This window comes from Coriobacteriaceae bacterium (assembly GCA_025992705.1).
Lineage (GTDB): Bacteria > Actinomycetota > Coriobacteriia > Coriobacteriales > QAMH01 > QAMH01.
Window position 1 is genome coordinate 461,371 of sequence record DAJPGJ010000001.1, and the last position, 115,343, is coordinate 576,713.

Here is a 115,343-nt window from a genome sequence, read left to right on the forward strand (position 1 = left end):
CACGTAGATGTGCTCGGATAGAAAGATAATGGTCTCGACAAGCTGGCTTACGCTCGCGAAAGTCAACGTATCGTTCTTGAGCAGTGGTAACACAGAAGCGTAGATGTCCTCGCTTACGGCGGCCCGGATCGTCTCCTTGGGTTTCTCTCGTTGCGGTCTACCAGTCATCTACATTCCTGTCTCATAGTGGCATCACACGGTTATGCGCAGAGCGGATTATAAGGCAAGGAGGCGTACAACGGGCAGGTTTGCGTCATCATGAGGGGGATGGGGCAGATGGAGAAGAGGCGCACATCGAACGACGTGGTCGTTCTGACGACACACGAGCGGAGCGGATACTTCACGGCAGTGCTTGGGGATGATGTTGACCTGCGCTTTAACCCGCACCAGGAAGGCGCACTCGAAGACGTGCTCCACAACACGATTGTGGCAGGTGGCACGCTTGCGATCATCGACGAAGCGCACTTCATAGATGCCGATGACATGGCCGTCGGGCTCGAGAGATTCTTTCAGGAGGAACCCCATCCGGAGCGGCTCAGGCTTATCGTCGTCTGCACGCACCGCCAGGCAGGTGATCCGTTCCTTGCCTTTCTTGTTCTGTATTGCGGAATCCACAACATCATTTACGGAAAAACCGGCGTTGACGTCAGCATTGAGCTGAGCAGGCTCATCGAGCGCGACAACACGCGCGCCGATGTATTGCATCTTGCCGAATCGGGCCGCTGGCAGACGGCGAAGCGCGCTGGCCTGCAGCTGGACCTTGGCGACGATGCGTCCAGCGAGCTGATCGAACGTGATGTGCCGGAGAAGGACCCATTCAAGAAGATAAGCCGCGACGTGCTCATCGATGTCAAGGGCGCCCGGCTTTTGAACTTGCATATCGAAATCAGCGCTGTCGTGGAGTAGGGACGGCCGATCGAAATCATGGTTTGAGAAAAGCCATATCTTGTCGAGATGATTTTGTAGAGACGTGACAACGAGGGCGGGTACCCTGCTTCCTCGCAAGAGCAATAGCGAGGAGTAATGATGAGCATCGAGGTTCCGCCTGCGCCTTCACACGAAAGCGCCCAAGCCGTCATGGCACGCCTCTCCCGGTTTTCGCATGAAGAGGCTCCCGAGGGGCAAAGCGAGCGTACGTCGCGTCAGCCGCGCATGTTGCTTGCCGTGTCATGCCTGCTGTCAAGCTGCGGAATACTGCTGCTTATCTGTGCAATCGCGGTCATCTGCGTGCCCGATTCGGCGCTGTCGCGCACCATCACCCTCGTATGCGAAGCACTGTTCTGAGGGGGAATGCGCTATGGCCGAGGAGCTTACGTTTGATTTCGAGACATCCGAAGAGGCAGGGGAGGATCTCTCGCTCGATTATCCGGCAGAATTGCAGGCCTCGACGCTTCTGGGGACGCACGTCAAACGCGATGCCCTCATTTCGGCGATGCTGCAAGACCGCAATGCGCTGCGCCTCATCATGGCGCCGCACGGCTTCGGGAAGACGGAGCTTGCGCGCGAGTATGCGCAGCGCCTCTTCCCTGACACCTCCGTTACCTGGATTGATGCCGCAAGCCCTGATTTTTTGCTCGCGCTCGACAGAGACGAGAACATGATCGTGAGGCAAGGCGATGTCTGCGCAAGCCTCGTCATTCTCGATAACATACCCTGGCTACACGAAGAACGCGCCCATGCCCTCTCTCGGCACGTTGATGCGGCTCTCTACGCGGGCATCGAGGTCATCGCAACGACGCTGCCCTCTTGCGATGTTCTGAGCGCCCTGCAGGCCGATTGCTTTTCCATACACGCGGTCGAACTGCTTGCAACCGAGCAAGAGTGCGCTCCGCGGCAGGTGACCGAGCAGGATGGCGGCAGTCGCGCATTCGGCAAGAAGCGTTGGATCGATGCCGGTAAACTGCTGTTTGGACGTGCGGCTTCGGTTATCTGGGGCGCAAACATGCTGTCCCAGCAGGAGTGCCTCAAGGGGCTGTTCTCCGAGCGTCTCCCGCTCGATCTCGTGCGCGGCATGTTTGCCATGCTCCTGTTCAAGACGGGCACCATGCGTGATCTCGACGGCATCGGGATTACGCTCAGGAGCGAGGACATCGCGCTGCTTGCGCGTGACTATCCCGTTTTCGGCATCGATACGGTATCCGGCGTGTTCGAGGTCGCGGATTTCGAGCTGGCCGATCTCAGACACGCGATTCTCGCCAACAAGCTCGAAGCCATCGTGCTCGAAGGCAACCATTCGCTGTCCGAGCGCGTGCTCGGGGCGCTGTTCAAACGCGGTGATTTGCGACGTGGATCCATCATCATCGATGCCTTCTGCAACGACGAACGATGCGCCGCGTGGCTTGTCGAGCGGGGCTGGGACTTTCTCGATGCGGGCGAGATACATCTTGTCTCGACGCTACTTGACCGTTGCCCCGAGGCAACGTATGCAAACAGCTCCATACTGCAGGTGATTCACGCGTGGGTATCCGGCTTGTCGGGAGATGCGCGCGAGGCATGCCATATCGCGCAACATGTTCTCGCCATGCAGAAATCGGCCGATAAACCAGATGCCGCGAGTGTCGCGGCTCGCATCGCGCTTGCCCAATTCGACGAGAATGCGATTATCGACACCACGCATTACGAGCTTTCGCCGAAGATCAAGGCGCCTGATGAGCTCTCCTTTATCACGAGCGTGCTCGACTCCTGTACGAATGCCGAGCTTGCTCGCGCGTTTTGCCTCGATGATCCCGAGAGCGATCCGCGGTATGGCAAGGGACGCCGTGCACCAGGCAGGCAGCGTGCTCGACAGCTCGGAGCGCTGTTCACCGAGCATGCCGACATGCTCGGAAACTCGCGTGCGTTCGGTGTCGCCTTGCACGTGCTCGCACATGTCGATAGTCCCGATCTGCGACATCTGGTCCAGGACCTCGGTTGCGATGCGGTGCTCAGAATGCGCAGGCGCGGCGTGACGAGCTTCACCGAGGCGATGCTCGTCTGCGACATGTGGCGGTCGGGGTACTTTGGGCTGGTTGGCCCCGTCGTGGACCGTCGCGACGCCAAGGTTCTCGACGGTGCTGCCCACATGCTCGAGATGCTTGCCACTTGCTGCGGTCGGGAGTCCGCATCGATACCGTGGAAGCTTCAGGGGCTCTCTGCGCAAAATGCCGGAAAGTCCGTCCCCAAACCCAACGTTGTCAACAAGACCGGTGATGAGATGTACGTGCGCTTGCTTGGCGGGTTCGAGGTGACCATTGGCGAGCGCTATCTGAGCGAGGGCAAGTGGCGCAAGAAGGCCCGCGCGCTCTTCTCCCTGCTCGTCCTCAACCACGGCCGCGATGTGCCGCGTGACGACCTTCTCAAGCAGATATGGCCCGGTCTGCCGCGCACGCATGCGCTCGATAACTTCTACACCGTCTGGGGTAACTGCATCTCGATCGTGGGGGAGGCGCCTTACCTCGAACGCAATGGCGAGTTCTGCCGCATCGATCCGCGCTACGTGCATTCTGATGTCGCGGAGTTCGAGCAGCTCGCGCGGCACCTGCTCGTCTCGGATCACGACGCGAACTACCTGCTCGACACCTATGCAAAGATCGAAGCCCTCTACCGGGGAGGTCTCGTGCCCAGCGAGCGTAGCGTGCGAGCTATCAACGCCCAGCGCGATCGTTACCGTGCGCTCTATGTCGATGCCATGGTCGCGGCGACGGACTGTGCCTTGCGGGTACGCGATACGCGCATCGCTCTGTGGTTCGCGCGCAAGGCGATGGAGGAAGAGCAGACGCGCGAAGACGTGTACCGTGCGCTCATGAAGGCGCAGATTGCCTCGGGCCAACGTTGTCCGGCGATCAAGACCTATCTCTCATGTCGTGATTACCTGCAGGAAACGCTTGGTCTTGATCCATCCATCGAGACGCGCGAGCTCTACAATGCGCTCGTGACCACCGATCCCGAGCTTTTGCGCCTGGAGGCAGCGCTTGTCCAAAAGGCACCCTGACCTTTTAGGATGGAGACAGCGCGTGCGCGATGTGTGGCTTCTATGGGCATGCGTTTGTTCCCCACTCGTCAGGAAGGGGCGCTACTGACCTGTGCTAAAGTAGTACGGACGCCAATATCGTTTCAGAAAAATAAAGGCATGAATCATGGCAAACATATTCTCTAAGCTGCTCTCGGCTGGCGAGGGCAAGGAAATCAAGGCATTTCGCAATAGAGTCGGCGAAATCAACTATCTCGAAGACGAAATCTCCCAGCTCAGCGATGAGGAGCTGCGCGAGAAGACCATCGAGTTTCGCGAGCGCTACGCAGATGGCGAGTCGCTTGAGGACTTGCTGCCCGAGGCATTCGCCGTCGTGCGCGAGGCATCGGTGCGCACGCTGGGCCTGCGCCACTTCGACGTGCAGCTCATCGGTGGCATGGTCCTCAACGAGGGTCAGATCGCCGAGATGAAGACCGGCGAAGGCAAGACGCTCGTCTCGACGCTTGCCGGCTACCTCAACGCCATCCCAGGTGAGGGCGTGCACATCGTCACCGTCAATGATTACCTGGCCAAGCGCGATAGCGAGTGGATGGGGCAGGTCTACGAGTTCCTGGGCATGGAAGTCGGCCTCATCCAGAACGGCACCAAGACCGAGGCTCGCAAGGCTGCCTACGATGCAGACGTCACGTATGGCACCAATGCCGAGTTCGGTTTCGACTATCTGCGCGACAACATGGTCGTCAATCCCGACTCGCGTGTGCAGCGCGGCCACGCCTTCGCCATCGTCGACGAGGTCGATTCCATCCTTATCGACGAGGCGCGCACGCCGCTCATCATTTCGGGAGCCGGCTCGCAGTCAACGGACACCTATCGAAAGTTCGCAAACGCGGTCAAGCACCTCGTCAAGAACGTCGACTTCGAGATGGACGAGGCCAAGCGTACCATTTCCACGACGGACGAGGGTCTCCAACATGTCGAGTCGTTGCTTGGCATCGAGGATATCTACTCGGATATCTCCGGTCAGCTTTCCAACCATTTGCACCAGGCACTCAAGGCGCAGTTCCTTTTCCATCGCGACAAGGACTACATCGTCCAAAACGGCGAGGTCAAGATCGTCGACGAGTTCACGGGCCGCATCATGGAGGGCCGTCGCTATTCCGAAGGTCTGCACCAGGCAATCGAGGCCAAAGAGGGCGTGCTCGTGCGTGCCGAGAACCAGACCATGGCCACCATCACGTTGCAGAACTACTTCCGTCTGTACGACAAGCTCTCGGGCATGACCGGTACGGCCAAGACCGAGGACGCCGAGTTCCGTGACATCTACAAGCTTCCTGTCGAGGTGATTCCCTCCAACAGGCCGGTCATCCGCGAAGAGCTGCCCGATCTTGTCTATCGTACGGTCGATGCCAAGTTCAACGCCGTTGCAGACGACGTCGCGGAGCGCCACGCGCATCAGCAGCCCTGTCTGGTCGGCACCATCTCCATCGAGAGCTCCGAGCGTCTCTCGTCGCTGCTCTCCAAGCGCGGCATCAAGCACTCGGTCCTCAATGCGAAGTTCCACGAGCAAGAGGCCAACATCGTCGCACAGGCCGGACGTGCCGGCGCCGTCACCATCGCCACCAACATGGCCGGTCGTGGTACGGACATCTTGCTCGGCGGCAATCCCGAGTATCTCGCGCGTGACATCCTCGCCCAGCGTGGCGTCGAGGAGGACGAAATCACGGACGAGCAATGGGAGGCAACGCTCGCCGAGGCCAAGGAGATTTGCGCCGAAGAGGCCCGTATCGTGCGCGATGCAGGCGGACTTGCCGTCATCGGCACCGAGCGCCACGAGTCGCGCCGCATCGACAACCAGCTGCGTGGTCGTTCCGGCCGTCAGGGAGACCCGGGTTCCTCGCAGTTCTACCTCTCGCTCGAGGATGACCTCATGCGCCTGTTTGGCGGTGATCGCATGGATCGCATCAGCGGGCTCATGCAGCGCACCGAAATTGACGATGACATGCCCATTCAGGCCAAGATGGTCACCAAGGGTATCGAAAGCGCCCAGCGTCAGGTCGAGGCCATGCATTTCTCCTCTCGTAAGCACGTCCTCGAATATGACGATGTCATGGATAAGCAGCGCAAGACCATCTACGCCGAGCGCAATGACATTCTCGACGGCAAGAGCTATGCCGAGCGCGTGCCCGAGCTCATCGTGGGCGCGGTCGAAGATGCCGTGTACGAGTACTGCCCCAGCCACGATGTCTACGAGGACTGGGACATGGAGGGCCTCAACAACTGGTTCAAGGAGCTCACGGGTATCGAATTCGATCTTGACGAGCTTGACCATCAGGAAGACACCACGCGCATGATCGACGTCGTCTCCGAGAAGGTGCTCGGCATCTACGAGGACAAGAAGGGCCAGATTCCGGAAGATGTCTTCGATCAGGTGCAAAACCAGGTTATGCTGCGCGTCATCGATACGCGTTGGATGTCGCATCTCTCCGAGATGGATTACCTGCGTGCCGGCATCGGCTTGCGCGCCGTTGGCCAGCGCGACCCCCTCGTCGAATACAAGGAGGAGGCATACTCCGCGTTTAGTGCGCTTGTTGCGGCCATCTACGAGGATTTCATCCGCACGATCCTGCGCCTGCAGATCAACGTCAACCTCGAGCAGCCCGAGCAAGCCGAAGACCAGGAGACGCTCAACAGCGTCTCGTACTCGGCACCCGATGAGAACATCCCCGATGCGACGCGCAGGGTTGCTGGCTCCGCGGGAGTTGCATCGCAGACCACGGCATCGGCGAGCATGGGCAATGCACAGCCTGCGCCGCGCACGGTCGTGAAGGACAAGGACGATCCGTACGCAAACGTCGGTCGCAATGATCCGTGTCCCTGCGGCAGCGGCAAGAAGTACAAGAAGTGCCACGGCGCCAATCAATAGGGTAGCGGGGCATGGCAGACAATCACGCACAGGAGCTCGCGGCACTGCGCGAGCGTATCGAGAAGATGGGCTCGTACCTGCACATCGACGACAAGCGCGAGCAACTCGCCGGCCTTGAAGGTCAATCGGCACAGGCGGGTTTCTGGGATGACCAGGAGCACGCCCAGTCAATCATGAGCAAGGCCGCGGCGCTGCGTGACGAGATTGCGGAATACGACAACGCCGTCTCGCTTCTCGAGGATGCCGAGACGGCAAACGAGCTTGCGATGGAGGGTGACGACGAGCTTGAGGGCGAGGTCATCGAGTCCATCAGAACGCTTACGTCCAATGCCGACGCGCTCGAGTTGTCTTCGTGGTTCGACGACGAGCTCGACTCCGGTGACTGTATCGTGACGATCAATCCGGGCCAAGGCGGACTCGAAGCCCAGGACTGGACCGAGATGCTCTTTCGCATGTACACGCGCTACGCCGAGCGCAAAAACTGGAAAGTCACCGTCAACGATGCCCCTGCCGGCGAGGCTATCGGCCTCGACCGTGCGACCTTCACCGTGAGCGGGCATAACGCCTACGGCATGCTCAAGAGCGAGCAGGGTGTGCACCGTCTCGTACGCATTAGCCCGACGGATGCCAAGAAGCGTCGTCAGACCACCTTCGGTGGTGTCGAGGTTTTGCCTGTTTTGCCCGATGACATTGAGGTCGAAATCGACGAAGGGGACTTGCGCATCGACGTCTACCACTCCTCGGGCCACGGTGGCCAGGGCGTCAACACGACCGACTCCGCCGTGCGCATCACGCATCTGCCCACGGGCATCGTCGTCACCTGTCAAAACGAGCGCTCCCAGCTCCAGAACAAGGCCACGGCCATGGGCATTTTGCGCTCCAAGCTCTACGAGCTCGAGCAGGAGAAGCGCGCCAACGCGCTCGACGAGCTGCGCGGCCCCAAGCACGAGATTTCCTTCGGCAATCAGATCCGCAATTACGTGCTCTACCCATACCAAATGGTCAAGGATCTGCGTAGCGGTGTCGAGACGGGCAACGTGGACGCGGTCTTCGACGGCGACATCGACGAGTTCGTCGTTGGCTACCACCAATGGCGCGTCAGCGAAGCGAGCTAGGCGGCGTATCGACTGGAGCTGCCGCAGGCAGCGTAATGGAGAAATCTCACTAAGCTCGAGGAGATTTCTCGACGACTTTCAACGCGTAGCTAGTATGATGAACTGACTTGAAAAACCACTCAATCAAGAGAGGGCGCATCCGTGATCCAAGAGTCTGTGGAAGAGATCGAGGCGCGTGCGAACAACATGCGCAAAAACATCATCAAGATGCTTAAAGAGGCCGGTAGCGGTCACCCTGGTGGGTCGCTTTCGGCCACGGATATCGTTGCGTCGCTCTACTTCGGCGGCGTGATGAACTACTCCGAGGATGACCCGCAGCACCCTGAGCGCGATTACTTCATCCTCTCGAAGGGCCATGTCGCGCCGGTGCTCTACGCCGCGCTTGCCGAGCTTGGCCTCGTCCCCGACGACGAGCTGCTCACGCTGCGCAAGCTGCACAGCCGTCTGCAAGGCCATCCCGACTCCAAGAAACTTCCCGGCGTCGAGGTCTCGACCGGATCGCTCGGCCAGGGCCTTTCGATTGCCGCGGGCGTCGCGCTTGGGATGCGTATCGACCGCCAGAACGAGGGTGGCCCCAAGCGCCGTGTCTTCACCCTGCTCGGCGACGGCGAAATCGAGGAGGGCCAGGTCTGGGAAGCGGCCATGTTCGCCGCGCATTACGAGCTCGATAACCTCGTCGCCATTGTCGACAACAACAACCTGCAAATTGACGGTGACGTACGCGATGTCGCCGGTCTCGATGGCATCAGCTCGAAGTTCCAGTCCTTTGGCTGGCAGACGATCGAAGTCGACGGCCACGACGTTAGCGCCGTCATCACCGCACTCAAGACGGCGACGCTTCTCGAAGGGTCGCCCGTCTGCATCGTTGCCCATACCGTCAAGGGCAAGGGCGTCTCGTTCATGGAAAACCAGGCAGGCTGGCACGGCAAGGCTCCCAACGAAGAGCAGGCCCGTGATGCGCTTGCCGAGCTTGAGGGGAAGGAGTAGCCATGGCACAGACTATCGCGACCCGTGAGGGCTATGGCGAAACGCTCGTCGAGCTCGTCAAAGAAGGTTATGACATCATGGCCGTCGAGGCCGACCTATCCGGCTCCACCACCACCAAGAAGCTTCAAGATTTTGACCCGAATCGCTTCGTCAACGTGGGCATTGCCGAGCAGAACATGATTGGCGTTGCCGCGGGTCTCTCGCTTGTTGGCAAGACCGTCTTTACCGGTAGCTTTGCTGCCTTCGGTACGGGCCGCTGCTACGATCAAATCCGCAATACCGTTTGCTACGCGGGCCTCAACGTCAAGGTCGCCCCGACGCATGCGGGTATCTCCGTGGGTCCGGACGGCGGCAGTCACCAAATGCTCGAGGACGTGAGCCTCATGCGTGGTCTGCCGGGCATGAACGTGCTCATTCCGGCTGACTACTGGGCTGCCAAGCAAGCCGTCCGCATCGCGGCAACCACGCCTGGTCCCTTCTACATCCGCCTTGGTCGCGCCAAGGTCCCCACCGTATACGAAGAGGGCACCGTGCTCGAGCTTGGCAAGTCGTACGTGCTGCGTGAAGGTACGGACGTCACGCTCGTTGCGGGTGGCATCGAGGTCGCGCAGGCGCTCCTCGCCGCTGACGAGCTCGCGAAAGATGGTATATCGGCCGAGGTCATCGACGTGTTCAGCGTCAAGCCCTTCGACAAGCCCACGTTGCTGGCGAGTATCGAGAAGACCGGCTGCGTTGTGACCTGCGAGGAGCATTCCACGGTTGGCGGTCTGGGTTCGGCGGTCGCCGATATCATCGGCGAGAACCATCCCGTGCCCCTCGAGCGCGTCGGCGTGCGTGACATGTTCGGCACGAGCGGCGAGCCCGATGAGCTGCTTGCAGAATACGGCCTGGATGCCGTCGGCATCGCTACCAAGGCCCGCGCCGCCATCGCGCGCAAGTAGCAGGAGACTCGACACGAAGCCCCCTCTGTCATTTCGAGCTGGCGAAGCGCCCCTTTGTCATTTCGAGCGGAGCGAAGCGAAGTCGAGAAATCTCCCGACGAGAGATCTCTCCACTCCGGTGCCTGGCGGCACCTCCAGTCGAGATGACAGGGGCCCGCGCTGGCGGCCGCTCCAGTCGAGATGACAGGGCCCGCCCCTCCCATACGTGAACGCTTTGTGATGTTCGCGATATTTCCATTTGACTTGCGCGGCAGTGGGATAGAATACGTAACCGACTAAGCTGAATGAGATCGGAGTTGAAACGTGGCACTATTCGGCAAATCGTCGCGCGGCGCCCATGCAGCGGGCGGCCGTTCGTCAAAATCCCGCGGTCAAGCGGCTCGTACGCCCCAGGCAGATGAGCAAGCCGCGGCAAACGATGCATATAGAACCAGACAGATCGACGCACGTCTTCCGCGTATCGACGCGGAGAGCAATGTCGACGTCCGTCGTAACGTTGCAGGTGCGACGGGTCGTCAGCGCCCGGCGCAAACGGGTCAGGCAAACCCGCTATCGACCTCCAGCATGCCCGCGGCTACCGAAGCCGTTGGCTCCTACGCCGACCTTGCGCTCGACGAGAACGCGAAGCAAAACCTCGGCCCCGTTGTCATCTCGATGCGCAACGTCACGAAGGTGTACCCCGCGCAGCCCAACAGGCCTGCGCTCGCCAATATCACGCTTGATATCCGCTCGGGTGAGTTCCTCTTCCTCGTTGGTCATTCCGGTTCGGGCAAGTCGACTTTCATTCGCATGCTCAACCGCGAGATTGTGCCCACGAGTGGCGAGCTCGTCGTCGCTGGCGAGAACCTGCGCACCATCAAGAACTGGCGCATCCCGTACCTGCGTCGCAGCGTTGGCTGCGTGTTCCAGGACTTCAAGCTCCTGCCCAACAAGACGGCATTCGAGAACGTCGCCTTCGCACTCGAGGTAATCGGCAAGTCACGTCACGTCATTCGCACGCAGGTACCCGAGGTCCTGCGTCTCGTCGGCCTCGAGGACAAGATGGACAAGCTGCCTGACCAGCTTTCCGGTGGCGAGCAGCAGCGTGTTTCCATCGCCCGCTCAATCGTCAACCGTCCGCCGATCCTCATTTGCGACGAGCCGACTGGTAACCTCGATCCGCAGACCTCGTTGGGCATCATGCGTCTGCTCGAGCGCATTAACCGCACGGGCACGACCATCCTCGTCGCCACGCATGACCGCGAGATGGTCGATCAGATGCGTCGACGCGTGCTCGCACTCGAGAACGGCACCCTCGTCCGCGATCAGAAGAAGGGAGTGTACGGTTACGATGTCTAAGATCATCTACTTCCTCAAAGAGTCCATCGTCAGCTCGCGCCGCAATCTCGGCACGACGATTGGCGGTATCGTCACCATTTTCCTGTCACTCCTCATGATCGGCGTGACCATCATCATCTCGATGATGATTGGCAACCTCGCCACCTCGTTCGAGGATGAGGTCAACGTGCGTCTCTACATTTCCGATGAGGCGACCGACGAGCAGATATCGAGTCTCGACAGCTATCTCAAGACGCTCGAGAACGATGCCGGTAACATCGCCTCGGTGGAATTCCGCAACAAGGACCAGGTTCTCGAGGACTTCCAGCGTCAGACCGCCAACAACCCCGATATCGTGAATCAGCTCGACGGCAACCCGCTGCCGCGTACCTACGTCATCACCTTGCGCGATACGCACAAGGTCCAAGACACGGTGAACGCGATTCTCGGCAGCGAGACCTTCACGGCGATTGCCGATAATCCCAGCGACCCGTCCGACTCCATCAAGTATGGTCAGGGCACAGTCGAGCGCCTCTTCGCCGTCACCAACGTCATCCGCTACGCATGTATCGTCGCGGTCGTCCTGCTCGTGTTCATCTCGCTGGTCTTCCTCAACAACACGATTCGCCTCGCGATTCTTGCCCGTAGGCGCGAGATTTCGATCATGCGGCTCGTCGGCGCGACCAATGGCTTCATCCGCGGGCCGTTTGTGATGGAAGGCGCCCTGCAGGCGCTCGTTGGCGCCGTGTTCGCCATCATCGTGCTCTCGCTCGTGCGCGTGACGGTGTTCCCCGCGCTCGAGAACATGGTGAGCTTCCTGCCGCTCACGGTCGATCCGGGCGTATACTCCGCGATCTACATCGTGCTCATCATTGCCGGCGTGCTCATCGGCATGCTGGGATCGGCCATCGCCATGCGCCGCTACCTCAAGGTATAGATGCCAAAGCGCAGCGAAAAGCGTAAACCTTCGCAGCGCGCAGATGCTCCCCGGGTGCGCAAGCGCGAGCGCTCATGGCGCGCGCTTGCCATCGTCGCCTGCATCGTCGTCTTTGCTCTCGTCGTGCTCTATCCCGTCGGGCGCGACTATTACAAGACGATGCGTACCGAGCAGCGTCTCCAGGCGCAACTCGATGCCGTGACCGAGCGTAACGAGGCCGTCCAAGCCGAGAACGACGCCCTGCAAACCGAGGAGGGTGTCGAGAATCAAGCTCGCTCTGACCTGGGATGGGTCAGGGAAGGGGAAAGCTCTGCCGTGGTCACGAACGAGCAGGGTACGGTCGATAACGCTTCGAGGCTGCCGGACCATCTCGATGAGAAAAGCATCACCGCTCCGCAAACCTGGTACTACAGCATTCTTGATACGATATTCTTTGTTCACGAGTAAGCCCATGCAGTGATAGCATTAGGTGCTCGCATATGGGGGCGTGGCGGAACTGGCAGACGCAGTGGACTTAAAATCCACCGGCCTTTGGTCATCAGGGTTCGAATCCCTGCGCCCCTACCAAATCGCGCTCATTTGCGCTGCACAAAGATATACAATGGTTTTCAGGAGAGGGTAAGTACGGACAAGGGGGAACTATGGCACTGTTTGGAAATTCTTCGACGGCTCACAGGCTACCGGAATACCGCGTCGCGGCACTTGCGTCGCTCGATCTCGAGGAGCACATGAAGGACAACCCGCTCGTTCTTGATCGTCCCGGTCATATCGAGTGGATGGTCACCGAGGATGAGGATGGCTACCTCACCGCTCACGGTGCCATCAGGGTTCCCGTCAACATCGTCTTTGCCCCCGCTACCGAAGAGGGCGCCGATCCGGAGATCGAACGCGTCATCGTCAATGGCAAGCGCAAGTTCGATCGTCGCGTCGAGGAAGAAGAGCTGCACGACAAGAACTACGGTCTCGATGTCAAGAAGGCGCAGAGCGAGAGTTTCATGCGCTACCGCAAGAACATCAAGGCCTAGCCAAGAGGAGCGGCAGTAAGCGTCTTCTCGTTACGGCGGAGGCATGCGCAACACCATGGTCAATCATATCTTCGAGAAATTCCTGAACGAGAGGACGGCGGCCTTCGATAGCTACATGGCGGAGTTCTTTGGCGAGGGCACGCATCCCGACATGTGGCGCTATCTCTACGGGCCGCTTTCCGAGTTCTCGAACAATGCGGGCAAGCGGCATCGCCCGCTCATCTGCATGCTCGCATGCAAGGCAGTCGGTGGTGACGATGACATGGCGCGTGCCGCCGGTGCGGCCATCGAGCACTTCCACACCGCTGCGCTCATTCACGACGATATCGCCGACGAGTCCCAGCTCAGACGCGGCAAGCCATGCCTGCATCATCAGATTGGCGAGGGTCTCGCCATCAACGCGGGCGATCTTGCACTTTCGCTCGTTACGGGTACGGTGCTCGTCGATGATTCGCTCTCCGATGCCGTCAAGTTACGCGTGCTCAAAGAGCTCGTCGATATGACGACGCGCACGATCGAGGGCCAGGCGCTCGATATTGGCTGGGCGCGTGACGAGCGTTTCGACATCACGGTCGAGGACTACCTGACCATGGCCGCCCATAAGACCGCGTTCTACTCGGGCGGCGTGCCGCTTGCCGTCGGCGCCATCATCGGTGGCGGCAGCGAGCTGCAGATCGAGACCCTGCGCGCCTACGGCATGTCGACGGGCCTGGCATTTCAGATTCAGGACGACTTGCTCAACCTCGTCGGCACCGAGGAGGCCACGCGCAAGGACTTCCGTGGCGACATCACCGAGGGCAAGCGCACGCTCGTCGTCGTGCATGCGCTCGAGCATACGGATGGCGCCGTGCACGACGAACTCATCGACATCCTCTCCTCGAAGGAGACGGATCACGCTCGGCTCGAGCATGCCGTGCAGATCATGCAGGAGGCAGGCTCGATTGACTTTGCACGAGAGCACGCCATCAAGCTCGCACATGACCATCAGGACGAGCTCAAGGACGTTCTGCCCGCCAGTCCCGTACGCAAACTGCTTGTTTCGATGGGCGACTTTTTCGTAAGCCGGTTGAACTGAGGCGCTCATGAGGACGATTGGCCGCAACGATCACGGTGCCGCCGTGGAAGACGTGCAGCGACGTTTGCGCGTCATGGGCTACGAACTTGCCGTCGACGGTGCGTATCTCCAACGCACCTGCGATGCGGTCAAGATGTTCAGGCAGTCCGAGGGGCTGCCGCCGGGCGATTTCGTCGATCAGCAGGCATGGGCGGCCCTGGTGGACGCGAGCTTCGCGCTCGGCGACCGCATGCTCTACCTGCGCATGCCCCATTTCCATGGGGCCGACGTGCGCTCGCTGCAAACGATCCTCGAGGTGCTTGGCTTCGTCGTCGGCAAGTCCGACGGCATCTTTGGCGCGCATACCGAGCGCGCCCTGCGCGATTTCCAGCTCAGCGTCGGAATCACGGACGACGGCATCGCGGGCAACACCACCTTCGATGCGATCGAGCGCCTGCGCCACGCCTGGGAAGGCAAGGAGCCGACGAGTGCCGAGGGCGCGCAGATGGGCTTTGCGCGTGCGGCCGAGGCGCTCGAGAAGATGGAGGCGTGTTTTTACGGGCTGGACGAAACCGGCCGCGGCGTTGCCTCGCGTATCGCCAACCTCGCCCGTGCGACCTTCGAGGGCGCGCACGTCATGAGTGCCGATACGCTCGAGGCGTTTCCACCCTCCAACATGCTTATGGTGGGCGTGACTTCCGTCGAAGTTGACGGCCAAGATGGCATTCCGCTCATCGAGTTCTCCGACGATTTCATGTTCCCCCGCCGCATCAGCATTGCCTTGTCTTCGGCGAAGGCGACGCCGCGCCGTGTCATCATCGAGGTGCCTGATCACGGTTATTCGGATGCAACGGGTACCGTGACGGGCGAGCGCTGGGAGCAGCATCTCGCCGTCCTTCTGCTCGACGCCTTCTGCGCTTCGTTCTCGTAGTCCCGCCATTTCGAGCGAAGGCGCGGACCCTGCCTGTCCTTTCGAGCGAAGGCGCGAAGCAGCCCCCATTGTCATTTCGAGCGGAGCTGCCGAAGGCAGCGGAGTCGAGAAATCTCACCAACAACCCCGTAGTGTTTCAAGCCCTCGTCATATCAAGATATTGTGGTGTGCATCGGCGTTTTTAGACAGGAGCACGCGCGGGTGTTACCATAGACGTCCAACGAGTGAAGCAAACCGCCCACTTTGAAACGCGAATACAAGCGGGCAGTTAGGATTTTTAATTATGCATATTTCCATGAAGCGTAAGGCGGCCCTGGCTTTCGTGCTGTCTGCGGCACTTGCCCTGACGCTTTTCCCCGTGAGTGCCGGTGCTGTGACGGCCGCGCAGAAGCAGGCCGAGGTTCAGAGCGTCTCCGCGCAGCTCAATGCGCTCAATGAGGAGCTTTCCCTCGCAGTCGATGATTACAACCTTGCCAACCGCAATCACGACCAGGCTGTTGCCGAGGCAGAGGATTGCCAGCAGCGCATCAACGATGCCCAGGCGAAGATCAACGCACTACAGACGCGCATCGAGACGCGTGCCACGTCGATGTATCGTTCTGGCTCCATGACCTATCTCGACGTGCTCATGGGCGTGGGCTCCTTCGACGACTTCGCAACCGTGTGGGACACGCTCAACACGCTCAATGCGGAAGATGCCGATCTTGTCGTGAGCAGCAAGCAGGCCAAGGCCGAGCTCGATGCTGCCAAGGCGGATCTCGATGCCAAGCAGGCCGAGGCCCAGCGCCAGCTCGAGATTGCCGAGTCCTACAAGAGCGAAATCGAGTCCAAGACCGCTCAGTACCAGTCGATTTACAACGGTCTGAGCTCCGAGTACCAGGAGCTTCTCGCTCAGGAGCAGGCAGCTCAGGAGCAGGCCGCGGCCGCCGCAAGCGCGGCATACTTCCCCTCGGTTTCCAGCAGCTCGAGCAGCGGTGGTGGAAGCTCGAGCAAGGGTAGCAGCTCCTCGCGTCCGAGCGCCAACCTCGGTGGTTCCAGCGCGGTCGAGCGCGCCTACTCGGCCATCGGTCTTCCGTATGTCTACGGTGCGAGCAGCCCGAGTGCCTTCGATTGCTCTGGTCTCGTAAGCTGGGCCCTGACGGGCAGCTTCGGTCACGCCTACGTCTCGCAGGATTTCTGGTCCATGCCCGAGGTGAGCGATCCGCAGCCGGGCGATGTCGTTGCATGCCATGCGGGCCACTGCGGCCTCTACATCGGCAACGGCCAGATGATCGAGGCACCGCATACGGGAGCCACCGTGCGCATTTCCAGCGTGCGTGGCAAGATCGTGCGCCCGTAGCGCCGTTCGTTCACCGTTCCTCCAAACTTCGCGACCTTTTGTGATGAGTCTGTGACATTGACCCGTCCTTGCTAGCGTGTGCTCGCGACGGTGGTACCATAGCCTGCGCAGAGAACCCAATATGTACTTCTAACGTTGCATTGGGGGACGCGCTATGTCTACTATTCTCAATCGCAGGGCATTCATCGGCTCGTTCATCGCTCTGGGCGCGTTATGCACCGTTAATCCCACGCAAGCACTCGGCACGTCCGCCGCGCAGAAGCAGGCGGAAGTCCATACCGTCAAGGCCCAGCTCGAGGCCATGGCAGAGGACGTTTCCGCTGCCGGCGACCGTTACCATCAGGCCATGGATGCCTATGACGACGCGACGGCACGGGTCGAGGAAGCACAGGCCACCATCACCGAGATGTCGGAGCGCATCGGCTCGCTGCAGAATCGCCTCGACGTGCGCGCCACGGCCATGTACCGTTCGGGATCGACCTCGTATCTCGACGTGCTTTTGGGTGTGACCACCTTCGAGGATTTCGCGACCGTATGGGACACCCTCAACGCCCTTAATGCCGAGGACGCTGATCTCGTGGCCAGTACCAAGGTCACGAAGGCGACACTCGAGTCTGCGCAGGGCGAGCTTGTCGCGCAGCAGCAATGTGCTGCCGAACAGCTCTCCTCTGCCGAGGCGTACATGAGCCAGGTGCTCGCCAAGCAGAACGAATACGACAGGATTTATAACAACCTGAGCGCGGAATATCGCCAGATACTCGCCGAGCAGGAAGCGGCCGAGGCGCAGGCGAGTGCGCGTGCACCGCAGGAGTTCGTACCGAGCGCGGTGCAGGTGGTTCCCGTGACGCCTGCTGCGCCTTCCGAGCCGAGCGGTTCAGATGACTCAGGCGGTGGTGGGGGAGGGGGCTCCTCGAGCAACTCGGGCGCATCCAGCTCCATCACGGAGGTGTCTTCCGGCTCGGGGTCTGCACCAGACTTACCCACGAACGGCAGCGTGCTCGATTACGCGTACTCGAAGCTGGGATATCCGTACGTATGGGGCGCGAAAGGCCCCGACGCCTTCGATTGCTCGGGCTTTGTCGCGTGGTGTTATCGCCAAATCGGCATGTCGCTTCCGTCCTACACCGAATCGCTCTACGCGGTTGCTTCGGCACGCTTCAGTCCAAGCGAGGCACGGCCCGGCGACGTGCTCTACAAGCCTGGTCACGTGGGGATTTCCACGGGTGGCATTAGCTGCATCGAAGCCATGGGCACGCGTTGGGGCGTCGTCGAGAGCTGCCGAGGAGGATGGACCGCAGCACTGCGATTCTAGCCTCTCTAGCGGGGACGATGCCGCTCACATGGGTCTATATGCGCGAAATGTGCACAGTTTATGGAGGCTCCGGATTTTGGGGTAGTATGCCTCCTTGCCTGCTGCAATTACTGTCTACAAATTGAGCACCATATGTATTGCGGGCGCTAGGAATCTTTTTTCTCATGCATTTACATAACCGTAAGTCGGTCCTTGGCATTGCGCTGTCTTCTCTACTCGTACTCGCTATCTGTCCCGCAGCGTTTGCCCTTCCCCTGCAACAGCCGTCTTTCTCCGATGGTCCCGAGCAAGCCTATGCCGATGAGCCCGCTCAGCTCGAGCTGATCACGACCTGCCGTGAGCAGATTGACGAGACCGCCGCCGAAATCGCCGCCGCTGAGGCAGCGGCTATCGAGGCCGCGAAGCCCGAGTCCGTTCGCCGCGCCGAGGCTTGCCTGGGCGTGCCGTATAGGTCCGGCAGCTCAAGTCCCAGCGGTTTCGACTGCTCGGGTCTGGTGAGCTATGCGCTTACCGGCAGGTATGGTCACGCCTACACGTCGTATTCCTTCTGGGGGATGTCTGCGGTAAGCGATCCGCGCCCTGGTGATGTCGTGGCGTGCAGCCCTGGCCACTGCGGCCTCTACATTGGCGATGGCCAAATGATTCATGCGCCGCAGTCTGGCGAGCGCGTTCGCGTCGAAGCGGTGCGTGGCAAGATCGTTCGTCCGTAACTTGCGATTTCGAGCGAAGCGGCCGCCCTCCCCATTGTCATTTCGAGCGAAGCGGCCGTTAGGCCGCGAAGTCGAGAAATCTCCCCACTCCCCTTGTCATTTCGACCGGAGGCGCGAAGCGCCGGAGTGGAGAAATCTCACCACCCCCATTGTCATTTCGAGCGAAGTCGAGAAATCTCTCCTCTGCTCATGTGGCCTTCCTACGCCAACGAGCAAACCCGCCATGTCGAAGATGCGCGTTTATGGCGCGCGTGCAGGGGGCAACGGATAGAGGGCACCTGCGGATGCTCTAGATTCCCTTGAAGAATTCTGAGAACGTAATGCCAAAGCCACGCACGATCTTTACGAGCGTGTCAAAACCGAAATTTCTGTTTCCCTTTTCGATATCTGCAAGATAGCTGCGGTTGATTCCAGTCATGAGGGCGAACTTATCTTGCGTAAGTCCATGCTGCTTACGAAGTTCTTTGATTCGGAAACCGATTTTGTTCCTTATATCAGACTTCTGCATAAGCGCATGCTATTGATTGTGATATTTTGAATGTATGAAATCAGAAACAATTCGCGACAAATCAACAATGTCGCGAAAGAGGCCAGCACTCGATGCAAGCGCCGCGCAGCGCATTCAACATGCGGGTAATCCCGATGAAGTGCCTATACCCACTAAACTCATAGTTAAGTTCGCGCGCGAGGTGCATATCGTGCCCGTCGACACCATTGACTACGTCGAGAGCATCAAGCGCAAGGTCTTCATACATGCAGATAGCGGCGTCCACCAGATGTACTCGACGATGCGCGATGTGATTGCGAGACTTCCCGAGAGCTTTCTGCGCTGTCACAACAGTTATCTAGTGAACGCGGAGCGCGTGGCGAGTATCACTCCGACGGAGGTCGTGTTGACCTCAGGTGCGAAGGTGCCGATGAGCAAGCGCTATGCGAAGGAAGTGCGCAGACAGCTGCCTCTCTATTGTCATTTCGAGCGAAGCGGCCGCTAGGCCGCAAAGTCGAGAAATCTCTCCCCCTCGACCCCTCCGCTAAACCAATCCTGCGGGTCTGTTCGCTGGTGTTCTGTGGAGAGCACGACGATTCTCTTCGCTGCTTCAGAGGGTTTGCACGCTCTTAGGCGGAGGAGAAATCGATGCGAGTCGCAAGGAAAATGTTACCGATCTTCATGTCGTTGGTTTTGGTGGTAAGCACCACTACACCGCCAGCGAGGTCGAGCGAGACCACCTCGTCTCCATCGGCTGGCTCTACGAGGACTTCGGCTGGTACGGGGTGAAGTAGAGGCTCGATTGTCCGGAATCTACGGCGCAGACCCGAGAATGGGTCTGCACCGTCCCCTTTGGGCATATCTTGGCGAAATCCACCCGCGTAGACCCATTACGTGGGTCTATGCAGCATCAATTCGGTAACGGTGCAAGCCAAATGGGTCTATGCAGCCTTCTTCTGTCGGCACTTCGCGGTCTGTTTCTTGACAGATTGCCCACTCTCCCGTTATGTGGAGTCATGCAACCGCCTAATGTGCAGGAGGAACGATGCGTGCGCTTTTGAAGAAATCGGCCCAATGCCTACTTTGCGCTGCGCTGGTCGTGACCTTATGTCCCGCGCTGGCGTTTGCCCAGAGCGAGCCTGCCGCCCAGAGTGCAAATCCAATCATGCGGTTGTTCAAGATGCCGGAAGTCATCAGCGCAAGCGGCACCTCTGCCGGTACGGGCGCGGTGTCCGAGCAGACCCCCATCTACAGTATCTATGACGCGAACTACGATGGCCTCATCGCCCAGGAAGACGTTCCGCGCAGGTATAGTTCGGTCGAAAAGGGGAGGGTCACCCCCATTGGCAACCAAGGTGAGCTTGGTATTTGCTGGGCGTATTCGACAACTGCGGCTGTCGAGTCCTCGATTCTAAGCGAGGGGCTCGCGAGTTCGGTCGACCTTTCCGAGCGCCATCTTGCGTACTTCACCTACCATCGGCAATCTGATCCTCTCGGAGGTACCAAGGGAGATTCGGTCACGGCAGCAAATGCCGCGTACTCGGAAGTGTTCGAGAATTCGAGCGATCCATATCTGGCCTCGGGCGGAAACGACGAGACCGCCCTTTACACCCTTTCCTCATGGATTGGCGCGGCTGATGAAAGCGCTGCGTCTATCAATGACCTGCTCGATCGTTATGAATCGGCCGATCTGAATGACTGGACATTGTCTCCGGCGCAGCGAAAGGCTGCCGTGGAGAAGTTCCTCGCCGACACGGCACTCGATAGCTCCCTTGCCTACACGGACTCCTATCATCTGGAAAACGGTTACATGATTGCCATGGAGGACAGAAACGATGTCAAGCGGGCAATCATGAAGTATGGTGCGGCGGCAACCCTGGTCAACTTGGACCAATACTCGCAGTGCTTCAACTCCAAGCATAGCGCCCTTTACAATTACAAGTCCCAGGACACCAACCATGACATTGCCATCGTTGGCTGGAATGACGATTACAGCGTCGATAACTTCGGGCTCGATGACGGGTGGGATGGCACGGTGGCCACTTCGGCGCCTTTGATTTCGGCCGATGAGTCTAAGGACGTGGTATTCGATTCCCAAGGTGCCGCCTGGGCGAAGTTCGAGCCTGCCGTATCCGGGTTCCACACTATTTTCTGCACCGCATCGGAGGATGGTCCAGGGGGCTTCACCGAAACCGTGTACAAACTGGATGGCCAAGGAGGAAATCCGTTTTGGGTAAACAAGGCGGTCAACGGGATGAGCGACTCGACCTGTTTTCTCGAAAAGGGCACGACATATTACGTCAAGCTCGCGAGAGAATACGGTAGCACGACGGACTGTACGGTGCGCATCTCTCCCGCGTCTGCCGATGCCTCTTTGCCCGATTCTGTGACGCAAATTCCAAACGGTCAGAAGGTTGCCTTGCCCGCTCCCGATGCAAGCGGTTACAAGTGGCTTTCGTTCACACCGACAAAGAGCGGCTCCTATACGCTAGGTCCCGATCCGTGGGACGAGTCTTTCGAGGTGACGCTGTATTGCCCGACCATCGATGACAATGGGCTGCTGCAGCGGACGTGGGTCGCTGCGGGTAACACCGTGTCCCTCAAGGCGGGCCAGACGTATTACCTGCGTTGCAGCGGTGCTGCGAACAGGGTGGCCTTCCTGTCCATGGACCTTTTCGAGGTCGATGACACCGTGAGCGCGGACCCCCTCCTCCCCGGGTTTGACTGCGCCACGACAAGACCCTCATCAAACGGTGCCTGGCTGTGCAAGAACAGCTGGGGGACGGACTTTGGCGAGGATGGCTACTTCTGGGTCTCCTACGAGGACACCTGCATCAACAGGCCCGGATCAAGAGTGTATGTCTACGACATGGCAAAGGCCGACAATTACGACAACAACTACCAATACGATGGGTCGTCAGCACCGTTCTACAACCATTTGCCCTCTGGGGGCAGTATCGCAAACATGTTCACGGCGAAGGCCAATGCGCAGGGCGGCGAGGTGCTCAAGGCGGTCTCGCTTTCCTTCTACGATGTCAATGTCGATTACTCCATTCAAATATACGTGAACCCGACCGACCCAACCGACCCCACGAGCGGTTCGCCGGCTCTTGCAACGCCAGCGCAGGGGCGGCTCACCTATGAGGGGTTCCACACCATCGAGCTGCCGAGCAGCGTTCCGCTCACCCAGGGAACGAGGTATTCGGTAGTCGCCACCCTTTCCCATGCGGACGGCTCGACCGTAAACTACGCGGTCGATACGAGCGCCAACGTTGGCTTCGCAAGTTTCAAGAACGAATGCTCGAAAGGACAGAGCTTCTCGCTGTTTCCGCAGGCCGCTGCCTGGTATGACCTGTCGGGAAGCGCTCAGCAAGCCGGGGACGAGCCGGGCAGCACCGCGCGCATCAAAGCGTTTACGGACAACGTTGATAACCCCCAAGCGCTCAACATTCCCATTTCGAGCGCTAATATCCAGGTGACGGGGGTAAGTGAATCGCAGAAACCGGTCGTCTCCGTTTCCTACGGTGGCGTCATCTTGTCCGAGGGAAGGCACTATTCGATGGCTTCCCGATATGATCCGAAAAGCGGCCTCATCACGATAGACGTGACGGGTCTGGGCGTGTATTCGGGCACCAAGACCGTCACGTACCAGAGCACGCCTGCCGAATCAGTTGACCCTACGCCGGTCGATCCCAAGCCTGATGAACCTATCCCAGCGGACCCCAAGCCCGACGACCCGGGCACCGATCCCAAACCCGATGACCCCGGTGCCGCCGAGCCCGAGCCTGTGGTCACCCAGGAGATGTACCGCCTGTACAACCCCAACTCCGGCGAGCACTTCTACACGGCAAGCACGGTCGAACGCGACAGCGTGATCGCCGCGGGCTGGAGTGACGAGGGCATCGGCTGGACGGCACCCACGGAAGGCATCCAGGTCTACCGCCTCTACAACTCCTTCGCTGGCGAGCATCACTACACGACGAGCGAGGCAGAGCGTGACATGCTTGTGGCCGCCGGATGGATGCTCGAGGAGGGCGGCTGGTTCTCCGATCCCGATAAGTCCGTGCCGCTCTATCGCGCCTACAACCCCAACGCCTTCGCCAACAACCACCACTACACCACCGACTGGGGTGAGTTCGAGATCCTGCTGTCGCTCGGCTGGCGGGACGAGGGCATCGGCTGGCACGGAGTGAGGTAATTCGAAAAAACCATGACGTAATATTCGAAAAAACACTGATAAAATATTCGAAAAACAAAGTATGTCGAGGTGGAGGCATAGTCATGGACAAGGCATTCCATTATATCGAGAGAGTGAGCGATCAGTCTCTGCGACTTCACCTTGATACGTTTGGGGAAACGAAGTTAGGCATGACCCGCACAAAGTCAGGCTCCTCATCGCGTCACTTGCTCGCAACGAGTCCACTCTGGCATCTAAGCGCACGCTTCTTGCCGATACGGCCGAGCTTAACGATGGGGTACCGCTTTCGGAGAGCACCTTGGGCGAATATGTCTCCGTTTTGCGTCGGATGTTCTTCGTGTGCGATATACCAGCGTGGAGCCCGGCCTTGCGCTCGCCGGTGAGAATCCGCTCTGCCAGCAAGCATCATCTCGCAGACCCGTCTCTGGCGGTAGCCGCATTGGGTGCAACGCCTGAATCCCTGATGGGTGACCTGAAGACAATGGGCTTTCTTTTTGAATCGCTTGTAGCGCATGAACTCATCGTGTATGCGCGGGCGATGGATGCGAAAGTAATGCATTACAACGATGATGCGAATCTTGAAGTCGATCTCATCGTACAAGCCCGAGACGGAAGATGGGGCGCTTTTGAGATCAAGCTTGGCGCTGATCAAGAAGACGCAGCAGCGGCGAATCTCAATAGGCTTGAAGCGAAGATGGTCAAGCGTGGTGAGCGTGGGCCTTCGGTCAAGGCCGTGGTTATGGGGGTGGGAGCCGTGGCTCACACGCGTGAGGACGGCGTCAAGGTCATTCCCATCGATGCGTTGACGGCATAAGCGCCATCGCTTTCCGCTCCCAGCGCGGCAGATTGCGACGAGGGCGTCGGCTGGCACGGCGTGAGTGCCGGTTAAGTGTCCGGTCTGCGACCAGTTTTGCTCCCTCGCAAAAAATCATCGCACGCCCCTCATAATCTGCTAGAATCAATCACCGCGCATTCGGGATGTGGCTCAGCTTGGTAGAGCGCTCGCTTCGGGAGTGAGAGGTCGCTGGTTCAAATCCAGTCATCCCGACCAGATTGCCAGAAGGGGGTTTCTGCATTCGCCAGAAGCCCCTTTGTTTTATTATGGTGCGATACGTGATAGTCTTGCACTCGCTATTCGAGCGATGCATACACGCAAGCTTTGGAGGATATGATGAGGATTCCCTTTCTGGGAGGCATTGGCGTTCCTGAGCTGATCATCATTCTGATTGTGGTCCTGCTTATCTTTGGTCCCAAGAATCTGCCCAAGTTGGGAAATGCCATTGGCAAGACGTTCAAGAGTCTGCGCGACGGTATGGACGGCAAGAAGAAGGATGATGCCGCTGCTGACGTACAGGATACGGCCGAGGTCGTCGAAGACGCCCCTGCCAAGGAGACGCCTCAGGTCGAGACTGTCGAGGAAGCTGTCGTAGAAGAGGCGACTGAGCCGGAGAAAGCTCCTGCAAGCAAGGCTGAGTAACACCCACCTAACCACCAATCCGCGCATTTGCGCGGACACGAGATAGAGACGAACGGAGATACCATCCCATGGCGAACAACGCAAATGATGTAGTCCTGACTGCGGACGGCAAGGCAAAGCTCGAGGAAGAGCTTCACTACCTCGAAACCGAGAAGCGCGACGAGGTCGGCGAGCGTATTCGCATTGCGCGTGAGTTCGGCGATATCTCCGAGAACTCCGAGTACGATGATGCCAAGAACGAGCAGGCCATTCTTGAGCAGCGCATCGCCGAGATCAATGACGTTCTCGCAAACGCACAGGTCGTAGACGCGCCCAAAAAGGGCAACCGTGTCGTCATTGGCTCGACGGTCACGCTGACCGACGATAACGGCAAGGAGCGCGTCTTCACCATCGTCGGTGGCGCCGAAGCCGATAGTGCCCAGGGCAAGATTTCGAACGAGTCCCCCGTGGGTGCTGCCGTGCTCGGCCACAAGAAGGGCGATGTCATCGAGTACGAGGGCCCGACCGGCCGCAAGATGAAGTTCACGCTCACGAAGGTCGGCCACTAATCATGTCCGACGCATCAGAGGAGATCATCGACGATCCGGTAGAGGTTCGTCGTAACAAGCGCCAGGCGCTCATCGATGCGGGCCGTGATCCGTATGGCCACGCCTTTGCAAGCTCGCATACGGTCGAGCAGCTTGACGAGCAGTATGCTCATCTCGAAGACGGCCAAGACACTGAAGACGAGGTCGCCATCGCTGGCCGCGTCATGGCCAAACGTGCGCAGGGCAAGGTCGCCTTTCTCGAGCTCATGGACCACACGGGCACCATCCAGCTCTTTTGCCGCATTAACACCTTGGGCGAAGATGCCTTCGAGGAGCTGAAAGACCTGGACGTGGGCGATTGGATTGCCGTGCACGGCACCATGATGCGCACGCGTCGTGGTCAGCTCTCCGTGGCTGTCTCCTCGTTCGAGCTCATGTCCAAGAGTCTGCGCCCGCTTCCCGAGAAGTTCCACGGTCTGCAGGACAAGGAGACGCGCTATCGCCAGCGCTACGTCGATTTGGTCGTGAATCCTGAGGTCCGCGAGACGTTCAAGAAGCGCTCGCGCATCATCTCCGCCATCCGCCGCTTCATGGAAGACGAAGGGTACTACGAGGTCGAGACGCCGTTTTTGAGTCCGATTATCGGCGGCGCGAACGCAAAGCCCTTCATCACGCACTTCAACGCGCTTGATCGCGACTACTATCTGCGCATCGCCACGGAGCTTCCCTTGAAGCGTCTGCTCGTCGGCGGTTTTCCCAAGGTGTTCGAGCTGGGACGCATCTTCCGCAACGAAGGCATGGATCCCTATCACAATCCCGAGTTCACCACGATGGAGGCCTATGAGGCCTTTGGCGACCTCGAGTCCATGATGGACTTGGCCGAAGGCTGCTTCAAGGCTGCGGCCGAGGCTGCCTGTGGCACGCTGCAGATCGAGTATCAGGGCACGCCCATCGACTTGTCGGGCGATTGGCGCCGCGCGACCATGATGGAGCTAGCCAGCGAGCATGCGGGCGAGGACGTCTCCTTCGACCGCACGCGCGAAGAGCTCGTGGCCATCTTGGAGAAGAACGGTGGCCATGCCGAGGCTGCCTGGGGCAAGGGCAAGCTTATCGCCGAGATCTTCGAGGCAGTTGCCGAGGAGAAGATCATCCAGCCCACCTTCGTCATCGATCATCCGCTCGAGATCTCCCCGCTCGCGAAGAAGCATCCGGACAATCCTGAACTCACCCAGCGCTTCGAGCTGTTCATCTTAGGGCATGAGTACGCCAATGCCTTCACCGAGCTCAACGATCCGGTCGACCAGGCCGAGCGCTTCATGGAGCAGGTCAAGGCAAAGGATATGGGCGACGACGAGGCCATGGGCTTTGACGCGGATTACATTCGCGCGCTCGAGTACGGCATGCCTCCGGCCGGTGGCATCGGCATCGGCATCGACAGGCTCACCATGCTGCTCACCGATGCGCCCACCATTCGCGACGTGCTGCTGTTTCCCCACATGCGCGACGAGGCATAAGACAAAATTGCCCCGGCGATTTTTGTCTCATTCCATCTCCAAGGAGGCACCATGAAGTTCGATAACATGATTCTGTACGTCAAGCCAGGGTGCCCGTTTTGCCATCGCGTTCTCGACTTCATGGCTGCAAACGACATTCAGATCGAGACGGTCGATTCCACCGATCCGCAGCGTCGCCAGGAACTGCTTGACATGAATGGCACGACGCAATCGCCCTGCCTGGTCATCGACGGCAAGCCCATGCTCGAGTCTGCCGACATCATCGCCTATCTGCAGAACCGCCTCTAGACGCCCCTGTCATTTCGAGTGCAATGGCCGCCCGCATGTCGCTGGCGTGTTGGGTAGCCGTCATCGTCTTGTCATCGCTATTCTTGACCACATGTCTATACTGGGAAGACCATCGCTCTCTTTTCGAGGAGGCTTTCCGCGTATGTTTGAGAAATTCACTGATAAGGCCCGCCGCGTTCTTGTCCTCGCACAGGAGGAAGCACGCGAGCTGGAGCAGTCCTATGTGGGCACCGAGCATTTGCTTCTCGGTCTGATTCGCGAAGGCGAGGGCATCGCAGCCCGTGCCCTGCATCAACTTAACGTCACGTACGACGAGGTCATCAGCCAGATCAAGGAGATCACCGAGCAGGATTCTCCTGCGGCAGCGGGTCATATCCCGTTCACGCCGCGGGCCAAGCGCGTGCTCGAGGGCGCGCTGCGCGAGACTCTGCAGCTCGGCCAGAACTACATCTCGACCGAGCACCTGCTGCTTGGCATCATCCGCGAGGGCAATGGCGTCGCCATGCAGGTCCTTGCGAATATCGGCATCGAGGGCAATCAAGTCCGCGAGGCGGTTTCCGAGCTCATCAACAGTGCTCCTACGCCCGTTCCGTATGCCCCGATGGGCGCGCAGCAGCCAGGTGGACGCCCAAACCAGGGCTCCGCGCTCGACGAGTTCGGCACCGATCTCACCAAGCTCGCCGCGCAAGACGGGCTCGATCCGGTCATTGGCCGCGAGCGCGAGATTGATCGCGTCGAGCAGATCCTTTCGCGCCGCACCAAGAACAACCCGCTGCTCATTGGTGAGCCCGGTGTTGGCAAGACCGCCGTCGCCGAGGGCCTGGCCCAGCTTATCGCAGATGGCCAGGTACCCGATGTGCTGCGCAACAAGCGCCTCGTGACGCTCGACGTCTCGGCGCTCGTCGCCGGTTCCAAGTATCGCGGCGAGTTCGAGGACCGTCTCAAGAGCGTCGTCAAGGAAGTCAAGGACGACGGCAACATCATCTTGTTCATCGACGAGATGCACACGCTCATCGGCGCTGGCAGTGCCGAGGGCTCCATCGACGCCGCCGCCATCCTCAAGCCGCCGCTGTCGCGTGGCGAGATCCAGGTGATTGGCGCGACGACCACCGACGAGTATCGCAAGCACGTCGAGAAGGATTCCGCACTTTCCCGTCGCTTCCAGACAGTCATGGTCGAGGAGCCCACTATCGAGCAGTCCATCGACATCCTCAACGGCCTCAAAGATCACTATGAAGCGCATCATCGCGTGCACTTCACCGATGAGGCCATCGAGGCCGCTGTCACGCTCTCCAACCGCTACGTGCAGGATCGCTTCTTGCCGGACAAGGCCATCGACCTTATCGACGAGGCGGGTGCGCGCATGCGCATAAGCAACATGTCGGTTCCCGAGGACGTCGCCAAGGTCTCCGACAGACTCAAGAAGCTTCGTGCGCAGAAGGAAGAGGAAGTCAGGCACCAGAACTTCGAGGCCGCCGCTCATCTGCGCGACAAGGAGAAGGAATTGATTCGCGAGCGTGCCGAGCTCGAGGAGAAGTGGCGCGAGGAGGCGGCGCTTAACGTCGCCACCGTCGATACCGATCAGATTGCCGATGTCGTCTCGCTCGCGACGGGCGTTCCCGTCTCGAGTCTCACCGAGGCCGAGACCGCACGCCTGCTCCGCATGGAAGATGCGCTGCACGAGCGCGTCATCGGACAGAACGAGGCGGTCACGGCGCTCTCGAAGTCGATTCGCCGTAGCCGCGCCGGTCTCAAGGACCCGCGTCGTCCCATGGGTTCCTTCATCTTCCTCGGCCCTTCGGGCGTGGGCAAGACCGAGCTTTCCAAGGCGCTTGCCGAGTTCCTCTTTGGCACCGAGGACGCGCTGCTCAACTTCGACATGTCGGAGTACATGGAGAAGCACACGGTCAGTCGCCTGATCGGATCGCCCCCGGGTTACGTGGGTTACGACGAGGGCGGTCAGCTCACCAAGGCCGTGCGTCAGAAGCCGTATTCGGTCGTGCTTTTCGATGAGATCGAGAAAGCGCACCCGGACGTCTTCAACGTGCTGCTCCAGATTCTCGAGGAGGGCCATCTCACCGACGGGCAGGGCCGCAAGGTCGACTTCCGCAATACGATCATCATCATGACGAGCAACGTTGGTGCCCGTGAGATTACGCGTGAGAACCCGCTTGGTTTCTCGACCACGAACTCGGGCGGCCTGTCCGATAAGGAGATTCACGATTCGGTCATGGCAGAGCTCAAGAAGCTCTTCCGTCCCGAGTTCCTCAACCGTATCGACGAGACGATCGTGTTCCAGTCGCTCACGAGCGAGGACATCGAGCAAATCATTGACCTCATGGTTGACGACCTACGCCAGCGCCTGATTGTCCAGGGCATGAGCATCGAGCTCACCGAGGCTGCCAAGAAGTACATCGCCGAGAAAGGCACCGATACCGCCTTTGGCGCGCGTCCGCTGCGTCGTGCCATCCAGCGCCTTATCGAGGACCCGCTCTCCGAGGAGGTGCTCGAGGGCAAGTGGGGTGAGGGCTCGATCATCCTTGTCGATTACGTGGGAGACGAGCTCGTCTTCGCACCGGGCGAGGGCGAGATACCCAAGCTCAAGCAGCGCAAGACGCTTGCGCTCGAAAGTGCGGGGCCAGGAAGTTCGCTTCCGCCGGCACAGGGCAGCGCAGAAGCAGCCGATTAAGCATGGCCAATTGTCAGGAAGGGGTGGCATCCAGCCATCCCTTCTGTCATTTCGAGCGAAGCTGCCGAAGGCAGCGCAGTCGAGAAATCTCTCCGAGATCTCTCCATTCCGCGGCTTGCAGCCGCTCCAGTCGAGATGACAATGCCCGTCATTCCGAGCGAAGCGAACGAGGTGCCGCCTTCTGTCATTTCGAGCGAAGCTGCCGAAGGCAGCGCAGTCGAGAAATCTTGCCCTTGCGTTCCATTAGTTGTGATGGAGGAGATTTCTCCACTCCGGCGCTTCGCGCCTACGGTCGAAATGACATGGGGGGGGGGGCGCTTCGCGCCTACGGTCGAAATGACAGGGGGGGGCTTCGCGCTTACGGTCGAAATGACACGAAGGGTGCTGTCTCGTCTTTGGTTGAATGTGTGCCAAGGGGTCTGACCCCTTGGCATATCCCCCATTCGAATTGATACCGGGGGTCTCTTTTATAGCGTGTTATGATTGAGCCACCATCAGCAGTAGGGGGAGGGAGCTTCATGGGTGTCATTCAGAGCATGGACGACGTCATGGAGATGGTCGCTCCTGGTACTGACCTGCGCATCGCGCTCGATATGATTCTCTCTGCCGATAATGGCGCCCTCATCTGCATTGGTGACCTTGCCGCCGTTCTCGCGCTGAGCGACGGTGGCTTTGAAATCGATGTCGCTTTCACCCCTAATCGCCTCTTCGAGCTCTCGAAGATGGACGGCGCGATTCTGCTCGACGCCCACGCGCGTCGCATCGTTCGTGCCAACGTGCACCTGTCTCCCACGATGGAGTATGAAACCAAAGAAACGGGCATGCGGCATCGCACGGCCATGCGCATGTGCGCGCAGACCGACACCGTCGCCATTACCGTCTCGCAACGCCGAAACGTCATCGACCTCTACTTCGGCGGTGAGAGCAAGACGCTGGGCAGGCCGCTCAAGTCGTTCTCGCAGCTCGAGAGCATGATACTGGCCCTGCAAAACGCCCGCGAATCTATCGATCACGAGATAAACCGACTCATCGCGCTTCAGGGTGCCGAGTCACCAGACGCATAACATCGTGCGAGGAGGGGTCATGGCTGACGACACGAAAGACCTGGTCGAGGTGGGTATCGATCCGATTTCCGTCTCGGCGGCCCTCACGCCAGCCGAGGTAGACCTGTACGTACATCAGATCAACACGCTCGAAAACGCGAGCAGCTTGCTTGCAGGCCATGTCTCCAAGAATCCCTCGACAGCCGCCATCATCGTTGCTGGTGGTGAGGGCGAGCGCTTTCGCAATCCCGGTGGCAAGCAGCTGTTCGAAGTACTCGGTAAGCCGGTGCTTACCTGGTCGGCCGAGGCCTTCGATGCCGTTCCCGATGTCGGCGTCATCGTCATCGTGTGCCCTGAAGAGCGTCAGGCGGAGTACTGCCGCAAGGCCATCGACCCATATCCATTCGTGACGCCCATCGAATTCGCGTCTTCCGGTGAGGAGCGTCAGGAGTCGGCGATGAACGGCTTCGAGTCGCTTACGAAGGACTATGAGATTATCGCCGTGCACGATGGCGCTCGTCCGCTTATCACGCCGGAAATCATCTCGCACGCCATCAATCATCTCAAGGGCAACCTTGATATCGATGGTATCGTGGTGGGTCATCCGTCTGTTGACACGCTCAAGATCGTAAATGACCGTCTGATTTCCGCCACACCCGACCGCAGCATGTTCTGGGTGGCGCAAACCCCCCAGCTTTTCCGCGCGGATATTTTCAGGCGCGCCTACCAGACAGCCATGTTCGACGGCTTTTTGGGTACGGACGACTCATCGCTCGTCGAGCGTATCGGCGGCCGTGTCGCCATGTTCAATGGCCCGCGTGACAATATCAAGCTCACGGTTCCCGAGGATGTCGGCCCGGTCGTTGCGGCCCTTTCCGCTCGCGTCGCGCAGCGTGAGGAATGAGGCACGTTGCCGTGTATGATAGATACGCAATCTTGACTCTTGCCGGAAGGGACGTCGCATGAACCGAATCGGGCTAGGCTATGACGTGCACGCCTTTGCCGATGGGCGCAAGCTCATTTTGGGTGGCGTCGAGATCCCATACGATAAGGGACTTGACGGCCATTCGGATGCCGATGTGCTCGTACACGCCATCATGGATGCGATCGTCGGGGCGATGCGCGCGGGCGATATCGGCAAGCTCTTTCCCGACACCGACCCTGCCTACAAGGATGCCGATTCCATCAAGCTGCTCGAACATGTGGGTGCGCTTGCACGGGAACAGGGCTATGCAATCGAGGATATCGATTCGGTCGTCATGCTCCAGGAGCCCAAGATGTCTCCGTATCGCGAGCAGATGCGTGCGAACATCGCAGCTGCCCTGCACATCCCCGTCGAGAGCGTGGGCGTGAAGGCCACCACGACCGAGCATCTGGGCTACGAGGGCCGCGGTGAGGGCGCATCTGCGCAGGCAGTCTGCCTCCTCTCACGCGAATGAGACAAAACTCGCCGGGGCATTTTTGTCTTGGAGGTGACAGGGGGACGGGGGTTCTGTCACGCCGGGTTCGCGTGACAGAACCCCCGTCCCCCTGTCACCTCCCCGCCACCGCATGAGCATTCCTGTTAATATGTTCGGACGTACGCAAGACCGCACCGAGGAGTGACCATGCAAATCTACAACACCGCAACTCGCCGCAAAGAGGAGCTCGTGACGCACGAGCCGGGCAAGGTGGCGATGTACGCGTGTGGCCCCACGGTCTACAACTACATCCATATCGGCAATGCGCGCACCTTCCTCATCTTCGACGTGGTGCGCAAGTACCTGAAGTATCGCGGCTACGAGGTCGCCTTCGTCCAGAACATCACCGATGTCGACGACAAGATCATCAAGCGTGCGCAGGAGGAGGGCAAGACGCCCGAGGAAATTGCCGCGTTCTATACCGATGCGTTCATCGATAACATGCACACCTTTGGCATTGATGATCCGGATGTGCGCCCGCGCGCTACGCAGGAGATCCCCGAGATGATCGAGCTCGTCCAGCGTCTCATCGACCGTGGCCATGCCTACGAGGTCGATGGCGATGTGTACTTCTCGGTGCGCTCGTTCTCCAAATACGGTGAGCTTTCCGGTCGCAACATCGACGACTTGCAGAGCGGCGCCCGCGTTGACGTGGACGAGCGCAAGCGTGACCCGCTCGACTTCGCGCTCTGGAAGGCCGCCAAGCCGGGAGAGCCGCACTGGACCTCTCCCTGGGGCGAGGGGCGCCCGGGCTGGCATCTGGAATGCTCGGCCATGTCGCAGAAGTATCTCGGCGTGCCGCTTGATATCCACGGCGGCGGCTCCGACCTCGTCTTTCCGCATCACGAGAACGAGAAAGCACAGACCGAGGCAGCATACGACGAGAACTTCGTGCGCTACTGGATGCATTCGGGCATGTTGCGCATCAACTCCGAGAAGATGTCGAAGAGCCTGGGAAACTTCCTGCTGCTCAAGGACGTACTCGACACCTGCAATCCTAATGCGCTGCGCCTGCTCATGCTCCAGACGCATTATCGTTCGCCGCTCGATTTTTCCGATGCACGCCTTGCCGAGGCGGACACGTCGTACAGCCACCTGTGCACGACGGTGCGCAATCTGCGCTGGGCGGCCGAGAACGCTGCCGAGGGCGATCAAGGTGACTGCGCGAGCTTCAATGAGGCACGCGAGACCATGAAGGCCGATTTCGTCGAGGCCATGGACGATGACTTCAACACTGCCGGTGGTCTGGCCGCGATCTTTTCGTTTGCCAACGAGTGCAATCGCTTCCTCGAGCAGCACGACCACATGGATGCGGCCGCTCGCGAGGCGGCACTTCTGAGCGCAGATGCCATCGAAGACCTCATGGGCGTCCTTGGCATCGCGATGCCGAGTGACGAGGCCGACGAGTGGCCTGCCGAAGTGTGCGAGCTGGCGGCTGAGACCTGCGGTTACGCGGGAACTGACCCGCATGCGGCAGCCGAGGCACTACTCGAGGCTCGTGCGCAGGCACGCGCCGAGAAGAACTGGGCGCTCGCCGATGCCGTACGTGACGGCCTTGCCGCGCTTGGCTTCACCATCGAGGACACCGCCAACGGAGCGCGAGTCAGCTATGGAGAATGAGCATCTCGAGGGACGTCATGCACTCGCGGAGGCCCTTGACGCGCATGTTCCCGTGCAGGCTATCTACGCGAACGACGCGGCCTTTCGCGACAAGCGCGCTTCCAAGTTGCTCGCCCGTGCGCAGGCGGATGGCATTCGCATCGAACGTGCGACGAGTAAGGAGCTCGACGCTCATTCATCACATGGAGCTCATCAGGGCATCGTTGCGCAGGTCAAGCCATACGAGTATGCGAGCCTCAAGCAGCTCGTCGATTTGGCGGGGGATGCCGCTGACGCACTCATCATTGCCTGTGACCACATAACGGATGCCGGCAATTTCGGCGCCATCGTGCGCACGGCCGACGTGGTTGGCGCAGCGGGAGTGCTCATTCCCAACCGCCGCTGCGCACGTGTGACCACGGCGACGTACAAGACCTCGGCCGGTGCGGTCGCGCATGTGCCCATCGCGCAGGAGGCAAATCTGGTCAAGAGCCTTGAGCGCCTCAAGGAGGAGGGCTTCTGGGTTATCGGGGCAAGCGAGCATGCCAAGACCTTGCTTTGGGATGCGCCGCTTTCGGGGCGCATCGTGCTTGTCATGGGCTCCGAGGATGCGGGGCTGGCTCGCCTCACGCGCGAGACCTGCGACATGCTCGTTTGCCTACCGCAGGCGGGCCATGTCGAGTCGCTCAACGTCGCGCAGGCTACCACGGCCCTCGCATACGAATGGATGAGGCAATGCAACGCCGCCAAGTCCTGATCGTCGACGGCTACAACGTCATTCGCAACAACGAACGCTACGCACAGCTCGGCATCGATTACGAGAGCGGGGAGGGCTGGAACAAGGCTCGCGAGCGTCTCATTAACGATGCAGCTCAACTTGCTCAGGAGCACTATGAGCGCTGCACGGTCGTTTTCGATGCGGCAGGTAATCCCGACTCGACGGGCATCCCTACGCGAAAAGCGGGCATCGACGTCATTTTCTCGCCTGCGGGCGTGAGTGCCGATAGCGTTATCGAGCGACTCGCGCACGATGCTCGCGAAAACGGTTTCGAAGTTGTGGTTGTTTCGTCGGATTTCACGATTCAGGCGACCGTTTTCGGAGGCGGTGTAGCGAGTCTTTCGTCCCTTGCGTTTACCGCAGACAGCGTCGATGTCGAGGACGAGCGACGTGCCCTTGCCCGCCTGGCGGCAAACGAAAAACGCACCATAGCCGATAGGCTCGATGCTGAGACGCGCGCCAAGCTCGAGGCAATCGTGCGTGGAGCGGGGGAATGAGACACTTGCTGGGCGACAGGGGGACGGGGGTTCTGTCACGCTGGGTTCGTGTGACAGAACCCCCGTCCCCCTGTCGCCCAGCAAGTGTGATACACTGCCGGACGCGGTTTTGCCAGCGTGGCGCAACGGTAGCGCAGCGGTTTTGTAAACCGAGGGTTGCGGGTTCGATTCCTGCCGCTGGCACCAGCCGCATTTATGCAGCGAAAGGCATAGCTACACCCGGACGCGTGGTATAGCGGCTTTTTCGTTGACAACATCTGATGTGCGCGGTATCATCTCGTGCGCTATGCGGCTAGACCCGCATCGCACGCAGCTTGAAAAGCGTATACAGATTAGTGAGTCACAAAGATGGGCGTGTGCCGGAGCGGTTAATCGGGACGGGCTGTAAACCCGTTGGCTTTGCCTACCATGGTTCGAATCCATGCGCGCCCACCACCTTTTGCCTGTGTAGCTCAGGGGTAGAGCACTTCCTTGGTAAGGAAGAGGCCATCGGTTCAAATCCGATCACAGGCTCCATTTACTTAACGCTTAGAGCAACGTTTGAGCCTTTTAGGTGCGCATACTGCGCTTGAAAGGTTTGAACGAGCAGAGTGCGTTGGATGCAAGGAAGTGCGGAGCGATTCCGAAGGAGCGGCCTTGGTGCCGTGACTGAGGAAGCGACGACAGCACTGACGCCGCAGACGACGTGCTATGCGAAGTTAAAATGGCGGCGTAGCTCAGTTGGTCAGAGCGCACGGTTCATACCCGTGTTGCCATTGGTTCGAATCCAATCGCCGCTACCAGGTTTTTCGCCTCACAATGAGGCTTTGCACGTATAAAATGATAGTTTTGGTAATGACGCGCACTCCAAGGAACGGATGCGCGCATGCAATTCAGCAAACAGGAGGATATGATGGCTGAAAAGGAAAAGTTTGACCGTTCCAAGCCGCATGTAAACATCGGCACCATTGGTCACGTCGACCATGGCAAGACCACGCTGACCGCGGCTATTTCCAAGACGCTTTCCGACAATGATGGTTCGCACGGCACCGCTACCGCCGACTTCACCGCATTCGAGGACATCGATAAGGCTCCTGAAGAGCGCGAGCGCGGCATCACGATTTCCATCGCTCACATCGAGTACGAGACCGACAAGCGTCACTACGCTCACGTTGACTGCCCGGGCCATGCTGACTACGTCAAGAACATGATCACCGGCGCTGCTCAGATGGACGGCGCGATTCTCGTTATCGCCGCCACCGACGGCCCGATGGCCCAGACCCGCGAGCACATCCTGCTCGCCCGCCAGGTCGGCGTTCCCTACATCGTTGTCTTCCTCAACAAGTGCGACATGGTTGATGACGAGGAGCTCATCGACCTCGTCGAGATGGAGACCCGCGACCTGCTCACCGAGTACGAGTTCCCCGGAGACGACATCCCCATCATCCGTGGTTCTGCTCTCAAGGCTCTCGAGGGCGACAAGGGTTACCAGGACGCTATCTGGGAGCTCATGGATGCTGTCGACGAGTACATCCCGACTCCTGCTCGCGAGACCGACAAGCCGTTCCTCATGGCTATCGAGGACGTCTTCACCATCACCGGTCGTGGCACCGTCGCCACGGGCCGCGTCGAGCGTGGCGTCTGCCATGTCAATGACGAGGTCGAGATTGTCGGCATCCGCCCGACGCAGAAGACGGTCGTCACCGGCGTCGAGATGTTCCGCAAGCTGCTCGACGAGGCTGAGGCTGGCGATAACGTCGGTCTGCTGCTCCGCGGCATCAAGCGCGAGGAGATCGAGCGTGGCCAGGTTGTCTGCCAGCCCGGTTCCGTTCAGCCGCACACCAAGTTCAAGGGTCAGGTTTACGTTCTGACCAAGGACGAAGGTGGCCGCCACACGCCGTTCTTCACCAACTATCGTCCGCAGTTCTACTTCCGCACCACCGACATCACGGGCACGGTTATCCTCCCGGACGGCGTCGAGATGGTCATGCCGGGCGACAACGTTGAGATCACGGGCGAGCTCATTCACCCGATCGCCATGGAAGAGGGCCTGAAGTTCGCTATCCGCGAGGGTGGTCGTACGGTCGGCTCCGGTCGCGTTACCGAGATCATCGAGTAACACGAGCCCATTAGGTTATGAGCAGACAGGCCCGACGGTTTTGCGACCGTCGGGCCGTGTTCTGCGATTGAGGAGGATGTAATGCGCACGTTGGTCACCTTGGCCTGTACTGATTGCAAGCGCCGCAATTATACGACCAAGAAGAACAAGCAGAACAACCCTGAGCGCATCGAGCTGAAGAAGTACTGCCGTTGGTGCGGTCATCATACGCTGCACCGCGAGACTCGCTAGTTGTACTCGCTAAGTGTTCAGGAGTGGTCTACAATGGCTAGACCAGATGAACAGGCCAGTAGCTCCAATTGGTAGAGCGTCGGTCTCCAAAACCGAATGTTGGGGGTTCGAGTCCCTCCTGGCCTGCCAGATTATTCCGGCCAACTTTTTAGTTGGCCTCTTTTAAGGTATGAACCACCTTATACGAACGGATCAAGATGGCTACGAAGAAACACAAGAAGCGTAAGCGCGACACACGCTCCGAGGAGCAAAAGGCTCAGTCGGCGCGTGATCTCGCGCAGCAAACAACCGCGCAACCGCAGAAGAAAGCTGCGGTGCTTTCGCGCTCCAAGGACAAAGCTCCCGAGAAGGCGAAGAGCACCAAGGCAGTTGCCAAGAACGATTCCAAGTCAGGAAAGAAGCCGAGCATCTGGCGTCGTTTCGTCAACTATTGCAAAGAGGTCAAGGGCGAAATGCAGCGCGTGGTTTGGCCGACACGCCCCGAGCTCGTCAATGCGAGCCTCATCGTCATTGCGGCCCTCGTGTTCTTCGGCGTCGGTATCGCCATCATCGACAATATCATCATTATCCCGCTTGATGCCATCGCGACCTTGGGAGTGAACGTCAATGGCTAGAAGATGGTACGTTGTTCACACCTATTCGGGCTACGAGAACAAGGTCAAGACGAACATCGAGCATCTCATCGAGACCCAGGGTCTCGAGAACAATATCTTCGAGATTCTCATCCCCACCGAGGAAGTCACCGAGCTCAAGGAGGGCGGCCGTCGCGTCACCACCGAGCGCAAGGTGTTTCCCGGCTATGTGCTGATCAAGATGAACCTCGATGCCCGCACCCAGGTTGCCGTACGCAACACGCCGGGCGTGACGGGGTTTGTCGGCAGCGAGGGTCAGCCTGTTCCGCTGACGCGCGAGGAGTTCAACAAGATCACCAAGCGCGTGAGCCCCGAGGCCCCCAAGAAGACCTCCACGGATCTGGAAGAGGGCCAGTCCATCAAGGTTATGAGTGGTCCGCTTGCAGACTTCGATGGCACGGTCTCCGAGGTGAACGCCGAGGCCGGCAAGGTCAAGGTTCTCGTCTCGATCTTCGGCCGCGAGACACCGGTCGAGCTCAGCTTCGATCAGGTGGCAAAGATTTAAGTTTGGCAGAAACGCGCGCGTCGTGCCTCGATGTGGAAGAGGGCTTCTCGCGACAGGCGCTTTCGATAGATAGAGCATAAGCGCCCGTAAGGGCAGGTACTAGTAAGGATAGGCATCATGGCTAAGGACAAGGAAGTAACGGGCTTCATTAAGCTTCAGATTCCTGCTGGTCAGGCTAACCCGGCACCCCCGGTTGGCCCGGCACTCGGCGCCCAGGGCGTCAACATCATGCAGTTCTGCACGGCATTCAATGCCGAGACGCAGGACAAGGGCAATACGATTATCCCCGTCGAGATCACGGTCTATGAGGATAAGTCCTTCGACTTCATCTGCAAGACTCCGCCGGCGGCTGTTCTCATCCGTCAGGCTCTTGGCATCGAGAAGGGCAGCGGCGTTCCGCAGCGCGACAAGGTGGGCACGCTCACGCAGGCTCAGCTTACCGAGATTGCCGAGACCAAGCTTCCCGATCTCAACGCAAACGACATCGAGGCCGCCAAGAAGATCGTGGCGGGTACCGCTCGCTCCATGGGCGTTTTGGTCGAAGAGTAAAGGTTAAACGCAGCGTGAAGCGCGCTGCTTGTAGTGGGAGGGCCGGCCAGGCTCGTTGACCACGAGGAGGAAAGAACATGGCAAAGCACGGAAAGAAGTACGAGGCCGCACTGGCCAAGGTTGACGAGGACAAGCAGTACACGCCGCTTGAGGCTTGCACGCTTGCCAAGGAGATTGCGCCTGCATCCTTTGACGAGAGCATCGAGGTCGCATTCCGCCTCAACATCGACACCCGTCAGGCTGATCAGCAGGTTCGCGGTTCCATCTCGCTGCCTAATGGCACGGGCAAGGAAGTCCGCGTTGCCGTCTTCGCCGAGGGCGATAAGGCCAAGGAGGCTCTCGAGGCTGGTGCTGACGTTGTCGGTTCCGACGATCTGGTTGCCGACGTGCAGGCTGGCAACATTAACTTCGACGCTGCCGTTGCAACTCCCGACATGATGAGCAAGGTCGGCCGTCTGGGTAAGGTCCTTGGTCCTCGCGGCATGATGCCGAATCCCAAGCTTGGTACCGTTACGCCGGATGTCGCCAAGGCCGTGAGCGAGCTCAAGGGTGGCAAGGTCGAGTACCGTGCCGATCGCTATGGCATCTGCCATGTCAACATTGGCAAGGTTTCCTTCGAGCCCAAGGCTCTTGCCGAGAACTACGGTGCACTTTATGACGAGATTCTGCGTGTGAAGCCGGCCGCAACCAAGGGCCGCTATGTCAAGTCCGTCGTGCTGTCTTCGACGATGGGCCCTGGTATCAAGGTTGCTGCTGACATCGTCCGCAACTACACCGAGGCGTAACAGAACACGCAATCTAGACGTTCAACGGGGAGCTTACGTACGTTTTGTACGCTACGCTCCCCGTTTCACGTCTATCTCACGCATTCTGTTGCGCTTGCATGCTACGCACCTCGCTTTATTGCAATCTCACGCATTCTATTGCGTTTTCGTTACTGAAAAGCCCGGGTTTTGTACCCGGATTTTTTAATGGGCTGCGAATATGTGCCGGTAATTATCCGTGCGAGCAAGCTGCGCTGTTTATTGCTGATATATGCGCCTTGCCGTTCGGTAGAGCTTCATGACTTGCGCGCCCGGCCGTTTGGGAAAGACCAGCCCATAGGGCATGCAATGCGGCTCGGCCAAGGAGATGCAAACAAGGTTTGGGTGGATATCCTCCCAGATCTCGGTCGTGACGATAGCGCGATTGTTCAATTCGCAATCTGCGAACAGTTCCATCGTGTAAAAGGGGACATCCGTGATTCGATTGGCTCCGAGACCAACAAGATAGGAGCGCGCGGCGTCGTAGTCAGCCGATACGCCTGGCCTCATCATGACGAGGTCAAGGTCATGGAGCAGCTCCGCATCCACCACTTCGGGAATGACCGTTCCTGGTAATTTTGGGACCGCGACGCATAGCTGAGTTCGCGTTAGCTCGAGGAACAGGCACTGATCTCGGTAGAGCTCGGACATGTAGAGCCCCTCCATCACGTCATACGATACGCCGAGTCCACGCAGGTAATTGCCCGGCTCGATTCCCGCGCTTTCAAGCGAGGTGATATCGATGCGGGTGCCTGGCGCGCTTTCGATCATATGCGACCAAATTCCCGGAAGCAGGCGGCACTTCATGAGTAATGAAGTTGCCACGCGTATAGGTCCCTCGCCCTTCTGAATCGTCCGTGCGCGAGCAACTGCCTCATCGCAGTGACGCACGATCTCTATGGCATCCCGATAAAGCGATTCGCCCGCTTCGGTCAGTTTGACGCCGCAGGGTCCACGCTCGAACAAAGTGACGCCAAGACGCTGCTCGAGAAGATCAATCTGCTGAATGAGAGAAGACGGCGCGATATAGAGTGCGCGGGCAGCTTTGCTGAAACTTCCCGCATTCGCCGTTTCGATGAAGGACTCGATGTGGCGCGAGTACACAGTCACTCCTTTGTATCAGGTTTGAACCTTATACAGCTATAGAGAAAAGCGCGATTAAAAGGAGATTATAGCAACTACTATAAGGTCGTGTACGAAAGTGGAGGGGGACATAATGGATGTGAACGCGCTCAAGCGTAAGAGGTACGTGTATCTATTTGCATCGGCAGCTTCGTTTCTGGTGTTAGGCCTGGTCTACGCCTGGTCGCTTTTCGCGACTCCTCTTGCCACTATCTACGGATGGGAGATGAGCGCGGTAAAGGTGACCTTCACCATCTGCATGATGGCGTTTTGCGTGGGTGGCCTCATTGGCGTGCGAGTGCTCAGGCGTCTCGGCGTGCGCGGCGCCATACTGATGGCAGCCACGCTTCTCGTCTGCGGTTTTGCGGGAACGGCGATTCTGGCCCAATACGGCATATGGGCCTTGTACGTATGCTATGGCGTATGCATTGGGTGCGGCACGGGTCTGGGCTACAACGTCACCATCGCCACGGTAACATTGTGGTTTCCCGATAGGACCGGCTTTGCCTCCGGTGTCATGTTCATGGGCTTTGGCCTGGGCTCTCTTACCCTGGGAACGCTTACGCGCGCCATCATCGGGACGGCGGGCATACCCGTCGCGCTCGGCGTCGTCGCGGCCACGGCCTGCATCGTCTTCGTGTTCCTGGCTTGCTTCTTGAAGCGCGCTCCCGAAAACATCAGCGAACTCTTGGGCGTCGGCACGCAAAAGGAAGACCTGGCCAAGGAGGAGCTCTCATCCGATGCCGAATTCGTGACGGATGCCAAGTCCGCCTCAGATGCCGAGGCAGATCAGCGCAGAATCTTCCGTGACCCCGCGTTTTACGGCTACTACCTATGGGCGATCATCATCCTTGGCGCAGGGCTCGTCGTCATCGGCACGTCCATGCAGGGAGCCTTGGAGTTGAACGTGGACGCGACCTTCGCTGCGACGCTTGTGGGCATCATTCCCATCGTGAACGGATTATCAGGTCTTTCCATGGGCGTCGTTTACGACAAGAAGGGCTTGCAGTTTTCCATGATATTGGTCGCAACGATTGCCTTCGCAGCCTGCACGGTTCTCGCCTGCGCCTTCTTCTTCGGCCTGGGATGGCTCTATGTCATCGGCTGCCTGATGATGGTTGTGGGCTATGGTAGCGTAGCGCCCCAGGCCACTGCGTTTGCCCGCGAGCGTTATGGTCAGAAGCGCTTTCCGCACCACCTTGCCATCGTGAATACCGACATCGCCGGTGGCTCGGCCTTTCAACAGGCCGTGATGAGCGCATGCGGCGGTGTGAGCCTGTTCGTCTACACGACCATGGCCGTCTTTGGCGCCGTGGCCTTCGTGACGAGCCTTGCCTTCGCCCGTATCACGAGGCCGAACAAGGGATAGGGAAGGGTGCGACAGCGCCCTCGCATCCAGAGCACGACCCTATTTTCGAAAGCGCTCTTCGCAAAAGATGCATGACAATTCCTTGCGTCCTTCCGCCCATTGCTCTATCATTCCATCTCGCATTTGTAGTTTTACCCGCTACCAAAGACAGCCGGTGTCCCATCCGGGACTTAAGGGAAGGCAAGCCTTCCGCCCGCCGAGGTGGTCGAACATGAATGATGCTTCAGGCATGCACTCTCGTCGGCCTCCGCTGTCACGCAGCGGGGGCCGATTTGTATGAAGGGAGGTGCGCATGCCTACACAGCAAAAAGTCGAGCAAGTTGAGAAGCTTACCGAGCTTTTCAAGAACAGCGAGGGTTGCTGGTTCGTCGATGCTCGTGGTCTTACCGTCAAGGAGTCCCAGGAGCTTCGCCGCAACATTCGCGAGGGTGCCGGTCAGATGCACGTCTTCAAGAACAACCTCGCCGCTATCGCACTCAAGAACCTCGACCTTCCCGAAATCCCCGAGATTTTGGCTGGCCCCACGGCCTTCGTGTTCTGCGATGGTGACGTGGCCGCTCCGGCCAAGGCTCTCAAGGACTTCGCCAAGGATCATGAGGCTCTGGAGATCAAGGGTGGCATTGTCGACGGCAAGGTCTACTCCGTCGAGGAGGCACTCAAGGTCGCCGATCTGCCCAGCAAGGAGCAGCTCGTTGCCATGCTTCTGTCCACCATGCTCGCACCGGTCACGGGTCTCGCCCGTGTCTGCGCGGCGCCGGCGGAAGGCTTGGCTCGCACGATTCAGGCTATCGCAGACCAGAAGGCTGCATAGCGCCACGTTTGTTATGTATATGCAAGGTGGCGTGATTGCCGCCGCAACTGAAAGGTTTTAGTTATGACTAAGGAAGAAATTCTCGAAGGTATCAAGGGCCTGACCGCTCTCGAGCTCTCTGAGCTCGTCCATGACCTGGAGGAGGCCTTTGGCGTCTCCGCCGCCGCTCCCGTTGCCGTTGCCGCTGTTGGTGGCGCTGCTGCCGGTGGCGACGCTGGTGCTGCCGAGGAGAAGAGCGACTTCGACGTCGTGCTCGAGTCCTTCGGCGACAACAAGATCGCTGTCATCAAGGTTGTCCGCGAGGTCACCGATCAGGGCCTCAAGGAGGCCAAGGCTCTCGTCGAGAGCGCTCCTGCCACCATCAAGGAGGGCGTGAAGAAGGACGAGGCCGAGGAGATGAAGGAGAAGTTTGAGGCTGCCGGCGCCGTCGTCACGCTGAAATAGCCCATCTCGCGCAATCTTAATGCTCAGCGGGGGGCTCGCGTACCAATCGTACGCGTCGCTCCTCGCTTTACATTAATCTCACGCAAGCTGAACTATTTCAGCAGTTGCGAGAATGTGCAGGGTAGAGAGCTTCGAAAACCCGGGTTCCGAATGGAATCCGGGTTTTTTCTTGTGGCGACGCTGTGACGGGGGTAATCTATATAAAGTTGTGGCCAAAACGGAGGGGGAGAACATGCTCGAGAAGGCCGATCTCAAGAACCGCATCGACAAGGAAGAGTACGAGCAGCGTAAAAACGAGCTCACCGAAAAGCTCGTGCGTTTGCAGCAGCAGTGCATCCGCGAGAAGTTTCCCGTTGTCGTATGCGTGGATGGCTGGAGCGCATCGGGCAAGGGCACGAGCATCTCCAAGCTGGTAAAGGATCTCGACGCTCGTGCGTTCACCGTGTATTCGATGAACGATCCCACGGAAGACGAGTGCCGCTACCCGCTCATGAAGCGCTTCTGGGAGCGCATTGGCCAGTACGGCACCATGACCTTCTTCGACAAGAGCTGGTATTCCGAGATCATCAAGAACCTCTCGGGCATGATTAGCAGCGGCAAGGGTTCCGCCCACCTGCCGCAGCCCAAGATCCGCGATCATGTCGATTACATCGTAAAGTCGCGCAATGGCCAGACGGGCCTGTTTGCCGAGTCCACCCAGATTCTCGAGGGGCAGCTTGTCGCCGATGGCTACCTCATTATCAAGCTGTTCTTCCATATCAGCAAAAAGGAGCAGACCAAGCGCATCGAGGCACTCGAGGCGGATAAGAACACTGCCTGGCGCGTCAACGACGAGGATCTCTACCAGAACAAGAACTACGACAAGATCTATCCCATCATCGACAAACTGCTCGAGCTCACCGATTCTGCCGATGCCCCGTGGCACATCATCGCCGCCGAGAATCGTCGCGTGCGTCGCATCGAGTTTCTCGAGACGCTCGTCACCGAGATCGAGGAGGGCCTCGCGCGTCACGTCAAGATGAAGGAAAACCCCGTCATCATTCCCGATGACTTTCCGCTTCCGCGCACGCGCCATGACCTCGTGAAGGTGCAGTCAGTCGAGGAGATTCGTCATGATCTCACGATTGATCCCGAGGAGTACCGTAGCGAGCTCAAGAAGGAACAGGAGCGTCTTGCCACCTTGCAGCTCGAGATGTACCGCAGGCAAATCCCTATGATGCTCGTGTTCGAGGGTTGGGACGCGGCCGGCAAAGGTGGTGCCATCAAGCGCATCGCCTCCGCCCTCGATGCCCGCGATTATCGCGTCGTTCCCTCCGGTGCGCCCACCAAGCCCGAAAAGGAGCATCCCTTCCTGTGGCGTTACTGGATCAACTTGCCCAAGAGCGGGCATACCGCAATCTACGATCGCTCCTGGTATGGCCGTGTCATGGTCGAGCGTGTGGAGGGCTTCTGCACCGATTCCGATTGGCGTCGCGCCTTCGAGGAAATCAACGATTTCGAGTGGGAGATGTTCCGCACGGGCACGCTGCTTATGAAGTTCTGGGTTGACGTGAGCCAAGACGAGCAGCTCGCGCGTTTCGAGGCGCGCAAGAACGACCCGGACAAGGCCTGGAAGCTCACCGACGAGGACTGGCGCAATCGCGAGAAGTATCCGCAGTACTGCGTGGCCATCAACGACATGTTGCGCATGACCTCGACGTACTTCGCCCCTTGGAACATCATCGAGTCCGATGACAAGAAGTACGCGCGCATCAAGACGATCAAGGCCATCAACGCCGCAATTGAGGAGCGCCTGAAGCAGGACAAGAAGGACTAGGCAATGTCTCTGGTGGGAATCATCTCGGATACGCATGGGCGCATAGGCAATGAGGCGCTCGAAGCGCTCGCCGGGGTTGATTTCATCATCCATGCAGGCGATATCGGCTCTTTGGATGTTCTCATGGAACTCGAGGCGATAGCGCCTACCATCGCCGTGTTGGGTAACAACGACTATAACGTCGACTATGGTCCTGGCGTGAACGAAAGCGCGACGCAGATTATCGATGGTGTGAGGCTGTTCGTATCGCATTACCCTAGGGATGCCGAACGTGCAGCCGAGAGCGGGGAGTATGACCTGGCGATTCACGGCCATACGCACGTGCCGCGTGATGAGGTGCGTGGTAGCTGTCGCATCATCAATCCAGGCGGCGCCTTCCGGCCGCGCTGTGGCTCCAAACGTAGTCTCGCACTCGTTGAGCTCGAGGACGGCAGGGTCGGCTCTGCGCAGAGTGTGACGGTGTAGCGCCTGTCGCGAAACGACCTCCTGTGGTCGCAAGCTCGCGCAGGAAGCCACAATACATCACGTGTCAGAGGGTCTGACCCTTGGCACATTCCTATTGCCAAGAAAGATGAAATGCGCATTGGGCCTGACTGACGTCTAAATAAACTCAGTTTTAAATAATAAATCACCTAAAACATACCGTTTGCCGATAAATCGAGCGCGTTTGCGATTGTATTTGTCTTTAACCGACCGCTCGTCCAAAAACTTCTTGACCCCTTATACGCGCGCGCATATCCTCTCGCTCGTGTATCACCCGTTTTATAGCTTTATCGGACAACTATAAGGAGGATATAGTGCCGACTACCGTAACGTCCCAGGCCAACGTGTATCGCGATCGCCTCAGCTTCGCGAAGCTCCCGGAGGTCATGGACATCCCCAACCTGATCTCCATTCAGGTCGATTCGTTCAACAATCTGATGACCGAGGGCCTCGACGAGACCTTTGCTAGCATGTCTCCCATCGAGAACAGCGCGAAGACCCTCTGCGTCGAGTTCGGCGCTCACGAGTTTGGCGACCCCAAGCATTCTGTCGAGGAGTGCAAGAAGCGCGATATCTCGTATCAGGCCCCGCTCTTCGTCGACATCCGCTTCATCAACAAGGAGACCGGCGAGATGCAGGAGTCCAACGTCTTCATGGGTGATTTTCCGCTCATGACGAACCGCGGCACCTTCATCATCAACGGCACCGAGCGCGTCGTCGTCTCCCAGCTCGTCCGTTCCCCCGGCGTGTACTTCTCCGCCGAGCGTGACAAGACGAGCGACCGCACTATATACAATGCGAAGGTCATCCCCACGCGCGGCGCATGGCTCGAGTTCGAGACGGACAAGCGCGATGTGCTTTCCATCCGCATCGATCGCAAGCGCAAGCAGCCCGCGACGCTTCTTCTGCGCGCACTCGGCATTGCCGAGACCCGCGACGAGATCATCGACCTGCTTGGCGATAGCGAGATGGTCGAGCGTACGCTCGAGAAGGACCCGTCATCCTCGCGCGAGGAAGCTCTCATCGAGCTCTACCGTCGCCTGCGTCCGGGCGAGCCGCCCACGGTCGACTCCGCACGCAGCCTGCTCGAGGGTCTGTTCTTCAACCCGCAGCGCTATGACCTCGCCAAGGTCGGCCGCTACAAGATCGACAAGAAACTCGGCATCGAGAGCGACTCCTCCACGCTCACGGTCGAGGACATTGTCACCGCGATGCGCTATATCATCAACCTCGCTCAGGGTAAGCCCGGCTACCAGATCGATGACATCGACCACTTCGGCAACCGTCGTATCCGCACGGTCGGCGAGCTCATCAAGAACCAGTTCCGCATCGGCATCAGCCGTATGGAGCGCGTCGTGCGCGAGCGCATGTCCACCTTCGACCCCGAGGACATCTCGCCGCAGTCGCTCATCAACATCCGTCCGATTGTCGCCGCGATCAAGGAGTTCTTCGGCTCCTCGCAGCTCTCGCAGTTCTTCGACCAGACCAACCCCGCCGCGGGCATCACGCACAAGCGTCGTCTGTCCGCACTTGGCCCGGGCGGTCTGTCCCGTGAGCGCGCCGGTTTCGAGGTTCGCGACGTCCACACCTCTCACTACGGCCGCATGTGCCCCATCGAGACGCCTGAAGGCCCGAACATCGGCCTCATCGGCTCGCTGGCAACCTATGCCCGCGTCAACGACTTCGGCTTCATCGAGACGCCGTATCGTCGCGTTGTCGATGGCAAGATCACCGATGACGTCGACTACCTGACCGCCGACGAGGAGGAGAACTACTCCATCGCCCAGGCAAACGAGCCCTTCGACCCCAAGACGCGCGTGTTCGGTTCCGTCGACGAGAAGACCGGCAAGTTCGTTGCCGCCAAGCGCGTCGTTTGCCGTACCAAGAACGCCGACGGCGTCTTCGGCGACCCCGAGGAAGTGCCCGTCGAGGACGTGCAGTACATGGACGTCTCCCCGCGCCAGATGAACTCGGTCGCAACCGCGCTCATTCCCTTCCTCGAGCACGATGACGCAAACCGCGCCCTCATGGGTTCGAACATGCAGCGTCAGGCCGTGCCGCTGCTTCGTCCGCAGGCTCCGCTCGTCGGCACCGGTATGGAGCATCGCATCGCCTCTGACTCCGGCGAGCTGCCCCTGGCCAAGCATGCCGGCACGGTCACCTATGTTGATGGCGCGCGCGTCGAGGTTACCAACGAGGACGGCGATGTCGACACCTATACGCTGCCCAAGTTCCAGCGCTCCAACCAGAGTGGCTGCATCAACTACAAGCCGCTCGTGAAGTACGGTGACGAGGTTCACGTGGGCGATGCCCTGGCCGATGGTCCCTCCACCGACCACGCCGAGCTCGCCCTGGGTCAGAACCTCATGATCGCCTACATGCCCTGGGAAGGCTACAACTACGAGGACGCCATCATCGTCTCCGAGCGCGTTGTCGCCGAGGACCTGCTCACGTCCATCCACATCTCCGAGCACGAGATCGACGCACGCGACACCAAGCTCGGTCCCGAGGAGATCACCCGCGAAATCCCGAATCTCTCCGAGGACATGCTCGGTAACCTGGATGCCGACGGTGTCATTCGCATCGGTGCCGAGGTGCATCCGGGCGACGTGCTCGTCGGCAAGGTCACGCCCAAGGGCGAGACCGAGCTCACCGCCGAGGAGCGCCTGCTGCGCGCCATCTTCGGCGAGAAGGCCCGCGAGGTTCGCGACACGTCCCTGAAGATGCCGCACGGTGCTTCCGGTCGTGTCATCGGCATCTCGCAGTTCTCGCGCGCTGCCGGCGACGAGCTTCCCCCGGGAATCAACGAGCTCGTGCGTGTCTACGTTGCGCAGAAGCGCAAGGTCCAGCAGGGTGACAAGCTCTCCGGCCGCCATGGTAACAAGGGCGTTATCTCCCTCGTTCTGCCGGTCGAGGATATGCCCTACATGGCAGACGGCACACCCGTCGACGTCATCCTCAATCCTCTGGGCGTTCCCTCCCGTATGAACGTCGGTCAGCTGCTCGAGAACCACCTTGGCTGGGCCGCGCTCAACGGCTGGAGCGATGACCCCAAGAGCGACGAGCCGGTTGACGGTCCCTTCTTCGTGTCCACCCCGATTTTCGATGGTGCGACCGAGGAAGAGATCTCGGATGCCATCATCAAGAGCAACAAGAACCGCGTGAACAAGGCAAAAGCCCGCTACGGCGACATGTTCTACGAGCCGTTCGTCGCGCAGCTTTCCGCCACGGGCAAGGCCGACCTCTACGACGGCCGCACGGGCGAGAAGTTCCGCGAGCAGATCACCGTGGGCCAGACCTACATGCTCAAACTCTCGCATATGGTCGACGATAAGATCCACGCCCGCTCGACCGGTCCCTACAGCCTCATCACGCAGCAGCCGCTCGGCGGCAAGGCCCAATTCGGTGGCCAGCGCTTCGGCGAGATGGAGGTTTGGGCCCTGTACGCATATGGTGCGGGCAACGTCCTGCAGGAGATCCTCACGGTCAAGTCCGATGACACGGCTGGTCGTGTCAAGGCATACGAGTCCATCGTCAAGGGCGAGAACATCCCCGCTCCCGAGCTGCCCGAGTCCTTCAAGGTGCTCGTCAAGGAGATGAAGTCCCTCGCACTCGACGTCGAGCTCATCGGTCGCGATGGCAAAGACGAAACCGCTGCTCTCACCGAAACCGTCGAGATTCTCGATGCAAGCAACGAGGTCGCCGAGGCTGGCGATTCCGGCATCGATCTGGATCTCGATGCGCTCGACATGCTCACCGACGGCATCGCCCAGATGAACGCGGGCGCCGATGACCTGCTCGGCATTCCCGAAGGCGGTGAGGAGCTTCTCGGTTCCTCCGTCTCCAACAGTGGCGACGAGGTCATGATTGGCGCTGCCACGCCCGTTGACGACGACGCTTCGGTCGATGTTGACGAGGGTCTGATCGGCGGCATCATCACCGAGGACAATCCGCTTCATGACGAAATCGAGGAGGCCCTCGAGGAGAAGATGGGCGAGACCGCGCTCGAGGAGGACCAAGACGAGTATATCGACGAAGCCGAGGAGCTCCTCGGCGATGCGTCGGCTAATCCCGGCATCGCGATTGACGTGAACGTGGATGAGCAACCCGAGATGGACGACGACCCTGAAGGAGAGGAGTAGGCCATGACAATATTTGATGTCAATAACTTTGATGAGTTCCACATTGGCCTGGCAAGCGCCGAGAAGATCCGCTCCTGGTCGCATGGTGAGGTCAAGAAGCCCGAGACCATTAACTATCGTACCCTCAAGCCCGAGAAGGACGGCCTGTTCTGCGAGAAGATCTTTGGCCCGACCAAGGACTGGGAGTGCGCCTGCGGCAAGTACAAGCGCATCCGCTTCAAGGGCATCGTCTGCGAGCGTTGCGGCGTCGAGGTGACGCGCGCGAAGGTTCGCCGCGAGCGCATGGGTCACATCGAGCTCGCCGCGCCCGTGAGCCACATCTGGTATTTCAAGGGTAGCCCGAGCCGTCTCGGCTATCTGCTCGACATCTCGCCGAAGGACCTCGAGAAGGTTCTGTACTTCGCGAGCAACATCATCACCTGGGTCGACAAGGAGGCTCTGGCCGAGGACGCCGCCGAGCTCGAGGAAGAGCTCGCAGCCGGTCTCGAGGAGCTTGATTCCGAGCGTGACCGCCTCATCCAGATGACGCGCCACCAGTCGACCGAGTACTTTGACGAGAACGGCGAGCGCGAGTACGACGAGGAAGACCTCATGACCCCGGAAGAGGTCGAGGAGGAAATCGCCGACCTGCGCGAGGAGTTCGAGGAGCGCAAGGACCTGCGCACCGAGGCCTACGAGACCCTCATGCGCATCGAGCCCAAGATGCTCATCTCCGACGAGACGCTCTATCGCGAGCTGCGCCTCAACTACCGTGACTACTTCCGCGGTGGCATGGGTGCCGAGGCCGTGCGCGACCTGCTCGGCGATGTCGATCTCGAGGCCACGGCCGAGGAGCTGCGCGAGATCATCGCGACCGGCAAGGGCCAGAAGCGTGCCAAGGCCGTCAAGCGCCTCAAGGTCGTCGAGGCCTTTATCCGCAGCAACAACGATCCGACGGATATGATTCTCGATGTCATTCCGGTCATCCCGCCCGACCTGCGCCCGATGGTGCAGCTCGATGGTGGCCGCTTTGCCACGAGCGACCTCAACGACCTGTATCGTCGCGTCATCAACCGCAACAACCGTCTCAAGAAGCTGCTCGACCTCTCGGCTCCCGACATCATCGTGAACAACGAGAAGCGCATGCTCCAGGAGGCCGTCGACGCCCTCTTCGACAACGGTCGTCGTGGCCGCCCCGTCGTGGGTCCGGGCAACCGTCCGCTCAAGTCGCTGGCCGACATGCTCAAGGGCAAGCAGGGCCGCTTCCGCCAGAACCTTCTGGGCAAGCGCGTCGACTACTCCGGTCGTTCGGTCATCGTCGTCGGCCCGCAGCTCAAGATTCACCAGTGCGGCCTTCCCAAGCAGATGGCTCTCGAGCTGTTCAAGCCCTTCGTTATGAAGCGCCTGGTCGAGCTCGAGCAAGCTGCCAACATCAAGGCCGCTAAGCGCATGGTCGATCGCGGTGCGTCACTCGTCTGGGACGTCCTCGAAGAGGTCATCACCGATCATCCCGTGCTGCTCAACCGCGCACCAACCCTGCACCGCCTCGGCATTCAGGCTTTCGAGCCCGTGCTCGTCGAAGGTAAGGCCATCCGTCTGCATCCGCTTGTCTGCACCGCGTTCAACGCAGACTTCGACGGTGACCAGATGGCCGTGCACGTGCCGCTGTCGAGCGAGGCGCAGGCCGAGGCCCGCGTGCTCATGCTGAGCTCCAACAACATCAAGTCGCCGGCACACGGCAAGCCGCTCACCATCCCGACGCAGGACATGATCATCGGTATCTACTACCTCACCGCCGCACGTGACGGCTTCGAGGGCGAGGGCCGCTGCTTCATGGACTTCAAGGACGCGCAGAACGCCTATGACGCCCGTGCCGATGTCGATCTGCAGGCCAAGATCTTCGTGCGCCTCAAGTACGACACCAAGGTCGAGACTTCCTATGGCGTTTACGAGGAGAAGAAGGCCGGCGAGCGCATCGAGACGACGATCGGCCGCATCATCTTCAACAGCGTGCTTCCCAAGGAGCATGCCTTCATCAACCATGGCATGGACAAGAAGGAAGTTGGCCGCCTCATCGAGGATTGCGCCAACACCTACAAGACGCCCGAGATGATGCAGATCCTCGATGGCCTCAAGGCCCTTGGCTTCCACTACGCGACGCGCGCCGGTGTTACCGTGTCCGTCTACGACGCGACGATTCCGCCGAACAAGGCAGACATCCTCGCCGAGGCCGACAAGAAGGTCGCCGCAGTCGAGGAAGACTACGAGATGGGCTTCATGAGCGCCGACGAGCGCCATCGTCAGATCGTCGAGATCTGGACCGTTGCCAACGAGGACGTCGGCAACGCCATGGCCGACAACTTCGACCACTTCAACCCGATCTACATGATGGCCTTCTCCGGTGCTCGCGGTAACATCAAGCAGATTCGCCAGCTCGCCGGTATGCGTGGCCTCATGGCTGACCCGAAGGGCGAGATCATCGACCGCCCGATCAAGGCGAACTTCCGTGAGGGCCTGACCGTTCTCGAATACTTCGTCTCGACGCACGGTTCTCGAAAGGGTATGGCCGACACCGCGCTTCGTACCGCCGACTCGGGTTACCTGACCCGTCGTCTGGTTGATGTCGCGCAGGACGTCATCATCCACGAGGAGGACTGCGGCACGAGCGATGGCATCGAGCAGTCCGTCATCAACCGCAAGGACGAGCCCGATACCAATCTCATCGGCCGCTGCCTGGCTGCCGATGCCGTCGATCCCGCCACGGGCGAGGTGCTGATTGGCGCAGGCGATTACATCGAGACCGCCGAAGAGCTCGATAAGCTCGCCAATGCCGGTGTCAAGACCGTGAAGATTCGCAGCCTCATGACCTGCCATGCGCATTCGGGCGTGTGCCAGAAGTGCTACGGCTTCGATCTGGCCGCCGGCCGTCCGGTCAACCTGGGCACCGCTGCCGGCATCATCGCCGCACAGTCCATCGGCGAGCCGGGCACTCAGCTCACGATGCGCACCTTCCACTCCGGCGGTGTCGCGGGCGAGGACATCACGCAGGGTCTTCCGCGTGTTACCGAGCTTTTCGAGGCACGCAAGCCCAAGGGTCTCGCCATCCTGGCCGAGATTTCCGGCACGCTGCAGATCTCCGCGACCAAGGACAGCCGTACGCTCACCATCCACAACGAGGACGGCGAGGTGCGCGAATACCAGACGGGCGCACGCGCACAGCTCATGCCGGGCGTCTCCGACATGTGCACCGTCGAGGTCGGCCAGCAGCTCACCAAGGGTTCCATCGATCCGCACGAGCTTCTGCGTCTCACCGATGTCAATACGACGCTGCGCTACATCGTTGACCAGGTCCAGGACGTGTACACGTCTCAGGGCGTCGACATCAACGACAAGCACGTTGAGGTCATTGCGCGCCAGATGCTGCGCAAGGTGACGGTCACCGACCCGGGCAGCTCCAAGTTCTTGCCGGGTGCCCAGGTCAACCGTTACGAGTTCGAGGAGGAGGTCGACCGCATCATGCTCGAGGGCGGCGATGTGCCCACCGCACGTCCGCTCATCCTCGGTATCACGAAGGCCTCGCTGGCCACGGATTCGTTCCTGTCGGCTGCTTCGTTCCAGGAGACCACCAAGGTGCTGACCGATGCCGCGATCGAGGGCAAGGTCGACAAGCTCCAGGGCCTCAAGGAGAACGTCATCATCGGCAAGCCCATTCCCGCGGGCACCGGCCTCAAGCGCTATCGCGACTTGCAGCTCACCTACAAGGGCGAGCGCATCGACCGCAGTGGTTCGAGTGCCGATCGTCTGCCCGACTGGGCCCCCGAAGAGCTCCGCGAGACCGAGAGCCTGCTGCCGCAGCCGCAGGAGTGGGCCATCAACGGCGAGGAGTACTTGGGCGGCGCTCCGGGCGATATGTCGATGTTCCTCAATGGCGGCTACCTCGGCGGCCGTGGACCGCAGCTTGCACCCGAGCTTGCCAAGCTGTATCTCTTCGACGACCTGGGTGTCAGCCAGCGCTGGGCCAACAAGTTCAGCGAGGCCGGCATCGAGATGGTCGGCGACCTTGTCGGCAAGACGGAGGACGAGCTGTTCCGCATCGAGGGCATTGGCGTCAAGGCGATCGAGGAGCTCAGGGCTGGTCTCGAGGCACGCGACTTGCTCTACATCCTCGACGATCCCAAGAAGAACGACGAGCCGGATGCCTCGCAGTTGCTCGAGATGCTGTTCTCGCCGGAAGACGCGATGTACATGGGCGCCGATGTGCCCCAGTCTTACAGCGCCGATCCCGACGACTTCATCGGCACGACCTCGCAGCGCCACTCGTCTTCCGATGAGGATGTGCTCAACGAGCTGCTTGGTGCCATGAGCGATTCCGGCTTCGGCATCACCGACGAGGAGACCGAGAGGCTCGAGAACACGCAAGACGATGACGGTCTGATTGGCTAGAATTGTCAAGCGTTTTTGGCTGTGATATCTAGACGGGAATCCCCTGGTCATTGTGACCAGGGGATTCGTGCGTGATAGAGTATGAAAAAGCTTGGATACACCCGGGTGCGTGGCGTTTGACAGCCTTGGATTAGACGGGTAGTCTACCGCCTTGCGCTTTTGAAACCTGCAAAAGCACCACAACGGTAAACCGGTAGCAAAACGAAAGGAACTACATTGCCTACCATTAATCAGTTGGTCCGCAAGGGCCGCGCGAAGGCAGTCGACAAATCCAAGTCGCCCGCCCTCAAGGGCAATCCCCAGAAGCGTGGGGTTTGCACGCGCGTCTACACCGCAACCCCCAAGAAGCCGAACTCGGCTCTTCGCAAGGTTGCCCGTGTCCGTCTTGTCAACGGCATGGAAGTCACCGCTTACATCCCCGGCATTGGTCACAACCTGCAGGAGCACTCGATGGTGCTCATCCGCGGCGGCCGTGTTAAGGACCTTCCCGGTGTCCGCTACAAGATCATCCGCGGTACGCTCGATACCGCTTCCGTGTCCGACCGTGCTCAGGCCCGTAGCCGCTACGGCGCCAAGAAGCCCAAGAACTAAAGAAAGGGGAGATTGAGAAATGCCACGTCGTTCAGCTGCAGTACGCCGCGAGATTACTCCGGATGCCGTATACAACAACCGCCTTGTCACGCAGCTCATCAACAAGATTCTGCTCGACGGCAAGCGTTCGACCGCCGAGAGCATCGTCTACGGCGCCTTTGACATCGTCGAGGCAAAGACCGGCGAAGATCCCCTGAGCGTCTTCAAGAAGGCCATGGACAACGTCCGTCCCACGGTTGAGGTCAAGCCTCGCCGCGTCGGTGGCGCCACGTACCAGGTCCCGACCGAGGTCAACTCCCGTCGTGCCACGACGCTCGCCATCCGCTGGATCGTCGGCTACTCGCGCGACCGCAAGGAGCGCAGCATGGCCGAGCGCCTCGCGAACGAGATCATGGACGCTTCCAATGGTCTGGGCGCATCCGTCAAGAAGCGCGAGGACGTCTACAAGATGGCCGAGTCCAATCGCGCCTTCTCTCACTATCGCTGGTAGGAGGTATACACAATGGCAACGAAGAAAACTCCGCTTGAGGATACCCGCAATATCGGCATCATGGCTCACATTGATGCCGGCAAGACCACCACGACCGAGCGCATCCTCTACTACACGGGCAAGACCCACAAGATCGGCGAGGTCCACGACGGCGCTGCGACCATGGACTGGATGGTCCAGGAGCAGGAGCGTGGCGTAACCATCACCTCTGCTGCCACCACGTGCTTCTGGGAGAAGGACGGCACGCCCTATCGCATCCAGATCATCGACACCCCAGGCCACGTCGACTTCACCTCCGAGGTCGAGCGTTCCCTGCGCGTCCTCGATGGCGCTGTCGCCGTGTTCGACGCCGTCGCCGGTGTTCAGCCGCAGTCCGAGACGGTCTGGCGTCAGGCTTCGCGCTACGAGGTCCCTCGCATCGCCTTCATCAACAAGTACGACCGCATCGGTGCCAACTACTTCCACGCGATCGACACCATGAGGGATCGCCTGGGTGCGCATGCCATCGCCGCTCAGGTTCCCATGGGCGAGGAAGACCACTTCTGGGGCGTCATCGACCTCGTCACCATGACTGCATGGGACTTCAAAGCCGATGACAAGGGCATGACCTATCCTGAGCCCATGGACGCCATCCCCGACGAGTTCGTTGACATCGTCGAGGAGCGTCGCGCCGAGCTGCTCGAGGCTGCCGCCGATTACGATGACGAGCTCATGGAGCTCGTCCTCATGGACGAGGAGATTCCCGTCGACCTGCTCAAGAAGGCCCTGCGCGCTGGCGTTCTCGCTAACGACCTCAACCTCGTGTTCGTGGGCTCCGCCTACAAGAACAAGGGCGTCCAGGAGCTGCTCGACGCAGTCGTCGACTACCTGCCCAGCCCGCTCGACGTGCCGCCTGTCGTCGGCATCAATCCCGACACGGACCAGGAGGAGGAGCGCAAGCCTTCCAACAAGGAGCCGTTCTCGTCTCTGGCGTTCAAGATCATGACCGACCCCTATGTCGGCAAGCTCACCTATCTGCGCGTCTATTCGGGCCGTCTGGATTCCGGCTCCTATGTCATCAATGCCAACAACGGCAAGAAGGAGCGCATCGGCCGTATCCTCGAGATGCATTCCAACGAGCAGCATGATGTCGATTACTGCTCCACGGGTGACATCGTCGCAGCTGTCGGCCTCAAGAATACGACGACCGGCGAGTCCCTGTGTGATGAGGACCATCCCATCATCCTCGAGTCCATGGATTTCCCCGATCCCGTTATCGACATCGCCGTCGAGCCCAAGACCAAGGCCGAGCAGGACAAGCTCGCCGTGGGTCTGCAGAAGCTCGCCGAGGAGGACCCGACCTTCCAGGTTCATACCGACGAGGAGACCGGTCAGACCATCATCGCCGGCATGGGCGAGCTGCATCTCGAGATCATCATCGATCGCCTGACCCGCGAGTTCAAGGTCGAGGCAAACGTCGGCAAGCCGCGCGTTGCCTATCGTGAGAAGCCGGGTCACGAGGTCCTCAACGTTCAGGGCAAGTTCGTCCGCCAGTCCGGTGGTCGTGGTCAGTACGGCGACGCCATCATCAACATGCGTCCGGGCGAGCCGGGTTCTGGTTTCACCTTCGAGAACAAGATCGTTGGCGGCGCGATTCCCAAGGAATACATCCCGTCTGTCGAGAAGGGCATCGAGGAAGCTCTGCAGAGCGGTGTCATTGCCGGCTATCCCGTCCTCGATGTTGCCGTCGAGCTCGTTGATGGTTCCTATCACGATGTCGACTCTTCCGAGGCCGCATTCAAGGTCGCTGGCTCCATGGCCATCAAGGAGGCCCTGCGCAAGTCCGATCCGATCCTGCTCGAGCCTGTCGAGAGCGTTGAGGTCGAGACGCCCAAGGAGTACATGGGCGACGTCATGGGCAACCTGAACTCCCGCCGTGGCCAGATTCAGGGCCAGGAGGAGCGTGGCACGGCTACCGCCATCATCGCGCTCGTTCCGCTGTCCGAGATGTTTGGCTACGCAACCGACCTGCGCTCTGCCACGCAGGGCCGTGCGTCCTACAACATGCAGTTCGACTCCTATCGCCCCGTTCCCAAGAGCGTGTCCGAGGAAATCATCAAGAAGGCTGGCGGCAGCGCCGAGTAGCGCGAATCCGCTTGATATATGGAGGTTTGAGTTAAGTGGCCAACAAGAAGCAAAAGATTCGCATCAGGCTCAAGGGCTACGATCACGAGATCGTCGACAAGTCGACCAAGCTCATCGTCGAGACCGCAGCCAAGACCGGTGCGCGCATCAGCGGACCCATCCCGCTGCCGACCGAGCGTAATCTGTATACCGTTATCCGCTCGCCGCACGTCAACAAGGACTCGCGCGAGCAGTTCGAGATGCGCACGCACAAGCGCCTCATCGACATCCTCGACCCGACGCCCAACACCGTCGACTCGCTCATGCGTCTCGACCTGCCGGCTGGTGTCGACATCGAGATCAAGCTCTAGGGTATAGAGCGAGCGCCGCCACGTCATAACGCGATGGCTATCGAGGGGAGCGTCCGCGGGGAAACCTGCGGCGCTCTCCCGTTTTGTGCCCCATGCAGATCGCTAGGCTGCATGCAGGGGAAGGGGACCGTTCATCAAGAACGGCCCCTTTTCTTGTTCGACTGCGGGTCGCGTTCGCATGCAAGGTGCGTATGTGAAGCCCGCGTGTTAAGAAATGGCGTTTTCCTAGGATGAGGACGAGCTCCGTGTATGAGAATCGCGTTTTCCTAGGCTGATACCGAGCCCGGTACAAGAAAATCACGATTTCCTAGGGTTCTGAGTCATCCAGCCCTAGAGAAACGTGAAAAACATGTTTGAGGGGTTCTGCCATCCTAGGAAAACGCTATAAATTTACATGGCTATGAACTTATGGCTCAAATATCTTGCATGCATAGTCTGCGGATACGAAGGAGGCGGCCTCTATGGCCGCCTCCTTGTCAAACCGCGATTATCTGCGCGCGAGTTGTGGATTTGCTACAGCCCGAGGAATCCGCAGCAAACAGGGAACCAAACGGCCATAAGCACGATCATGACGACTGCAGGGAAGATGCCTGGAAGGATCGAGTGCTTGGTGTCGTAGTATCCGGTGCCCATTGTGATGATGAAGGGCAGGTTGATGGGGATGATGTACTGGACGCCAAAGCCGAACGCGCAGATCAATGCTACGACGGCGATAGGAATGGCACCGGTGCCGATGGCGACTGCTGCAAATGCGGGGAAGACCATCGCGGAGAGTGCGGTTCCGACAGGGCACAACGCATGAAGCACCTGTGTGATGAGGCCGAAGAGCAACAGGATGACGATGATTGGCAAGCCTCCGATGGAAGAGGAGAGCACACCCGAAAGCCATGCAACGGCACCTGTAGAAAGGAGCGAACCAACGAGCGTGTTCACGGTGCCGAACATGATGAATGCTTCCCAGCTCACGTCTTCGACAATCTCCTTCCAGCTCACGAGCTGGATGCCGGGCAATGTCGCGACTACCAGGAATCCCAAACCGACATTGAGGATCGTGAGCATGGGAACCCAAGTGCCTAAAATCATGAGGATAACGGAAATGACAAGGACGCTCATGGTATAAATCTCGCGACCAGTCATCTTGGGCAGTGCGTCGAAGTCGGCAACGAGGATCTTTACCCGGTCAGACTCCAACGTCTCAGGCTTGTAGATGCGGGTTAGTGCAAAATACGATGCCCAGGTGCAGATGATGGCGACAGGGGCAGCCAGGACGGTCCACTGACCGAAGTTGATGACCTGTCCGGTCATGCTCTCGACCAGACCGATGACGAGCACGTTCATCGAGGCTCCGATGGGAGTGCCGGCACCGCCGACCATGGCAGCGATGGGCAGGCCAATCATGAGGCACTTGCCGATGTTGGATTTGATCTTCTCCTGTTCTAGGGTCTCGAGAATCTCAACGCCGATGGGCATCATGATGGCGATGACCGCGAGGTTGTGCATGAAGAACGAAAGAATGCAAGAGATCATCATGAAGCCCAAGACGATGGTCTTCGATTTGCCCTTGCTCAAACGCAGAATACTGCCAACGACCTTCTTCGAGACGCTGGTCTTCTTGAATACCGTTCCGAACGCGAAGCAGTAGATGAGGAACAGCACCGCCGTGTTCATGAAGTTGCCGACAACTTCGCTTGCCGTGCCCACTCCCGTCACGATGAGCACGAGCATGCATCCTAGGCCAGAGATTGCCAGCGGAAGCGTCCCGCATACCCATAGGCATACCGCACCAATGAGCGTAAACAAGGCCATCGTGCCTTGCTGCGACAGCCCTTCGATCGGCAGCGTCATTCCTAAGATGAACGCGATGATCGCAAGGACAAGGCCGATCCACTTTTGTTTCATACTTTCCCTCCTTTGGTCTTGTTCGCCAGCGATGATTTGGTATCTATTCAGAGGAGCCTCTCTGCCCCGTTCGCTGACCTATAAGAAGATAGATTGCGAAGCGTTTTTCTACGTCCGTTCGAAGATATGATTTGCGCCACATAGTCGTCATCGTTTCGAATTACATGACGATCTGGGGTTTTATCGCATCGAATCGAAACGCCAGGCGAGTAGAAACCGTGATTCCGGAGTTGCCCCAATCGTGATGAAAGGACGTTTGGAGCACATACGCCAAAAGAGCTAGGGGCGCTTTCGAGCAATCATCCATCCGGACGGACGATTGACACACTCTTTCCAGGTAGTTTCTTCCCAAGTGTCAAATTCAGAGAGGAAGGGACAAAATGGCTCAGGCTGAAGAAATCGATCAACCCCAGAAAATGGATCTCGTGTGCGTGGAACACGAGCATCCTTTTCGCTATGAGGAGGATGGGCTGAAGGTCACGCGCGGAAGCGCATGGTCTGCCCCCGGCTGTCATCTTGGCTGCGGAGTGCTCATGTACTCTGATGGCGAAAAGATCGTCAAGGTGGAGGGAGATCCGGAAAATCCCTACAACCAGGGTCGCCTTTGCGTGCGTTGTCTGGCACTCAAAGAAGTGGTGAACCACGAAGACCGTATCTTGTATCCCATGAAGCGCGCAAGGGAGGATCGTGGCAAGGACGTATGGGAACGCATCTCCTGGGACGAGGCTCTTGACACCATCGAGGAGCGTTTTAATTACTACAAGGAGCATTACGGTGCAGAGTCCATCATGTTCTGGCAGGGCACCGGCCGTGACATAGCTCCTTACATCTCACGTCTGGCCTGGTCTTTTGGAAGTCCGAACTATTCGTTCAACATCGCGCAGCATTCCTGCTACGTACCGCGCATCCTCGCTTGCAGGCTTCTCACCGGCGAGTTCTGGGTGGGTGATTTTTCGCAGCAGTTCGCGGACCGTTTCGACAATCCTGAGTGGGAAGTGCCTGATGTCATCGTCATTTGGGGTAACGATCCGCTCGTCGCCAATTCTGACGGAGCTTATGGCCACTGGGTCGTCGACTGCATGCAACGAGGCTCGCGCATTCTCTGCGTTGATCCTCGTCTTACTTGGCTTGCGGCGAATGCCGAAGTGTGGGCGCAGATTCGTCCGGGTACCGATCCTGCTTTTGCGCTCGGCATGGCCAACGTTATCATCGAGGAGGATCTTTACGATCACGACTTCGTCGATCGTTGGGCTTACGGTTTCGACGAATTCAAAGAGCACGTGAAGGACTATACGCCGGAAAAGGTCGCCGAAATCTGCTGGGTCACGCCCGAGGTCATCCGTGATGCAGCGAGGATGTATGCGACTGCTGACCGCGCTTTGGTGCAGTGGGGCGTCGCTCTCGATCAGCGCGACGACTGTCTCAACGCCAGCCGTGCCATCGTCTGCCTCATGATCATCACCGGCAATCTTGATAAACCGGGCACTATGATTCGCCCGCCCGAGCTCCTTACCTACATATCTGGCTGGGGACGCGAGTTCTTGTCCAAAGAGCAGGAAGACAAGATGTTGGGATGGGATTATAGCCCCGTCACGAAGAACTTCTTCGGTTCCGCTGGCAACGCCCAATGCATCGAAGCCCTTCTCACGGGCAAGCCTTACCCCATCAAAGCTTGCTGGCTGCAGACCGTCAACCCCCTTGCGAACGGTGCAGTTGAACTGGAGACGACGATAGAGGCATTCAGCAAGTCCGAATTCAACGTCATGGTCGATTTGTTCAAGACCCCTTCGATCGTCGCACTTGCAGACATCGTTTTACCCGTTGCCCTGTTTCCCGAGCGCGCAGGCATTCGCGTTGGCGATGGTTGCCAGCGCGGCGAGACCATCAACAAAGCCGTGGAGCCAGCAGGTGAGGCCCGTTCCGACCAACAGATCTGTCTGGAGCTCGGCCGTCGATTCAATCCGGAAGCTTGGCCTTGGGGGACTGTCGAGGAGATGTATTCTTATATCATGGCCGAGACAGGCTACAAATATGACGAGATGCAAGAGATCGCTCCCGCATACTTGCCATTCAACTACTACAACTATGAGAAGGGCCTGCTTCGTCCTGACGAGACCGTCGGGTTCACCACGCCTACGGGTCGCTGCGAGCTCTGGTCGACTGCTTTCGCGAACATCGGCGAGAATCCGTTCCCGGTATATGAAGAGCCTGGCATCTCACCGGTATCCACTCCGGATTTCTACGAGGAGTACCCCTTCGTCCTTACGACGGGCGCACGTTTGTGGGGCACCTTCCACTCAGAGCATCGCCAGATACCGCACCTGAGGCAAATCAACCCGGAACCGCTCATCCAGATGCATCCGGATACCGGCAAGGCGCTCGGCCTGGAAGAAGGCGAGTGGGTGTGGGTCGAGGGACCCATTGGCGATGGCGATCGCACCGACAGGGCTAAGCGTCAAGTCGAATTCCTCACCGGCATCGATCCACGCGTTATGAGCACATCGGTTGGATGGTGGCATCCTGAGGGAGATCCCGAAAACCTCTATGACGTACGCGATCTGAACATCAACAAGCTCAGTGCTTGGAAAGAATGCCGTACAGGCGTGGGGTCACGTAATCGCACTCATCTTTGCAAGGTATACAAGGTCAAGGAAGGTGAATAGGCATGTCCAGGAAAGGACTTCTTGTAGATTATCAATGGTGCACAGGTTGTCACTCCTGCGAAGTGGCATGTCAGATGGAATATGACCTTCCTCTGGGGCAATATGGCATCATCGTCTCCCAAATCGGTCCGTGGCAGATCGACGATCGCAATTGGCAGTACTCGTTTATGCCCACGATTACCAAGCAATGCACGCTTTGTGCTGAACGCACCGCAAAGGGCAAATTGCCCTCGTGCGTAAAACACTGCCAAGCGAAATGCTTGAAAGTGGTTGACGTTGACGAAGCACAGGAGATCATGAGGGAAAACGGAAAGACCATGTTCATGACTCTCTGATTGCTCGTCCCTCCTTCCCGCAGGCACCCTCAGCGCTACCCTCCCCCAGCGCTTCCCCTGCGGGGCGTTACTCCTTCGGCAGAAAGCCAGCTTGCATACGGGCGAGTTGGCTTTTTGCCGTGCATTGGCAGCGGGTTTCCGCAAAGGACAAAGGGCGTGAATGCGATGCAATATAATTATGAGACTGCGCGATTCACATTAAGCAATGGGGGCGCAACGATGGAATCCAGCACTGTGAAAGACGAGCATGACAGCTCGAACGTATCCGAATCCGTTCGTTTCGATTCCTCTTTCGGGGTCGACACGATGCTCACGCACGTTGCGATGATGCTCGTGTATGCAGGATTGTTCGGGATACTGGCCAATTCGATGCAACTGGATATGCTCCAAGCCCTTTTTGTGACGGGGTTGTATTTCGGGTCTTATACGGTGGTTCGGTTCATCGTTCGTTTCAAGCGGCTCGTCGTCATCATGTTCTCGCGACCTGTGGCTATCGATGCGTTCCTTATGGCGGTGAGCATCATAGCGGCCGCATGCGGATACTGCTCGTTCGTTTACGGTGGGTCATTTCCCGAGCTCGGCATGGACTTGCTCTGTGTCATGGGTCTGATGATGGGAATCCATGCATCGCTCATGTCGGGGCTCTGGGCCGAGCTGTCGAGTCCCAAAGGTTCGATGTCTTCGGTGGCATGGCATATGATTCCCGTATGCATCGGGGTTCTTATCGCCCTCGTGATCATGTTCTTGCAGGAGCAGGTTCGTGAATGCGTATTCTTTGCTCTTTGTCCGCTGTCTTCTTTGGTGTGGATCATCTCCGGCGTTCGCAAGAAGTGCAGGAAGGCAAAGGATGCCATCGAGTCGAGGAACGTCTTTTATGCCCTAGCTCCAAGGACCCACCTGTATTGGACGACTCTGATGCTCGCTTTTGGCATCGCATACGCCGTAGGATTCAGGTACTGGTCGGTCGCGTTCGGGGCTGGAGCTTTGGTTACGTGCTTGGTTGTCGGCGCCTTCTTCCCATTCATCAAATCAAAGCTCATGGTTGGCCTGGGAGAGACATCAAGGGTGTATCTGCCCCTATGCATCCTCGTTTCTTTCTGCATTGCTTCGTCCATCCCATACGTGTTTCCCTTCGCGATGCTCATCGCGATCGCCTTTGTTTTCTATCAGGGTCTTTCGAACATCACGTTTCTCATTAATTATGCTCATGCGTTCAATGAAAGCGTCATGTTTAAGCTTTCTGAAGGGCGGTTTCCTCCTCTTATAGGGCTGTTCTTGGGAATCGTCATCGGAATGCTGATGGGCTCGTACGAGCAATTAATCAGCCCTCTTGTTTGGGTCGCAATCCCATGTCTCGCGTGCATGTCAGCGGTGTTCATGTATACGTTGCAGATTTTCAATCAGGGCAATCCTGTGAATGAGGGGGTGGTGCGCAACCTGGACGATGGCATCGAGTCGCCATGGCACGGAAACGATACCCAGGAGATGGAAGCGTTCAAACAGCGTTGCCAGAAGTTTGCAGAAGAAAAGCAGCTCACCCCACGAGAGACCGAGGTCTTCTTCCTTTTGGCATGCGGCTACAACACCGTTTCGATTGCCGAGGTGCTCATGGTGTCGCCGAGCACGGTGAAGACGCATTTCTATCGCATATACACCAAAGTCGACATGCATTCCCAGCAAGAGATAATCATGCATATGCGCGGTTAGGGTTTTGGATAATATGACGGGTAGCATGAATAAGGCGGCGTCTCGATGAGACGCCGCCTCCCGTTCGCGCGAGGGTTTCGGTTATCTGGCATCCGTAGTCAATCACTTCGCCCGGGCGCTTTGATCATGGGCGGGGCGATACGCATGCCGCATGAAGCACATCTTCCCTCGTCGTCCAGCTCTTGCAGCTTGTCGCATGTAGGACAAAGCATCTTTCGTTGCGCTCTTGCGGACGGCGCATTGCCGCACTTCCCGCAGTTCCTGCATCCGTAGCACATGGTGTTGCATCATTCCTTTGCGTCCGTGTTACTCAAAGCTTCCTGCATTTCTTGGGCCGCCTGTTTCTCGAGGTCGATGAGACTCTTCTCCTTGCGAGCGAACAGGAAGATGATTGCTGATACGATGCAGCAAGCGGCGGCTATGCCGAATGCGCCAGACCATCCCATCGCGCCTTCCGCGATGGCTGCGATTAGGGGAGAGCCCACGGCGTCGCCAAGCGCCTTTGCAAGGAAGATCACGCCGAAAATCTGCGCGTAGTTCTTGACGCCCATGAACTGCCCGCATGCGGCTGTGAAGCAGACGATAGCGGCACTTTCGCCAAAGCCGAAGAGGATGACCGAGGCCCAGACGAAGGCGAGGCTCGATTCGGGGGTGATGAACATCATGAGCGCGAGGCCGGCACCGGCAAGAATCTCGCAGGTCAAGTATGCGATGCGGGCGCCAAACTTGTCGATAAGCCAGCCGCAACCGAGCTTCGCGAACAGGCTTACGAAACCGATCGTGCTCATGATGGCGGCGCCCAATGCGATGTCGAAATTCATAGAGCGTGTGAACATGACGAGATTCTGGAACGGGCCCATCTCACCGACGCCGATGAGGAAGATAGCGACGAACATGACCCAGAAAGTGCGGGTCTTCATGGCTTGTCCGCGCGTGAGACCGACGACCTTAGCGCTGCCCGCTTCCTCGAGCTTCTCGGATGCCTGCTCTGGGGTGAGTCCGTCAGGCAGGAGGCCCTCGTCTTGCGGTCGCCATACGATGAAGAACGAGACGGCCATTATGACGATGAAGCTGAGGATGGCAAGGCCGACTAACGCCACTTGGTAGTTGTAGTTGGTGACGAAGAAGGCGACGAAGTTCGTGCAGATGAGGGATGCGAAGAAAGTCGCGCCCCAGATCACGCCATTGGCGATACCTCTACGCTTGACAATCCAATTAGATGGAATGCCGGTGACGATAAGGACACCGGCGAATGCGTTGCCGGCGCCCAAAAGGATGTATCCGACGAAGACCATTGGCAGGTTGGTGGCAAATGCCACGACGACGAAGCCGATGGAATAGATTACCGCTGAGATACGCACCGACCATCGCACGCCTACTTTGTTCAAGATACTCCCGATGAACAGCCCCATAATCGCCAGGCTGAGTGCGAACCATGAGTACGCAAACCCTACTTCGGCCGACGTTGCCCCCAACGCGTCGACCAGGGAGCCGCGTATCATGCTGAAGTGATAGATACCGAATCCCTGCGGCACGATCGACAAGATGAAGGCGAGTCCCACCATTGCCCAACCGCGCCAGAACACTTTCTGTTTCCCCGTGTTTTCCATTGACATCGATCTCTCTCCTCTCCTGGAGCATTCTAGTGCAGGTACCAGCCGATTATTCGGCGCTCGCGGTCAAGTGAGTTGATAGCGAGTTTCCTGCATGCTCCATTCAAGGGGAAATGGGTTTCGTGGTCGTCAGGGCACGCACATGATTCCATGTCAGAGGGCGTAAACCAAAAGGATTACATTGATATGAGCGGGGTTTTGAATATGCGGAGCTGCATGTTGTTGTATAGGCCATGGCTCGTATCGAGAATCCTACTACAATGCGTTCACGTGCACGGAGGCCGTTAATCTATTTCCCTTTTAATATCCGTTGCTGTTGGTTGGTATTTTTGCAGTTCCGTTTTCGCCTCGCGTGATCTGCTGGGACCCATTCTTCTCCCGGCTAACGCCTGACCATAAGCCTTTGCTCTATCTAACTACCAACCGAGCAACGATTAGTTCAACGCAAGACGGCAGCTCAATCTCTCTCCAAGGGAAAGCGAGGGTCTATGACATTGAATATTGATGCCGATTGCGCACTTGCCTACTGGATGTTTGAATCTGCGGAGGCCGGCCCGTCTAAACACCACTTGCGCGAGACACTGCTCGACCGGCTTGACATCGGAAACCTGCCCGACTGGACATATGCTCCCGATGAGTGTGTCCATGTGGTTGCTACCGACGTACGCGAGTTTCTCAACAGAAATGGCGTTCTTTGCCGCGTGGCGCATGTCGGCTTGCCGCGCGGTTCCTCTGTCTTGTCTATTGAGGGCCTGCCTGTCGTCTCTCCCGAGTGTTGTTTTTTGCGGCTCGCGGGGATGCTTTCGCTTCGCGAGCTTGTCAAGGCGGGCGATCTTCTGTGCTCGGCGTTCTCGTTTGACGAAACTGGCTGTCTGACGGGACGTCGCGAAATGGTGACGAGCGCGGAGAAGCTGGCTCGTTATGTCAAGAAGGCCGGACCCGCAAGGGGCGTGAAGCAAGCTCGCAGGGCACTTCGCTTCCTCGTGGACGGAGCGGCCTCGCCGCCAGAGATTGATGCGTGCCTCTTGCTGTGCTTGCCCGCGATGCAGGGTGGTTACGGATGTCCGTTGCCTGAGCTGAACGGACACGTCAGATTGCGTCCGGCGGTTGCCCGCACCCTTGGCTACGAGGATTGCTATGGCGATCTGCTTTGGCGTGATGCGAAGTGCATCGTCGAGTACACCTCCGAACAGCATCATACTGGCTATCAAAAGCAGGCACAGGATGAGATGCGCCGCGCCGCTCTCGAGGCCATGGGCTACAGGGTGTTTCTCCTCACCAAGCCGCAACTATATAACCAGGTTGCTTTCGAGGGGATCGCGCGACCCATACTTCGCGTGATTGGCAGGCGTATGCCCCGGCAAACGCTCGAATATCAGGCTGCGCAGTATGACCTACGCAAAGGCTTGCTTCATGAGCCCTCGTGGGTAATCAAGCGAGCGTGTGGCGGATGGCAGCGAGAGTTCTAGCGTTAGGCCTTGCGATGGCCTGGCGCATGCTCTTTCGGGAGTCCGGGTTTCAATTCACGGGGCATGCGCGTTTTTCGACGTTTTTCTAGTGTTGGGCCAAGGGCAGTGCACGTTTTTGACGTTTTCCTAGGGCCGAAACAGGGAGCTTGCTTGTTTATTTCGTTTCCCTAGGACTGGCACGATCTTTTGCCTTAGAAAGCGTCAAAAACGTGCACGCATCGTCTGTGCGGGCTAGGAAAACGAAATAAACGTACAGGCGTTGTCAGCACGGACTAGGAAAACGCGAAAATAGCGCATCGGCAGCTGCTGTCGATTGGGAAAGCGTTGGTGATTAGCGCTGGATGCCGATGCGCATGCGACTGTGAAACGTTAATTGCCCAATCCCAAACTTTTCCTAGCATTCCTTGACGCACAGGGGTAATATATCGAACGCTGTGCATTTTTGGCGCAGTGTGTCTATCTCCTGGCGCAAATCTCACGTGCAAAGGGAGGAGGCTCGAAGCCGCGATCCGCTGAGAGAAAGCAAGGAGCTTTCCGCCTCAAGATCGCCTGACAGTAAGGTTGGCAATGGTCAATACGATTCTCGGCCGTAAGCTGGGCATGACGCAAGTCTGGGGAGAAGATGACACCATCGTTCCCGTGACCGTCATCCAGGCTGGCCCCTGCGTGATCTCGCAGGTCAAGACCACCGAGACCGATGGCTACGAGGCCGTCCAGATCGGTTTTGGTGACATCAAGGAAAAGAAGGTCAACAAGCCCATGCAGGGCCACTTCGCGAAGGCGGGCGTAAGCCCCATGCGCTATCTGCGCGAGGTTCGCGTCGAGGACGCCTCTGAGCATGCAGTCGGTGACACGCTCACCGTCGAGGCGTTCAACGATGTCGACAAGGTTGACGTCACGGGCGTAAGCAAGGGCAAGGGTTTCGCTGGCGTTATCAAGCGCTACGGCTTTGCCGGCGGCCCCGGTGGCCACGGTCACCACTTCCACCGTGCTCCCGGTTCGGTGGGCATGTGCGCGTACCCCGCGCGCGTTCTCAAGGGTCTGCGTCTTCCCGGCCACATGGGCTGCGACCGCGTGACGGTTCGCAACCTCAAGCTGGTGCGCGTGGACGAGGAGAACAATCTTCTGTTGGTCAAGGGTGCCGTTCCCGGTGGCAAGGGCGCTCTCGTTCAGATCCGCATGGCTTAGAGGAGGGCAGATCAATGGCACAAATCAAGATCACTGACTCCGCTGGCAAGTCTGCGGGCACGATCGAGGTCTCCGATGGCATCTTCGCCATCGAGCCCAACGGCGCATGCATCCATCAGGTTGTTCGCAGCCAGATGGCAGCTCGTCGCCAGGGTACGCACGACACCAAGACGCGTGGTCAGGTTTCCGGCGGTGGCCGCAAGCCGTTCCGCCAGAAGGGCACCGGCCGTGCTCGCCAGGGCACGACGCGCGCCGCACAGTTCCGTCATGGCGGTGTCGTCTTCGGTCCGCATCCCCGTTCTTACGCCTTCCGCGTGAACAACAAGGTCGTCAAGCTCGCCATGGCCTCCGTGCTTTCCGGCAAGCTCGCGGCAGACGAGCTCTTCGTCGTCGATGGCTTCAACTTCGACAAGCCTTCGACCAAGTCCGCTGCCAAGGCCCTTGAGGCTCTCGGCTGCAAGGGTCGTGTGACCGTCGTCGTCAACGATGAGGATGTCAACTCGTTCCTTTCCTTCCGTAACCTCGAGAAGGTTCGCGTCATTGGCGCTTCCGAGTCCAACACCTACGACCTGCTCGACAACGGGTCTCTGGTTATGACCAAGGACGCCGTCGAGTATGTTCAGGAGGTGCTGAGCTAATGGAGGCACGTCAGATCATCATCCGCCCGATCATCACCGAGCGTTCGTTTGATATGCAGGACTTCAACCGCTACACGTTCGAGGTCGCCAAGACTGCCAGCAAGATCGAGATTGCCAAGGCAATCGAGGAGATCTTCAACGTGCACGTCACCAAGGTGAACACTGCCAACGTGAAGTCCAAGCCCAAGCGTCAGCGCTATGTGCAGGGTCGCACGCGCACCTGGAAGAAGGCCATCGTCACGCTCGCCGAGGGTGACAAGATCGAGCTGTTCGCAAGCCAGGATTAATCGGTTACTGAGTTTCCCCTTGGTGCGGGGAGGCTTTAAGGGTGTCGAGCGCTCGATGTGGAGCCACCCGGCACCGTGGTAAGTCCGGAGTCGACAACCGTATGGAGGTGCACCACCTCCGTTCCCATAGCGGTTGAGCGGCCATCGGAGCAAAGGAGTTAGTTCATGGGAGTAAGGAAGTACAAGCCGTCTTCCCCGGGACGTCGTTTCCAGACGGTCTCTGATTTTGCAGAGATCACGACGACGACCCCCGAGAAGTCGCTGCTGGAGCCGCTGCCTAAGAAGGCCGGCCGCAATAACTATGGTCGCATCACGACCCGTCACCAGGGTGGCGGTCATAAGCGCAAGTATCGCAAGATCGACTTCAAGCGTCGCAAGGATGGCATCCCGGCCAAGGTCGCGTCCATCGAGTACGACCCGAATCGTTCCGCGCGCATCGCGCTGCTCAACTATGCAGATGGCGCCAAGGCGTACATTCTGCAGCCTAAGGGCCTGAAGGTCGGCGATACCGTCGAGTCCGGTCCCGAGGCCGACATCAAGCCGGGCAACGCTCTGCCGCTGGCCAACATCCCCGTCGGTACGCTCGTGCATGCCGTCGAGTTCCAGCCGGGCAAGGGTGCCGCCATGGCTCGCAGCGCCGGCACGAGCATTCAGCTCATGGGCAAGGAGGGAGGCTACGCCATCCTGCGCATGCCGAGCTCCGAGATGCGTCGTGTCCTGCTCGACTGCCGCGCCACTGTGGGTGAGGTCGGCAACGCCGAGCACTCCAACATCCGCATCGGCAAGGCCGGTCGCAAGCGTTGGATGGGCGTGCGTCCTACCGTCCGCGGTACCGTCATGAACCCCGTCGACCATCCGCATGGTGGTGGCGAGGGCAAGAACAAGTCCGCTGGTCGCCATCCGGTTACCCCGTGGGGTGTTCCCACCAAGGGTCATCGTACGCGTAACCCCAAGAAGGCGTCGGGTAGGCTCATCATCCGTCGTCGCAAGAAGTAATCGAAGGAGATAACCGTGAGTAGAAGTCTCAAAAAGGGCCCCTATGTGGAGCCGCGCCTCCTCGAGCGCATCATTGCGATGAACGAGGCTGGCGAGAAAAACGTCATCAAGACCTGGAGCCGTTCCTCGACGATCTTCCCCGAGATGGTGGGCCACACCATCGCCGTGCACGATGGTCGTCGTCACGTCCCCGTCTATGTCACCGAGTCGATGGTCGGACACAAGCTGGGCGAGTTTTCCCCGTCCCGCACGTTCCGCGCCCATAAGAAAGATTAGGAGGAGCGCAAATGCAAGCTAAGGCTGTTGCAAAGTACGTGCGCGTTTCTCCGCGCAAGGCTCGCATCGTCGTCGACAAGATTCGCGGCAAGGAGGTTGTCGACGCGCTCGACATCCTGCGCTTCAACGAGCGCGCCATTTCCGAGGTCGTCTCCAAGGTCGTATCGTCTGCGGCTGCCAATGCCGAGAACAAGTACGGCGTGCGCCCGGAGAACCTGGTGGTCAAGGCTGCCTACGTTGACGAGGGTCCGACCATAAAGCGTTATCGCCCGCGCGCCAAGGGTTCCGCAAGCCCCATCATGAAGCGCACGAGCCACATCACCATCATCGTAGCTACGCGAGAGGAGGCGTAAGGGTCATGGGTCAGAAAGTTAAGCCGACAGGCTTCCGCCTCGGCATCACCGAGGATTGGCGCAGCCGCTGGTATGCAGGTAACGACTACGCCGCCACGCTCGAGAACGATCTCAAGCTGCGCAAGTACGTCGAGAAGAAGCTCAGCAATGCCGCCCTTTCTCGCGTGGAGATCGAGCGAGCTGGCGACAAGATCAAGGTCATCATCACGACCGCCCGTCCTGGCATCGTCATCGGCAAGAAGGGCGCCGAGGTTGACGTGCTCCGCAAGGAGCTCGAGAAGATCTCCGGTGGCCATGTGAGCGTTGAGGTCATCGAGGTCAAGCGCCCCGAGCTCGACGCCAATCTCATCGCGCAGTCCATCGCGGAGCAGCTCGAGGGCCGCGTTGCGTTCCGTCGTGCCATGCGCAAGGCCGTGCAGTCCGCGCGCAAGTCGGGTGCTCAGGGCATCCGTATCCAGTGCTCCGGTCGCCTCGGTGGCGCCGAGATGAGCCGTCGCGAGTGGTACCGCGAGGGTCGCGTGCCCCTGCACACCCTGCGCGCAATGATCGATTACGGCTTTGCCACCGCCCATACCACGATGGGTTCCTGCGGTATCAAGGTCTGGGTCTACTACGGCGAGGTCCTTCCCGGCCAGGACAAGAAGAATCCTGCGCTCGAGGGCACGTCCGCCCAGCGTCGCGGCCGTGGCCGTCGTGGCGAGAGGAGGGATCGCTAATGTTAATGCCCAAGCGCATCAAGCACCGCAAGGTCCAGCGCGGCTCCATGAAGGGTAAGTCCAAGGGAGGCAACAACCTCAACTTTGGCTCCTACGGTATCCAGGCGCTCGAGTCGCATTGGATTACCAACCGCCAGATCGAGGCCGCTCGTATCGCCATGACTCGCTACATGAAGCGTGGCGGTCGCGTGTGGATCACGATCTTCCCGGACAAGCCCATCACCAAGAAGCCGGCAGAGACCCGCATGGGTTCCGGCAAGGGCAATCCCGAAGAGTGGGTGGCCGTCGTCAAGCCCGGTCGCATCATGTTCGAGATCGATGGCGTCCAGCCCGACGATGCCCGCGAGGCCATGCGTCTTGCCATCAACAAGCTGCCCATCAAGTGCAAGATGGTGATTCGCGAGGATGCCGCCGAGCGTGCTGCGGAGTACGCCAAGGCCCATGCCAAGGATTCCGCTCGTGGCCGCTCCAAGGCTGCCAAGGAGAGCACCGCTGCAGCTGCCCCCGCTGCCGCCACCACTGAGGAAGAAGGAGGCGACGAGTAAATGAAGCCTGCAGAGATTCGCGAGCTCACTACCGACGACCTCAACGACAAGCTGACCGAGGCGCGCACCGAGCTCTTTAACCTGCGCTTCCAGATGGCCACGAGCCAGCTGGACAACACCGCGCGCGTGAAGGTCGTCAAGAAGGACATTGCCCGTATTTGCACCGAGCTGCGTGCACGCGAGATTCGCGCTGCAGCCGAAGCGACCGCTTAAGGAAAGGAGCGAAGCTTAAATGAACGAAGAGCGTAATCGTCGTAAGGTTCGCCAGGGCGTCGTCGTCTCGGCTACAAACGACAAGACCATCGTCGTGCAGATCGAGGAGCGCAAGCCGCACCGCGTCTACGGCAAGATGATCACCACCACCAAGAAGTTCCACGCGCATGACGAGGGCAACGAGGCCGGTGTGGGCGATACCGTCCGCATCATGGAGACTCGTCCGCTCTCCAAGCAGAAGCGCTGGCGCCTGCTCGACATCGTCGAGAAGGCCAAGTAGTCAGCTAGAGTAGCAGGAAGGTATTCCCATGATTCAGATGCAATCAATGCTGACTGTTGCTGACAACAGCGGTGCACAGAAGGTTCAGTGCATCAAGGTCCTCGGCGGCTCCAAGCGCCGCTACGCCGGCCTGGGCGACATCATCGTCTGCAGCGTCAAGGAGGCAGCCCCCAACAGTCAGGTCAAGAAGGGCGACGTCGTTCGTTGCGTCATCGTCCGTCTCAAGAAGGAGGTCCGTCGCAAGGACGGCTCCTACATCAAGTTCGATGAGAACGCCGCCGTCGTGGTTGACGATTCCGGCGCTCCCCGTGGCACGCGCGTTTTCGGGCCCGTCGCCCGCGAGCTGCGTGACCGCAAGTTCATGAAGATCGTCTCCCTCGCACCCGAGACGCTTTAGGGGAAGGTGAGAAGAAGATGACGAAGATGAACATCAAGACAGGCGATACCGTCAAGGTCATCGCTGGCAAGGACAAGGGCGCACAGGGCGAGGTTCTCTTTGCCTTTCCCGAGAAGGGCCGCGTGACCGTCCAGGGCGTTAACCTGGTGCACAAGGCGCTTCGCCCGACCCAAGCCAACCCCAATGGCGGCATCGACACCCGTGAGGCGGCTATCGACGTCTCCAACGTCATGCTGGTCTGCCCGTCGTGTGGTCTGCCGACTCGCATCGGCTTCAAGGTCGACGAGGACGGTAAACAACGCGTCTGCAAGAAATGCGGAAAGGCTATCGACTAACGCAACGCACCGTCTTGGCGTTCACTGAGGAGCTCACGTGCCGCATGCACGCTTCGCTCCTCAGTTCTCGCCAATCCAGCACGCTGCGTTAGCCGCTAGCGACAACGGATTTAGTGCGAGGTTTTCCGCCTCTGCACCAGACTCGTTGAAATTCATGCTAGATCACAGGTTAAACAGGCCCTTCATCTGAAGGGGGCGAGGTCGGAAACCCCGCCTTAAATCTCGAAGGAGTTAGAAACATGGCACCACGTCTCAAAGAGAAGTACTACAAGGAGCTCGCTCCGAAGCTCAAGGAAGAGCTCGGCATCGCTAACGTCAACGACATCCCCAAGCTCGAGAAGATCGTCGTCAACATGGGTGTGGGCGAGGCTGCGACCGACAGCAAGCTCATCGATGCAGCTGTCGAGGATCTGCGCGTCATCACCGGCCAGCAGCCGATGATCTGCCGTGCCAAGAAGTCCATCGCAACCTTCAAGCTGCGTGCCGGCATGCCAATTGGCGCCAAGGTCACGTTGCGCGGCGACCGCATGTACGAGTTCTTCGATCGCCTCATCGCGGCCGCGATTCCCCGCATCCGCGACTTCCGCGGTCTTCCCGCGAACAGCTTCGATGGCCATGGCAACTATTCCATGGGCGTTACCGAGCAGATCATCTTCCCGGAGATCGACTACGACAAGGTCGACCGCACCCGCGGCATGGATATCACGTTCGTGACGACTGCCAAGACCGACGAAGAGGGCAAGGCGCTTCTCACCGCTTTCGGATTCCCGTTTGCGGCTTAGTAGGAGAATAAGGTAGAATATTCGATTGCTGTGCGTTTTTACGTGCAGCAATCGGAGTTTAGCGGGAGATATGGTTTTCCCGCGAACAGGAAAGGATGAGCATTGGCAAAGAAATCGATGATCGCCAAGGCAAAGCGTAAGCCGAAGTTCAGCACGCGCGCGTATACGCGTTGCAACCGCTGCGGCAGGCCGCATTCGGTCTATCGCAAGTTCGGTCTGTGCCGAATCTGCTTGCGTGAACTTGCCCTTAAAGGCGAACTCCCCGGTGTCCGCAAGGCGAGCTGGTAAGGCAAGCCACGTAGACGCTGGGCTGCCTTGAGATAGGCGCGGCCATCACGGGTGGACGCGAACCGCTTGAGAGCAGTCATCAACGAACCATAGGAGGAATCAATGAGCACGACCGATTCGATCGCAGACATGCTCACGCGTATTAGAAACGCGAACACTGCGAACAAGGAGACGGTTTCCATGCCGTCTTCGCGAAAGCTCGTCGAGATAGCTCGCATCATGAAGCAAGAGGGCTATATCACGGAGTACGAGATCATCTCGAAGGCTCCCCAGGACGAGCTTTTCATCACGCTGAAGTACGGGGACAAGAAGGAGAAGGTCATTCGTGGCCTGCGCCGCATTTCTAAGCCCGGTCTTCGCATCTATGCTGGCAAGAACGAGCTCCCCCGCGTTCTGGGTGGTCTCGGCACTGCCATCATTTCCACGTCCAAAGGTGTCATGACCGATCGCGATGCCCGCATTGCCGGCGTCGGCGGCGAGGTCCTGGCATACGTCTGGTAAGAACCGAGAAAGGAGCAATCGCATGTCGCGTATTGGCAAGCTGCCCGTTCCGGTTCCCGCCGGAGTCGAGGTAAAGATCGACGGCAACACCGTTACCGTCAAGGGTCCCAAGGGTGAACTCACCCAGACCTTCAACGAGAATATGGCCATCAGCCTGGGCGAGGACGGCTCCATCGTCGTCGAGCGCCCCAACGATGCACGCGAGAATCGCGCGATGCATGGCCTGACCCGTTCTCTCATCAACAACATGGTCATTGGCGTGAGCGAGGGCTATTCCAAGACGCTCGAGCTCGTCGGCGTTGGCTATCGTGCCGCACTCAAGGGTGGCAAGCTCGAGATGACGCTCGGCTTCTCGCATCCTGTCGTCGTCGATGCCATCGACGGCATCACGTTCGAGTGCCCCGAGCCCACGATCATCAACATCAGTGGCATTGACAAGCAGCTGGTTGGCCAGGTCGCCGCGGACATCCGCGCGTACCGCAAGCCCGAGCCGTACAAGGGCAAGGGCATTCGCTACCAGGGCGAGCATATCCGCCGCAAAGAGGGCAAGGCTGCCAAGTAGTAAACGTACGCCGGTCGTTGCGCCGGTTAATTACAAGGAGAACGGTTCAGTATGGATAAGCTCAAGGCAAAGAAGGCGAAACTGCAACGTCGCCAGCGCCGTGTGCGTGGCAAGGTTTCGGGTACGTCCGAGCGCCCGCGCCTGCGCGTGACGCGTTCCAATTCCAACATCTACGCTCAGGTCATCGACGATGTCGCTGCTGTCACGCTGGCAAGCGCGTCCTCGCTTGACGAGAAGGTCAAGGCCACCGGCAAGCATGGTGGCAATATCGAAGGTGCTGCCGAGGTGGGCAAGCTCATCGCCCAGCGTGCCCTCAATGCGGGTATCGGCGAGGTCGTGTTCGACCGCGGTGGCAATCTCTACCATGGCCGTGTGAAGGCGCTCGCCGAGGGCGCTCGCGAAGCCGGCCTGAAGTTTTAGGGGGAGGGAAACATGGCACAGAGGCCTAACAACAGGAAGTCAAACAGGCAGGCTGCACAGCAGGCTCCCGAACTCGAAGAGCGCGTCGTCTACATCAACCGCGTTTCCAAGGTCGTCAAGGGTGGTCGTCGCTTTGGTCTGACCGCGCTCGTCGTCGTTGGCGATCACAACGGCAACGTGGGCGTTGGCATGGGCAAGTCCGCTGAGGTGCCCATCGCCATCAGCAAGGGCGTCGAGGACGCGAAGAAGAACATGTTCAAGGTCCCGCTGACCGAGGAGGGCACCATCCCGCACGAGGTCATCGGTGAGTTTTCAGCTGGTCGCGTGCTGCTCAAGCCGGCCACGCCTGGTACCGGTGTTATCGCCGGCGGCCCGGTCCGCGCCCTGCTCGAGCTCGCTGGCGTCAAGGACGTGCTGTCCAAGTCGCTCGGCACTGACAACGCGATGAACATCGTCAAGGCGGCTGCCGAGGGTCTCAAGGAGCTCCAGAGCCCGCAGCAGGTCGCGAAGCGTCGCGATATGACCGTTGCTGAAATCTACGGAAAGAAGGCTCAGTAATGGCTAACGCAAAGAAGACGCTGCGCCTGACGCAGGTGAAGAGCTCGATTGGCTACAAGAAGGACCAGGCCGCGACGCTCAAGGCCCTGGGCCTGGGCAAGATTGGCTCCACGGTCGAGCAGGTCGACAACGATGCCATCAGGGGCATGATCTTCAAGGTCAAGCACCTGATCGAGGTCGAGAACATCTAGCACGTATTGATGGGCTGCATCATCGGGTGCAGCCCACGATGAGGAAGTCAGCCGGCGGCGAGCAGCCGGCTTCATCCGCATCAAGCGGATGAATGCGAAAAAGGAGACATCATGGATCTTTCTGAACTCAAACCAGCCGAGGGCTCGACGAAGAAGCGCAAGCGCGTAGGTCGCGGCCATGGTTCCGGTCACGGTGGTACGTCCGGTCGCGGTATGAACGGCCAGGCCTCGCGTGCCGGTGGCACCAAGGGCCCGGGCTTCGAGGGTGGCCAGACGCCGCTCGCGATGCGCCTTCCCAAGCTCCCCGGTTTCCGCAACATCAACCGCAAGGAGTACGTGCCGGTCAACGTCGGTCGTCTCAACGAGAAGTACGCTGCCGGCGAGACCGTCAACGGCGAGACGCTTGTCGAGAAGGGCATCATCAAGCATGCCGATGCACTCGTTAAGGTTCTCGGCGATGGCGAGATTTCCAAGGCGTTGACGGTTCAGGTCGACAAGGTTTCCGCTTCTGCTAAGGCCAAGATTGAAGCGGCCGGAGGAAAGGTCGAGTAGCCGTGCTCAACGCACTCATTAACGCAATGAAGGTGAAGGAGCTCCGTCACAAGATCTTCTTCACCCTGGCAATCATAGCGCTGTACCGTGTTGGCTCGTTTATCCCCGTCCCCGGCATCCCGTTTGCCGACCTCGTGTCGAACTTCCGTGACACGAGCACGAACGCCGGCCTGCTCATGCTCAACCTGTTCTCAGGTGGCGCACTCGAGTACTTCTCGGTGTTCTCGCTCGGCATCATGCCCTACATCACCGCGTCCATCATCATGCAGCTCATGCAGGGCATCATCCCCGCCTTGCAGCGCTGGCAGAAGGAGGGCGAGGCTGGGCAGCGCAAGGTCACGCGCATCACGCGTTATCTCACGCTCGTGCTCGGCCTGATCAACGCCATCGGCTACCTGGTCCTGTTCCAGAACGCCTTCGGCGTCGACTTCTCCACGACGGGCATGCCCACATGGCTCATCAGCACGATCATCATCGTCACGCTCGTGGCGGGCACGGCGCTCATCATGTGGATGGGCGAGCTCATCACACAGCGCGGCATCGGCAACGGCATGTCGCTCATCATCTTCGCGAACATCATCGCGCGACTCCCAAGCGCGCTGCTTGATTCGATCCAGAATGCCACCGATCAGATGCAGGGCATTCTCATGACGGTGCTCATCATCGCCGTGATCCTCATCACGATTCCGGGCATCGTCTTCATCGAGCGTGGTCAGCGCCGCATTCCGGTGCAGTACTCCAAGCGCGTCGTGGGCCGCAAGGTCATGGGCGGCCAGTCCACGTACCTGCCGTTCAAGGTTAACGGCTCGGGCGTCATTCCCATCATCTTCGCGTCTGCCCTGCTGTACCTGCCCGCCCAGATCGCCGCGTTCTTTAGCGACGCGGGTTGGCTGCAGGCTGTCGCCAACTTCTGCTCGGCTGGTTGGGGCAACTGGATCCTAACCTTTGGTCTGATCGTCTTCTTCGCGTACTTCTACACGTCGATGATCTATCACCCGCAGGAGACGGCGGATAACCTGAAGAACAACGGCGGCTTCATCCCGGGCGTGCGTCCGGGTGGTGCGACCGTGCAGTACATCAAGAACGTGATCAACCGCATCACGCTTCCGGGCGCGATGTTCCTCGCGGCCATCGCGATCATCCCGTCCATCCTGTACTCGTTCACGGGCAACACCCTGATCCAGCTGTTCGGCGGCACCTCCGTGCTCATCATGGTCGGCGTTGCGCTTGACACGATGACCAAGCTGGAGAGCCAGTTGAAGATGCACAACTACGACGGCTTCTTCAAATAGACTGAGGAGATTGTTATGAATATCGTACTCCTGGGCGCTCCGGGCGCTGGAAAGGGAACTCAATCCGCGCGTCTCGTCGATGAGTTCGGCTTCACGCACCTTTCCACGGGAGATCTGCTTCGCGCCGCCGTCAAGGAGGGTACCGAGCTCGGCCTCAAGGCGAAGTCCTACATGGACGCCGGAGAGCTTGTGCCCGATGAGGTCGTCATCGGCTTGGTCGAGGAAAGGCTCAAGGCTGATCCCGAGGCATCCTTCCTGCTCGACGGCTTTCCGCGCACGCCGGCCCAGGCGGTCGCGCTCGATAGCGTGCTTGCCAACCTGGACCAGAAGCTCGATTACGCCATTGCCCTCGAGGTCGACCCCGAGGCGCTCATCGCGCGTATGTCGCAGCGTCGTGTCTGCCGCGATTGCGGTTATCCCGGAACGGTCGAGACGGGCGCCGTCTGCCCCAAGTGCGGCGGCGAGATGTACCAGCGCGCCGACGACAACGAGGAGACGGTCCGCAATCGCCTTGCCGTCTACGAGAAGTCGACGAGCCCGCTCATCGATTACTATCGTGGCAACGGCATCCTCATCGAGCTCGATGGTGGCCAGTCTCCCGATATGGTCTTCGAGGATCTCAAGACGGCGATTGGCAAATAGCTGCCATGAAGCGCTTTCGCCGCGACGGCGTCAAGATTAAATCGCCTGCCCAAATTGATGCAATGAAGGCAGCCGGCCACCTGAGTGCGCAAGCACTCGAGGTGGTCGGTTCGCTTATGAGGCCAGGTGTGAGTACGGCCGAGCTCGATGCGGCTGCCGAGAAGTGCATCGTCGAAACAGGCGGAACCCCGGCGTTCAAAGGATATGGTGGCTTTCCCGCCACTATCTGCGCCTCGGTGAACGACATGGTGGTGCACGGCATTCCGAGCCCCGACGTCATCCTCGAAGATGGCGATGTCGTCTCGATCGATACGGGCGCGATTGTCGATGGCTGGGTTGGCGACAATGCCGAGACCTTCATCGTCGGCACGCATGACAAGCAGCATCAGGATCTTCTCTCTGCGACGCTTGCGGCTATGTGGGCGGGCATTGACCAGGCGTTTCCCGGAAATCATCTGGGTGATATCGGACATGCGATACAGAAGGTCATCGAAGATGCCGGCTTCAACGTGATTCGCGAGTATTCGGGCCATGGCATCGGGCGTAGGATGCACGAGCCTCCCAACGTCCTCAACTACGGCGTTCCCGGCCAGGGCGTGAAACTCGAGGAAGGCATGGTCATCGCAATCGAGCCGATGGCGGTGAGCGGGTCTCCGCGCGTACGCACCATATCGGATGGATGGGGAGTCGTCACATGTGATGGAAAGCCCGCAGCGCACTTCGAGCGAACCATAGCCATCACCAAGGATGGCCCGCTCGTCCTGACCAAATAAACGTTCGCAAAAAAATCTGGAATTGCCGCTTCGTTTGAAGTAGTATGTTTCATTACGTTTGCCGTGATTCAAATGGGAGAGTTGTATTCGTGAGCAAAGAGGATGCCATTGAACTAGAGGGAAAGGTCATCGAGCCGCTCCCCAACGCGATGTTCAAAGTCGAGCTTGAGAATGGCCATCAGGTTCTGGCCCATATCTCAGGCAAGATGCGCATGCATTACATCAAGATCCTTCCGGGTGACAAGGTGACGGTGGAGCTTTCGCCGTACGATCTCGACCGTGGCAGGATCACCTATCGCTATAAGTAAGGATTGCGGCATACCGCAATGCGTGGGGTGCCTGGGCACCCCTGTCGTCTGAGCAAGAAAATTACCGCCTGCGGCTGGGCGTAACGATAAAAACGAAGTGTAAACACTTTCGGAAAGGTAAGGACATCATGAAAGTACGTCCTTCAGTAAAGAAGATGTGCGATAAGTGCAAGATCATCAGGCGTCATGGCAAGGTGTTCGTGATTTGCGAGAACCCGCGCCATAAGCAGCGTCAAGGCTAAGAGGGGGAGCGACATTGGCTCGTATACTCGGTGTCGACCTTCCGCGCGACAAGCGCGTGGAGATTGGTCTGACTTACATTTATGGTATCGGTCTCACCCGCGCAAAGAAGATTTGCGAGGAGACCGGCGTTAATCCTGACACGCGCGTGCGCGACCTCACCGAAGAAGAGGTCGTCAAGCTTCGTGACAATATCGATGCGAACTACACGGTCGAGGGTGACCTGCGTCGCGAGACGTCGCAGAACATCAAGCGACTGATGGAGATCGGCTGCTATCGTGGCCTGCGCCATCGTCGTGGCCTGCCTGTTCGTGGTCAGCGTACTCACACCAACGCTCGTACCCGCAAGGGTCCGCGTCGCCAGATCGGCGCTAAGAAGAGGGGCTAGGTGAGAGGACAACATGGCTAAGAAGCAACAGAACACGACCCGCGTTCGTCGCGCAGACCGCAAGAACATCACGGTTGGTCAGGCTCACATCAAGAGCACGTTCAATAACACGATCGTTTCCATTACCGATACCCGTGGCAACGTCATTTCCTGGCAGTCCGCTGGCACGGTTGGATTCAAGGGTTCCCGCAAGTCCACGCCGTTCGCGGCGCAGATGGCTGCCGAGAAGGCCGCCAAGATGGCCATGGAGCACGGTCTCAAGAAGGTTTCCGTGTTCGTGAAGGGCCCCGGCTCCGGCCGCGAGACCGCCATCCGCTCGCTCCAGGCAGCTGGTCTGGAAGTTGCGAGCATCCAGGACTGCACGCCCATTCCGCACAACGGTTGCCGTCAGGTCAAGCGTCGTCGCGTCTAGCTTAGAAAGGTAATACGTCATGGCAATTAACAGGACCCCGGTTCTGAAGCGCTGCCGCCAGCTTGGCATCGATCCCATCGTTCTGGGCTATACCAAGGAATCCAAGAAGCAGCCCAAGCAGCGCCGTCGTCAGGAGAGCGAGTACGGTCGCCAGCTTCGCGAGAAGCAGAAGGCCAAGTTCATCTACGGTGTACTCGAGAAGCAATTCCGCGGCTACTTCCACAAGGCCCGTCGCATGCAGGGCGTTACGGGCGAGAACCTCATGAGGATTCTCGAGTCCCGTCTCGACAACGTCGTGTTCCGCCTGGGTTTTGCGCGTACGCGCAAGGAGGCCCGTCAGACGGTCACGCATGGTCACATCACGGTTAACGGCAAGCGCGTCGACATCCCGTCGTATCGCGTGAGCCCTGGCGATCTCGTGGCAATCGCCCCGGCAGCCAAGGAGCTTCTCGTGATCAAGAGCGCCCTCATCTCCAACGAGCGCGTTCAGGTTCCCGCCTGGCTCGAGGTTGACATCGAGAAGCTGCAGGGCAACGTCATCTCGCTGCCGACACGAGACCAAATCGACTTGGATATCCAGGAGCAGCTCATCGTCGAGCTCTACTCGAAGTAATTCTTACCCTGTCCTATCCGATTAAAGTCTCGAGGAGGCTACTTAATGACTGAGTTCATGAAGCCCAATATCACCGTCGAGCAAGTCGATGACAACATTGCGCGGTTCGTCATGGAGCCGCTCGAGCGTGGCTACGGCCAGACGCTCGGCAATGGTATGCGTCGCGTCCTGCTGTCCTCCCTGGACGGCGCTGCGGCAACCGCCATCAAGATCGAGGGCGTGCAGCACGAGTTCACGTCTGCTCCCGGCGTTGTCGAGGATGTCACCGACATTGTTTTGAATATCAAAGGCCTGGTCTTCGCCCCCTTTGCCGGTGGCGAGGAGGCTACCGCCACGCTTTCCGCGCAGGGCCCCTGCGTGGTCACGGGCGCCGATCTGGAAGTTCCCACCGAGTTCCAGCTCATCAATCCGGATCACGTCATCGCGACGCTCTCCGAGGGCGCGCAGCTTGAGATGTCGGTCCGCATTGGCGTTGGCCGTGGCTACGTCCCTGCCGAGCGCAACAAGCGCCCGGAGGATCCCATCGGCATCATCCACGTCGACTCGCTGTTCTCGCCGATTCGTCGTTGCACCATGGACGTCACGGATACCCGTGTCGCACAGCGCACCGACTACGACAAGCTCATTCTCGAGGTCGAGACCAATGGCGCCATCAGCCCCGTCGATGCCGTCTGCCAGTCCGCCAACATCATCAACCAGCACATGATGGCCTTCCTGTCGCTCGACGAGAGCAACGAGGAGGTCGAGGTGACGAGCATCTTCGCCCCCGAGGGCCCGAGCAAGAACACCGAGCTCGAGAAGCAGATCGAGGACCTCGATCTGTCGGTTCGCTCGTACAACTGCCTGAAGCGCGCCGGCATCCACTCGGTGCGCCAGCTGGTCGAGTATTCCGAGAACGACCTGCTCAACATCCGCAACTTCGGCGCCAAGTCCATCGAAGAGGTTAAGGACAAGCTTCAGTCGATGGACCTCAGCTTGAAGCTTTAGTACGTAGGAGATTCAATGAGGCATTACAAGAAGGGCCGCAAGCTGGGTACCGACGCCAGCCATACCAAGGCCATGAAAAAGAACCTCGCGGTTGCGCTGTTCACCAACGACCGCATCAAGACCACGGTCACGCGTGCCAAGGAAGTCCGCGGCACCGTTGAGCGTATCATTACCTGGGCCAAGAAGGGCGACCTGCATTCTCGTCGTCTGGCCATCGCCGCCCTGGGCGACAAGGAGCTCGTCCGCGAGGTCTTCGAGAAGGCCGAGCAGGGCATGTGGGCCGACCGCAACGGTGGCTACACCCGCATCCTGAAGCTTGGTCCGCGCAAGGGCGACAATGCCCCCATGGCGATTCTCGAGCTCGTCGAGGAGGCCGTGACCCCGAAGGCCAAGGCCGACGACAAGCCTGCCAAGGGCAGCAAGAAGTCCGCTGCCAAGAAGGCCGCGAAGCCCGAGGACAAGAAGGACGACATCGAAAAGTTCGCCGAGGGCGAGGCCGACCGTATCGACGCCGACGCCGAGACCGATGTCCGCGAGGATGCCGTCGAGGCCGAGAAGGCCGAGGACGAGGCTTCCATCGAAGAGGCTGTTCTCGAGGAGCAGGAGGCAGAGGTCGCAAAGGCCGAGGCCGAGAACATCGAGAAGATCAAGGAAGAGGTCTCCGAGGAGGAGAAGGAGCTTATCGACGACGTCAATCCCGTTGCCGGTGACGAGGCTGCCTTCGAGGAGACCGTCGAGGAGTCGGAGAAGCACGAGGCTGAGTAACGGCCAGAGTGCGTATCGGGGGTAAAGATGGCGCAGGCGCTTGCCTTTGGCACCTACATTCCCGGCACGAGTCCCGTCCACACTTTGAATGCGCAGGTCAAGATTATCTTGGCCTGCGTTTTTTCTATTGCCGTCTTCTTTGTCGAGAGCTGGCTGGGTCTGCTCATTGTCACGGCGTTCGTGACGATGCTCTACATGATGGCGCATGTTCCCGTCACCAAGGCGGCACGGGGCCTCATCCCCATCATCTTCATCCTGGTGTTCACCATCGTCGTGCATGCGTTCAGCATCAGTCTGGGATCGGCAGCGGCGCCGGGCTTGAGCCAGGCAGGTTCCTTGGGGCTCACGCAGCAGTGGGTGCTCTTTGGCAGTTTCGGCATCACGCTTGATGGCCTGGCACGTGGCCTTTTCTTCGCCCTGCGCATCGTGCTGCTCGTGCTCATCTGCTCGCTGCTCACCTTTACGTCATCGATGATGGAGCTCACCGATGCGATGCTGCGCATCTTTGGGCCTTTGAGGCGCTTTGGCGTGCCGGTCGATGATATTGCGATGATGATATCGATTGCCCTGCGCTTTATCCCCACGACGGCGCGTGAGGCGCAGATGATTCAGCTCGCCCAGAAGGCGCGTTGTGCCAACTTCGATGATGGCAACCTCTTCGTGCGTCTCAAGGCATGGATACCCGTGTTCATTCCGCTCTTCGTGCGCCTCTTCAGGCGTGCCGACGATCTTGCCGATGCCATGGATGCACGCTGCTATGCGGGCGGACGACGCACGCGCATGAATGTGGCAACGCTTTCTGGGGCAGACATCGCGACGCTCATCATCGGCATCGTTGCAATCGTCGCGCTCTGCGTGTTCTTGTAAGGGAGGCGGAGATGCCACAGCAATCGCTCGTGCTCACCATTGCCTATGACGGCACGGCATATGCGGGGTTTGCCAAGCAGAAGGACGAGCATGTCGTCACGATTCAAGGCGAGCTCGAACGGGCGCTTGCAACCTACTTTCGGCATCCCGTCGAGACGGTGTGCGCGGGGCGCACCGATGCGGGCGTGCATGCGCTCGGGCAAGTCGTGTCATGCGTGCTCGATGAGGCCGAGCTTGAGGGCGTCGCGCCATCGCGCCTTGTCATCTCGCTCAACGCACTCACGCCTGATGACATTGCCATCAAGTCCGTGCGTTTTGATGTGCCCACGTTTTCTGCTCGCTTCGATGCCAAGAGTCGCGAGTATCGGTATCGCATCGTGACGGGCTCAGTTCCGCCGCTGTTCTTGCGCAGCTATGCTTGGTGGCGCAAGGGCTCGCTTGATATTGAGGCCATGCGCCGGGGTGTTGCTCATCTCATTGGCGAGCATGACTTCAAGTCCTTTTGCAAGACGGCAAGTGCCGAAGGTAAGACAACCATGCGCTGCGTGAACGAGGTATCCATTGAGGTTGAGGAACAGATGGGGGAGGAATGCCTCGTGATAAAGGTCATCGGCAACGCCTTCCTGCATTCAATGGTACGCACCATCGTCGGCACACTCGTACAGGTGGGTGCTGGGCATCGCGACCCCACCTGGGTCGCCGAGGTTCTGGCGGCGCGTGATCGTGGCGCTGCGGGCGAGACCGCTCCCGCCTGCGGCCTCACCTTCTGGCACGTGAACTACTGAGCAACGTGCCTCATCCCCCGTTGCCAGAGACGTGACGTTTCGTTATGCTGCCCATGACGAAAGGAGAACCATGGCTACCATTGACACCATCAGGAAGATTCTCGAGGACAACCTCTCCATTGAGCCGGAGCAGGTCGAGGAAGACACCACGCTTGATTCCATCGATATCGATTCGCTCGACCTCGTTGAGCTCATCTGCGATATCGAGGATGCCGAGGGCATCGATTTCGGCGAGCCCGAGGGTCTCGAGACCATCGGCGACATCGTCGAGCATATCGATTCGCTCAAGTAGTTTATGAACAGAATCAGCGCATGGCTCTACAAGTTCATGCAAGGGCGCTACGGCTTTGACCAGCTAGGCCAAGCCATGAGCGTTGGCGTGGTCGTCATGTGGATCTTCTCGATCCTCTGTGGCGTCCTCGCCAACATGCTGCGCCTTGTGTGGATCGCATGGCTATCGACCATCCTCAATTGGGTCGGGCTCATTCTGCTTGTCCTCATGCTCTTTCGCATGCTGTCGCGTAATGCGGATGCGCGCCGGCGTGAGAACGAGGCTTTTCTGCGGCGTCGCACGCGCCGTGCAGAGCGCAAGCGCGCCTCCTCTAAGGACATCTCGTCAAAAGGCAAGGGCAAGACCAAGGACAAGACAAATGCCGATGCCGGCTACAAATATCTGAGCTGCTCGTTTTGCGGACAGCAGATGCGTGTGCCGGCTGGCAAGGGCAAAATTGCCGTGAAGTGCCCGTCATGCGGCGAGAAGACCATCGTGCAAAGTTAGGCAAGACGTATGGAGAATTACAGCGACTATCGCGAGACCCCGCGGACGGGCAGGACGCCCGGTCATTCGGGTCATGAACATGAACCGCAGCCCGTCGATCCGTCGGTCCTCACCGACGATCGCGACAACCCCGACCTTCTCACCTTCGAGAAGACCTGGGGACATCGCGTGTTGGCGGGTCTCGGCGTCGCGATGCTCGTTATCGCAATCATCCTCATCGCGTTTTGCATCGTGCAGCTCATCCGCGTCGCCGATGTGGCGGCGCTCATGCCCGATATCGGGCTTTTGGGCGCGTACTTGTATGGCACGGCTCTTGCGTGCGGCGTCGCGCTCATCCCGCCTGCCGTCATTGCGATTTACGTTGCCAAGCATCCGAGCAAGGTCATGATTGCCATCGTCATGGCAATCATCGCGCTCGTGCTTGTCGTTGCGTTCTTGGGATATGCTCTTGCGATGACGCCGCAGTACGTGGTCACGGCACTGCTCTATGCGCTAGCGCTTGCCATTCTACCCGTTGTCTACCTCATCGCCGCCCTTAAGATCAAGCGCTCGCTCTAGACGTGCGACAGGTAACCCAACCACGTTGTCATAATCGCCCTCGATGTGGTCGACGAAGGCGCCGGCCGCACCTTGTATGCCGTAGGCGCCGGCTTTATCGAGCGGCTCTCCTGTGGTGACATACACCGTGATTTCCTCGTCGGAAAGCTCTCTGAAGCAAACGTCGGTGATTTCCGCGAAGGTTTCGCAATTGCCCTCGTGCGCGAGGGCAACACCTGTGATGACCTGGTGCGTTTTGCCCGACAGCTCACGAAGCATGCGATGGGCATCGCGTTCGTCGAGCGGTTTGCCGAAGACGCGCCCGTCGAGCACGACGATGGTATCGGCGCCGATGACGGTTGCGCTGGCGGGCTGTCCAGAAGCGACGGCGAGCGCCTTGGCACGCGCGTTGTGCATGGCAACGTCAACGGGCACCATGTCCTTCGGGGCAATCTCGTCAGCATCGCTTACGACGACGCGAAACGTGCGACCCATCCGTGCAAGCAGTTCCTTGCGCCGGGGCGATCCTGATGCCAGTATGAGTCCGGTTTCGTCGTTCATGATCTGCAGTGTAGCGCGATTTACCCATACCCGCGGCGCATGATAAAAAAATGTCACAGCCCTGCGGTAGAATCTTTGGCACCTAAAGAAAGGATGCGTTGTGGATACAGTACTTTTCGATATGGATGGCACCTTGCTCGATACGCTCGATGATCTGCAGGTGAGCGTCAACTACGCGCTCGAGCAATCGGGTCTTCCACTCGTCACGTTCGACGAGACGCGCGAGGCGGCCGGGTACGGCTCCATCGTGCTCATCGAGCTTCTCACCAAGCACGCCTTCGTAACGGGCTCGCCCGAGTTTCAGCGCGTCTTCGATGATTTCAACGCGCACTATAAGGCGCATTGCAATGATGCGACGCATCCGTATCCGGGCATCATGGAGCTACTCGCCGGTCTCAAGGATCGCGGTATCAAGATGGCCATCGTGAGCAACAAGATTCAACCCGAGACCGAGGCTCTGCGCAAACTTTGGTTCGCAGATTACATTCCCGTCGCGGTTGGTCGCGTCGAGGGCATCGCTCCCAAGCCAGACCCTGCCATGGCTCTCAAGGCGCTCGAGCAGCTCGGCGCACGGCCGCAGGAAGCATGGTTCGTAGGCGACTCTCAACCCGACGTACGCACGGGCAAGAACGCCAGATGCACGAGCGTTGCCTGCACCTGGGGCTTCAGGGATTTCGCTACGCTTGAGGAAGAATATCCCGATTTCATCATCGATAGTCCGCTCGAGCTTCTCGACATCGTCGACGCGAGCCACTAGAAGGTCTGCGCGATGGGGGTAACGACGGTCAGCACGCTTGACGCGCTGCTTGAGGCGAGTAACGCTGCTTTGCTGCGCGCACAAGGCGAAGGTGCCGCTGCCACGCTCATCGTACCCTCGCATGCATGGGGGCAGCAGCGCAAGCTGCAGCTCCGCACGCTTATTGGCACTGGTGTCGATGTCGTGACGCATGCGCAGTTCGTGAGCCAGCTCTGGGATGTCTACGGTGATGGCTCCACCATCGTGGCACCTGCCGAGCGCAAGGTCTTGCTGCGCCCGCTTGTCACGCAGGTTGCCCTCTTCGATGCCTCGCCCTCTCCTGACTTCGTCACGCAGCTTGCCGCGTTTGTCGAGGAAGCCATCTATCCGGGGCTGTGCCCGAGCACCGCGTTATCGAGCTCGGAGTCAAAGCTCATGGAGCTCGTATCGCTCTATGAGGCAAAGCTCGAGCATGAAGGCCTTGTCGAGCTTGCCCAGGCCGAGCACGTGCTCATGCAAGAGGGCGTCTGTCGGGGCATGCACCTAGTCTTCGAAGCCCCCGACTTGCATAGCGCACATCTGCGCCGCTTCATCGCCGGGATCGAGCCAGGCGCGTCAGTTTCCGTCCTTCAGCAGCATCTCGACATTAACGCGGGCGCTTTGCCAGAAGACGACGAGCTCCTTGCCTTGCGCCAGTGCCTTTTCACGGGCAAGGGCGGTGCTCGGGCGCAAGGCCACGTGCGTGTGGGCGAGGCTCACGGCGCGCATGTCGCAAGCGATGTGGTCACGGGTCTCGTGCGCAGCATGCACGAGGAAACCGGCATCGGGTATGCGGACATGCTCGTTTGCTGCGCCAACGCTGCCGATGCATACCCGCGTTTGCATGATGCATTTGCGCGTGCGGGTGTTCCCTTTGCCACGCAGTTTGCCGTGCCTTGTGCGCGCACGGGTCTGGGCGCTGCGTTCTTTGCGCTCGAGACGATCGTGCAGGCGGGTGATGATGCGCCCTTCGAACCCTTCGTCGATGTGCTGTGTGGTCCTTATGCGGGGGTACCTACCCAAGATGCTCGTGCCTTGCAAATGCGCTGGCGCGAACAAGCCGGCTCGGTGCCATACAAGAGAATGCGCGACGTGCGCGAGGGCTTCGCCCAGGGCAATGCGAGCGCTGCCATCACGCGCGAGCGTCTTGAACCTCTCGTGCAGCTCATCGATGCTTCGCGCGCCGATCGCGTCAGGCTTCTCTTCGAGCACGCACGCTCGGCGCAGCTCGATGTCGACACGCTTGTCGACGACTGCGCGGCAGCCGAGGCTTTGCTGGACTATCTTGAGCTCTGCGAGCGCTTCATCTGCGAGCCCGATGCCGATGAGATGGCGAGTCTTCCCGTCATGCTCAATCGCTCATACGGCAACCAGGAGGAGGCCCTTCGCATCGTCGATCCGGGCGCGCTCGGGACCATTCGCGCGGGTGCCATCATTCTATGTGATCTGGATGCGCGTCATTATCCGATGGCATTGCAGGGCGGCCCGTTCGACGCGCTCATGCGCAAGCTTGGCATCGAGCGCGCAGACACGCTTGCCCGCGACCAGCGTATTATGCTGCTCAACGCCATCGAATCGTGCGAGGGTTGCTTTGCCTTTACGCGCACGACACACGATGCAGGTGGTGACGAAAGCTGTCCGAGCGCGCTGTTCGAGGAGCTCGTCGCCGCGTATCGCAGTTCCGAGGAAGACGAAGCGGGGCTTTCCGTCCAGGCTGTCCCGCAAGCTCTCAGGCCATGGCTGCTTGCGTTGAACGAGGCTGACGTCTTCTTCGCGAGCGAGGGGCCGCATGACGATGTCTCGGTTACGCGCGGTTCGCTTGCATTGGCTGCGATGAAGAAGGACCTGACACACGATCTCAAGGACAAGCCCCTGACGTTTTCGCCTACGGCTCTCGAGGATTATTACCGCTGTCCGTATCGTTGGTTTGCATGTCGGCGCGTGGGCTACAACGGCATGGACGTCACATTCGATGCAGCCGCTCAGGGCAATCTCGTTCATGCGACCATGGAGCGTTTCTACCGTTGTCTCAAGCAGGCCGGGCATGATCGCGTGACGGAGCAGAACGTGGACGAGGCGCTTGCCATTGCCAACAAGGCCTTCGACCAGCAACTTGAAGATGACCAGTCGCGCGAGCGTCGGGGTCTCTACCTGCGCACCGAATACGACTCATGCGCGTGCGAAGAGCTGCGTCAACAGGTCTTCGACCTCGTGCGTCGTGATGCCACGTTTTTGCCGGGCTTCATCCCTATCTACTTTGAGCTTGAGCTTGGCCGTTCCTCAGAGCAGCTTCTCGAATACGCCGGCGTGCCTGTGCGTGGCAAGGTCGATCGCGTCGATGTCGATGCGGAGGGAAACGCCGTCATCATCGATTACAAGCTCAGTGGCCTTTCTGCTGGCTACGGCTTCGGCCGTGACGACGAGCTGCCGCAGCGCATCCAGACCGACATATATGCCACGCTTGTCGAGCGGCACTTCGCGGCGCTCGGCACGCCACTTCACGTCGTTGGCTCCGTCTATCGTTCATATGCCAAGAACGCGTTGCGCGGTGTCTATGCGCGCGGCATACCGTGGGGTGACACCGAGCAACTACGCGAGGACTTCGATGCGTTGCCTCGTGCCGGTAGCGACGAGGGGTACGATGCGTATCTCACGCGTGTCGAGGATGTGCTCGCATCATGTGTCGAGCGTCTCCGTGCGGGTGACATTGCGCCGGCTCCGCTCTCGAGCGACGTGTGCGAGTACTGCAAGGCGGCTTCGTTTTGTCCCAGGAGAGGTGCCTGATGCCTCTTACCCCTAGTCAACAAGCTGCGGTCGAAAGTGCCCACGAGCCGTTATTCATCCAGGCTGGCGCCGGCACGGGCAAGACCTTTACGCTCACCAAGCGCATCGCATACGGTCTCTCGCAAGAGTCGGGGCCGCTCATCGGCGATGTCGATCGACTGCTCACCATCACGTTTACCAACAAGGCTGCAGGCGAGCTTATCGGCCGCGTGCGCGCCGAGTTGCGTGCACAGGGGCTTGACGAAGAGTCCCTCAAGATTGACGCCGCCTGGATATCAACCATCCATTCGATGTGCCGCCGCATACTGCTTTCGCATGCCTTCGATGTCGGTGTCGACCCAGGTGCAAACTTGCTCACCGAGGACGAGACGCAGGCGCTTTCCGCCCTCGCGCTCGATGCGTTGTTACAGGACAACGCAAAGGACGCGCGTCTCATCTTGCTTTTCGACAATCTTGGTGTCGAGAGCGCGACGAAGCTCATCAACAGCCTGTCAGAATTGCTCATGCTCGCGCCGGGCGGCAGGGATGATTTCGATTTGGGGCCAGCTCCTGCGCCGGCTCGCGTCATCGCCAGTCGCGTGCAAGGGCTCCTCGCCACGTATCAGGGGGCACTTGCCGAGCTCGACGAGTTGGGACTTCCCGAGGGCAAGATAACGTATGTCCAGAATCGCGATAAGGTCGCTGCGGTAGCAGCGGCTCTCGAGGCGCTGCTTGCCAGCCAAAAGGGCACTCCTTCCTGGAGCGCGCTTGCCAACGCCATCGAGGAGTGCAGGCCACCAGGTGGAGGCAATCTCTCCGCACCCTATAACGGCATCTTCGCCGAATGCAGAGATGCTCTGCTCGAGGTCGCAGCTGAGGCACAGTCTGCGAGTGCGTACGAGCTTCTGCGGGCGGCGCTCGACCTTGCGGCAGAGCATCTCGAGCGCCATCGTGCGCTCAAGCAAGCGCAAGGTGCGCTCGATACAAATGACCTGCTCATCGCGACGTACAAGCTGCTCGACGAAGACGATGAACTAGCGCGGACATATCGCGAGAGCTTCGACTCCGTCATGGTCGACGAGTTCCAGGATACGGACAACTTGCAGGTTGGCATCGTGAGCAAGATATGCGACGAGGACCTTGCGACGCTGGCCACAGTGGGTGATGCGCAGCAATCAATATACGGCTTTCGCGGGGCCGACCTCGAGGTATACCAGCGTACGCGTGCCATGATGCGCGAGCGCGGCTCCAACGAGGTCGAACTCACCGTTAACTATCGTTCGCAACCCGACATCCTGCGTTTCGTCGAGGACATCTTCTCCAAACCGGAGTTCTTCGGTGGGGAGTTCCTCAAGGTGAGTTCGGGTCGCGAGGAAGGGTTCAACCCGTCATGGCTTCTGCCAGACGAGCCACGTGTGAAGATACTCCTCTCGGCCGGTCACAAGGCAGAAAAGGGGCAGGGAAGAACTTCGGTTGACGCGTTGCGCCAGGCCGATGCCGTGGCGCTTGCCGATGAATTCGAGCGCCTACACGCACAAGGCGCCCCGTATGGCGACATGGCGATTCTGCTCCAGTCGACGAAGGGCGCCAAGGCAGGTCCCTACCTGCGCGAGCTGCGCAAACGCGGCATACCGGTCATCGTCTCGGGCGGCTCGGACTTCTTCTTGCAGCCTGAGGTTTTGACCGTTGTCATGTTGCTACGCGTTTTGGCAGACCGTGATGATGACGAGGCGCTCTTCGATTTGCTCGGCTCGGACTTCTTCAACGCAAGCGATGACGCGCTGCTCGTCCTGTCGGTCATCAACCGCCAGCGCCTCAGGCTCTTGCCCGGTGAGTCACGCGCCAAGTCCTCGCTCTATGACGCGCTCTGCCTATATATCGAGGAAGCGCAGGACGATGCCGATGAGGCGCTCGCGCGTGCGTTCGATACGCTCGAGTATGCGCTTGCTGTCTCACCGAGCATCCCTCTCGCTCAGCTCGTGCGAGAGACCATCGCGCTTTCCGGCTGGCAAGCCACGCTGTCTGCGCGCGGTATCGAGGGCGGTGCGGTTTTTGCGAATATCGAGCGCGCATGTGATCTCATCGAAGACTACGAGCAGCTTCACGGACATGCGCCTTTTGCCATGAGCGCCTATTTCCGCAGCCTCGTCGATCTCGCTCGTGAGGGCAAGGGCGCTCGTGCCAAGCTCGGAACACTCGTAAGCTCGGGTCAGGATGCCGTCTGCATCATGACGATTCATAGCTCCAAGGGTCTGGAGTTTCCCATCGTTGCCGTTGCGGAGTTCGAAAAGAGCGCGCGTCATACCGGTGCATCGCTCATTTCGCTTTCCGAGGAGGGCAGACGCTATCTCGCGCTTGGCGTTACGGGGTCGAGCGCCGCCGCACGCTACCTTGCCGACGAAAACCAGGACCCTGGCTCCTTCGCCTTTGCCAGCGAGGTCGCCGAGCATCGGGCTCATGCCCATCAGCTCAAGAAGCTGCGCGATGCACAGGAGCAGCAGCGTTTGCTCTATGTCGCGCTCACGCGTGCGCGAGACAAACTCATCCTCGTGGCACATGATGGCGCTTTCGCATCCAAGGGCGACTTGTCTGCGGGCCTCACGAGCAGCTGCCTGCACGCGGTGTTTGGCAAGGAGATTCCCACGCAGCATGCAAGGATCAGGACAGATGCCGGGGCGCTCGTGGAGCTTGCCATCACCGAAGTTCCCTACGGGGTGCAAGAGGAGCAGGCAGACGACAAAGAGAACTCGCTCGTCGTCACGCATCGTTATCCGGTTTTTGAGCTGCCACCGCGTATTTCGGCGCAGCCGCTTGATCGCAGGCAAATCTACTCGTATTCCTCGATTGCGCATCGCGATGCGCAACACCGTGAGCTTGTCGCTCCCGCAGTTACCTTGCATGATCGCTCTCAGGATGTCGAGACGGTCAGCCCCGTCGGTTCGTCATTTCACCTTGTCGCGCAATGGCTTGCGTCGGTTCCGCGTGCCGATGAACGCGGCATTGAGCGTCGCATGCTCGCCACCGCGCATCGCTATGGGCTCGATGAGGAGCAACGCACGCGGCTTGCCAACGCGGTCGCCGCCTGGGTCTCATCGGAGCGTTACGCCATGGTGCAGGAGCACGAGCGTCGCCATGCGGAGTACGCGTTCTGCGTCGATGTCGAAGGCATTCCGCTCGAAGGCTACATTGACCTCATATGCTTTGACGGCGAAGGGGGAGCCCTGGTCATCGACTACAAGACGGGCACGAGCGGACAGGGTGAGGACCTGCACGAGCGTTACGTCCTGCAGGCGCAGTGCTATGCCTACGCGCTGCTGTCCTCGGGCGCCTGCGAGCATGTCGACATGGCGTTCGTACGTCCCGAGGCCAACATGGAGGAAGTGCTCTTTAGTTTTGACGCGAGCGATGCTCCGGCGCTTGCGCAGAAGATCCTTGGGTAGGATTGCGCGGCGTGCGCGTCGCCGTTGCATATGTGTGGCAGGGAGCCAGACCCCCTGATACATAGAGCACACGTGATATACTATGACTCTGTAGAGTCATAGTAAGGACAAACATGAGCATAATCCATCTTCATCATGGATCATCGATGGTGGTAAGGGGGCCAAGCATCGATAGGTGCAAACCGCACAATGACTACGGGCGTGGGTTCTATTGCACGCGCAGCTTGGAACTTGCCAAGGAGTGGGCGTGCCAGCAGGGACATAGTGGCTTTGCGAATACCTATGCGATTGATATGGAGTCGCTCGACGTTCTCGACTTGAATAGCGGTCCGTTCAACATCCTTCATTGGCTCACCCTGCTTCTCCAGAATCGGACCATTCGGCTCGCGAGTCCCGTCATGGTCCAAGGGGATGCATGGCTCAAGAAACACTTTTCGATTGATGTTTCGTCAGCAGATGTCATCAAGGGCTATCGTGCCGATGACTCGTATTTCGGCTTCGCACGCGCGTTCCTACGCAACGAGATTACGCTCGAACAGCTCTCTCGCGCAATGCGCCTTGGCGAGCTGGGGGAGCAACACATGGTCAAGAGCCCCCGTGCCTTCGATGCGCTCGATTTCGTGTCGTGCGAGCCCGCGCAAAGCGCTGTCTACTGGGCAAAGCGAACAGCGCGCGACGATAAGGCGCGCAGAGATTTTCGAGAACTGGCAAGCGTTCAGGAGCATGGTGAGCTTGCAAAACCCGCACTATATATCAGCACCCTCATGACACTGGAGGAGGATGACCTTCATGCATGCTTACGCTGAGACCTACCTCATGGACGCGATGGAAACCCTAGGCGAGATGACGGATTACGCATCCCAAGCCTTCAGCATCGATCTCGGGCGCTTTTGGACGCTTTTTACCGTGACGACATTCGCAAGGGAATTCGAAACAGGGTCACCCCGGGTCATTGTCGGCATGTCGGGCATCGAGCTTGCTCTGCGGGTGGCAGAGTGTGTCGGTCTTTCGCCTGTCGAAGAACCTCTGACGGCAGGAGAGCTCGTCGATGTCTGGGCACAGGGCAAAATGCCCCTGGTGGACTATGGCCCATCCGGCCTCACTCCCGAATATTGGTGCGGCTGGGCACTCGCGTATTATCAATGGGCGAGTAATCGGACGTTTTCGAATATCAATGAGTTCTTGACCATGGAGGACGCGCTTCGGATGTATCCGACGTTTCACGAGGAGTCAGAAGAGCGTTTTGCCGAGGCCGCGGATCAAAGGGCTTTGCAAGTCGAACACGTCTCGCGCCTGCGCGAATACCGTCTCATTGCCGGTCTGTCGCAATCCGAGCTCGCGCGCCGGTCGGGTGTGGGGATTCGCGCAATCCAACAATACGAGCAGGGGGCAAAGGACATAAACAGAGCCGCCGCGCACAATGTTCAGTCGCTTGCGCGCGTGCTCCACTGCATGCCAGGTGATTTGCTTGAACCGCAGGTGAAAATCGAATATGCGGTTGTCGATCTGGACAGATGAGCGCAAGCGTACGGGTCTTGGCCACTTCACTCGCAAACCTGCCGGCCCTGTATGCCCGTACCGTCTACCTACAGCTCACAAATGACCGTCGTTCATGCCGCGGGTGCCGGTGTCCTTGGCCTTGAGCTTGAGCTCGCGACCAAATTTGAGCGCTCCATCGCCAAACCTGTCGCGTACCTTGTCCGCTGCGGCAATGGCCTCGGCGTTGCCCTGTTCGGTCTCGGCGCTCGCAAACAGGTCGAGCTGCTCGTCTTGCGTGTCGAATCCCGATATGCCCACACCGACGAGGCGCACGGCATCGCCCTCTTGCCAGATTTCGCCGATGAGCCTCTTGGCGACGGGAATGAAGACGCCCTCGTCGTCGATGTTGGCGCCCAATCCTTGCTGGGCGCTGCGTATCGACAGGTCGTCATAGCGCAGCTTGAGCGTGACCGTATGACCCGCAAGCTGCTTGCGCCGTAGACGCCGACCGACCATCGATCCCAGAAAATCGACGGCATCCTCGATTTCGGCACGGGTGGTGAGGTCGCTTGCGAAGGTGCGCTCGTGGCTCACGGATTTAAGCGTGCGTTCGGTCACGATGGGACGCTCGTCTATTTCCGCGGCCCGGTCGCGCATGACCGGTGCGTTCACGCCAAAGATGGGACGTAGGGTCTCCACATCCGCAGCAGCCAGCTCTCCGAGAGTGCGTATGCCTACCGCCTCGAGACGCTTTACGCTCTGCTTGCCGATGCCGGACATGACGCGAATCTTCATGGGGGCGAGAAATGCCGCCTCGCTTCCCGGGTACACCACGGTGAGACCTTGGGGCTTATCGAGGTCGGAGGCGATCTTTGCGACCGTCTTGCCGCTTGCCACGCCGATCGAGCACGTGACACCCAGCTCGGCGACATGTTCCTGGATACGCATGGCGATAGCCACGGGATCATCTCCCGTGAAGCGCCCGGGAGTGACGTCGAGAAAGGCCTCGTCAATGGAGACCTGCTCGAGCAACGGCGATTCGGCATAGAGGATATCCATGACGGCGCGGGACATCTCGTGATAGCGTTCGAAGTGGGGCGTCGTCCAGATGGCGTCCGGGCACAGACGCTCGGCGACAGCCGAGGCCATGGCGGAGCGCACTCCATAGGTGCGGGCTTCGTAAGAGCAGGTGGAGACGACACCGCGACGATCGGCGCGACCGCCGACGATGACCGGCTTGCCGCGCCACTCGGGATGGTCGAGTTGCTCGACGGAGGCAAAGAACGCGTCAAGGTCGACGAGTAGAATCGCCTTGCCCGACCATGTGCGCTGCAATATGTCTGCCTGCTTGGAAGTCATGCCGACATTGTACCTGGACGGGTGGCGGTGGAGACGGGGAGGGGCTGGGACAAGGGGACAGGTCATTTGTCCCACTGGGACAGAAGTCGCCGGGGCAGAACTGTCTGGTTTCGTGACAAATGCCTCGAAACCAGACAGTTCTGCCCCGGCGACTTCTGTCTGGTCCGCCCGACGGCATCCATGCACTCCCGTCCCCACCTTGCCACGCTCCTTCATCGGGTACAATATATCGTCGGCAAATCGAGAAAGGCGAGACGATGGCACACAAGCATAAGTTTGACTACTTCGAGGCGTTCGTGGAAATCGGCAACTGCGCCGTCGAATATGCCGATGCGCTTGTCGATTACCTGACGAGTCATTATGACGAGGAAAAGCACATGGGTGCTATCAGTCCGGCAGAAGTTCTCGAGCATTATTACGTCCTGCACGAGATCGAGGAGAAGTCCGACAGCGTTGTCCAGGCCATCACCGAGAATCTCATCCTCGAGTTCATCGCACCTATCGAACGTGAGGATATCCTTGAGCTTGCCGATGAGCTCGATACGGTGGTTGACGAGCTCGACGACGTCTTGCAGCGTATCTACATGCACAACATCACCGTCATCACGCCAGAAATCATCGAGATGATTCACATCGTGCAGAAGACGACCCACGCTCTTCAGGCCGCTTGCGACAAATTCACCCACTTCAAGAAGTCGAAGTCCATCAAGGATTACATCAAGGAGATCCATAAGTATGAGGATGAGGGCGACCATGTCTACATCGAGTCCGTGCATCGGATCTACAAGAAGGCCGAGGAAGACGAGTTCGAGCACGCACTTTTCGCCGTCGGCCTCTACGGCGTACTCTCCGCACTCGAGAAGTGCTGTGACGCATGCGAGAGCGCGGGAGACATCATGGTTGCCGTGCGCCTCAAGAACTCCTAGATACAGCACATATATCAATTGATGACAAATGCGCTACGGAACAGCGCACGCCTGTGAACTGGGGTACAATGCTCCATTGTCGTGCGCCTTGACGTGCGATGCATGCGGGCGTGGCGGAACTGGCAGACGCGCTGGATTTAGGTTCCAGTGGAGCAATCCGTGAAGGTTCGAGTCCTTTCGCCCGCACCATAGACCGAAGCGCCTCGGCGCATTCTCAAGGCGCCATGATGGCGAGGATTTTTGGAGGAACGTTGGAAGTCACGACGAGCACCCGCGAAGACGGCAAGACGCAGGTCACCGTTCACATGACTGCAGATGAAGTCAAGAAGCACATCGACAAGGCATTCAAGGACTTTTCGAAGACCCGTATCCCGGGCTTTCGCGCAGGCAAGGCGCCGCGCAAGGTCATCGAGCAGAACTTCGGCGGACATAATGCAGTCTATGCTCAGATCACTTCTGACATGATCAACGATGTCGCCCCGCGCGCCATCGACGAGCAAGATATCATCTTCATCGGCGACCCCGAGTTCGACGAGAACGATCTCGCGGCAGATGGCGAGGACTACGAGTTCACGATGTTCGGCGACATCAAGCCGAGCGTCGAGCTCGACTCCTACGATCCCGTCGAGATCAAGATGCCCTCCGAGGAAGCAACCCAGGAGGACGTCGACATTCAACTCCATGCCCTGCAGGATTACTACAACAACTTCGAGACGGTCGAGCGCGCCGCCAAGGACGGCGACTTCGTGATGATCAAGCTCGCGTCCACGGCTGATGGTGCGTCCGTCGATGCCCTTTCGAACGAGAGCCGTCTGGTCGAGATCGGTGGCCCGATGATGCCGCAAGAGCTCACCGAGCAGCTCGTCGGCATGAAGGCGGGTGACGAGAAGGAGTTCGATTTCACGACGGAGTTTGACCCCAGCCTTGCCGGCAAGACCATTCACACCACCGTCACCGTCAAGGAAGTCCGCGAGAAGGAGACGCCGGAACTTGACGACGAATTCGCCAAGAAGGTCGGCTTCGACACCTTCGACGAGCTCGTCGAGCAGCTCAAGAACGAGATCACCAGCACCAAGGCCGAGCAGCTGCCGCGCCTCAAGGAGAGCCGCTGCGTGACTGAGCTTTCGCGCCGCATCAAGGGCGACATCCCCGACGCCTATCTCGATTACACGCGCGAGAACATCCTGCGCGACTTCTTCAACAGCCTGCAGGAGCAGGGCACCACGTTCGACCAGTTCCTGTCGAGCCGCGGCATCACGGGCGAGCAGTTCAGGGAGGACCTCGAGGCGCAGGCGCGCGAGGAGGCCGAGGAATGCCTGGCGCTCGACGCACTGTTCACGCATCTCGGTATGAGCATCGGCGAGGAAGACATCGAGAAGGAGTTCAGCGTCGCCAACAATCCGGAGGCCACGCGCAAGGCGTGGGAGGACGCTGGCCGCATGTCCATCATCCGCGAGGCCATCAGACGTCAGCGTGCCACCAAGTGGTTGGTGGATAACGCAGTCGTTACCATCGACAATGGCACGGATGACGAGGCATAAGACGAGATATAAGTCGCGATGCTGTTCAAGGGCATTCGCACCTAGTAGTGAGGAATAAACATGAATATCATCCAGCCCGCATCTGATACGCTCATCCCCTATGTCGTGGAGCAGTCGCCGCGCGGCGAGCGCAGCTACGACATCTATTCGCGTCTGCTCAACGATCGCGTCATCTTCCTCGGCGAGGAAGTCACCGACGCGTCGGCCAATACCGTCATTGCGCAGCTTTTGCATCTCGAGAGCGTCGATCCCGACAAGGACATCTCGCTCTACATCAATTCGCCCGGCGGATCGGTGAGCGCTGGCCTGGCCATCTACGACACCATGCAGTTCATCAAGCCGGATGTGAGCACCATCTGCATTGGCATGGCAGCCTCCATGGGCGCGGTGCTGCTGGCGGCAGGTGCGCCTGGCAAGCGTTTCGCGCTACCCAATTCCACCGTCATGATTCACCAGCCGTCCGGTGGTGCGCAGGGCAAGGAGACCGATATCCAGATCATGGCCGAGTTCATGCGAAAGACGCGCGAGCAACTCAACGAGATTCTCTCCGCCCATACGGGTCAACCTATCGAGACCATTCGCGAGGACACCGAGAAGGACAATTTCATGACCGCCGAGGAGGCCAAGGCATACGGCCTGGTCGATGATGTGGTCAAGTCCCGTGCCGCTGCCAAGCTCGACGAAGAAGTGAAGAAGGACTAAGCACATGGCGGAAGGACCACATGGGTTTGACGGTAAGCTGCGCTGCTCGTTTTGCGGCAAGACCCAGAACGAGGTAGACAAGCTTATCGCCGGCGAAGGCGTTTACATTTGCAACGAGTGCGTCAAGCTCTGCACCGACATCATCGATGAGGAAGACGCCAGTATACGAGGCGAGGAGCTACCCGCCGCAACCGGGCGCTCCGAGGGCCTCATCACGCTCGAGACCCTGCCGACGCCCATTGAAATCCATGATGAACTTTCGCAGTACGTCATAGGCCAGGAGGATGCCAAGAAGGCGCTCTCCGTGGCCGTCTACAACCACTACAAGCGCGTAGCCCTGGGGCTTGGCTCTGACGATGACGAGGTCGAGCTCGCCAAGAGCAACATCATGCTGCTTGGCCCCACGGGCTGCGGCAAGACGCTGCTTGCCCAGACGCTCGCGCGCATCCTCGACGTGCCCTTTGCCATCGCCGATGCCACGGCGCTCACCGAGGCCGGGTACGTGGGCGAGGACGTCGAGAACATCCTGCTCAAGCTTATCACTGCGGCAGATAATGACATCGATCGTGCCCAGGTGGGCATCGTCTACATCGACGAGATCGACAAGATCGCCCGCAAGGCCGAGAACCTCTCGATTACACGCGATGTCTCGGGTGAGGGCGTACAGCAGGCTCTCCTCAAGATCATCGAGGGCACCGATGCCGCCGTGCCGCCCACGGGTGGACGCAAGCATCCGCAGCAGGAGCTCATTCATATCGACACCACCAACATCCTGTTCATCTTGGGCGGCGCCTTCGTCGGTCTCGACAAGATCATCGGCGAACGCATCGGCAAGCGCGGCGTGGGCTTCAATTCGGAAGTCGCCAAGCCGCACGCCGAGGAGTCGTCCGAGCTTCTTCAGAAGGTTCTCCCCGAAGACCTCAACAGTTTCGGCCTCATTCCGGAGTTCGTGGGTCGCATTCCCGTCATCACCTCCGTTCAGGAGCTCGGCGAGGATGACCTCGTCCGCATTTTGACCGAGCCCAAAAACGCGCTCGTCAAGCAGTACCAGCGCATGTTCAGCTTCGATAACGTCAAGCTCACCTTCGAGGAAGGCGCGCTGCATGCCATCGCGCAGCTGGCCATCGAGCGCGGCACGGGCGCTCGTGGCTTGCGCTCCATCTGCGAGAGCATCCTGCAGGACACGATGTACGAGCTGCCGAGCACCGATGACGTGGCCGAGGTCATCGTCACCGAAAATTGCGTGCGCGCGGATGAAGAACCTGAGGTCGTGCTGCGCGCGACGAGCCAATTCGTGGCATAAAAGACGACGAATATCAGATCAAGACAAAAGGATACGAACATGCCCGAGATGCCCAAGACCTATGATGTGGCGAGTGTCGAGGAGCGCATACTCCAGAAGTGGCTGGATGGCAAATACTACGCGCGCTCCAAGGGGGAGGGGGACCGTACGGTCGTCATTCCGCCGCCCAACGTGACGGGCATGCTGCATATGGGCCACGCGCTCGATGACACGATTCAGGATACCTATATTCGCTACAGCCGCATGAATGGCTACTCCACACGCTGGATCCTGGGTACCGATCACGCGGGTATCGCCACGCAGACCAAGGTCGACAAGAAGCTCAAGAGCGAAGGTATCTCGCGCCTCGAGATTGGCCGCGAGGCGTTCCTCGAGGAGTGCCAGAAATGGCGTGACGAGTACGGTGGCATCATCGTCGAGCAGATCAAGCGCATGGGCTGCTCCATCGATTTCGACGACGAGAAGTTCACGATGTCACCGGAGTACGCGAAGGCCGTGCGCAAGGTCTTTTGCGATTGGTATCACGACGACCTCATCTACCGCGGCAAGCGCATCGTCAACTGGTGCCCGAGCTGCACGACGGCCATCTCGGATGACGAGGCCGAGTACCAGGACGAGAAGGGTCATCTGTGGCATCTGCGCTACCCGCTCGTCGAGCCGGTTGACGGTGTCGAGTACATCACGGTCGCCACGACGCGCCCCGAGACAATGCTCGGCGATACGGGCATTGCCGTGTCACCCGATGATCCGGACAAGCAGAAGTTCGTGGGCAAGATGGTCAGGCTTCCCATTGTCGACCGCGAGATTCCGATCTTCTCCGACTGGCATGTGGATGCGGGCTTCGGCACGGGTTTCGTCAAGGTCACGCCCGCGCATGACCCCAACGACTACGCCATGGGCCAGGCACATGACCTCCCGCAGATCAACATCTTCGACGAGCATGCCGTCGTCGTCGATGGCTACGGCGCGTTTACGGGCATGACTCGCGACGAGTGCCGCGAGGCCGTCGTCGCGTGGTTCGAGGAGCATGAGCTGCTCGATCACGTGGAAGACCATGAGCACTCCGTCATGCATTGCTACCGCTGCGATTCGACGCTCGAGCCCTGGCTCTCCGAGCAATGGTTCGTCGCCGTCGACAAGCTCAAAGGCCCGGCGACCGACGTCGTTGCCGATGGACAGGTCACCTTCCATCCGCAGCGCTGGACACAGACCTACATGACCTGGATGGAGAACCTCAAGGACTGGTGCATCTCGCGTCAGCTCTGGTGGGGTCATCGCATCCCCGTCTTCCATTGCGCCGATTGCGGCTGGGAAGATGCGCTTATGGAGGACACGGATGTCTGCCCCGTGTGCGGCAGTCATGAGGTGCACCAGGAAGAGGACGTGCTCGACACGTGGTTCTCGAGCCAGCTGTGGACCTTTGCCACGCAGGGATGGCCCGACCATCCCGAGGAGCTTGTCGGCCATCATCCCACCAAGGTGCTCGTGACCGCACGTGACATCATCGCATTGTGGGTCGCCCGCATGATCATGAGCTCGCTGTACTTCCTGGACGAGATTCCCTTCGAGGATGTCTTCATCTATGCCACCATCTTGGCCAAGGACGGAAGTCGCATGTCGAAGTCCAAGGGCAACGGCGTCGATCCGATGGATCTCATTGCCATGTACGGTGCCGATGCGATGCGCTTCAACCTGCTCACGCTCGTCACCAATAACCAGGACGTCAAGTTCGATGCCAACATCGACAAGAAGACCCACGAGCTTATCGACTCCCCGCGCACCGAGGCCGCGCGCTCCTTCGTCACCAAGATCTGGAACGCGGCACGTTTCGTCATGCTCAACATGGATGGTTACGAGCCGGGCGAGCCCCAGGCGGCGACGGCCGCCGATGCGTGGATTCTTTCGCGCCTGGCCAAGCTCACGGCATCCGTCACGGCCGGTATCGAGGAGTATCGCTTTGGCGACATCGCCCGTGAGCTCTACGCGTTCTTCTGGAACGAGTTCTGCGACTGGTACATCGAGCTGTGCAAGGCACGCCTTGCACAGGAGGGTGAAGCCCGTTTGATCGCGCAGCGCAATCTCGTCTTCGTGCTCGACAGCGCCCTGCGCCTGCTGCACCCGGTCATGCCCTTCGTCACCGAGGCCATTTGGGAGTACCTGCCCGTCGAGGATGATGCTCCGGCGCTCATGGTCGCTTCTTGGCCCGATGCGGGAGAGCTCTCGCGCTGGATCGACGATGACGCCGAACAGGCCATCCAGCTCGTCGTGCAACTTGTCACCTCCGTGCGCGCCACGCGTGCTGCCTATGGCATCAGCCCGCGCCAGGAGCTTGCCGTGGCCCTGCGCTTCGCGGATGACGACGAGAAGGCTATCGCCGAGCGCACGCTCGTCGAGCAACAGCGCGACCTCATCATGGCGCTCGCCAAACTGTCGAGCCTTGATATTCTCGAGGCGGACGCTCCGCGCCCTGCCGAGAGCGGCATCGATTTCGTGGGCGATATCGAGGTGTACACCGCGCTGTCCGGCTTGGTCGATTTTGCCGAGGAGCGCAAGAGACTTGAGACGCGTCGCGCCAAGGCTCTCAAGGAGCTTGAGAAGCTCGACAAGAAGCTCGGCAACCAGAACTTCCTCGACAAGGCCGCACCCGAGGCCGTCGAGAAGGTTCGTACCGAGCACGCCGAGCTCACCCAAGAGCTCAAGCTCATAAAAGCGCAGCTCGAGGAGTAGCAGCAGTTCCGAAAGGGGATGACCGTGAAGAAAATCCTGTATGTGGATGCCTGCGTCAATCGTGACACCTCACGCACCGAGCGGCTCGCCCAGGCGCTTCTCGAGCGTCTGGATGGTCCGGATGTCGAGATCGAGACGCTCGTGCTGGAGGATGAGAAGAGCTTGCTGCCTCTTACGGGCAAGCTTTCCAACCAGCGTATGGCGTGGTCAAAGACCGGTGATTTCGATCACCCCGTTTTCGATTACGCGAAGCAGTTTGCCGGGGTCGATGAAGTCGTCTTCGCGGCACCGTACTGGGACTTCTCGTTTCCCGCTCTGTTGAAGATCTACTTCGAGTTGCTTTGCGCCCAAGGCGTGACCTTCGTATACAGCCCCGAGGGCATTCCCACGGGCATGTGCAATGCCAAGCGCGCGTATTTCGTCACGACTGTCGGTGGATACAGTGGTGACTGGGACTATGGCTATGATCAGGTCAAGGCCTTGTGCCAGCTCTACTTTGGCATCGAGGACGTGCGTTGCTTCAGAGCCGAGGGACTCGACATCATCACGAATGACCCCGAAGCCATCATGACCGAAGCGCTCGAGGAGCTTGCCCGCGCCCAGCTCTAGGAGATGGCATGGACGATTACGCCAATCTTGATTACGATCGCGCGCAACGTTGCGGTTTTCCCGAGGTCATCTACGGGGCAAGCAAGACTCCCGAGCAAATCTGCGCCATCGCCGAGCAGCTACTCGAGCGTCACGGCGTCGTCGTTGCGACGCGTGTGAGCGCCCAGGCGGCCGATGTCGTATGCGGTCACATCCGCGACGCTCGCTGGCTCGAACGCTCGGGCTTTCTCTTCGCCGACCGTCGTGAGCGCCCCGTTGAGGGCGACACGCTCGAGGAGATTCTGAGTTGCGCTAATCGGGCCGAGGGCCAGGTGCTCGTCGTGTGCGCGGGCACGAGTGACATGAACATCGCCGAGGAGGCGGCGCTCACGGCGCGACTCATGGGCTCGCGTGTGCAGCTGCTCGCCGATGTCGGTGTCGCAGGCGTGCACCGCACGCTTGCGCATGTCGACGATTTGCGTGGTGCCCATGCCATCGTCGTGGTTGCCGGCATGGAGGGGGCCCTCGCCTCGCTCGTGGCGGGCTTGGTCGATGTCCCGGTCGTGGGCGTTCCCACAAGCGTGGGTTATGGGGCAAGCTTTGGCGGCGTTACCGCGTTGCTCTCCATGCTCAACTCATGTGCAGGGGGAGTGTCGGTCGTCAACATCGACAATGGTTTTGGGGCGGGGCAGATCGCACATCGAATCAATTGCCCGCCCGAGCGCTTTTCGTAATTTCTAGCTGCGCACGGGATGTGTCGAGGGGTCAGACCCCTCGACACATCCCGCTGGTCTTTAGCCGCGGCCGCTGGCCTTCAGGAATTCGACGACGTCCTCGTTAGTGAGCCCACGCTCGGCAAGGTAGCCGGTGTAGGCCCGATGCGTCTTGGAGAACTTGTTGCCGAACCAGCCCAGGAAAATCGCCGCTATGGCGGCGAGTATCCAGGTGATGCCCGGCGCGTTCTCGATGACGTAGTTGATGACCAGGAAATAGTAGACGGCTATGGCAGCCAGGCATATGACGAGCCCGACGACGAGACGTATGAGCCATTTGCGGTATTCGGCACGCTTGTTCGCGGCTTCTCGCATGATGCTTGGTTTTTGAGTCTTGCTCTTCCCCACGGAGGGCTCCTTTTCGCGCGGCGCGACAAACGGTAGGGGAGAGTGTACACCATGTAACTACCTAATTCTCTGAGTATGAGGCAATCGCCGTTTACGCAAAAAGAGCTTCTTGAAAGCAATTCTCAGTACAGTGTGCTATTCTATATGGCGATTTTGTGGAGGATATCGAAGACATGGACGCGCGTGAGCCATCACGGCGTTCTTTTTTCCCTATAATCCGCAGGTCATCGTCTTCGTCTCATCCTTGATGCGAAGACGGCCTCCTATCGCTTCGATGGGAGTAAACGCCGTATCGTCTGGCAGCCGCTTGTCCCCCTCTGGGACGAGCATCGGTCTAGAAGGCTGACGGACGAATTGTAGGACGTCCCGTATGGGACAAAGGAAAAGGAGTTGACTATGTGTTTTAGGCCCGCAGGTGTAGAGATCGATCTCAACTGCCCGTCGTGCGGCAAGAAGCTGCCCGTCATCGGCAATACCGTTCTCAAGAAGTGCCCGTTCTGCAAGTATGAGTTCACTGAGCAGGACATGGAAGACTTCCAGACCCAGCTCGGCGGTCCCGCCGGCGCTGCCGCTCCTGGTGCCCCCGCGGCTCCTGGTGCTCCTGGTGCCCCCGCGGCTCCTGGTGCTCCCGGCGCTCCCAAGGCTCCTGGTGCGTAAGGATTTTTAGCTCGCTTTTACGCAGTTTTGCCCGTGAGAAATGAGGGTACCCGTGTCTGTCGTTAAACCAAAGAACCTCCAACTAACGGAAAAGGATCTAGGGGGGTTACCTCTCAACGAGATCACATGTCGTGCGTGCAGTGGCTATGGCAATTGTGGATACCGTATGTATCGCATCAATGATGGAAAGCCAGTCGTCATCTGCCAGATGCGCAGGGCAAAACTGCTAGAAGAGCAGCAAGGAGACGAGTGACGATCACTTGGAATCGAGTTTTCTGGGGTCTTGATTCTAGGTGATGGGATATCTGCCTCTTTGTTGTTGGGAAAGCTGGGGGGCTTTCCCGAATACTCATTTCTCATGATTGAGATATTGGATTTAAGGAGGGACTGATGGACGGTAAAGAGTTTACTGTTTCCGAAGTCATTGACCGCGCGGGCATTTCTGCCCACACATGGGTCGTGTTCGTTCTCTTGGCTTTCGCCATGATTTTCGACGGCTACGACTTCATGATCGTCAATTCCACCAACACCTATGTTGCACCTACGTTCTTCGCGGCTCAGATTGCTGCCGGTCAGCCCATCGCGGCTCTTACCGGCTCCCTGACCACGTGGGGCCTGCTCGGCATGGTTCTTGGTGGCGCCGTCGGAGGTATCCTCTCCGACATGATCGGTCGTAAGAAGATGCTCACGATCGCAGTTATCTTCTACGGTCTGTTCACCCTACCCCAGGCTTTCGCGCCGGATTACGCCTTCTTCTGCGCGTTCCGCCTCATCGCTGGCTTTGGTGTCGGCTCCTGCATCCCGGTTGTAACCACCGTGTTCTCCGAGAGCATGCCTTCCAAGCAGCGCGGCATTTTCGTTACCTTCGGCATGGCCTTCATGGTTATGGGTTGGGTTATCGCTGGTCTGGTTGCAGCTCCCGTCTGCTCCAACCCGAACCCGATCATCCCTGGTCTCTGCGACGGTCAGATCACGCTCGCAACTGGCGCGACTGCTGTGCAGAACTGGCGTGTCTGCTACCTGATCGGCGCTCTGCCGGTCGTCTACGGAATCATCCTGCTCTTCGCGATGCATGAGACTCCGCACTGGTATGCAAACCATGACCAGAAGGACAAGGCTGTTGCCCGTCTCGAGCAGATCGTCAAGGCTACCCGCCACGTCGATGTGCACTTCGACGCCAACCTGCTGATCGTTCCGCCCAAGCCTGCCAAGTCTGGCCCCGCGGCTCTGTTCTCCAGCAAGTTCATCGTCGCCACCTGCGCAATTTGGTCCGCTTACTTCGTCGGCCAGTTCTGCGTCTATGGCATGAACGCCTGGATTCCCACCTGGTTCCAGGGCAATGGCTTCACCGCCGCCGAGTCTGTAACCCTGCAGACCTGGAACAACGTTGCCGCTATCGCCTCGAACATCGTCGTTGGCTTTGTGTCTGACGCCATCGGCCGTAAGCGTGCACTGTGGATTGGCTGGGTCGCTTGTATCGTTGCGATCATCGCCTGCTCCGTGTTCGTCCCGATGTTCCCGGGCGAGGCTCCCGTGAATGGCGCACCCCTCGCTGGCGCTGCTGCGGGCAACTTCGTTCCCTGCATCTTCCTGATGCTCCTCTTCGGCTTCTGCCTGAACTACGCCATTACGGCTGTCCAGCCCCTGATGCCCGAGTCCTATCCCACCACGCTGCGCAACACCGGTACTTCTTGGTGCCAGGCGTTCGCCCGCTTCGGTGGTTCCGGCTCCTCCATCGTTCTCGGTGCTGCTGCCGGTCTGGCCATGTTCCAGCATGACGTCAATGGCGTTATGTCCAACAACTGGTCCATGGTTGTGCTCGTTCTGCTCATCCCGTTCGTCCTTGGTCTCCTCTGCACGCTGCTCTTCGTGAAGAACACGGGCGGAAAGACGATGGACGAGCTGCAGAAGCTCTCCGAGGAGAATCCGCTCTCCGAGACGGACGGCAATGGCCGCTTCTGGGTCATGATCGCCGTGGTTGTCATCAACTTCATCGGCTGCATCGTGTGCCCGCTGGCCATCCCCGGCTTCTCCAAGACGGCTATGGCTCTGCCCATCATGCTCGTTGCCATGCTCCTTCCGTTCATCTACTTCTTCGTATTTGGCGGTCTGGGCCTCGGCAAGGAGAAGAAGGCAAAGGCAGAGGGTGCCAACATTCTCTAAGTTGTGCCCCTGCACTTGTCGTTAGCTCTTGCTAGCGCAACGGAAGGCCCCCGGCGTAATGCCGGGGGCCTTCTTCGTGACAGGGGGACGGGGGTTCTGTCACGCCGGATTCGCGTGACAGAACCCCCGTCCCCCTGTCACGCCTAAAGCTCGCTGTCTACTTCTTTATCGAATCGCTCTTGCGCTTTTCCAGGACGTGGCCGCGCTTGTCTTTCTTCAGCTTGGAATCCTTGTGGTCGATGGGGCGACCTTCCGGCCTGATGATGCGCACGTAGGGGGAGTCGGCCTCGATGAGCTCCTGGACTTCCTCGTAGGTGAAGCCCTTGTTCTCGAAGATGCGGCTCTTGAGGTTGTTGAGGAGCCCGGCAGGGGTGTAGTCGTTGCCCTCGCTCAGGCCCTTCCATTCCTCCTTGATAAGGATGGCGACAAACGCCGCCACGGCAATGCGCAGCTTTTCAAGCTCGTGGGCATGAATCTCGTAGCACATGCCCTTGTCCTTGAAGTTGACGAGCTTGATATGCACCGCCTTGCGCTCGAAGCTCGTGAGCGTCTCCTCGACGAAGGTGCACGGGGGCTCGTGTGCGCATCCATAGAGATCCCACACCATGCCCTCGATGTAGTAGTGATGATTGATAACGAACGTGTGCAGGATGTACTCCCAGCGCTCGTAGCGGATGTAGTAGTTAAGCACGTGATTATCGGGTTTGATGAGGCCGACCTGACCACCCATGCGGCCCATGATCTGCACCTTGTCCTTCTCCCGTTTCCAGCCTTCCTTGCTTTTGAACTGGAGGAAGACGTCGCCGTCTTCGTACCAGGTGTCGAAGTCCTCGTGCTTGGCGATGGCATCTTGCTGGATGTAGATCTTGTTAAATTTCTGAGCCACGAAATCCCCTTTGATTTGCGGTTACGCTTTGGCAATTATAGCCCAGATACCCTTGCAGAATTCCCCGCATGCGGTACTGTCATGAGGACGCTTTTTCGCGTGAGAAATGGCGCATTACGCGCACTCGGATGAGAGGACTATCGTCATGCTCGATGGAACAACCGTAACCCTGACTTTCGAAGGTCGTTTGCCAGATGGCTCCGTCTACGACAAGATGACCGCCGAGAACCCCCTCGTGTTCCAGGTTGGTCACGACATGGTGCTCGATGGTTTCGAGCGCGAGGTACGCGAGATGGCCGAGGGCGAGAAGAAGACCTTCACCATCAAGGATTGGGAGGCATTCGGCGAGTATCTCGACGAGCATACCGAGGAAATCCCGATGGAGGTCATGCCCAACATGAAGGGCCTCGAAATCGGCAAGGTCATCTGGATGATCACCGAAGACGAGGAGAAGGTTCCGGTTACGGTCAAGAACATCACCCCGGAGGCCGTGACGCTCGATTACAACCATCCGCTGGCGGGCAAGGATCTTACCTTCGATGTCGAGCTCATCAAGGTCGATGAGTCTACGGCCGATGATCCCAATGCCCCCAAGAGGGAGATTCCCAAGGATCCCCTCGACCTCATCATGTAGGGGATCGCGCCATGTACAAGAACATTCTCGTTGCCGCCGATGGATCGGAAAACTCACTGCGTGCAACGGAGCAAGCAGCCTACATCGCATCGCTTGAGGGCGATGTGCAGGTCAAGATCGTCTCGGTTATCGCCATCGATGTGTATTCGGACATGGTCTATGACCCGATCGAGGCGCACGGTGAGGCCCAGCGCGAGATTATCAAGGATGCGGCACAGGTTTTGGCAGACGCCGGCATCGACCATGAGATCGTGCTGTTGCATGGCCGTCCTGCCGACGAAATCATTCGCTATGCGACGGAGTCGGAAGCTGATTTGCTCGTGATGGGCAGCCGTGGTCTGGGCGCCCTGCGCGAGTTCGCGCTCGGCAGCGTGAGCCACAAGGTTCTCACGCATGCCAAGTGCCCGGTGCTTGTCGTGAAGTAGGGGTTTCTCCACTCCGGCGCTCCGCGCTCTCTATTGTCATTTCGAGCGGAGCAGCCGAAGGCTGCGAAGTCGAGAAATCTCGCATTGCGGGCAAGGCGCGTCAGACGCGCCTTGCCTCATTTTTTTACATATGCAGCTCGGCCCCGGGGACGAGGATGATGCGTCCGGGAGCTTGGAATGCCTCGAGCTTGGCCTCGTCGTACTCGGCGACCGTGGCGTCGGCGGAGTCGATGGGCACCTCATGGACGGGAATGTTGTGCTTGGCACCGACGAGCTTGGCGCACTCGGAAGCCTCGTCTGCATCCATGTTGTACACCCCGTCGCAGGGGAATGCCGCATAGTCGAGCTTCATGGCGGCAAGCTTGCCGGACTTCATGTCCTCGGTCATGCTCGTGTCGCCTGCCGCATAGAATGAGACGCCATCGAACTCGAGCACGTAGCCAACGCACTCGTCAGACGGGTGGTTCTCGTTGTATGCCTGCACCGCCTGGATCTTCACGCCGTGAGACTCCGTGGAGAGGTACTCGTCGCTCGTGGGGTGTAAATCCCTCGCACGGATGACTTCGCAGCCAGGCGCATGGGGCATCTTGTCGACCGCATCATGATCGAAATGGTCGTGGGTGACCAGGACGAGGTCGGCCTCGAGCTCGTATTCCTTTCCGAAGTATGGGTCGACGTAGATGACCGTGTTGTCGTCGAGCGTGAACCTGTAGGAGCCGTGCCCCTGAAATAGCATCGTAGTCATGATAAGCCTCCTCGCTCGCTTTTATATCCATATAAGATTATAGGCAGCGCACAATATAATGCACTGCCTATAACCGAAATTATCATGAGAAATGTTTATTTCATCAGCTCGCAGATAGCCTCGTTGAATGCTGCCGAATCCGCGATTTCGAGACCCTCCGCCAAACGTGCCTGGTTGTAGAGCAGGTTGGCGTACTGGGCGACCTTCTCGGTCTCGCCAGCCTCTTGCGCTGCCTGGAGCGTTGCGAAGACCGGGTGATTGGGGTTGAGCTCGAGCACGTGCTTTGCCTCGGGACGCTCGCCGGCGGCAGCCGGGATGGTCGCGAAGTACTTCTCCATACCCAGGCTCACGGGGCCATCGGCGACGATGCAGCAGGCCGCATCAGCCAGACGCGAGGTGGCCGTGACATTGGTGATGTCGTCGGGGAGCGCCTCGGTCATCGCCTCGAACAGCGTGCTGTTCTCCTCACGCTGCTTGGCGACTTCCTCCTTCTCCTCCTCGGTTTCGAGGCCAAGGTCCTCGCCGCTGGCGACGTTGCGCATTTCCTTGTCATCGTAGCTGCCGATGGAGAGCAGGCAGAACTCGTCGACGTTGTCACCGCAGAGCAGGACGTCGTAGCCACGCGAGACGACCGACGTGACGCTCGGGCTCTGCGCCAGGCGTGCGACGGTGTCGCCGGAAGCGAAGAAGATGTTCTCTTGGCCCTCCTGCATGCCGGCGACGTACTCGGCCAGGGTGATGGGCTTGTCCTCCTTGGCGGAGTGGAAGAGCAGCAGGTCCTGCAGCAGGTCCTTGTGCGCTCCGTAGGTGGAGTAGATGTCGTACTTGAGCACGTGGCCGAACTTGCTGAAGAAATCGACGTAGGCCTCACGGTCGTCTTTGCAGAGCTTCTCGAGCTCCTGCTTGATCTTCTTCTCGATGCGACGCTCGATGGCGATGAGCTGACGGTCCTGCTGGAGCGTCTCGCGCGAGATGTTGAGGTTGAGGTCGGGGCTATCGACGACGCCGCGCACGAAGCCGAAGCAGTCCGGCAGCAGGTCCTCGCAGTGCTCCATGATCATGACGTTGTTGCTGTAGAGGGCCAAGCCGCGCTGGAAGTCCTTGGCGTACAGGTTCATGGGCGCATCCGTGGGGATGAAGAGCAGCGCGTCGTAGTTCAGGCTACCCTCTGCGTGCATGGAAATCGTACGCAGGGGCGTATCGGCCGTATGGAACTGGGCCTGGTAGAAGTCGGCGTACTCCTCGTCGGAGACCTCGGACTTCTTCTTGGTCCAGATGGGAATCATCGAGTTGAGGATTTCCTCCTCGACGAAGGTCTCGGTTGCGGGCACGTAATCGTCGCCAGCGTCCTCGGGCTTCTCGAGCGTGCGCGTCTTCTCCACGTCCATGATGATCGGGTAGCGGATGTAATCGCTGTAACGCTTGACCAAATGCTTGATGAGAGCCTGCGAGAGGTACTCGTCGTAATTGACCTCGTCGGTGTTCTCGCGCAGATGCAGGATGATGTCCGTGCCGCGCTTCTCGCGGGTGGTCTCGCTGATGTTGTAGCCCTCGATGCCGTCGCTTTCCCACTTGAAGGCCTCGTCGCTGCCGTATGCCTTCGAGATGACGGTGACCTGGTCGGCGACCATGAACGAAGAGTAGAAGCCGACGCCGAACTGGCCGATGATATCGACTTCCTCGAGCTTCTCGGAATCCGAACTCTTGAATTCGAGCGAGCCCGAATGGGCGATGGTGCCGAGGTTCTTGTCGAGCTCGTCCTTGGTCATGCCAATGCCATCGTCGCTGATGGTGAGCGTGCGGGCATCCTCGTCAATGGCAATCTGAATGCGCAGGTCGCTGCGCATGATGGAGCTGTCCTTGTTCTCGAGTGAGGTGAGGTAGAGCTTGTCGAGCGAATCCGATGCGTTGGAGATGAGCTCACGCAGGAAGATCTCGCGATTGGTGTAGATGGAGTTAATCATCAAGTCGAGCAGCTTTTTGCTCTCTGTCTTGAATTTACGCATGGGTATGTGTCCTTTCGCGTGCGTTATATATGTACAAACAGCGATTGTAGAAGAGGGGATATAGATTATGCACGTCCTGTCACTGACATGTTACCTAACTGCAGTTATTTAGAATATCTAAGTCGATAGATAGCAGATATGTGTGACAAATGATCTGTCCACTTGTCACACGCAGTCTAATGATTCGTATCGATGTAGAATGGCGTCCATGACTCAACACATGACATACGATGATGCCGTTGCCACGCTTGAGGGTGCGCTCAAGTTCGGGATGAATCCCTCGCTCGAGCCGATCCGGGCGATGTGCGCTGCAATGGGTGAACCTCAGAAGCGCTACCGCTGCATACAGGTGGCCGGAACCAACGGCAAGTCATCGACGACGCGTATGATTGCGGCGCTTGTGCGTGCGCAGGGTCTGCGCGTTGGGTTGTATGTCTCGCCCCATCTGGTCAAGTATCCCGAGCGCATCGAGATCGACGGACGCGTCGTGAGTGACGAATCATTTGCGCGGGGCATCGAGGCGGCGCTTGATGCAGCTGCACGTGCGCACGTTGAGGCCACGGAATTCGAGCTGCTCACGGCTGCCGCTTTGTGGCTGTTCGCGCAAGAGGGCGCTGGCTGGGTCGTTCTCGAGTGCGGCCTGGGTGGACGCTGGGATGCCACGAGTGTCGTGAATCCGCAAGTCGCCGTCATTACGGGCGTGGCGCTTGAACACACCGCAATCCTTGGCGACACGATCGAAAAGATTGCGGGCGAGAAGGCGGCCATCATCAAACCGGGCTGCAAAGCGATTTTTGCGCACGACCTTGCCGCACGAGAGGTCTTCGAACGGCAGGCGCAGCAGGTCCGTGCGCCGTACGAGAACGCTAATCTCGAGGCTATCATCCCATTTGAAGACGAGCTCGCCAGCCTCCCAGCCTATCAGCGCTCAAATCTCGCAACGGCTCTGGCGGCTGTCACCGCGGCGCTTGGTCATGCGCCCTCGCCCGAGAGTGTCCGTATGGCGTTGAGTGAGCTCGTCATTCCCGGACGTTTTGAGATTCTGCAACATGATCCGCTCGTGATAATCGACGCGGCCCATAATCCGCAGTCTGCCCACGCGCTTGCGGGGGAGCTACAACGCCTCTTCGAATGTGCCAGGGGGTTTGATTCCCTGACACATTCTTATTCGATTGGCGACGGCGGGGCGGCGGGGGCTGATGCTGGGCGATTTCCGCACGAGCAGGGAGCGCCTGTGGCGCTCCCACGCGAGCTCAGGACCATGAGCCCAGCATCAGCCCCCGCCGCCCCGCCCCGCCCCACCCTTCTGCTT

Annotated in this window: 112 protein-coding genes, 8 tRNA genes and 3 pseudogenes (2 of these 123 only partly in view); 112 read left to right on the forward strand and 11 right to left on the reverse strand. The window is 59.2% G+C overall.

The genetic code is table 11. The features are described 5' to 3' along the window. On the reverse strand, positions 1–168 hold the start of the coding sequence (locus tag OIM11_01965; GenBank protein ID HJI99911.1) for a hypothetical protein. Its footprint begins 303 nt before the window's first position; 168 of the gene's 471 nt are visible here — the first part of the coding sequence; its start codon is at positions 166–168; the stop codon falls past the left edge of the window. A 108-nt stretch (positions 169–276) separates the two neighbouring features. Here OIM11_01965 and OIM11_01970 point away from each other — a divergent pair, with 108 nt between their 5' ends. From OIM11_01970 to OIM11_02050, 17 genes are all read left to right on the forward strand, one after another. Next, positions 277–906, forward strand: coding sequence for a hypothetical protein (locus OIM11_01970; GenBank protein HJI99912.1), 630 nt, complete (start codon positions 277–279; stop codon positions 904–906). A gap of 120 nt (positions 907–1,026) precedes the next feature. Then, entirely contained in the window at positions 1,027–1,284 is a 258-nt protein-coding gene (locus OIM11_01975) for a hypothetical protein (protein HJI99913.1), read from the forward strand. Positions 1,285–1,297: 13 nt separating this feature from the next. Then, entirely contained in the window at positions 1,298–3,970 is a 2,673-nt protein-coding gene (locus tag OIM11_01980; GenBank protein ID HJI99914.1) for a hypothetical protein, read from the forward strand. Positions 3,971–4,115: 145 nt separating this feature from the next. Continuing rightward, entirely contained in the window at positions 4,116–6,872 is a 2,757-nt protein-coding gene (secA, locus tag OIM11_01985; GenBank protein HJI99915.1) for a preprotein translocase subunit SecA, read from the forward strand. Positions 6,873–6,883: 11 nt separating this feature from the next. After that, positions 6,884–7,987 carry a peptide chain release factor 2 gene (gene prfB, locus OIM11_01990; protein HJI99916.1) on the forward strand — a complete coding sequence of 368 codons (1,104 nt, stop codon included), beginning with the start codon at positions 6,884–6,886 and terminating at the stop codon, positions 7,985–7,987. Positions 7,988–8,128: 141 nt separating this feature from the next. Then, positions 8,129–8,974, forward strand: a complete 846-nt coding sequence (locus tag OIM11_01995; GenBank protein HJI99917.1) for a transketolase — start codon at positions 8,129–8,131, stop codon at positions 8,972–8,974. A 2-nt stretch (positions 8,975–8,976) separates the two neighbouring features. Beyond that, a complete protein-coding gene (locus OIM11_02000) occupies positions 8,977–9,915 on the forward strand; it encodes a transketolase family protein (GenBank protein HJI99918.1) in 939 nt (312 codons plus the stop codon). A gap of 303 nt (positions 9,916–10,218) precedes the next feature. Next, on the forward strand, positions 10,219–11,253 hold the full coding sequence (ftsE, locus tag OIM11_02005; GenBank protein ID HJI99919.1) for a cell division ATP-binding protein FtsE: 1,035 nt from the start codon (positions 10,219–10,221) through the stop codon (positions 11,251–11,253). Continuing rightward, on the forward strand, positions 11,246–12,169 hold the full coding sequence (gene ftsX / locus OIM11_02010) for a permease-like cell division protein FtsX (protein ID HJI99920.1): 924 nt from the start codon (positions 11,246–11,248) through the stop codon (positions 12,167–12,169). Before ftsE ends, ftsX begins: the two co-directional genes overlap by 8 nt. After that, entirely contained in the window at positions 12,170–12,616 is a 447-nt protein-coding gene (locus tag OIM11_02015) for a septum formation initiator family protein (GenBank protein ID HJI99921.1), read from the forward strand. It abuts the gene before it with no gap. Between the two features lie 34 nt (positions 12,617–12,650). Beyond that, positions 12,651–12,736, forward strand: a tRNA-Leu gene (locus OIM11_02020). Between the two features lie 74 nt (positions 12,737–12,810). Then, entirely contained in the window at positions 12,811–13,194 is a 384-nt protein-coding gene (locus tag OIM11_02025; protein HJI99922.1) for a hypothetical protein, read from the forward strand. Between the two features lie 43 nt (positions 13,195–13,237). Continuing rightward, on the forward strand, positions 13,238–14,269 hold the full coding sequence (locus OIM11_02030; protein ID HJI99923.1) for a polyprenyl synthetase family protein: 1,032 nt from the start codon (positions 13,238–13,240) through the stop codon (positions 14,267–14,269). Positions 14,270–14,276: 7 nt separating this feature from the next. Next, positions 14,277–15,179 carry a peptidoglycan-binding protein gene (locus tag OIM11_02035; protein ID HJI99924.1) on the forward strand — a complete coding sequence of 301 codons (903 nt, stop codon included), beginning with the start codon at positions 14,277–14,279 and terminating at the stop codon, positions 15,177–15,179. A 295-nt stretch (positions 15,180–15,474) separates the two neighbouring features. After that, a complete protein-coding gene (locus OIM11_02040; protein HJI99925.1) occupies positions 15,475–16,518 on the forward strand; it encodes an NlpC/P60 family protein in 1,044 nt (347 codons plus the stop codon). A 154-nt stretch (positions 16,519–16,672) separates the two neighbouring features. Beyond that, positions 16,673–17,830, forward strand: a complete 1,158-nt coding sequence (locus tag OIM11_02045) for an NlpC/P60 family protein (protein HJI99926.1) — start codon at positions 16,673–16,675, stop codon at positions 17,828–17,830. A 164-nt stretch (positions 17,831–17,994) separates the two neighbouring features. Beyond that, positions 17,995–18,540, forward strand: a complete 546-nt coding sequence (locus tag OIM11_02050; GenBank protein ID HJI99927.1) for a C40 family peptidase — start codon at positions 17,995–17,997, stop codon at positions 18,538–18,540. Between the two features lie 289 nt (positions 18,541–18,829). On the opposite strand, the gene OIM11_02055 is transcribed toward OIM11_02050, so the two are convergent. Then, complete coding sequence (locus tag OIM11_02055; protein HJI99928.1) at positions 18,830–19,048, reverse strand: helix-turn-helix domain-containing protein; 219 nt, start codon at positions 19,046–19,048, stop codon at positions 18,830–18,832. 67 nt (positions 19,049–19,115) lie between these two features. Here OIM11_02055 and OIM11_02060 point away from each other — a divergent pair, with 67 nt between their 5' ends. The 27 genes and pseudogenes from OIM11_02060 (at position 19,116) to rplA (ending at position 39,897) form a co-directional block, all read left to right on the forward strand. Beyond that, positions 19,116–19,532, forward strand: a complete 417-nt coding sequence (locus OIM11_02060; protein HJI99929.1) for a LytTR family transcriptional regulator — start codon at positions 19,116–19,118, stop codon at positions 19,530–19,532. A 139-nt stretch (positions 19,533–19,671) separates the two neighbouring features. Then, on the forward strand, positions 19,672–19,821 hold the full coding sequence (locus tag OIM11_02065; protein ID HJI99930.1) for a hypothetical protein: 150 nt from the start codon (positions 19,672–19,674) through the stop codon (positions 19,819–19,821). Between the two features lie 251 nt (positions 19,822–20,072). Beyond that, positions 20,073–23,201, forward strand: a pseudogene (locus OIM11_02070) (lectin like domain-containing protein). A 250-nt stretch (positions 23,202–23,451) separates the two neighbouring features. Continuing rightward, positions 23,452–24,039, forward strand: coding sequence for a DUF4143 domain-containing protein (locus OIM11_02075; protein HJI99931.1), 588 nt, complete (start codon positions 23,452–23,454; stop codon positions 24,037–24,039). 160 nt (positions 24,040–24,199) lie between these two features. After that, positions 24,200–24,276 (forward strand) — tRNA-Pro (locus tag OIM11_02080). 120 nt (positions 24,277–24,396) lie between these two features. Further along, positions 24,397–24,702 carry a twin-arginine translocase TatA/TatE family subunit gene (tatA, locus tag OIM11_02085; GenBank protein ID HJI99932.1) on the forward strand — a complete coding sequence of 102 codons (306 nt, stop codon included), beginning with the start codon at positions 24,397–24,399 and terminating at the stop codon, positions 24,700–24,702. Positions 24,703–24,770: 68 nt separating this feature from the next. Continuing rightward, entirely contained in the window at positions 24,771–25,250 is a 480-nt protein-coding gene (gene greA, locus OIM11_02090) for a transcription elongation factor GreA (GenBank protein ID HJI99933.1), read from the forward strand. 2 nt (positions 25,251–25,252) lie between these two features. Further along, a complete protein-coding gene (gene lysS / locus OIM11_02095) occupies positions 25,253–26,743 on the forward strand; it encodes a lysine--tRNA ligase (GenBank protein HJI99934.1) in 1,491 nt (496 codons plus the stop codon). A gap of 51 nt (positions 26,744–26,794) precedes the next feature. Next, complete coding sequence (locus OIM11_02100) at positions 26,795–27,031, forward strand: glutathione S-transferase N-terminal domain-containing protein (protein ID HJI99935.1); 237 nt, start codon at positions 26,795–26,797, stop codon at positions 27,029–27,031. Between the two features lie 142 nt (positions 27,032–27,173). Then, on the forward strand, positions 27,174–29,720 hold the full coding sequence (locus OIM11_02105; GenBank protein ID HJI99936.1) for an ATP-dependent Clp protease ATP-binding subunit: 2,547 nt from the start codon (positions 27,174–27,176) through the stop codon (positions 29,718–29,720). A gap of 518 nt (positions 29,721–30,238) precedes the next feature. Beyond that, a complete protein-coding gene (locus OIM11_02110) occupies positions 30,239–30,784 on the forward strand; it encodes a diadenylate cyclase (protein ID HJI99937.1) in 546 nt (181 codons plus the stop codon). 19 nt (positions 30,785–30,803) lie between these two features. Beyond that, positions 30,804–31,667, forward strand: a complete 864-nt coding sequence (ispD, locus tag OIM11_02115; protein ID HJI99938.1) for a 2-C-methyl-D-erythritol 4-phosphate cytidylyltransferase — start codon at positions 30,804–30,806, stop codon at positions 31,665–31,667. Positions 31,668–31,725: 58 nt separating this feature from the next. Beyond that, positions 31,726–32,202 (forward strand): 2-C-methyl-D-erythritol 2,4-cyclodiphosphate synthase, encoded by a 477-nt coding sequence (gene ispF / locus OIM11_02120; GenBank protein ID HJI99939.1) that lies wholly within the window; start codon positions 31,726–31,728, stop codon positions 32,200–32,202. A 168-nt stretch (positions 32,203–32,370) separates the two neighbouring features. Continuing rightward, complete coding sequence (cysS, locus tag OIM11_02125; protein HJI99940.1) at positions 32,371–33,843, forward strand: cysteine--tRNA ligase; 1,473 nt, start codon at positions 32,371–32,373, stop codon at positions 33,841–33,843. After that, positions 33,833–34,579 carry a 23S rRNA (guanosine(2251)-2'-O)-methyltransferase RlmB gene (rlmB, locus tag OIM11_02130; protein ID HJI99941.1) on the forward strand — a complete coding sequence of 249 codons (747 nt, stop codon included), beginning with the start codon at positions 33,833–33,835 and terminating at the stop codon, positions 34,577–34,579. Before cysS ends, rlmB begins: the two co-directional genes overlap by 11 nt. Further along, positions 34,558–35,097, forward strand: coding sequence for an NYN domain-containing protein (locus tag OIM11_02135; GenBank protein ID HJI99942.1), 540 nt, complete (start codon positions 34,558–34,560; stop codon positions 35,095–35,097). Before rlmB ends, OIM11_02135 begins: the two co-directional genes overlap by 22 nt. A gap of 111 nt (positions 35,098–35,208) precedes the next feature. Then, positions 35,209–35,283 (forward strand) — tRNA-Thr (locus tag OIM11_02140). A gap of 164 nt (positions 35,284–35,447) precedes the next feature. Next, positions 35,448–35,532: transfer RNA gene (locus tag OIM11_02145), tRNA-Tyr, on the forward strand. Positions 35,533–35,538: 6 nt separating this feature from the next. Then, a tRNA-Thr gene (locus OIM11_02150) sits at positions 35,539–35,613 on the forward strand. 189 nt (positions 35,614–35,802) lie between these two features. Beyond that, positions 35,803–35,879 (forward strand) — tRNA-Met (locus tag OIM11_02155). 110 nt (positions 35,880–35,989) lie between these two features. Continuing rightward, the gene (gene tuf / locus OIM11_02160) at positions 35,990–37,195 is read left to right on the forward strand and encodes an elongation factor Tu (protein HJI99943.1); all 1,206 of its coding nucleotides are present in this window, start codon (positions 35,990–35,992) and stop codon (positions 37,193–37,195) included. Positions 37,196–37,276: 81 nt separating this feature from the next. Further along, positions 37,277–37,426 (forward strand): 50S ribosomal protein L33, encoded by a 150-nt coding sequence (rpmG, locus tag OIM11_02165; protein ID HJI99944.1) that lies wholly within the window; start codon positions 37,277–37,279, stop codon positions 37,424–37,426. Positions 37,427–37,478: 52 nt separating this feature from the next. Then, positions 37,479–37,555 (forward strand) — tRNA-Trp (locus OIM11_02170). Between the two features lie 68 nt (positions 37,556–37,623). After that, a complete protein-coding gene (gene secE / locus OIM11_02175; protein HJI99945.1) occupies positions 37,624–38,040 on the forward strand; it encodes a preprotein translocase subunit SecE in 417 nt (138 codons plus the stop codon). Then, positions 38,033–38,563, forward strand: a complete 531-nt coding sequence (gene nusG / locus OIM11_02180) for a transcription termination/antitermination protein NusG (GenBank protein HJI99946.1) — start codon at positions 38,033–38,035, stop codon at positions 38,561–38,563. The genes secE and nusG overlap by 8 nt, the downstream gene beginning before the upstream one ends. A 117-nt stretch (positions 38,564–38,680) precedes the next feature. After that, positions 38,681–39,112 carry a 50S ribosomal protein L11 gene (rplK, locus tag OIM11_02185; GenBank protein ID HJI99947.1) on the forward strand — a complete coding sequence of 144 codons (432 nt, stop codon included), beginning with the start codon at positions 38,681–38,683 and terminating at the stop codon, positions 39,110–39,112. A gap of 77 nt (positions 39,113–39,189) precedes the next feature. Then, entirely contained in the window at positions 39,190–39,897 is a 708-nt protein-coding gene (rplA, locus tag OIM11_02190) for a 50S ribosomal protein L1 (protein ID HJI99948.1), read from the forward strand. Positions 39,898–40,134: 237 nt separating this feature from the next. Here the strand turns inward: rplA and OIM11_02195 are convergent, their stop codons facing one another. Beyond that, the gene (locus OIM11_02195; protein ID HJI99949.1) at positions 40,135–41,019 is read right to left on the reverse strand and encodes a LysR family transcriptional regulator; all 885 of its coding nucleotides are present in this window, start codon (positions 41,017–41,019) and stop codon (positions 40,135–40,137) included. Positions 41,020–41,131: 112 nt separating this feature from the next. Between OIM11_02195 and OIM11_02200 the strand changes: the two genes are divergently transcribed. The 11 genes from OIM11_02200 (at position 41,132) to rpsJ (ending at position 58,079) form a co-directional block, all read left to right on the forward strand. Continuing rightward, a complete protein-coding gene (locus OIM11_02200) occupies positions 41,132–42,406 on the forward strand; it encodes an MFS transporter (GenBank protein HJI99950.1) in 1,275 nt (424 codons plus the stop codon). Between the two features lie 292 nt (positions 42,407–42,698). Beyond that, entirely contained in the window at positions 42,699–43,217 is a 519-nt protein-coding gene (gene rplJ, locus OIM11_02205; GenBank protein ID HJI99951.1) for a 50S ribosomal protein L10, read from the forward strand. Positions 43,218–43,280: 63 nt separating this feature from the next. Further along, positions 43,281–43,661 (forward strand): 50S ribosomal protein L7/L12, encoded by a 381-nt coding sequence (gene rplL, locus OIM11_02210; GenBank protein ID HJI99952.1) that lies wholly within the window; start codon positions 43,281–43,283, stop codon positions 43,659–43,661. Between the two features lie 232 nt (positions 43,662–43,893). Further along, a complete protein-coding gene (pap, locus tag OIM11_02215) occupies positions 43,894–45,477 on the forward strand; it encodes a polyphosphate:AMP phosphotransferase (GenBank protein ID HJI99953.1) in 1,584 nt (527 codons plus the stop codon). A 3-nt stretch (positions 45,478–45,480) separates the two neighbouring features. Continuing rightward, positions 45,481–45,942, forward strand: coding sequence for a metallophosphatase family protein (locus OIM11_02220; protein HJI99954.1), 462 nt, complete (start codon positions 45,481–45,483; stop codon positions 45,940–45,942). Between the two features lie 332 nt (positions 45,943–46,274). Beyond that, positions 46,275–50,102, forward strand: a complete 3,828-nt coding sequence (locus tag OIM11_02225) for a DNA-directed RNA polymerase subunit beta (protein ID HJI99955.1) — start codon at positions 46,275–46,277, stop codon at positions 50,100–50,102. A gap of 3 nt (positions 50,103–50,105) precedes the next feature. Beyond that, positions 50,106–54,524 (forward strand): DNA-directed RNA polymerase subunit beta', encoded by a 4,419-nt coding sequence (locus OIM11_02230; protein ID HJI99956.1) that lies wholly within the window; start codon positions 50,106–50,108, stop codon positions 54,522–54,524. 216 nt (positions 54,525–54,740) lie between these two features. Further along, complete coding sequence (gene rpsL / locus OIM11_02235) at positions 54,741–55,115, forward strand: 30S ribosomal protein S12 (protein HJI99957.1); 375 nt, start codon at positions 54,741–54,743, stop codon at positions 55,113–55,115. Between the two features lie 19 nt (positions 55,116–55,134). Beyond that, entirely contained in the window at positions 55,135–55,605 is a 471-nt protein-coding gene (gene rpsG, locus OIM11_02240; GenBank protein ID HJI99958.1) for a 30S ribosomal protein S7, read from the forward strand. 12 nt (positions 55,606–55,617) lie between these two features. Beyond that, entirely contained in the window at positions 55,618–57,729 is a 2,112-nt protein-coding gene (gene fusA / locus OIM11_02245) for an elongation factor G (GenBank protein ID HJI99959.1), read from the forward strand. A 35-nt stretch (positions 57,730–57,764) separates the two neighbouring features. After that, positions 57,765–58,079, forward strand: coding sequence for a 30S ribosomal protein S10 (gene rpsJ / locus OIM11_02250; protein ID HJI99960.1), 315 nt, complete (start codon positions 57,765–57,767; stop codon positions 58,077–58,079). Between the two features lie 513 nt (positions 58,080–58,592). Here rpsJ and OIM11_02255 read toward each other — a convergent pair. Beyond that, complete coding sequence (locus tag OIM11_02255; protein HJI99961.1) at positions 58,593–59,978, reverse strand: SLC13 family permease; 1,386 nt, start codon at positions 59,976–59,978, stop codon at positions 58,593–58,595. A gap of 380 nt (positions 59,979–60,358) precedes the next feature. Between OIM11_02255 and OIM11_02260 the strand changes: the two genes are divergently transcribed. From OIM11_02260 to OIM11_02270, 3 genes are all read left to right on the forward strand, one after another. After that, positions 60,359–62,641, forward strand: a complete 2,283-nt coding sequence (locus OIM11_02260; GenBank protein HJI99962.1) for a molybdopterin-dependent oxidoreductase — start codon at positions 60,359–60,361, stop codon at positions 62,639–62,641. A gap of 2 nt (positions 62,642–62,643) precedes the next feature. Beyond that, positions 62,644–62,976 carry a hypothetical protein gene (locus tag OIM11_02265; GenBank protein ID HJI99963.1) on the forward strand — a complete coding sequence of 111 codons (333 nt, stop codon included), beginning with the start codon at positions 62,644–62,646 and terminating at the stop codon, positions 62,974–62,976. Positions 62,977–63,141: 165 nt separating this feature from the next. Beyond that, complete coding sequence (locus tag OIM11_02270; GenBank protein HJI99964.1) at positions 63,142–64,683, forward strand: helix-turn-helix transcriptional regulator; 1,542 nt, start codon at positions 63,142–63,144, stop codon at positions 64,681–64,683. A 287-nt stretch (positions 64,684–64,970) separates the two neighbouring features. Here OIM11_02270 and OIM11_02275 read toward each other — a convergent pair whose 3' ends face one another. After that, entirely contained in the window at positions 64,971–66,299 is a 1,329-nt protein-coding gene (locus OIM11_02275; protein HJI99965.1) for an MFS transporter, read from the reverse strand. Positions 66,300–66,784: 485 nt separating this feature from the next. On the opposite strand from OIM11_02275, the gene OIM11_02280 reads away from it, so the two are divergent. The 36 genes and pseudogenes from OIM11_02280 to OIM11_02455 all read left to right on the forward strand — a co-directional run bounded on the left by OIM11_02280 (position 66,785) and on the right by OIM11_02455 (position 87,251). Beyond that, entirely contained in the window at positions 66,785–67,765 is a 981-nt protein-coding gene (locus OIM11_02280) for a hypothetical protein (GenBank protein HJI99966.1), read from the forward strand. Positions 67,766–68,332: 567 nt separating this feature from the next. After that, positions 68,333–68,953 (forward strand): 50S ribosomal protein L3, encoded by a 621-nt coding sequence (rplC, locus tag OIM11_02285; protein HJI99967.1) that lies wholly within the window; start codon positions 68,333–68,335, stop codon positions 68,951–68,953. 14 nt (positions 68,954–68,967) lie between these two features. Further along, positions 68,968–69,591: a 50S ribosomal protein L4 gene (gene rplD / locus OIM11_02290; GenBank protein HJI99968.1), complete on the forward strand. Its 624-nt coding sequence runs from the start codon at positions 68,968–68,970 to the stop codon at positions 69,589–69,591. After that, positions 69,591–69,878 (forward strand): 50S ribosomal protein L23, encoded by a 288-nt coding sequence (rplW, locus tag OIM11_02295; GenBank protein ID HJI99969.1) that lies wholly within the window; start codon positions 69,591–69,593, stop codon positions 69,876–69,878. The genes rplD and rplW overlap by 1 nt, the downstream gene beginning before the upstream one ends. A gap of 165 nt (positions 69,879–70,043) precedes the next feature. Next, entirely contained in the window at positions 70,044–70,874 is an 831-nt protein-coding gene (gene rplB / locus OIM11_02300; protein HJI99970.1) for a 50S ribosomal protein L2, read from the forward strand. A 15-nt stretch (positions 70,875–70,889) separates the two neighbouring features. Then, a complete protein-coding gene (rpsS, locus tag OIM11_02305) occupies positions 70,890–71,150 on the forward strand; it encodes a 30S ribosomal protein S19 (GenBank protein HJI99971.1) in 261 nt (86 codons plus the stop codon). 11 nt (positions 71,151–71,161) lie between these two features. After that, positions 71,162–71,503 carry a 50S ribosomal protein L22 gene (gene rplV / locus OIM11_02310; protein HJI99972.1) on the forward strand — a complete coding sequence of 114 codons (342 nt, stop codon included), beginning with the start codon at positions 71,162–71,164 and terminating at the stop codon, positions 71,501–71,503. 5 nt (positions 71,504–71,508) lie between these two features. Next, positions 71,509–72,219: a 30S ribosomal protein S3 gene (gene rpsC, locus OIM11_02315; GenBank protein ID HJI99973.1), complete on the forward strand. Its 711-nt coding sequence runs from the start codon at positions 71,509–71,511 to the stop codon at positions 72,217–72,219. Then, a pseudogene (gene rplP, locus OIM11_02320) lies at positions 72,219–72,623 on the forward strand (50S ribosomal protein L16). The gene rpsC and the pseudogene rplP overlap by 1 nt, the downstream one beginning before the upstream one ends. A 141-nt stretch (positions 72,624–72,764) precedes the next feature. Continuing rightward, positions 72,765–72,977 (forward strand): 50S ribosomal protein L29, encoded by a 213-nt coding sequence (rpmC, locus tag OIM11_02325; protein ID HJI99974.1) that lies wholly within the window; start codon positions 72,765–72,767, stop codon positions 72,975–72,977. Positions 72,978–72,996: 19 nt separating this feature from the next. Then, on the forward strand, positions 72,997–73,257 hold the full coding sequence (rpsQ, locus tag OIM11_02330; protein ID HJI99975.1) for a 30S ribosomal protein S17: 261 nt from the start codon (positions 72,997–72,999) through the stop codon (positions 73,255–73,257). Positions 73,258–73,285: 28 nt separating this feature from the next. Then, positions 73,286–73,654 (forward strand): 50S ribosomal protein L14, encoded by a 369-nt coding sequence (rplN, locus tag OIM11_02335; GenBank protein ID HJI99976.1) that lies wholly within the window; start codon positions 73,286–73,288, stop codon positions 73,652–73,654. Positions 73,655–73,680: 26 nt separating this feature from the next. After that, positions 73,681–73,989: a 50S ribosomal protein L24 gene (gene rplX / locus OIM11_02340; protein ID HJI99977.1), complete on the forward strand. Its 309-nt coding sequence runs from the start codon at positions 73,681–73,683 to the stop codon at positions 73,987–73,989. 239 nt (positions 73,990–74,228) lie between these two features. After that, positions 74,229–74,771, forward strand: coding sequence for a 50S ribosomal protein L5 (gene rplE / locus OIM11_02345; GenBank protein ID HJI99978.1), 543 nt, complete (start codon positions 74,229–74,231; stop codon positions 74,769–74,771). Between the two features lie 102 nt (positions 74,772–74,873). Further along, the gene (locus tag OIM11_02350) at positions 74,874–75,059 is read left to right on the forward strand and encodes a type Z 30S ribosomal protein S14 (protein HJI99979.1); all 186 of its coding nucleotides are present in this window, start codon (positions 74,874–74,876) and stop codon (positions 75,057–75,059) included. A 102-nt stretch (positions 75,060–75,161) separates the two neighbouring features. Continuing rightward, positions 75,162–75,560: a 30S ribosomal protein S8 gene (rpsH, locus tag OIM11_02355; protein ID HJI99980.1), complete on the forward strand. Its 399-nt coding sequence runs from the start codon at positions 75,162–75,164 to the stop codon at positions 75,558–75,560. A gap of 22 nt (positions 75,561–75,582) precedes the next feature. Further along, the gene (gene rplF, locus OIM11_02360) at positions 75,583–76,122 is read left to right on the forward strand and encodes a 50S ribosomal protein L6 (protein ID HJI99981.1); all 540 of its coding nucleotides are present in this window, start codon (positions 75,583–75,585) and stop codon (positions 76,120–76,122) included. 51 nt (positions 76,123–76,173) lie between these two features. Continuing rightward, a complete protein-coding gene (gene rplR / locus OIM11_02365) occupies positions 76,174–76,542 on the forward strand; it encodes a 50S ribosomal protein L18 (protein HJI99982.1) in 369 nt (122 codons plus the stop codon). Positions 76,543–76,554: 12 nt separating this feature from the next. After that, on the forward strand, positions 76,555–77,100 hold the full coding sequence (rpsE, locus tag OIM11_02370; protein HJI99983.1) for a 30S ribosomal protein S5: 546 nt from the start codon (positions 76,555–76,557) through the stop codon (positions 77,098–77,100). Further along, positions 77,100–77,291, forward strand: a complete 192-nt coding sequence (gene rpmD / locus OIM11_02375) for a 50S ribosomal protein L30 (GenBank protein HJI99984.1) — start codon at positions 77,100–77,102, stop codon at positions 77,289–77,291. Before rpsE ends, rpmD begins: the two co-directional genes overlap by 1 nt. 111 nt (positions 77,292–77,402) lie before the next feature. Beyond that, positions 77,403–77,843, forward strand: a complete 441-nt coding sequence (gene rplO, locus OIM11_02380) for a 50S ribosomal protein L15 (GenBank protein HJI99985.1) — start codon at positions 77,403–77,405, stop codon at positions 77,841–77,843. Positions 77,844–77,845: 2 nt separating this feature from the next. Continuing rightward, positions 77,846–79,135 carry a preprotein translocase subunit SecY gene (gene secY, locus OIM11_02385; protein ID HJI99986.1) on the forward strand — a complete coding sequence of 430 codons (1,290 nt, stop codon included), beginning with the start codon at positions 77,846–77,848 and terminating at the stop codon, positions 79,133–79,135. Positions 79,136–79,150: 15 nt separating this feature from the next. After that, the gene (locus OIM11_02390; GenBank protein ID HJI99987.1) at positions 79,151–79,777 is read left to right on the forward strand and encodes an adenylate kinase; all 627 of its coding nucleotides are present in this window, start codon (positions 79,151–79,153) and stop codon (positions 79,775–79,777) included. A gap of 5 nt (positions 79,778–79,782) precedes the next feature. After that, complete coding sequence (gene map, locus OIM11_02395; protein ID HJI99988.1) at positions 79,783–80,550, forward strand: type I methionyl aminopeptidase; 768 nt, start codon at positions 79,783–79,785, stop codon at positions 80,548–80,550. An 89-nt stretch (positions 80,551–80,639) separates the two neighbouring features. Continuing rightward, complete coding sequence (infA, locus tag OIM11_02400; protein HJI99989.1) at positions 80,640–80,858, forward strand: translation initiation factor IF-1; 219 nt, start codon at positions 80,640–80,642, stop codon at positions 80,856–80,858. A 128-nt stretch (positions 80,859–80,986) separates the two neighbouring features. Then, positions 80,987–81,100 (forward strand): 50S ribosomal protein L36, encoded by a 114-nt coding sequence (gene rpmJ, locus OIM11_02405; GenBank protein HJI99990.1) that lies wholly within the window; start codon positions 80,987–80,989, stop codon positions 81,098–81,100. Positions 81,101–81,114: 14 nt separating this feature from the next. Further along, positions 81,115–81,486: a 30S ribosomal protein S13 gene (rpsM, locus tag OIM11_02410; GenBank protein ID HJI99991.1), complete on the forward strand. Its 372-nt coding sequence runs from the start codon at positions 81,115–81,117 to the stop codon at positions 81,484–81,486. A 13-nt stretch (positions 81,487–81,499) separates the two neighbouring features. Next, complete coding sequence (gene rpsK / locus OIM11_02415) at positions 81,500–81,898, forward strand: 30S ribosomal protein S11 (protein ID HJI99992.1); 399 nt, start codon at positions 81,500–81,502, stop codon at positions 81,896–81,898. Positions 81,899–81,917: 19 nt separating this feature from the next. Continuing rightward, on the forward strand, positions 81,918–82,511 hold the full coding sequence (gene rpsD, locus OIM11_02420) for a 30S ribosomal protein S4 (GenBank protein ID HJI99993.1): 594 nt from the start codon (positions 81,918–81,920) through the stop codon (positions 82,509–82,511). Positions 82,512–82,556: 45 nt separating this feature from the next. Next, the gene (locus OIM11_02425; GenBank protein HJI99994.1) at positions 82,557–83,498 is read left to right on the forward strand and encodes a DNA-directed RNA polymerase subunit alpha; all 942 of its coding nucleotides are present in this window, start codon (positions 82,557–82,559) and stop codon (positions 83,496–83,498) included. A gap of 15 nt (positions 83,499–83,513) precedes the next feature. Next, a pseudogene (rplQ, locus tag OIM11_02430) lies at positions 83,514–83,888 on the forward strand (50S ribosomal protein L17). Positions 83,889–84,290: 402 nt separating this feature from the next. After that, positions 84,291–85,130 carry an energy-coupling factor transporter transmembrane protein EcfT gene (locus OIM11_02435; protein HJI99995.1) on the forward strand — a complete coding sequence of 280 codons (840 nt, stop codon included), beginning with the start codon at positions 84,291–84,293 and terminating at the stop codon, positions 85,128–85,130. 11 nt (positions 85,131–85,141) lie between these two features. Further along, positions 85,142–85,915, forward strand: a complete 774-nt coding sequence (gene truA, locus OIM11_02440; GenBank protein ID HJI99996.1) for a tRNA pseudouridine(38-40) synthase TruA — start codon at positions 85,142–85,144, stop codon at positions 85,913–85,915. Between the two features lie 70 nt (positions 85,916–85,985). Next, positions 85,986–86,207: a phosphopantetheine-binding protein gene (locus tag OIM11_02445; GenBank protein HJI99997.1), complete on the forward strand. Its 222-nt coding sequence runs from the start codon at positions 85,986–85,988 to the stop codon at positions 86,205–86,207. A 3-nt stretch (positions 86,208–86,210) separates the two neighbouring features. Continuing rightward, positions 86,211–86,693 carry a hypothetical protein gene (locus OIM11_02450; protein HJI99998.1) on the forward strand — a complete coding sequence of 161 codons (483 nt, stop codon included), beginning with the start codon at positions 86,211–86,213 and terminating at the stop codon, positions 86,691–86,693. 9 nt (positions 86,694–86,702) lie between these two features. After that, entirely contained in the window at positions 86,703–87,251 is a 549-nt protein-coding gene (locus OIM11_02455) for a hypothetical protein (protein ID HJI99999.1), read from the forward strand. Here OIM11_02455 and OIM11_02460 read toward each other — a convergent pair. Beyond that, positions 87,201–87,791, reverse strand: coding sequence for a Maf family protein (locus tag OIM11_02460; protein ID HJJ00001.1), 591 nt, complete (start codon positions 87,789–87,791; stop codon positions 87,201–87,203). The two genes, OIM11_02455 and OIM11_02460, sit on opposite strands and share 51 nt — an antisense overlap. A 100-nt stretch (positions 87,792–87,891) precedes the next feature. On the opposite strand from OIM11_02460, the gene OIM11_02465 reads away from it, so the two are divergent. The 5 genes from OIM11_02465 (at position 87,892) to OIM11_02485 (ending at position 96,287) form a co-directional block, all read left to right on the forward strand. Then, positions 87,892–88,548 (forward strand): HAD family hydrolase, encoded by a 657-nt coding sequence (locus OIM11_02465; GenBank protein HJJ00002.1) that lies wholly within the window; start codon positions 87,892–87,894, stop codon positions 88,546–88,548. 12 nt (positions 88,549–88,560) lie between these two features. After that, entirely contained in the window at positions 88,561–91,350 is a 2,790-nt protein-coding gene (locus OIM11_02470; GenBank protein ID HJJ00003.1) for a PD-(D/E)XK nuclease family protein, read from the forward strand. Beyond that, a complete protein-coding gene (locus OIM11_02475; protein HJJ00004.1) occupies positions 91,350–94,769 on the forward strand; it encodes a UvrD-helicase domain-containing protein in 3,420 nt (1,139 codons plus the stop codon). Before OIM11_02470 ends, OIM11_02475 begins: the two co-directional genes overlap by 1 nt. Before the next feature lie 113 nt (positions 94,770–94,882). Further along, on the forward strand, positions 94,883–95,575 hold the full coding sequence (locus tag OIM11_02480; GenBank protein ID HJJ00005.1) for a DUF3990 domain-containing protein: 693 nt from the start codon (positions 94,883–94,885) through the stop codon (positions 95,573–95,575). A 10-nt stretch (positions 95,576–95,585) separates the two neighbouring features. Next, positions 95,586–96,287, forward strand: a complete 702-nt coding sequence (locus OIM11_02485) for a helix-turn-helix domain-containing protein (GenBank protein ID HJJ00006.1) — start codon at positions 95,586–95,588, stop codon at positions 96,285–96,287. A 75-nt stretch (positions 96,288–96,362) separates the two neighbouring features. Here the strand turns inward: OIM11_02485 and dinB are convergent, their stop codons facing one another. Continuing rightward, positions 96,363–97,583 (reverse strand): DNA polymerase IV, encoded by a 1,221-nt coding sequence (gene dinB, locus OIM11_02490; GenBank protein HJJ00007.1) that lies wholly within the window; start codon positions 97,581–97,583, stop codon positions 96,363–96,365. A gap of 281 nt (positions 97,584–97,864) precedes the next feature. Here dinB and OIM11_02495 point away from each other — a divergent pair, with 281 nt between their 5' ends. The 8 genes from OIM11_02495 (at position 97,865) to larB (ending at position 106,128) form a co-directional block, all read left to right on the forward strand. Beyond that, entirely contained in the window at positions 97,865–98,533 is a 669-nt protein-coding gene (locus OIM11_02495; protein ID HJJ00008.1) for a DUF47 family protein, read from the forward strand. A gap of 104 nt (positions 98,534–98,637) precedes the next feature. Continuing rightward, positions 98,638–98,722, forward strand: a tRNA-Leu gene (locus tag OIM11_02500). Between the two features lie 62 nt (positions 98,723–98,784). Further along, positions 98,785–100,074 carry a trigger factor gene (gene tig, locus OIM11_02505; GenBank protein ID HJJ00009.1) on the forward strand — a complete coding sequence of 430 codons (1,290 nt, stop codon included), beginning with the start codon at positions 98,785–98,787 and terminating at the stop codon, positions 100,072–100,074. 60 nt (positions 100,075–100,134) lie between these two features. After that, positions 100,135–100,776 carry an ATP-dependent Clp endopeptidase proteolytic subunit ClpP gene (gene clpP, locus OIM11_02510; GenBank protein ID HJJ00010.1) on the forward strand — a complete coding sequence of 214 codons (642 nt, stop codon included), beginning with the start codon at positions 100,135–100,137 and terminating at the stop codon, positions 100,774–100,776. A 4-nt stretch (positions 100,777–100,780) separates the two neighbouring features. Further along, positions 100,781–102,079, forward strand: coding sequence for an ATP-dependent Clp protease ATP-binding subunit ClpX (clpX, locus tag OIM11_02515; protein HJJ00011.1), 1,299 nt, complete (start codon positions 100,781–100,783; stop codon positions 102,077–102,079). 39 nt (positions 102,080–102,118) lie between these two features. Next, the gene (locus OIM11_02520; GenBank protein HJJ00012.1) at positions 102,119–104,806 is read left to right on the forward strand and encodes a valine--tRNA ligase; all 2,688 of its coding nucleotides are present in this window, start codon (positions 102,119–102,121) and stop codon (positions 104,804–104,806) included. 24 nt (positions 104,807–104,830) lie between these two features. Next, complete coding sequence (locus OIM11_02525; GenBank protein HJJ00013.1) at positions 104,831–105,415, forward strand: NAD(P)H-dependent oxidoreductase; 585 nt, start codon at positions 104,831–104,833, stop codon at positions 105,413–105,415. An 8-nt stretch (positions 105,416–105,423) separates the two neighbouring features. Beyond that, entirely contained in the window at positions 105,424–106,128 is a 705-nt protein-coding gene (gene larB / locus OIM11_02530; protein HJJ00014.1) for a nickel pincer cofactor biosynthesis protein LarB, read from the forward strand. Between the two features lie 60 nt (positions 106,129–106,188). On the opposite strand, the gene OIM11_02535 is transcribed toward larB, so the two are convergent. After that, the gene (locus tag OIM11_02535) at positions 106,189–106,515 is read right to left on the reverse strand and encodes a hypothetical protein (protein HJJ00015.1); all 327 of its coding nucleotides are present in this window, start codon (positions 106,513–106,515) and stop codon (positions 106,189–106,191) included. Positions 106,516–106,911: 396 nt separating this feature from the next. Between OIM11_02535 and OIM11_02540 the strand changes: the two genes are divergently transcribed. Beyond that, the gene (locus tag OIM11_02540; protein ID HJJ00016.1) at positions 106,912–107,172 is read left to right on the forward strand and encodes a hypothetical protein; all 261 of its coding nucleotides are present in this window, start codon (positions 106,912–106,914) and stop codon (positions 107,170–107,172) included. 390 nt (positions 107,173–107,562) lie between these two features. After that, on the forward strand, positions 107,563–109,335 hold the full coding sequence (locus OIM11_02545) for an MFS transporter (GenBank protein ID HJJ00017.1): 1,773 nt from the start codon (positions 107,563–107,565) through the stop codon (positions 109,333–109,335). Positions 109,336–109,492: 157 nt separating this feature from the next. Here OIM11_02545 and OIM11_02550 read toward each other — a convergent pair whose 3' ends face one another. Continuing rightward, positions 109,493–110,221 carry a hypothetical protein gene (locus OIM11_02550; protein ID HJJ00018.1) on the reverse strand — a complete coding sequence of 243 codons (729 nt, stop codon included), beginning with the start codon at positions 110,219–110,221 and terminating at the stop codon, positions 109,493–109,495. A 145-nt stretch (positions 110,222–110,366) separates the two neighbouring features. Between OIM11_02550 and OIM11_02555 the strand changes: the two genes are divergently transcribed. Together OIM11_02555 and OIM11_02560 are read left to right on the forward strand one after the other, a co-directional pair. Further along, entirely contained in the window at positions 110,367–110,855 is a 489-nt protein-coding gene (locus OIM11_02555) for an FKBP-type peptidyl-prolyl cis-trans isomerase (GenBank protein ID HJJ00019.1), read from the forward strand. Positions 110,856–110,866: 11 nt separating this feature from the next. Then, entirely contained in the window at positions 110,867–111,280 is a 414-nt protein-coding gene (locus OIM11_02560) for a universal stress protein (protein HJJ00020.1), read from the forward strand. Between the two features lie 124 nt (positions 111,281–111,404). On the opposite strand, the gene OIM11_02565 is transcribed toward OIM11_02560, so the two are convergent. Further along, positions 111,405–112,025, reverse strand: coding sequence for an MBL fold metallo-hydrolase (locus OIM11_02565; protein HJJ00021.1), 621 nt, complete (start codon positions 112,023–112,025; stop codon positions 111,405–111,407). Between the two features lie 95 nt (positions 112,026–112,120). Next, positions 112,121–114,031: a molecular chaperone HtpG gene (gene htpG / locus OIM11_02570; protein HJJ00022.1), complete on the reverse strand. Its 1,911-nt coding sequence runs from the start codon at positions 114,029–114,031 to the stop codon at positions 112,121–112,123. A 220-nt stretch (positions 114,032–114,251) separates the two neighbouring features. Between htpG and OIM11_02575 the strand changes: the two genes are divergently transcribed. Then, on the forward strand, positions 114,252–115,343 hold the 5' portion of the coding sequence (locus OIM11_02575) for a Mur ligase family protein (GenBank protein ID HJJ00023.1). It continues 255 nt past the right edge of the window; the window shows 1,092 of its 1,347 coding nt (coding positions 1–1,092); its start codon is at positions 114,252–114,254; its stop codon lies beyond the right edge, outside the window.

Coding starts and splice junctions, on each gene's coding strand:
- rplA (HJI99948.1), top strand. CDS start 39,190: ATGGCAAAGCACGGAAAGAAGTACGAGGCCGCACTGGCCAAGGTTGAC.
- OIM11_02200 (HJI99950.1), top strand. CDS start 41,132: ATGGATGTGAACGCGCTCAAGCGTAAGAGGTACGTGTATCTATTTGCA.
- lysS (HJI99934.1), top strand. CDS start 25,253: ATGTCCGACGCATCAGAGGAGATCATCGACGATCCGGTAGAGGTTCGT.
- OIM11_02435 (HJI99995.1), top strand. CDS start 84,291: ATGGCGCAGGCGCTTGCCTTTGGCACCTACATTCCCGGCACGAGTCCC.
- OIM11_02260 (HJI99962.1), top strand. CDS start 60,359: ATGGCTCAGGCTGAAGAAATCGATCAACCCCAGAAAATGGATCTCGTG.
- OIM11_02540 (HJJ00016.1), top strand. CDS start 106,912: ATGTGTTTTAGGCCCGCAGGTGTAGAGATCGATCTCAACTGCCCGTCG.
- OIM11_01975 (HJI99913.1), top strand. CDS start 1,027: ATGAGCATCGAGGTTCCGCCTGCGCCTTCACACGAAAGCGCCCAAGCC.
- cysS (HJI99940.1), top strand. CDS start 32,371: ATGCAAATCTACAACACCGCAACTCGCCGCAAAGAGGAGCTCGTGACG.
- htpG (HJJ00022.1), bottom strand. CDS start 114,031: ATGCGTAAATTCAAGACAGAGAGCAAAAAGCTGCTCGACTTGATGATT.
- rplF (HJI99981.1), top strand. CDS start 75,583: ATGTCGCGTATTGGCAAGCTGCCCGTTCCGGTTCCCGCCGGAGTCGAG.
- OIM11_02390 (HJI99987.1), top strand. CDS start 79,151: ATGAATATCGTACTCCTGGGCGCTCCGGGCGCTGGAAAGGGAACTCAA.
- rplW (HJI99969.1), top strand. CDS start 69,591: ATGGAGGCACGTCAGATCATCATCCGCCCGATCATCACCGAGCGTTCG.
- rpsE (HJI99983.1), top strand. CDS start 76,555: ATGGCACAGAGGCCTAACAACAGGAAGTCAAACAGGCAGGCTGCACAG.
- OIM11_02450 (HJI99998.1), top strand. CDS start 86,211: ATGAACAGAATCAGCGCATGGCTCTACAAGTTCATGCAAGGGCGCTAC.
- rplR (HJI99982.1), top strand. CDS start 76,174: ATGGATAAGCTCAAGGCAAAGAAGGCGAAACTGCAACGTCGCCAGCGC.
- rplD (HJI99968.1), top strand. CDS start 68,968: ATGGCACAAATCAAGATCACTGACTCCGCTGGCAAGTCTGCGGGCACG.
- OIM11_02565 (HJJ00021.1), bottom strand. CDS start 112,025: ATGACTACGATGCTATTTCAGGGGCACGGCTCCTACAGGTTCACGCTC.
- rpsK (HJI99992.1), top strand. CDS start 81,500: ATGGCTAAGAAGCAACAGAACACGACCCGCGTTCGTCGCGCAGACCGC.
- rplB (HJI99970.1), top strand. CDS start 70,044: ATGGGAGTAAGGAAGTACAAGCCGTCTTCCCCGGGACGTCGTTTCCAG.
- OIM11_02025 (HJI99922.1), top strand. CDS start 12,811: ATGGCACTGTTTGGAAATTCTTCGACGGCTCACAGGCTACCGGAATAC.
- OIM11_02445 (HJI99997.1), top strand. CDS start 85,986: ATGGCTACCATTGACACCATCAGGAAGATTCTCGAGGACAACCTCTCC.
- OIM11_02280 (HJI99966.1), top strand. CDS start 66,785: ATGACATTGAATATTGATGCCGATTGCGCACTTGCCTACTGGATGTTT.
- greA (HJI99933.1), top strand. CDS start 24,771: ATGGCGAACAACGCAAATGATGTAGTCCTGACTGCGGACGGCAAGGCA.
- secE (HJI99945.1), top strand. CDS start 37,624: ATGGCTACGAAGAAACACAAGAAGCGTAAGCGCGACACACGCTCCGAG.
- rplO (HJI99985.1), top strand. CDS start 77,403: ATGGATCTTTCTGAACTCAAACCAGCCGAGGGCTCGACGAAGAAGCGC.
- OIM11_01980 (HJI99914.1), top strand. CDS start 1,298: ATGGCCGAGGAGCTTACGTTTGATTTCGAGACATCCGAAGAGGCAGGG.
- fusA (HJI99959.1), top strand. CDS start 55,618: ATGGCAACGAAGAAAACTCCGCTTGAGGATACCCGCAATATCGGCATC.
- prfB (HJI99916.1), top strand. CDS start 6,884: ATGGCAGACAATCACGCACAGGAGCTCGCGGCACTGCGCGAGCGTATC.
- clpP (HJJ00010.1), top strand. CDS start 100,135: ATGAATATCATCCAGCCCGCATCTGATACGCTCATCCCCTATGTCGTG.
- rplL (HJI99952.1), top strand. CDS start 43,281: ATGACTAAGGAAGAAATTCTCGAAGGTATCAAGGGCCTGACCGCTCTC.
- OIM11_02560 (HJJ00020.1), top strand. CDS start 110,867: ATGTACAAGAACATTCTCGTTGCCGCCGATGGATCGGAAAACTCACTG.
- rpmG (HJI99944.1), top strand. CDS start 37,277: ATGCGCACGTTGGTCACCTTGGCCTGTACTGATTGCAAGCGCCGCAAT.
- OIM11_02520 (HJJ00012.1), top strand. CDS start 102,119: ATGCCCGAGATGCCCAAGACCTATGATGTGGCGAGTGTCGAGGAGCGC.
- OIM11_02105 (HJI99936.1), top strand. CDS start 27,174: ATGTTTGAGAAATTCACTGATAAGGCCCGCCGCGTTCTTGTCCTCGCA.
- rplV (HJI99972.1), top strand. CDS start 71,162: ATGCAAGCTAAGGCTGTTGCAAAGTACGTGCGCGTTTCTCCGCGCAAG.
- OIM11_02485 (HJJ00006.1), top strand. CDS start 95,586: ATGGACGCGATGGAAACCCTAGGCGAGATGACGGATTACGCATCCCAA.
- rplE (HJI99978.1), top strand. CDS start 74,229: ATGGCACCACGTCTCAAAGAGAAGTACTACAAGGAGCTCGCTCCGAAG.
- secA (HJI99915.1), top strand. CDS start 4,116: ATGGCAAACATATTCTCTAAGCTGCTCTCGGCTGGCGAGGGCAAGGAA.
- rpmD (HJI99984.1), top strand. CDS start 77,100: ATGGCTAACGCAAAGAAGACGCTGCGCCTGACGCAGGTGAAGAGCTCG.
- ispF (HJI99939.1), top strand. CDS start 31,726: ATGAACCGAATCGGGCTAGGCTATGACGTGCACGCCTTTGCCGATGGG.
- pap (HJI99953.1), top strand. CDS start 43,894: ATGCTCGAGAAGGCCGATCTCAAGAACCGCATCGACAAGGAAGAGTAC.
- OIM11_02475 (HJJ00004.1), top strand. CDS start 91,350: ATGCCTCTTACCCCTAGTCAACAAGCTGCGGTCGAAAGTGCCCACGAG.
- OIM11_02270 (HJI99964.1), top strand. CDS start 63,142: ATGCAATATAATTATGAGACTGCGCGATTCACATTAAGCAATGGGGGC.
- OIM11_02110 (HJI99937.1), top strand. CDS start 30,239: ATGGGTGTCATTCAGAGCATGGACGACGTCATGGAGATGGTCGCTCCT.
- OIM11_02220 (HJI99954.1), top strand. CDS start 45,481: ATGTCTCTGGTGGGAATCATCTCGGATACGCATGGGCGCATAGGCAAT.
- truA (HJI99996.1), top strand. CDS start 85,142: ATGCCACAGCAATCGCTCGTGCTCACCATTGCCTATGACGGCACGGCA.
- OIM11_02460 (HJJ00001.1), bottom strand. CDS start 87,791: ATGAACGACGAAACCGGACTCATACTGGCATCAGGATCGCCCCGGCGC.
- ispD (HJI99938.1), top strand. CDS start 30,804: ATGGCTGACGACACGAAAGACCTGGTCGAGGTGGGTATCGATCCGATT.
- rplN (HJI99976.1), top strand. CDS start 73,286: ATGATTCAGATGCAATCAATGCTGACTGTTGCTGACAACAGCGGTGCA.
- OIM11_02040 (HJI99925.1), top strand. CDS start 15,475: ATGAAGCGTAAGGCGGCCCTGGCTTTCGTGCTGTCTGCGGCACTTGCC.
- OIM11_02060 (HJI99929.1), top strand. CDS start 19,116: ATGTCGCGAAAGAGGCCAGCACTCGATGCAAGCGCCGCGCAGCGCATT.
- OIM11_02000 (HJI99918.1), top strand. CDS start 8,977: ATGGCACAGACTATCGCGACCCGTGAGGGCTATGGCGAAACGCTCGTC.
- OIM11_02030 (HJI99923.1), top strand. CDS start 13,238: ATGCGCAACACCATGGTCAATCATATCTTCGAGAAATTCCTGAACGAG.
- clpX (HJJ00011.1), top strand. CDS start 100,781: ATGGCGGAAGGACCACATGGGTTTGACGGTAAGCTGCGCTGCTCGTTT.
- nusG (HJI99946.1), top strand. CDS start 38,033: ATGGCTAGAAGATGGTACGTTGTTCACACCTATTCGGGCTACGAGAAC.
- OIM11_02050 (HJI99927.1), top strand. CDS start 17,995: ATGCATTTACATAACCGTAAGTCGGTCCTTGGCATTGCGCTGTCTTCT.
- rpsD (HJI99993.1), top strand. CDS start 81,918: ATGGCAATTAACAGGACCCCGGTTCTGAAGCGCTGCCGCCAGCTTGGC.
- OIM11_02495 (HJJ00008.1), top strand. CDS start 97,865: ATGGCACACAAGCATAAGTTTGACTACTTCGAGGCGTTCGTGGAAATC.
- OIM11_01970 (HJI99912.1), top strand. CDS start 277: ATGGAGAAGAGGCGCACATCGAACGACGTGGTCGTTCTGACGACACAC.
- larB (HJJ00014.1), top strand. CDS start 105,424: ATGGACGATTACGCCAATCTTGATTACGATCGCGCGCAACGTTGCGGT.
- OIM11_02100 (HJI99935.1), top strand. CDS start 26,795: ATGAAGTTCGATAACATGATTCTGTACGTCAAGCCAGGGTGCCCGTTT.
- OIM11_02470 (HJJ00003.1), top strand. CDS start 88,561: ATGGGGGTAACGACGGTCAGCACGCTTGACGCGCTGCTTGAGGCGAGT.
- map (HJI99988.1), top strand. CDS start 79,783: ATGAAGCGCTTTCGCCGCGACGGCGTCAAGATTAAATCGCCTGCCCAA.
- ftsX (HJI99920.1), top strand. CDS start 11,246: ATGTCTAAGATCATCTACTTCCTCAAAGAGTCCATCGTCAGCTCGCGC.
- OIM11_02230 (HJI99956.1), top strand. CDS start 50,106: ATGACAATATTTGATGTCAATAACTTTGATGAGTTCCACATTGGCCTG.
- OIM11_02135 (HJI99942.1), top strand. CDS start 34,558: ATGCAACGCCGCCAAGTCCTGATCGTCGACGGCTACAACGTCATTCGC.
- OIM11_02045 (HJI99926.1), top strand. CDS start 16,673: ATGTCTACTATTCTCAATCGCAGGGCATTCATCGGCTCGTTCATCGCT.
- rpsH (HJI99980.1), top strand. CDS start 75,162: ATGAGCACGACCGATTCGATCGCAGACATGCTCACGCGTATTAGAAAC.
- OIM11_02555 (HJJ00019.1), top strand. CDS start 110,367: ATGCTCGATGGAACAACCGTAACCCTGACTTTCGAAGGTCGTTTGCCA.
- rpmJ (HJI99990.1), top strand. CDS start 80,987: ATGAAAGTACGTCCTTCAGTAAAGAAGATGTGCGATAAGTGCAAGATC.
- rpsQ (HJI99975.1), top strand. CDS start 72,997: ATGAACGAAGAGCGTAATCGTCGTAAGGTTCGCCAGGGCGTCGTCGTC.
- OIM11_02015 (HJI99921.1), top strand. CDS start 12,170: ATGCCAAAGCGCAGCGAAAAGCGTAAACCTTCGCAGCGCGCAGATGCT.
- tatA (HJI99932.1), top strand. CDS start 24,397: ATGAGGATTCCCTTTCTGGGAGGCATTGGCGTTCCTGAGCTGATCATC.
- OIM11_02545 (HJJ00017.1), top strand. CDS start 107,563: ATGGACGGTAAAGAGTTTACTGTTTCCGAAGTCATTGACCGCGCGGGC.
- OIM11_02055 (HJI99928.1), bottom strand. CDS start 19,048: ATGCAGAAGTCTGATATAAGGAACAAAATCGGTTTCCGAATCAAAGAA.
- rpsG (HJI99958.1), top strand. CDS start 55,135: ATGCCACGTCGTTCAGCTGCAGTACGCCGCGAGATTACTCCGGATGCC.
- rlmB (HJI99941.1), top strand. CDS start 33,833: ATGGAGAATGAGCATCTCGAGGGACGTCATGCACTCGCGGAGGCCCTT.
- rplJ (HJI99951.1), top strand. CDS start 42,699: ATGCCTACACAGCAAAAAGTCGAGCAAGTTGAGAAGCTTACCGAGCTT.
- rplX (HJI99977.1), top strand. CDS start 73,681: ATGAACATCAAGACAGGCGATACCGTCAAGGTCATCGCTGGCAAGGAC.
- OIM11_02265 (HJI99963.1), top strand. CDS start 62,644: ATGTCCAGGAAAGGACTTCTTGTAGATTATCAATGGTGCACAGGTTGT.
- tuf (HJI99943.1), top strand. CDS start 35,990: ATGGCTGAAAAGGAAAAGTTTGACCGTTCCAAGCCGCATGTAAACATC.
- OIM11_02255 (HJI99961.1), bottom strand. CDS start 59,978: ATGAAACAAAAGTGGATCGGCCTTGTCCTTGCGATCATCGCGTTCATC.
- OIM11_02425 (HJI99994.1), top strand. CDS start 82,557: ATGACTGAGTTCATGAAGCCCAATATCACCGTCGAGCAAGTCGATGAC.
- OIM11_02480 (HJJ00005.1), top strand. CDS start 94,883: ATGAGCATAATCCATCTTCATCATGGATCATCGATGGTGGTAAGGGGG.
- rpsC (HJI99973.1), top strand. CDS start 71,509: ATGGGTCAGAAAGTTAAGCCGACAGGCTTCCGCCTCGGCATCACCGAG.
- OIM11_02455 (HJI99999.1), top strand. CDS start 86,703: ATGGAGAATTACAGCGACTATCGCGAGACCCCGCGGACGGGCAGGACG.
- rplC (HJI99967.1), top strand. CDS start 68,333: ATGGTCAATACGATTCTCGGCCGTAAGCTGGGCATGACGCAAGTCTGG.
- OIM11_02275 (HJI99965.1), bottom strand. CDS start 66,299: ATGTCAATGGAAAACACGGGGAAACAGAAAGTGTTCTGGCGCGGTTGG.
- rpmC (HJI99974.1), top strand. CDS start 72,765: ATGAAGCCTGCAGAGATTCGCGAGCTCACTACCGACGACCTCAACGAC.
- OIM11_02035 (HJI99924.1), top strand. CDS start 14,277: ATGAGGACGATTGGCCGCAACGATCACGGTGCCGCCGTGGAAGACGTG.
- rplK (HJI99947.1), top strand. CDS start 38,681: ATGGCTAAGGACAAGGAAGTAACGGGCTTCATTAAGCTTCAGATTCCT.